This is a genomic window from Lewinella sp. IMCC34183 (assembly GCF_003390915.1).
Classification (GTDB): domain Bacteria; phylum Bacteroidota; class Bacteroidia; order Chitinophagales; family Saprospiraceae; genus Neolewinella.
Genome location: NZ_QMEM01000001.1, coordinates 459,842 through 575,184, shown reverse-complemented (window position 1 = coordinate 575,184; position 115,343 = coordinate 459,842). Strand labels below are relative to the sequence as shown.

Annotated in this window: 100 protein-coding genes and 2 tRNA genes (2 of these 102 running past the window's edge); 62 read left to right on the top strand and 40 right to left on the bottom strand. The window is 61.6% G+C overall.

What is annotated here, in order from left to right:
- The 4 genes from DQG19_RS02425 to miaB all read right to left on the bottom strand — a co-directional run.
- Positions 1-1,275: the 5' portion of an NAD(P)H-hydrate dehydratase gene (locus tag DQG19_RS02425; protein WP_116124622.1), read on the bottom strand. Its footprint begins 240 nt before the window's first position; the window shows 1,275 of its 1,515 coding nt (coding positions 1-1,275); the start codon lies at positions 1,273-1,275; its stop codon lies beyond the left edge, outside the window.
- 9 nt (positions 1,276-1,284) lie between these two features.
- Entirely contained in the window at positions 1,285-2,325 is a 1,041-nt protein-coding gene (locus DQG19_RS02420; protein ID WP_116124621.1) for an MlaD family protein, read from the bottom strand.
- Between the two features lie 104 nt (positions 2,326-2,429).
- On the bottom strand, positions 2,430-3,704 hold the full coding sequence (locus DQG19_RS02415; protein ID WP_116124620.1) for a sigma-54 interaction domain-containing protein: 1,275 nt from the start codon (positions 3,702-3,704) through the stop codon (positions 2,430-2,432).
- A gap of 100 nt (positions 3,705-3,804) precedes the next feature.
- Positions 3,805-5,247: a tRNA (N6-isopentenyl adenosine(37)-C2)-methylthiotransferase MiaB gene (miaB, locus tag DQG19_RS02410; protein ID WP_116124619.1), complete on the bottom strand. Its 1,443-nt coding sequence runs from the start codon at positions 5,245-5,247 to the stop codon at positions 3,805-3,807.
- Positions 5,248-5,417: 170 nt separating this feature from the next.
- On the opposite strand from miaB, the gene DQG19_RS02405 reads away from it, so the two are divergent.
- Together DQG19_RS02405 and DQG19_RS02400 are read left to right on the top strand one after the other, a co-directional pair.
- The gene (locus DQG19_RS02405; protein WP_116124618.1) at positions 5,418-6,293 is read left to right on the top strand and encodes a hypothetical protein; all 876 of its coding nucleotides are present in this window, start codon (positions 5,418-5,420) and stop codon (positions 6,291-6,293) included.
- Between the two features lie 85 nt (positions 6,294-6,378).
- Positions 6,379-8,361: an OmpA family protein gene (locus DQG19_RS02400; protein WP_116124617.1), complete on the top strand. Its 1,983-nt coding sequence runs from the start codon at positions 6,379-6,381 to the stop codon at positions 8,359-8,361.
- Positions 8,362-8,444: 83 nt separating this feature from the next.
- Here the strand turns inward: DQG19_RS02400 and DQG19_RS02395 are convergent, their stop codons facing one another.
- Positions 8,445-9,866: a HEPN domain-containing protein gene (locus DQG19_RS02395; RefSeq protein ID WP_116124616.1), complete on the bottom strand. Its 1,422-nt coding sequence runs from the start codon at positions 9,864-9,866 to the stop codon at positions 8,445-8,447.
- Between the two features lie 186 nt (positions 9,867-10,052).
- Here DQG19_RS02395 and DQG19_RS02390 point away from each other — a divergent pair, with 186 nt between their 5' ends.
- Positions 10,053-12,800: a putative LPS assembly protein LptD gene (locus tag DQG19_RS02390; protein ID WP_116124615.1), complete on the top strand. Its 2,748-nt coding sequence runs from the start codon at positions 10,053-10,055 to the stop codon at positions 12,798-12,800.
- Positions 12,801-12,854: 54 nt separating this feature from the next.
- Here the strand turns inward: DQG19_RS02390 and DQG19_RS02385 are convergent, their stop codons facing one another.
- The 8 genes from DQG19_RS02385 to DQG19_RS02350 form a co-directional block, all read right to left on the bottom strand.
- The gene (locus DQG19_RS02385; protein ID WP_116124614.1) at positions 12,855-13,439 is read right to left on the bottom strand and encodes a hypothetical protein; all 585 of its coding nucleotides are present in this window, start codon (positions 13,437-13,439) and stop codon (positions 12,855-12,857) included.
- Between the two features lie 39 nt (positions 13,440-13,478).
- The gene (locus DQG19_RS02380) at positions 13,479-14,144 is read right to left on the bottom strand and encodes a hypothetical protein (RefSeq protein WP_116124613.1); all 666 of its coding nucleotides are present in this window, start codon (positions 14,142-14,144) and stop codon (positions 13,479-13,481) included.
- 206 nt (positions 14,145-14,350) lie between these two features.
- On the bottom strand, positions 14,351-15,160 hold the full coding sequence (locus tag DQG19_RS02375) for a YsnF/AvaK domain-containing protein (protein WP_116124612.1): 810 nt from the start codon (positions 15,158-15,160) through the stop codon (positions 14,351-14,353).
- A 46-nt stretch (positions 15,161-15,206) separates the two neighbouring features.
- Complete coding sequence (locus tag DQG19_RS02370) at positions 15,207-15,647, bottom strand: DUF2382 domain-containing protein (RefSeq protein ID WP_116124611.1); 441 nt, start codon at positions 15,645-15,647, stop codon at positions 15,207-15,209.
- A gap of 339 nt (positions 15,648-15,986) precedes the next feature.
- Positions 15,987-18,077, bottom strand: a complete 2,091-nt coding sequence (locus DQG19_RS02365) for a T9SS type A sorting domain-containing protein (protein ID WP_116124610.1) — start codon at positions 18,075-18,077, stop codon at positions 15,987-15,989.
- Between the two features lie 347 nt (positions 18,078-18,424).
- A complete protein-coding gene (locus DQG19_RS02360) occupies positions 18,425-21,697 on the bottom strand; it encodes a TonB-dependent receptor (RefSeq protein WP_116124609.1) in 3,273 nt (1,090 codons plus the stop codon).
- A gap of 134 nt (positions 21,698-21,831) precedes the next feature.
- Positions 21,832-22,569, bottom strand: coding sequence for a DUF4197 domain-containing protein (locus tag DQG19_RS02355; RefSeq protein WP_116124608.1), 738 nt, complete (start codon positions 22,567-22,569; stop codon positions 21,832-21,834).
- Positions 22,570-22,663: 94 nt separating this feature from the next.
- Positions 22,664-23,761, bottom strand: a complete 1,098-nt coding sequence (locus DQG19_RS02350; RefSeq protein ID WP_232826422.1) for a saccharopine dehydrogenase family protein — start codon at positions 23,759-23,761, stop codon at positions 22,664-22,666.
- Between the two features lie 441 nt (positions 23,762-24,202).
- Between DQG19_RS02350 and DQG19_RS02345 the strand changes: the two genes are divergently transcribed.
- From DQG19_RS02345 to miaA, 5 genes are read left to right on the top strand one after another with little or no spacing between them, the layout of a single operon-like run.
- Positions 24,203-25,642, top strand: a complete 1,440-nt coding sequence (locus DQG19_RS02345; RefSeq protein ID WP_232826421.1) for an anthranilate synthase component I family protein — start codon at positions 24,203-24,205, stop codon at positions 25,640-25,642.
- Positions 25,643-25,651: 9 nt separating this feature from the next.
- Positions 25,652-26,263 (top strand): anthranilate synthase component II, encoded by a 612-nt coding sequence (locus tag DQG19_RS02340; RefSeq protein WP_116124607.1) that lies wholly within the window; start codon positions 25,652-25,654, stop codon positions 26,261-26,263.
- Positions 26,260-27,459 carry a tryptophan synthase subunit beta gene (gene trpB, locus DQG19_RS02335; protein ID WP_198661630.1) on the top strand — a complete coding sequence of 400 codons (1,200 nt, stop codon included), beginning with the start codon at positions 26,260-26,262 and terminating at the stop codon, positions 27,457-27,459. Before DQG19_RS02340 ends, trpB begins: the two co-directional genes overlap by 4 nt.
- A gap of 39 nt (positions 27,460-27,498) precedes the next feature.
- The gene (gene trpA / locus DQG19_RS02330; protein WP_116124606.1) at positions 27,499-28,287 is read left to right on the top strand and encodes a tryptophan synthase subunit alpha; all 789 of its coding nucleotides are present in this window, start codon (positions 27,499-27,501) and stop codon (positions 28,285-28,287) included.
- A gap of 8 nt (positions 28,288-28,295) precedes the next feature.
- Positions 28,296-29,189 carry a tRNA (adenosine(37)-N6)-dimethylallyltransferase MiaA gene (gene miaA / locus DQG19_RS02325; RefSeq protein ID WP_116124605.1) on the top strand — a complete coding sequence of 298 codons (894 nt, stop codon included), beginning with the start codon at positions 28,296-28,298 and terminating at the stop codon, positions 29,187-29,189.
- 105 nt (positions 29,190-29,294) lie between these two features.
- Here the strand turns inward: miaA and DQG19_RS02320 are convergent, their stop codons facing one another.
- The gene (locus DQG19_RS02320) at positions 29,295-29,852 is read right to left on the bottom strand and encodes a hypothetical protein (RefSeq protein WP_232826420.1); all 558 of its coding nucleotides are present in this window, start codon (positions 29,850-29,852) and stop codon (positions 29,295-29,297) included.
- 163 nt (positions 29,853-30,015) lie between these two features.
- Here DQG19_RS02320 and DQG19_RS02315 point away from each other — a divergent pair, with 163 nt between their 5' ends.
- From DQG19_RS02315 to atpG, 8 genes are all read left to right on the top strand, one after another.
- A complete protein-coding gene (locus DQG19_RS02315; protein WP_116124603.1) occupies positions 30,016-31,455 on the top strand; it encodes a PQQ-dependent sugar dehydrogenase in 1,440 nt (479 codons plus the stop codon).
- A gap of 59 nt (positions 31,456-31,514) precedes the next feature.
- A complete protein-coding gene (locus DQG19_RS02310; RefSeq protein ID WP_116124602.1) occupies positions 31,515-32,720 on the top strand; it encodes a saccharopine dehydrogenase family protein in 1,206 nt (401 codons plus the stop codon).
- A gap of 197 nt (positions 32,721-32,917) precedes the next feature.
- Positions 32,918-34,246 carry a F0F1 ATP synthase subunit A gene (atpB, locus tag DQG19_RS02305; RefSeq protein WP_116125167.1) on the top strand — a complete coding sequence of 443 codons (1,329 nt, stop codon included), beginning with the start codon at positions 32,918-32,920 and terminating at the stop codon, positions 34,244-34,246.
- 41 nt (positions 34,247-34,287) lie between these two features.
- Entirely contained in the window at positions 34,288-34,488 is a 201-nt protein-coding gene (atpE, locus tag DQG19_RS02300; protein ID WP_116105365.1) for an ATP synthase F0 subunit C, read from the top strand.
- Between the two features lie 107 nt (positions 34,489-34,595).
- Positions 34,596-35,108, top strand: coding sequence for a F0F1 ATP synthase subunit B (atpF, locus tag DQG19_RS02295; RefSeq protein WP_116124601.1), 513 nt, complete (start codon positions 34,596-34,598; stop codon positions 35,106-35,108).
- 7 nt (positions 35,109-35,115) lie between these two features.
- The gene (atpH, locus tag DQG19_RS02290; protein WP_116124600.1) at positions 35,116-35,688 is read left to right on the top strand and encodes an ATP synthase F1 subunit delta; all 573 of its coding nucleotides are present in this window, start codon (positions 35,116-35,118) and stop codon (positions 35,686-35,688) included.
- A 75-nt stretch (positions 35,689-35,763) separates the two neighbouring features.
- Positions 35,764-37,350 carry a F0F1 ATP synthase subunit alpha gene (gene atpA, locus DQG19_RS02285; RefSeq protein WP_116124599.1) on the top strand — a complete coding sequence of 529 codons (1,587 nt, stop codon included), beginning with the start codon at positions 35,764-35,766 and terminating at the stop codon, positions 37,348-37,350.
- Positions 37,351-37,386: 36 nt separating this feature from the next.
- Complete coding sequence (gene atpG / locus DQG19_RS02280) at positions 37,387-38,301, top strand: ATP synthase F1 subunit gamma (protein ID WP_116124598.1); 915 nt, start codon at positions 37,387-37,389, stop codon at positions 38,299-38,301.
- A 71-nt stretch (positions 38,302-38,372) separates the two neighbouring features.
- On the opposite strand, the gene DQG19_RS02275 is transcribed toward atpG, so the two are convergent.
- Genes DQG19_RS02275 through DQG19_RS02255 form a run of 5 tightly spaced genes read right to left on the bottom strand, consistent with a single transcriptional unit; the run spans position 38,373 to position 44,012 of the window.
- Entirely contained in the window at positions 38,373-39,764 is a 1,392-nt protein-coding gene (locus tag DQG19_RS02275) for an MATE family efflux transporter (RefSeq protein ID WP_116124597.1), read from the bottom strand.
- Positions 39,765-39,789: 25 nt separating this feature from the next.
- Positions 39,790-41,742 (bottom strand): sialate O-acetylesterase, encoded by a 1,953-nt coding sequence (locus DQG19_RS02270; protein ID WP_116124596.1) that lies wholly within the window; start codon positions 41,740-41,742, stop codon positions 39,790-39,792.
- 36 nt (positions 41,743-41,778) lie between these two features.
- Complete coding sequence (locus DQG19_RS02265; protein ID WP_116124595.1) at positions 41,779-42,540, bottom strand: shikimate dehydrogenase family protein; 762 nt, start codon at positions 42,538-42,540, stop codon at positions 41,779-41,781.
- Between the two features lie 18 nt (positions 42,541-42,558).
- Positions 42,559-43,527, bottom strand: coding sequence for a DUF368 domain-containing protein (locus DQG19_RS02260; RefSeq protein ID WP_116124594.1), 969 nt, complete (start codon positions 43,525-43,527; stop codon positions 42,559-42,561).
- Positions 43,524-44,012: a hypothetical protein gene (locus DQG19_RS02255; protein WP_116124593.1), complete on the bottom strand. Its 489-nt coding sequence runs from the start codon at positions 44,010-44,012 to the stop codon at positions 43,524-43,526. The genes DQG19_RS02260 and DQG19_RS02255 overlap by 4 nt, the downstream gene beginning before the upstream one ends.
- Positions 44,013-44,172: 160 nt before the next feature.
- Here DQG19_RS02255 and DQG19_RS02250 point away from each other — a divergent pair, with 160 nt between their 5' ends.
- The 3 genes from DQG19_RS02250 to DQG19_RS02240 are packed head-to-tail and all read left to right on the top strand — an operon-like array spanning position 44,173 to position 45,725.
- The gene (locus DQG19_RS02250; protein WP_116124592.1) at positions 44,173-44,877 is read left to right on the top strand and encodes a MotA/TolQ/ExbB proton channel family protein; all 705 of its coding nucleotides are present in this window, start codon (positions 44,173-44,175) and stop codon (positions 44,875-44,877) included.
- A 36-nt stretch (positions 44,878-44,913) separates the two neighbouring features.
- The gene (locus tag DQG19_RS02245; protein ID WP_116124591.1) at positions 44,914-45,315 is read left to right on the top strand and encodes an ExbD/TolR family protein; all 402 of its coding nucleotides are present in this window, start codon (positions 44,914-44,916) and stop codon (positions 45,313-45,315) included.
- A 14-nt stretch (positions 45,316-45,329) separates the two neighbouring features.
- Positions 45,330-45,725 carry an ExbD/TolR family protein gene (locus tag DQG19_RS02240; protein WP_116124590.1) on the top strand — a complete coding sequence of 132 codons (396 nt, stop codon included), beginning with the start codon at positions 45,330-45,332 and terminating at the stop codon, positions 45,723-45,725.
- Positions 45,726-46,380: 655 nt separating this feature from the next.
- On the opposite strand, the gene DQG19_RS02235 is transcribed toward DQG19_RS02240, so the two are convergent.
- A complete protein-coding gene (locus DQG19_RS02235) occupies positions 46,381-47,862 on the bottom strand; it encodes an OmpA family protein (protein WP_198661629.1) in 1,482 nt (493 codons plus the stop codon).
- 151 nt (positions 47,863-48,013) lie between these two features.
- On the opposite strand from DQG19_RS02235, the gene DQG19_RS02230 reads away from it, so the two are divergent.
- Both DQG19_RS02230 and DQG19_RS02225 read left to right on the top strand, forming a co-directional pair.
- Complete coding sequence (locus DQG19_RS02230) at positions 48,014-49,102, top strand: hypothetical protein (protein WP_116124588.1); 1,089 nt, start codon at positions 48,014-48,016, stop codon at positions 49,100-49,102.
- 371 nt (positions 49,103-49,473) lie between these two features.
- Positions 49,474-53,193: a PKD domain-containing protein gene (locus DQG19_RS02225; protein ID WP_116124587.1), complete on the top strand. Its 3,720-nt coding sequence runs from the start codon at positions 49,474-49,476 to the stop codon at positions 53,191-53,193.
- A 62-nt stretch (positions 53,194-53,255) separates the two neighbouring features.
- Here DQG19_RS02225 and manA read toward each other — a convergent pair whose 3' ends face one another.
- Positions 53,256-54,446, bottom strand: coding sequence for a mannose-6-phosphate isomerase, class I (gene manA / locus DQG19_RS02220; protein ID WP_116124586.1), 1,191 nt, complete (start codon positions 54,444-54,446; stop codon positions 53,256-53,258).
- A 210-nt stretch (positions 54,447-54,656) separates the two neighbouring features.
- Between manA and metK the strand changes: the two genes are divergently transcribed.
- Positions 54,657-55,910 carry a methionine adenosyltransferase gene (gene metK / locus DQG19_RS02215; RefSeq protein WP_116124585.1) on the top strand — a complete coding sequence of 418 codons (1,254 nt, stop codon included), beginning with the start codon at positions 54,657-54,659 and terminating at the stop codon, positions 55,908-55,910.
- A gap of 60 nt (positions 55,911-55,970) precedes the next feature.
- Here the strand turns inward: metK and DQG19_RS02210 are convergent, their stop codons facing one another.
- Complete coding sequence (locus DQG19_RS02210) at positions 55,971-57,593, bottom strand: CTP synthase (RefSeq protein WP_116124584.1); 1,623 nt, start codon at positions 57,591-57,593, stop codon at positions 55,971-55,973.
- 151 nt (positions 57,594-57,744) lie between these two features.
- Between DQG19_RS02210 and DQG19_RS02205 the strand changes: the two genes are divergently transcribed.
- The 4 genes from DQG19_RS02205 (at position 57,745) to DQG19_RS02190 (ending at position 62,838) form a co-directional block, all read left to right on the top strand.
- Positions 57,745-58,689, top strand: a complete 945-nt coding sequence (locus tag DQG19_RS02205; protein ID WP_116124583.1) for a pepsin/retropepsin-like aspartic protease family protein — start codon at positions 57,745-57,747, stop codon at positions 58,687-58,689.
- A gap of 105 nt (positions 58,690-58,794) precedes the next feature.
- Positions 58,795-61,701, top strand: a complete 2,907-nt coding sequence (locus DQG19_RS02200) for a leucine--tRNA ligase (protein WP_116124582.1) — start codon at positions 58,795-58,797, stop codon at positions 61,699-61,701.
- Between the two features lie 31 nt (positions 61,702-61,732).
- Positions 61,733-62,302, top strand: coding sequence for a hypothetical protein (locus DQG19_RS02195; RefSeq protein ID WP_116124581.1), 570 nt, complete (start codon positions 61,733-61,735; stop codon positions 62,300-62,302).
- Positions 62,303-62,310: 8 nt separating this feature from the next.
- A complete protein-coding gene (locus DQG19_RS02190; protein WP_116124580.1) occupies positions 62,311-62,838 on the top strand; it encodes an Lrp/AsnC ligand binding domain-containing protein in 528 nt (175 codons plus the stop codon).
- Here DQG19_RS02190 and DQG19_RS02185 read toward each other — a convergent pair.
- Entirely contained in the window at positions 62,798-63,607 is an 810-nt protein-coding gene (locus DQG19_RS02185) for a PhzF family phenazine biosynthesis protein (protein WP_116124579.1), read from the bottom strand. The genes DQG19_RS02190 and DQG19_RS02185 overlap by 41 nt on opposite strands.
- A gap of 187 nt (positions 63,608-63,794) precedes the next feature.
- Between DQG19_RS02185 and DQG19_RS02180 the strand changes: the two genes are divergently transcribed.
- The 14 genes from DQG19_RS02180 (at position 63,795) to DQG19_RS02115 (ending at position 80,941) form a co-directional block, all read left to right on the top strand.
- Positions 63,795-64,112, top strand: coding sequence for a LytR/AlgR family response regulator transcription factor (locus tag DQG19_RS02180; protein ID WP_157974280.1), 318 nt, complete (start codon positions 63,795-63,797; stop codon positions 64,110-64,112).
- Between the two features lie 53 nt (positions 64,113-64,165).
- On the top strand, positions 64,166-64,708 hold the full coding sequence (locus DQG19_RS02175; RefSeq protein WP_116124577.1) for a 3'-5' exonuclease: 543 nt from the start codon (positions 64,166-64,168) through the stop codon (positions 64,706-64,708).
- A gap of 54 nt (positions 64,709-64,762) precedes the next feature.
- Entirely contained in the window at positions 64,763-68,119 is a 3,357-nt protein-coding gene (locus DQG19_RS02170) for a VCBS repeat-containing protein (RefSeq protein ID WP_116124576.1), read from the top strand.
- Positions 68,116-68,718, top strand: coding sequence for a hypothetical protein (locus tag DQG19_RS02165; RefSeq protein ID WP_116124575.1), 603 nt, complete (start codon positions 68,116-68,118; stop codon positions 68,716-68,718). Before DQG19_RS02170 ends, DQG19_RS02165 begins: the two co-directional genes overlap by 4 nt.
- A 2-nt stretch (positions 68,719-68,720) precedes the next feature.
- A complete protein-coding gene (locus tag DQG19_RS02160; RefSeq protein ID WP_116124574.1) occupies positions 68,721-72,038 on the top strand; it encodes a VCBS repeat-containing protein in 3,318 nt (1,105 codons plus the stop codon).
- Complete coding sequence (locus DQG19_RS02155) at positions 72,035-74,611, top strand: FG-GAP repeat domain-containing protein (protein WP_116124573.1); 2,577 nt, start codon at positions 72,035-72,037, stop codon at positions 74,609-74,611. Before DQG19_RS02160 ends, DQG19_RS02155 begins: the two co-directional genes overlap by 4 nt.
- Before the next feature lie 64 nt (positions 74,612-74,675).
- Positions 74,676-75,827, top strand: coding sequence for an MFS transporter (locus DQG19_RS02150; RefSeq protein WP_157974279.1), 1,152 nt, complete (start codon positions 74,676-74,678; stop codon positions 75,825-75,827).
- 68 nt (positions 75,828-75,895) lie between these two features.
- Positions 75,896-76,279 (top strand): STAS domain-containing protein, encoded by a 384-nt coding sequence (locus DQG19_RS02145; RefSeq protein ID WP_116124571.1) that lies wholly within the window; start codon positions 75,896-75,898, stop codon positions 76,277-76,279.
- Positions 76,280-76,285: 6 nt separating this feature from the next.
- Positions 76,286-77,233, top strand: a complete 948-nt coding sequence (locus DQG19_RS02140) for a ribonuclease Z (protein WP_116124570.1) — start codon at positions 76,286-76,288, stop codon at positions 77,231-77,233.
- A gap of 38 nt (positions 77,234-77,271) precedes the next feature.
- Entirely contained in the window at positions 77,272-78,006 is a 735-nt protein-coding gene (locus DQG19_RS02135) for a DUF1080 domain-containing protein (RefSeq protein ID WP_116124569.1), read from the top strand.
- Positions 78,007-78,018: 12 nt separating this feature from the next.
- Complete coding sequence (locus tag DQG19_RS02130; protein ID WP_116124568.1) at positions 78,019-79,149, top strand: glycerate kinase; 1,131 nt, start codon at positions 78,019-78,021, stop codon at positions 79,147-79,149.
- A 45-nt stretch (positions 79,150-79,194) separates the two neighbouring features.
- Complete coding sequence (gene msrB, locus DQG19_RS02125; RefSeq protein WP_116124567.1) at positions 79,195-79,740, top strand: peptide-methionine (R)-S-oxide reductase MsrB; 546 nt, start codon at positions 79,195-79,197, stop codon at positions 79,738-79,740.
- A gap of 39 nt (positions 79,741-79,779) precedes the next feature.
- Positions 79,780-79,851: transfer RNA gene (locus DQG19_RS02120), tRNA-Arg, on the top strand.
- Positions 79,852-79,972: 121 nt separating this feature from the next.
- A complete protein-coding gene (locus DQG19_RS02115) occupies positions 79,973-80,941 on the top strand; it encodes a T9SS type A sorting domain-containing protein (protein ID WP_116124566.1) in 969 nt (322 codons plus the stop codon).
- Positions 80,942-81,018: 77 nt separating this feature from the next.
- Here DQG19_RS02115 and DQG19_RS02110 read toward each other — a convergent pair whose 3' ends face one another.
- Entirely contained in the window at positions 81,019-81,732 is a 714-nt protein-coding gene (locus DQG19_RS02110; RefSeq protein WP_157974278.1) for a membrane or secreted protein, read from the bottom strand.
- A gap of 136 nt (positions 81,733-81,868) precedes the next feature.
- Between DQG19_RS02110 and DQG19_RS02105 the strand changes: the two genes are divergently transcribed.
- On the top strand, positions 81,869-82,252 hold the full coding sequence (locus DQG19_RS02105) for a hypothetical protein (protein WP_116124564.1): 384 nt from the start codon (positions 81,869-81,871) through the stop codon (positions 82,250-82,252).
- 223 nt (positions 82,253-82,475) lie between these two features.
- On the opposite strand, the gene DQG19_RS02100 is transcribed toward DQG19_RS02105, so the two are convergent.
- The 4 genes from DQG19_RS02100 to DQG19_RS02085 all read right to left on the bottom strand — a co-directional run bounded on the left by DQG19_RS02100 (position 82,476) and on the right by DQG19_RS02085 (position 87,073).
- A tRNA-Gly gene (locus DQG19_RS02100) sits at positions 82,476-82,551 on the bottom strand.
- A 112-nt stretch (positions 82,552-82,663) separates the two neighbouring features.
- On the bottom strand, positions 82,664-85,366 hold the full coding sequence (locus DQG19_RS02095) for a carboxypeptidase regulatory-like domain-containing protein (RefSeq protein ID WP_116124563.1): 2,703 nt from the start codon (positions 85,364-85,366) through the stop codon (positions 82,664-82,666).
- A 25-nt stretch (positions 85,367-85,391) separates the two neighbouring features.
- On the bottom strand, positions 85,392-86,129 hold the full coding sequence (locus tag DQG19_RS02090; protein ID WP_116124562.1) for a GLPGLI family protein: 738 nt from the start codon (positions 86,127-86,129) through the stop codon (positions 85,392-85,394).
- Positions 86,130-86,299: 170 nt separating this feature from the next.
- Positions 86,300-87,073 carry a hypothetical protein gene (locus DQG19_RS02085; RefSeq protein ID WP_116124561.1) on the bottom strand — a complete coding sequence of 258 codons (774 nt, stop codon included), beginning with the start codon at positions 87,071-87,073 and terminating at the stop codon, positions 86,300-86,302.
- Between the two features lie 159 nt (positions 87,074-87,232).
- Between DQG19_RS02085 and DQG19_RS02080 the strand changes: the two genes are divergently transcribed.
- The 5 genes from DQG19_RS02080 to DQG19_RS02060 are packed head-to-tail and all read left to right on the top strand — an operon-like array spanning position 87,233 to position 90,971.
- The gene (locus tag DQG19_RS02080) at positions 87,233-88,567 is read left to right on the top strand and encodes a sensor histidine kinase (protein ID WP_116124560.1); all 1,335 of its coding nucleotides are present in this window, start codon (positions 87,233-87,235) and stop codon (positions 88,565-88,567) included.
- Entirely contained in the window at positions 88,564-89,271 is a 708-nt protein-coding gene (locus DQG19_RS02075; RefSeq protein WP_116124559.1) for a response regulator transcription factor, read from the top strand. The genes DQG19_RS02080 and DQG19_RS02075 overlap by 4 nt, the downstream gene beginning before the upstream one ends.
- 43 nt (positions 89,272-89,314) lie before the next feature.
- On the top strand, positions 89,315-89,563 hold the full coding sequence (locus DQG19_RS02070) for a NifU family protein (protein ID WP_116124558.1): 249 nt from the start codon (positions 89,315-89,317) through the stop codon (positions 89,561-89,563).
- Positions 89,564-89,574: 11 nt separating this feature from the next.
- Positions 89,575-90,306 carry an RsmE family RNA methyltransferase gene (locus DQG19_RS02065; protein WP_116124557.1) on the top strand — a complete coding sequence of 244 codons (732 nt, stop codon included), beginning with the start codon at positions 89,575-89,577 and terminating at the stop codon, positions 90,304-90,306.
- 5 nt (positions 90,307-90,311) lie between these two features.
- On the top strand, positions 90,312-90,971 hold the full coding sequence (locus DQG19_RS02060; protein WP_116124556.1) for a DUF4159 domain-containing protein: 660 nt from the start codon (positions 90,312-90,314) through the stop codon (positions 90,969-90,971).
- An 8-nt stretch (positions 90,972-90,979) separates the two neighbouring features.
- On the opposite strand, the gene DQG19_RS02055 is transcribed toward DQG19_RS02060, so the two are convergent.
- On the bottom strand, positions 90,980-91,942 hold the full coding sequence (locus DQG19_RS02055; RefSeq protein WP_116124555.1) for a hypothetical protein: 963 nt from the start codon (positions 91,940-91,942) through the stop codon (positions 90,980-90,982).
- A gap of 1 nt (position 91,943) precedes the next feature.
- Positions 91,944-93,023, bottom strand: a complete 1,080-nt coding sequence (locus DQG19_RS02050; RefSeq protein WP_116124554.1) for a metallophosphoesterase — start codon at positions 93,021-93,023, stop codon at positions 91,944-91,946.
- A gap of 152 nt (positions 93,024-93,175) precedes the next feature.
- Between DQG19_RS02050 and DQG19_RS02045 the strand changes: the two genes are divergently transcribed.
- From DQG19_RS02045 to DQG19_RS02025, 5 genes are all read left to right on the top strand, one after another.
- On the top strand, positions 93,176-93,850 hold the full coding sequence (locus tag DQG19_RS02045; protein WP_116124553.1) for a hypothetical protein: 675 nt from the start codon (positions 93,176-93,178) through the stop codon (positions 93,848-93,850).
- Between the two features lie 116 nt (positions 93,851-93,966).
- Positions 93,967-95,649, top strand: coding sequence for a dihydroxy-acid dehydratase (gene ilvD, locus DQG19_RS02040; RefSeq protein WP_116124552.1), 1,683 nt, complete (start codon positions 93,967-93,969; stop codon positions 95,647-95,649).
- 20 nt (positions 95,650-95,669) lie between these two features.
- Complete coding sequence (gene ilvB, locus DQG19_RS02035) at positions 95,670-97,442, top strand: biosynthetic-type acetolactate synthase large subunit (protein WP_232826418.1); 1,773 nt, start codon at positions 95,670-95,672, stop codon at positions 97,440-97,442.
- A 26-nt stretch (positions 97,443-97,468) separates the two neighbouring features.
- On the top strand, positions 97,469-98,002 hold the full coding sequence (ilvN, locus tag DQG19_RS02030) for an acetolactate synthase small subunit (protein WP_116125166.1): 534 nt from the start codon (positions 97,469-97,471) through the stop codon (positions 98,000-98,002).
- A gap of 21 nt (positions 98,003-98,023) precedes the next feature.
- Positions 98,024-98,806, top strand: coding sequence for an enoyl-CoA hydratase/isomerase family protein (locus DQG19_RS02025; protein ID WP_116124550.1), 783 nt, complete (start codon positions 98,024-98,026; stop codon positions 98,804-98,806).
- Between the two features lie 61 nt (positions 98,807-98,867).
- On the opposite strand, the gene DQG19_RS02020 is transcribed toward DQG19_RS02025, so the two are convergent.
- Together DQG19_RS02020 and DQG19_RS02015 are read right to left on the bottom strand one after the other, a co-directional pair.
- Positions 98,868-99,785, bottom strand: a complete 918-nt coding sequence (locus DQG19_RS02020) for an FKBP-type peptidyl-prolyl cis-trans isomerase (RefSeq protein WP_116124549.1) — start codon at positions 99,783-99,785, stop codon at positions 98,868-98,870.
- Between the two features lie 3 nt (positions 99,786-99,788).
- Positions 99,789-100,820 (bottom strand): DHH family phosphoesterase, encoded by a 1,032-nt coding sequence (locus DQG19_RS02015; RefSeq protein ID WP_116124548.1) that lies wholly within the window; start codon positions 100,818-100,820, stop codon positions 99,789-99,791.
- Between the two features lie 90 nt (positions 100,821-100,910).
- On the opposite strand from DQG19_RS02015, the gene DQG19_RS02010 reads away from it, so the two are divergent.
- The 8 genes from DQG19_RS02010 (at position 100,911) to DQG19_RS01975 (ending at position 106,537) form a co-directional block, all read left to right on the top strand.
- Positions 100,911-101,333, top strand: a complete 423-nt coding sequence (locus DQG19_RS02010; RefSeq protein WP_116124547.1) for a nucleoside-diphosphate kinase — start codon at positions 100,911-100,913, stop codon at positions 101,331-101,333.
- Positions 101,334-101,343: 10 nt separating this feature from the next.
- Positions 101,344-102,309 carry a bifunctional heptose 7-phosphate kinase/heptose 1-phosphate adenyltransferase gene (locus DQG19_RS02005; RefSeq protein WP_116124546.1) on the top strand — a complete coding sequence of 322 codons (966 nt, stop codon included), beginning with the start codon at positions 101,344-101,346 and terminating at the stop codon, positions 102,307-102,309.
- Positions 102,310-102,367: 58 nt separating this feature from the next.
- Positions 102,368-103,324, top strand: a complete 957-nt coding sequence (locus tag DQG19_RS02000) for a mechanosensitive ion channel family protein (protein ID WP_116124545.1) — start codon at positions 102,368-102,370, stop codon at positions 103,322-103,324.
- Positions 103,325-103,408: 84 nt separating this feature from the next.
- On the top strand, positions 103,409-103,873 hold the full coding sequence (locus DQG19_RS01995) for a hypothetical protein (protein ID WP_157974277.1): 465 nt from the start codon (positions 103,409-103,411) through the stop codon (positions 103,871-103,873).
- Between the two features lie 96 nt (positions 103,874-103,969).
- The gene (locus DQG19_RS01990; RefSeq protein ID WP_116124543.1) at positions 103,970-104,179 is read left to right on the top strand and encodes a DUF2945 domain-containing protein; all 210 of its coding nucleotides are present in this window, start codon (positions 103,970-103,972) and stop codon (positions 104,177-104,179) included.
- 23 nt (positions 104,180-104,202) lie between these two features.
- Positions 104,203-104,712, top strand: a complete 510-nt coding sequence (locus DQG19_RS01985) for a hypothetical protein (RefSeq protein ID WP_116124542.1) — start codon at positions 104,203-104,205, stop codon at positions 104,710-104,712.
- Positions 104,713-104,777: 65 nt separating this feature from the next.
- The gene (locus DQG19_RS01980; protein WP_116124541.1) at positions 104,778-105,287 is read left to right on the top strand and encodes a hypothetical protein; all 510 of its coding nucleotides are present in this window, start codon (positions 104,778-104,780) and stop codon (positions 105,285-105,287) included.
- Positions 105,287-106,537 carry an AI-2E family transporter gene (locus DQG19_RS01975; protein WP_116124540.1) on the top strand — a complete coding sequence of 417 codons (1,251 nt, stop codon included), beginning with the start codon at positions 105,287-105,289 and terminating at the stop codon, positions 106,535-106,537. The genes DQG19_RS01980 and DQG19_RS01975 overlap by 1 nt, the downstream gene beginning before the upstream one ends.
- Here DQG19_RS01975 and DQG19_RS01970 read toward each other — a convergent pair.
- Genes DQG19_RS01970 through DQG19_RS01955 form a run of 4 tightly spaced genes read right to left on the bottom strand, consistent with a single transcriptional unit; the run spans position 106,454 to position 109,789 of the window.
- On the bottom strand, positions 106,454-107,599 hold the full coding sequence (locus tag DQG19_RS01970) for a DUF819 family protein (protein WP_116124539.1): 1,146 nt from the start codon (positions 107,597-107,599) through the stop codon (positions 106,454-106,456). The genes DQG19_RS01975 and DQG19_RS01970 overlap by 84 nt on opposite strands.
- A gap of 2 nt (positions 107,600-107,601) precedes the next feature.
- Positions 107,602-108,126: a phosphoglycerate mutase family protein gene (locus DQG19_RS01965; protein WP_116124538.1), complete on the bottom strand. Its 525-nt coding sequence runs from the start codon at positions 108,124-108,126 to the stop codon at positions 107,602-107,604.
- A gap of 2 nt (positions 108,127-108,128) precedes the next feature.
- Entirely contained in the window at positions 108,129-109,193 is a 1,065-nt protein-coding gene (gene prfA, locus DQG19_RS01960; protein WP_116124537.1) for a peptide chain release factor 1, read from the bottom strand.
- Between the two features lie 44 nt (positions 109,194-109,237).
- Entirely contained in the window at positions 109,238-109,789 is a 552-nt protein-coding gene (locus DQG19_RS01955; RefSeq protein WP_157974276.1) for a Sua5/YciO/YrdC/YwlC family protein, read from the bottom strand.
- A gap of 270 nt (positions 109,790-110,059) precedes the next feature.
- On the opposite strand from DQG19_RS01955, the gene DQG19_RS01950 reads away from it, so the two are divergent.
- The gene (locus DQG19_RS01950) at positions 110,060-112,405 is read left to right on the top strand and encodes a PKD domain-containing protein (RefSeq protein ID WP_198661628.1); all 2,346 of its coding nucleotides are present in this window, start codon (positions 110,060-110,062) and stop codon (positions 112,403-112,405) included.
- On the opposite strand, the gene DQG19_RS01945 is transcribed toward DQG19_RS01950, so the two are convergent.
- Both DQG19_RS01945 and DQG19_RS01940 read right to left on the bottom strand, forming a co-directional pair.
- Positions 112,388-112,876, bottom strand: coding sequence for a GNAT family N-acetyltransferase (locus DQG19_RS01945; protein WP_157974275.1), 489 nt, complete (start codon positions 112,874-112,876; stop codon positions 112,388-112,390). The genes DQG19_RS01950 and DQG19_RS01945 overlap by 18 nt on opposite strands.
- Positions 112,873-113,328, bottom strand: coding sequence for a nuclear transport factor 2 family protein (locus tag DQG19_RS01940; protein ID WP_157974274.1), 456 nt, complete (start codon positions 113,326-113,328; stop codon positions 112,873-112,875). Before DQG19_RS01940 ends, DQG19_RS01945 begins: the two co-directional genes overlap by 4 nt.
- A 76-nt stretch (positions 113,329-113,404) precedes the next feature.
- Here DQG19_RS01940 and DQG19_RS01935 point away from each other — a divergent pair, with 76 nt between their 5' ends.
- Positions 113,405-114,157, top strand: coding sequence for a DUF6503 family protein (locus DQG19_RS01935; RefSeq protein ID WP_157974273.1), 753 nt, complete (start codon positions 113,405-113,407; stop codon positions 114,155-114,157).
- Here DQG19_RS01935 and folK read toward each other — a convergent pair.
- A complete protein-coding gene (gene folK, locus DQG19_RS01930; protein ID WP_116124531.1) occupies positions 114,105-114,551 on the bottom strand; it encodes a 2-amino-4-hydroxy-6-hydroxymethyldihydropteridine diphosphokinase in 447 nt (148 codons plus the stop codon). The two genes, DQG19_RS01935 and folK, sit on opposite strands and share 53 nt — an antisense overlap.
- A gap of 15 nt (positions 114,552-114,566) precedes the next feature.
- Between folK and DQG19_RS01925 the strand changes: the two genes are divergently transcribed.
- On the top strand, positions 114,567-115,238 hold the full coding sequence (locus tag DQG19_RS01925) for a deoxynucleoside kinase (protein WP_116124530.1): 672 nt from the start codon (positions 114,567-114,569) through the stop codon (positions 115,236-115,238).
- On the opposite strand, the gene DQG19_RS01920 is transcribed toward DQG19_RS01925, so the two are convergent.
- On the bottom strand, positions 115,199-115,343 hold the 3' portion of the coding sequence (locus tag DQG19_RS01920; protein ID WP_116124529.1) for a 1-acyl-sn-glycerol-3-phosphate acyltransferase. It continues 1,616 nt past the right edge of the window; only the last 145 of its 1,761 coding nucleotides appear in the window; its start codon lies off the right edge, out of view; it ends in the stop codon at positions 115,199-115,201. The genes DQG19_RS01925 and DQG19_RS01920 overlap by 40 nt on opposite strands.

Sequence of the window (115,343 nt, the reverse complement as noted above, 5' to 3'; positions counted from 1 at the left end):
GGTCGTGTTGAAGTACATGCGTCCGTCCGGAGTGGCGATGGACGTATAACCCGTTTTTAGCAAGACGACGCAGTTGAGCTCTCTGGCCTTTGCGCGCTGCAACCGCCAGCGGGCAAAGTCGTCATCGGTTTTCCCGAATAGCCGCTCGAACTCCTTGGGGTGGGGCGTCAGGATGGAATTGGGGGGGAGATCGGCTAAGTGCTCCGGATGGGCGGACAGGATATTGAGCGCATCAGCGTCCGCCACCAGGGGGCGGCTTGTCGCCCGCAGCAGGTCGAATACCGCTTCCGGCGTTGGATCCTGGGTGCCGATGCCCGGGCCGATGCCCACCGCGTCATAGCGCTCGGGGTGGGCTACCCCGGTGAGGTGGTAGCGGTGCTGGTCGACGCGGCACATCGCTTCCGGCAGGCTGATCTGCATGATCTCGTAGCCTACGCGTGGTATATGGACCGTCACCAGTCCGGCACCGGCCCGCAGTATGGCGCGGGCGCTGATCACCGCGGCACCCATTTTCCCGAAGGCTCCTGCGACCAGCAGCGCGTGGCCGAAAGTTCCCTTATGATCGTTGGCATGGCGCGGCCGGAGTAGCCGCGCTACCCCCGTTAGGTCCAGTTGTTTCGTGGGGTCATCCGCATTCTCCGGCGGCGTTGCCAGGGGAAAAGCTACCAGTTCCCACTCTCCGAGGTAAGCGGTATTCGAGGGAGCGTAAAGTGCCAGCTTCGGGTAGCCGAGGCTAAGTGTACGCTCGGCGCGCACGATTGCCCCTTCGGAGGGACTATCGGTTCGCAAACCGCTCGGCAGGTCCACTGCTACCCGGGTTACGGACTGCTCGTTCAGGTGGTCGACCAACTTCGCCCAGTAACCGGTAATGGGTCGGCTGAGCCCGGTGCCAAACAGGGCATCGATCAGCAGGCCGCCGGCCGGAGGCGTGGGCAGCGGATCACCCTCCTCGAGCTCCCGCATGCGCACACCGACGTCCTTCGCCCGGCGGCGGTTGGATTTGTTGTCCGCGGACGCAGGTGCGAGGTTGGCGCAAATCGCGCTGACGGTATAGGCTTCCAGCCGCAGCAGACGGGCGATGACGAGTCCGTCGCCACCGTTGTTGCCGGGACCGCAGAGTACGGTCACGGGCCGTTCCTTGTCGGGGTAGAGCACCTGAAACCGCCTGGCCCAGGCGGTAGCGGCACGCTCCATGAGTTGCAGGCTCGTAATTCCGTCCTGCTCAAGCGTAGCCTGGTCCAGGGCGCGGTGCTGCTCCGCCGTGAGGATGCGCATCTGGGTGGGTTAGTTTGTTTCGTCCATCGCCTCGTCCTGCCGGTCGAACTTCAGCACGCGGCGGCGGCTCTTGAAGGGCACGTAGCGGTAGGGCCGGTCCTGAAAGTCGCTCAGGAGCGTATCGGCTGCCAGACTGGCCCGGTTCAGGCGGTTGTAGATCTCGTCGTCGGTGATGAGCTTACCGAGCGTACCGCGACCGTTCTGCACGTCCTGCATGACGGAAGTCACGCCACCCAGAGCCCGGTCGGCCTCGTCGAGGGTACCCCGCAGCCGGACGATGCTGGCATTCACCTCGCTCACCGTTTCTTCCAGCTCCAGCCCACTCAGGTTATTGGTAAGCGTGTCGGCGTTCTGGATGATGTTGGCAATACCCTGTTCGTTCTCGTTGAGGGTACCGGTCAGGCTTTCCAGGTTAGATAGGGTAGCGTTGATCTGCCGCGAGTTGGCGTTCATGAGCTGCTGCAGCTGGGCGGTGGAGGCGCGGAGGTTCTCCATGGTCACCGCCAGATCGCGGGAGGCGCGGGCGATGGGGTTATCGCTGTTTTCGTTGAACAGGGTCCACTGTAGGCTGTCGACGGCCTCACTTACCTGGGCCTTAAGCCCCTCAGTGGGGTCGGCATCGGGGTCGGTGCCGAGGAAGGAGGCCAGAATGCCCTTCGATGATCCGGTCAGGTAGGTGCCACTTTCCGCGCAGTCATCTTCCCCGAAACAGGGACGGTCGTATTCCAGGACCACGGCCTTCTCGCCCAGCAGGCTCACCGTAGTGATGTAGGCGCGGGTACTTTCGGGGATGTTGACGTTCTTACGGATCTCCAGCGTGACTACTACTTCCTTCTTTTGCTGGTCGAGCTTAATGGACTTCACCGACCCGACCGATACGCCGCTGATCTGAATGGGGGTACCCACCGTCAATCCGGCCACGTCGTTGTAGGCTACGTAATAGACCTGGGACGAAGAAAAGAGGTTGCTCCCCTGAATAAATTTGAATCCCCAGAAGGCTAATAAAATAGCCACCACGGCCAGGATTCCAATTTTGACTTCGTAACGCATAGGGTGGGGTCAGATATGAAGGTCGCATCACGCGGCCGGGTGAAACACGGGACTGTAACGTTGCGCCTGCAAGTTAGGTTTGCATCGCCGGCGCCGGGGCGGGGTCATTCCAGGATCTCGTATTCTTTAATTTTCCGGTACAGCGTACGTTCGCTGATACCGAGTTCCGCACTGGCCTCTTTACGCCGGCCATTGTGCTTTTTCAGGGCCTTGGCGATCAGGTCGCGCTCGGCGTTGGCAAGACTCAGGTCTTCCTCTACGATCTCGCTGCGGTCGTAGGCTTGCTGCATGCTCGTGTCTACGATAATCGGGTCTTCGGAGGGGCGGCGGAACTCATCCACGTCCACCCCGGCCCGCCGGTCGATCTCGTCGGCCGCGTCGGGGTAGGCACCCGGCAGTTGCAGCGACCGGATCTTGCCCATGTCGGGCACCCGGAGGTCGTTGTTGCGGATCAGTTCGAAGATGAGCCCTTTCAGGTCGTTCAGGTCGGATTTCATGTCGAAGAGCACCTTGTACAGGATCTCCCGTTCCTGCATGCCATCGGCGGCCCCGTTGCGCGTGATGGCCGGCAGGTTGCGCTCGCGTAACTTCGGCATCATCGTTACCAGGTCGACCGCCGTAAGCTCCCGCTTCTCCGCCAGGATACTGAGCTGCTCGGCCACGTTCTTCAGCTCGCGGATGTTGCCCGGCCAGCTGTAGTGATCGAGGAGCCAACGGGCCTCATCGTCGATCTGGATCGGGTCGAACCCCTGCTGCTCGGCGAAATTATTGGCGAAGTAGCGGAATAACAGGTAGATGTCCTCCGGCCGGTCGCGCAGGCTCGGTAGCTCAATATTGACCGTAGCGAGGCGGTAATAGAGGTCTTCCCGAAACTTGCCGTCCCGGATGCGCTCGCTCAGCTTACGGTTAGTGGCGGCCACGATACGCACGTCGGTTCGCTGCACGCTGCTGGAACCCACCCGGATGAACTCCCCACTCTCCAGCACGCGGAGCAGGTACGTCTGGGTGTCCAGGGGCATCTCACCGATTTCATCCAGAAAGATGGTCCCCCCGTCGTAGGTTTCGAAGTACCCCTTGCGGTCACCCGTCGCGTTCGTAAAGGCCCCCTTGACGTGGCCAAAGAGCTCACTGTTGATGGTACCCTCTGGAATGGCCCCGCAGTTGATGGCGATGAATTTCTCGTGCTTGCGGGGGCTGTTGTCGTGGATGATGCGACTGAACACCTCCTTACCCACGCCGGACTCGCCCGTGATCAGGATGGACAGGTCGGTGGGGGCGACCCGCACGGCGGTGTTTAGGGCATTCTCCAGCACGGGAGAGCGCCCCACGATGCCGTAGCGGCGCTTGATGCTCGTTAGGTTGGGCTTGGTCTGATTCACGACGGGCTGAAGCGATGGTTAGGGCGACCGGTCGGCGCAGGGGCAAAAGGTGCCGGGGCGGTCGTTGGTTGAATAAGCGGGCGGTGGCGGTGCGGGTTCGTCAGGAAACCTGATTTCCCAGCAGCGTGGCGCTGGTCGCGTCGGTTATCGTAACGGATACATAGTCACCGGGCGCCGTCCCGGCAAGCCGGGGGAAGATCACCATCTTGTTTTGCGTATTGCGCCCCTTCCAGTCGGCGTCTGACCGCTTGCTCTCCCCCTCGATGAGCACCGTAAAGGTCGTGCCGATGTCGGCCCGGTTCCGCTCGTCGCTGATGGTGGTCTGCAGGTCGATGATCTCTTGCAGCCGGCGCTTCTTCACCTCCAGGGGCACGTCGTCCGTAAGCTTGCGGGCGGCCGGCGTACCCGGTCGCTCAGAGTAGAAGAACATGTACGACATCGTATAGCGGGCGTAGTCCACCATCGACAGGGTATCGCGGTGTTCCTCTTCCGTCTCGCTGCAGAAACCGGTGATGATGTCGGAGCTAATGGCGCAGTCGGGCATGATCTCGTAGATCCGGTCCACCTTCTTGCGGTACCACTCCCGGTCGTAGGTGCGGTTCATCAGGTCGAGGATGCGGCTGTTGCCCGACTGCACCGGCAGGTGGATGTACTTGCAGATATTTTCGTGGTCCCGCATGGTGTAGAGCACCTCGTCGGTGATATCCTTCGGATGGCTGGTACTGAAGCGGATACGCAGCTTGGGGTCTACCTGCGCAACCATCTCCAGCAGGGCGGCAAAGGTCACCCGCTCGCCCGTTTCGGGGTGGGTCCACTTGTAGCTGTCGACGTTCTGCCCGAGCAGCGTCACCTCCCGGAAACCCCGCTGGAAGAGGTCGGTGGCCTCGGCCACGATGCTGTAGGCGTTGCGGCTACGTTCCCGGCCGCGGGTGTAAGGCACCACGCAGAAGGAACACATGTTGTCGCACCCGCGCATGATGGAGATGAAGGCGGTGACGCCGTTGCTCTGCAGGCGCAGGGGATTGATGTCGGCGTAGGTTTCTTCCCGGCTCAGAAAGACGTTCACTCCCTTTTCCCCCTCCTCGGCGCCCGCCACCAGGCCCGGCAGGTCGCGGTAAGCGTCGGGCCCCACTACGAGGTCGACCAGTTTTTCCTCCTCCAGGAACTTGGCCTTCAGGCGCTCGGCCATGCAGCCCAGCACGCCGACCATGGTACCCGGCCGGCGACGTTTTACCTTGTCGAAGACGCGCAGTCGCTTGCGCACGGTATCCTCGGCCTTTTCCCGGATCGAGCAGGTGTTGATCAGAATAAGGTCGGCCCCCTCCAGGTCGCGGGTGGGCGCGTAGCCGGCTTCACCGAGGATGCTGGCCACGATTTCCGAATCGCTGAAGTTCATCTGGCACCCGTAGCTCTCGATGTAGAACTGCTTGCCGGTCGGCTCCGGGGCCAGGGCGGATACTGCCTCACTGTAGACCTGCCCCTGGGCGGTCTCGTCGATGGTCCGGGCGTTCAGGTCCTTGAGGGTCGGGTTGTCGTTGTACATGGTTGGTCCGGTTGGGCGCGCAAAGGTAGGAAGATAAGCTGACAGATTGACAGTGTACCCTTCTTTTCGGCGGGGCGCGGGTGCGGCGTTTCGGGGGAAGGTGACGCACACTTGGCCGGCCACCCGCCAGGCGGTACCTTAAGGGGCATCTTGCCTCCAAATCCGGTCGTATGCGCTTCCTTCTCCCGTTCGCCCTCCTGGCCTCCCTCTCCGCCGCCGCCCAGCGGGGCATCGACACCACGCGCTACGCGACCGGCGGCATCGAGACGGTGAGCTGGTACCGGACGGTGCCGGTGGACTCGCTCAGCCGGTCGGAACGATTCATGCGGGGACTGACCGACGGGAAGGGTCCGGACAGTGTGGTCATGATCGATAGCATGCACCTCTTTGACCTCAACGGCCGGCGAGCGGAAACGATACCCCGTATGGAAGCTGCGCGGCAGGAAATATTCGCGCGGCGCGAGCGGATGCGGCGGGAATCGATCAGGCCGGGCGTGCATTCCCTGCAGGTGGTCGGGCTGGACACCCGGCTGATCGGGCGGGTAGGGGAGGTGCTCACCGATTCGCTGCGGGTATACTACTATGGAGAAGGCGTGCGTCAGGTCAGCGTATCTACCCGCGGACCCCTGTTGCCCACGCTCGACAGCCTCTCCTTCACCAAGCGTAGCGCGGCACTCCCGCTCATCGTGGTACCGCGCGCCGGGGTGCGGAAGGGCGTACTCTTGCTCTCCAGCAACGAGGCGGACGAGCCGCTGGAAACCCCGGTTTCCGTCTGGGGCTACCACCTGCGCTCCGACGATTTCGGTGCGGTAGCGGACGGGGTCCCACCCCTCGACTGGCAGGCCGGTCGGGAACTGGTCCTGCGCGCCCCCGGTAACCAAAAACTACTGACCATCCGCAAGGACGGCAGCGAGGACCGCGTCGTACCGGTCAACCAGGAACTGCAGACGCTCCTCACCGCGGACTGGCCGGTGGGCGAAGTTACCCTGGTCCTGTCCGACCTGGGCACGGGAGAGGAACGGTACCGGCGGTTACGGATTTGGTAGGGGTTAGTCACTCGCACGGCACCCGCGGCCCCGCCCCGCGGCAACTTTGGTCCCCCACAGCCGTTTCCGAGCAAAGCCCACTGAAATGTACCGCTACCTGCTGATCCTCGTTGCCCTGTTCGTAGCCGCCGGCTGTACCTACACCGCCAAGATCACGGACGGCGCCACCGCCGTGGATCGCAAGCAATACGACGTCGCCGTACCGATGCTGCAGCGGGAATTCAAGCGCGCAAAATCCCGGGGTGAACAGGGGCGCATCGCCATGAACCTCGCCGTGAGCTACCGCGAAACGGGCCACGACGAGGAGGCCGCCGAATGGTTTCAGACCGCCTACGACAATGGCATCGGCCCGGACGCCCTGCGCGAGCGCGCCGCCGCCCTCAAGCGCCTGGAACGCTACGAAGATGCCATCCAGACCTACACCGACCTCGGCTTCGAGATCGGGTCGCGCTACGAGTTCCGCAAGGACATCGCCGGGGCCGAGCTGGCCATTCGCCTCAAGGCCGAGCGGGAGGCGCAGGAAACCCCCGAATACGAGGTGAACCCCGTGGCCTTCAACAGCCCGGCGGCCGACTACGCGGCCGTGTCCCTGGACGACCGCCTGGTATTTACCAGCGACCGGTCTTCCGCTACGGGCGACGACACCTACAACTGGACGGGCCGCAGCTTCAGCGACCTCTTCGAGGCGAGTGATGCCTCCGCCGCGGCCGCGACGCCCTTCCATCCGGGCACCAATTCCGAATACAACGAAGGCACCCCCGCCTTCAGCCCCGACGGCGGGACCATGTACTTTACCCGCTGCGCGCCACCCGCCAAGCGGTCCGACGCCTACTGCGGCATCTACCGCAGCGAGCGGGTAGGGGACGGCTGGGGCCCGGCCGAGAAGCTCTCCTTCGTTACCCCGGAAGCCAACTACATGCATCCAGCGGTCAGCGCCGACGGCGAGCGTCTGATCTTCTCCGCCAACCTTAACGAAGGGTGGGGGGGCTACGACCTCTATGAGGTGACCCGGCAGCCCGACGGCAACTGGAGCGCCCCCGACCTGATGAACCGCGCGATCAATACGGAAAGCAACGAGCAGTTTCCCACCCTCGACGGCGACACGCTCTACTTCTCCAGCGACGGGCTGGAGGGACTCGGCGGGCTGGACATTTTCCGCACCTGGCCCCTGGAAGACGGCCGCTGGGTCGCCCCGCGCAACCTGAAAGTACCGGTCAACAGCGGCGCGGACGATTTTGCCTACACCATCGTGCGGCGCAACGGCACGGGCGTGGGATCCACGACCACCGGCTTCTTCAGTAGCTCACGTCCCGGCGGGGCGGGTAGCGACGACATCTACGCCTACACCAAGACTGTGCTGCCCCCGCCGCCGCCCAGTCCGGACCCGGTGGTCTTCCGTAACGTCCTCGACGTGACGGTAGTAGAAAAGATCTTCGAAGACCCCGGTAATCCCCGCAGCCGCGTGCTCGGCCTGCGGCCCGTACCCAACGCTACGGTGATCGCGAGTATCGGCGACCAGAGCCGTACGGTGACTACGAATGAGGAAGGCCAGCTCAGCCTGGTACTGACCGACAACCAGGCCTATAATTTCCGCGCCGAGCGCCCGGACTACCTTTCCGACGAGGGCCGCTTCAGCAGCCGCAACCTGCCCCGCGATCCCGAAGCTCCGGAGCAGCGCTACGAACTGGAGCTGGAGATCGAAAAGATTTTCCGCAACGAGGAGATCGTGCTGGAAAACATCTACTACGACTACGACGAAAGCTTCATCCGGGAAGATGCCCAGCCCACGCTGAACGAGCTTACCCAGACGCTCGAGCGCAATCCCGGCATCCGCATCGAGCTCGGATCGCACACCGACTGCCGGGGGCGCGATGCCTACAACGAGACCCTGAGCCAGGCCCGCGCCCAGGCTGCGGTGGACTACCTGATCGCCAAGGGCATCAGTGCCGACCGCCTGACCGCCCGCGGCTACGGCGAAAGCCAGCCCATCGCCGAGTGTATCTGCGAGCGGTGCACGGAAGCGCAGCACCAGCTTAACCGGCGTACTACGTTCCGGATCCTTGAGTAGGGGAGTAAACGAATGAGGGACCGAATGAGTAAATAGGAGCCCTATTCACTTATTCAGTCCCTCATTATTGCTGTCGGTACTTTCTACTTGGGCAAGCGGACGGCCTTGATCGTATACCCCTCCGTGCTCTCGTAGTCGTACAGCTCGATCTGCGTCTGTTCGATGAGGATGTTGACGAGGGAGTAGGTGGTGCCGATGGCGTAGCCCTTATTGGCCAGGTACTGGGTGACGAACCACTTCAGCCCCACGTAGGTGGTAAAGTTGAGGTGCAGCGCCTCGTGCAGTTCTTCCAAGATCTCCTCGGCGGTGATGACCCGGTAGCCCGGGGGGGCGGTATCGCGGTAGGTATTCGTCTTGTGCTCGAGCTTGATCTTACCGATGATCTTGGGGCCGGTGAGCTTCACGCGGTGGTCGCCGCGGTCGGAGGTAGCCCCCTCCCCGTTGCTGGCGACGCCGGCGGGGGTGGGTTCATCCTGCTGCTGTTGGCCCGACATTCCGCTGTTGCGATTGGTGGTGATCTCCTGGGCCTGTTGCACGGCGGCTTCGGCCTCTACCTGCTCTTCGCGGACGACCTCGGCGGCCGCCTGGTGGATGGCCTGCTTCTCCTTGAGGGAGAGTACGATCTCGTCGATGTGGCTTTCCGCCTCCTTAATGATGGAGGTCAGCTCGGCCGAGAGTTCGATGCCCTTGCGCAACTCGCTGTGGAAGAAAGTGGCCTGGTGGGCGACCTTGTTGCGGATCTTGGACATTTCCTTCCAGAGCCGCTCGAAGTTCTTGTCGCGGAAGAAGGTCTTGAAGTACTTGGTATAGTTGCCCTCGAGGTTGCCCTTGAGCTCCATCAGTTCCTCCAGGGTCTCGATGCTGGTCAGCCGTTCCAGGACCTTCTCCGGCTCGTTGAAGCCGGTAGACTGCTTGTAGATGAGCAGGCCCAGGTCGTCGAAGTCGGCAAACTCGATGTCGCTGTTGATGAAGTAGCTGAATTGGTTGGACCGGTTGCGCTGGCGGGCCTTCACCTTCTCGATCATCTTGGGCGTGGCGGTCACGTCCCACCACGACATGCCCACCCGCTGGAAAAAGAACTTGATGAGGTACCGCCGCAGCAGGTTCTCTACGGCGTTGATTTTCGGGTAGAGCTGGTTGGCGATCTCGGAGCTGATGTCGTCCTGCAGGACCCGCAGGTGGGCGAAGCGAAGCTTTTCGGAAAGGTGGCGAAGGAGGCGCTGCCGGAAGGGTTCAAGGGGTTCGAACATGGGGCTCTCGACCCGCAGCACGAAGGCGGCGTCTACCAGGTCGGTAAGGATCTTGCTGGTGTCGACGTTGATGACGGAAACGGTGAGGCCGCTCTCGCCCTTAATGAAATCGTTACCATTCTTGTCTTTGGTAATAATGGGGGAACGGCTGTTCCATACATCGTTGCTATAACTGATCGCGTGAATGAAACCGCGCTGATCACTAATGTCATCGGGGTCGATGCAGAGAAGCTCGAATATGAAGTTGGAAGGCATATCATAGATAATTGACTAGTAGTTGCTAAAATTGGGATTCCCGGAAATATAGCCAATTCGCCCGGGAGGGGTGAAGGCCGGCTGTCGTACTTTTGTCCGCCCGTAACTTAACGAAGCGTTAAAGCACCAGGTAACCAACCGCGAATCCCGCACCGGCATCGTTGCCCCGGCACGACCTTTCACCGATTGACCGAATCCTCCTTGCACCTGCGCACCGCCGCCGCCGTACTGCTCTTGCTCCTCTGCTCCCACTGGGCGGGGGCGCAGGTGGACAGTAGCGCCGTAACGGTGGGCTTTTCCGGCTCTACGGCCGATTTTCAGGTGAGCGCGGACAGCCTCGACGCCCCGGTGGAGTACCGGAGCCGCGACAGTATCATCGCGGAGGTGGGCAGTCAGCGTATCCACCTGTACGGGGAGGCCCAGGTCGATTACCTGGACATCAGCCTGAAGGCCGACCACATCGTACTCGATTACGGGACTAACCTGGTGGTGGCAGAACCCTGGCCGGATAGTTCTGGAACGTTGGTGGGTGACCCACAGTTTAGTGATGGGGGTCAGGAGTTTACCGCCAAGGGGATAAAGTATAACTTTAAGTCCAGGAAGGGCATCGTCACGGATACCAAGACAACGCAGGACGATGTGTACGTGCTCGGCGGAAAATCTAAGTTCGTGAGCGGGGCGGTGCAGACCAACGACAGCACCCGCTCGGACGTGATCTACACCGAGGGGGCCATCTTCACGAGCTGCTCCCTGGACCACCCCCATTTCGGGATCCGCACGCAGCGGGCCAAGGTGGTGCCCAACAAGCTGGCGATCATCGGCCCCTCGAACCTGGAGATCATGGGCGTGCCGACGCCCTTCTGGCTTCCCTTCGGCTTCTTCCCGCTGAAGAGCGGCCGCAGCACCGGTCTGCTCTTCCCCAGCGATTACCAGTACAGTCAGCAGTGGGGCTTCGGCTTCCAGGGGGTGGGCTGGTTCTTCCCGATCGGCGAGCACGTCAATTTGCAGGCCACGGCCGACATCTACCTGAACGGCACCTTTACGATCAACACCGCCACGAGCTACCGCCGCCGGTACAAGTACAGCGGCAATTTCGACTTCAGCTACCGCCACCTGATCCAGAAAACCTCGATTGCCCAGGGCTACCAGGACATCGTCGACCGGGGCATCAGCCTGGGGTGGCGTCACCGGCAGGATCAGCGTGCCCACCCGACCTTCAACTTCGGTGGCTCGATCAACTTCCAGACCAACCTGGCCGACCAGCGCTTCCTCAATAGCTACGAATCCGTCAGCACGAACGTGATCCGTTCGTCGATGAACATCACCAAAAACTTCCCGAATCTCCGTTCCACCCTGACCGCCGGCCTCAACCACAGTCAGAACAACCAGACCCGGGAAATATCGGTAAGCTTTCCCGACGCCCGCTTTCAGACGCAAACGCTCTATCCTCTGCGGCAACTGCCCGGCCGGCTCAATGCCTGGTACAAGAAGCTCAGCGTACGGTACACCAGCCAACTGAAAACTGAATTCTCGGGTACGGACACCACCTTCTTCACCCAGCAGACGTACGACGACGCCCGGTACGGCTTCCAGCACACGGCCAATACCGCCCTGAGCCTGAACGTACTGCGCTACTTCAACGTGAGCCCCAACGCCACCTACTCGGAGGTGTACTACGGCAAGACGCTGGAGTACTTTCTGGATACCACCACCATTCGCACCGTCGACGTGGTGAACGAGGAAGGGCAGACGGTCGTCGATACTACCTCCTTTGCCCAGATCGCCAGCCGCCTGAACCCCGGTCTGGCCAGTTTTCGGACCTTCAGTGCGGGCGTCAGCGTGAGTACCCAGCTGTTCGGTAAGGTGCAGCTGCCGGGCCGGGGCATCTTCGGACTGAAGGGCTTACGGCACGTGATGAAACCTTCGGTTTCCGTGTCCTATAGTCCTGATTATCAGAACGCGCGCGACTACATCAGCGGGCTGCCCTACTTCATCCGGGAGAACATGATCGACCCCGAGCGCGGAAACCCGGAACGTTTCGTCACGCCCTTTGCCGGACAGATATTCTCGGCACCGAGCCAGGGCGACCTAAGTTTCCGCGCCAGCTATAATATCTCCAACCTCTTCGAGGCAAAGGTGTGGAACCGCAAGGACAGCACCGACCAGAACATCAAGCTCTTCCAGAACATCAGCGTTAACGGCAGCTACGACCTGGGTGCCGACACGCTCAACTGGAGTACCATCAACGTCGGGGGGAGCACCCGACTATTCAAGGGCCTGACCCAGGTGAACCTGCGGGCTACGCTCGACCCCTACGTCACGCGCTTCGACGAGCGGACGGGCGGCGTGCGCCGCATCAATACCACCGTACTGAGCGAGCGCGGGGCGCCCTTCCAGCTCAACCGCTTCAACGGAACGCTTTCCACCCAGGTGACGGTGGCAAAGATTCGTCAGCTCTTCCAGGGCGAGGAAGAGGAATTCGTGACCGACATTGCCGAGGAGCGCCGCCAGCGGCGGGAAGAGGAGAATACGCTCTTCGAGGAAACGGACATTCTGAGCCTCTTCGAAAAGTTCAGTATCCGCCATACCCTCAATTACAGCCTCGACCGGGAGGTTTCCGACATTCCGGGAGCACGGGATACCCTGCGCTTCAACACCACCGCCAATAGCCTGGAGCTGCGCGGTGCCCTGCAGCTGACCGAGAACTGGAGCGTTAACATCGGCCAGATCGGCTACGACTTCACGAGCAAACGCATCACTTATCCCTACCTGAGTTTCGCCCGTGACCTGCACTGCTGGGAGATGCGCTTCAGCTGGGCGCCGCAGCGCAACACCTACCAGTTCAGCATCTCCGTCAAGCCGGGCACATTCGATTTCCTGGAGGTGCCGATCAACCAGAACCGATACGACGGGCAGCAGCTGTTCGGAAACTAAAACGCCCGTTCCGCGGGGGCGGAACGGGCGCAGTCGACCGAAGGTCGGTTGCTACTACAACGAAGTGGGGCGGGTAGCCCGGGTCGTGTAGAAGTCGCTGGTGTAGAATTCTTCGTCCAGCATATCCGCCTCGCGGTGCGTATCCGTGGAGAAGCGGTCGCGGTTGTAGGTGTTCCCGTACTCGTGGAAGCCGGCCAGGTAGTCGTTGGTATCTACCTCGTAGCGGGTAGTATAGCCGTGCTGTTTGCGGAAGCGGGGGTAGTCGACCAGGTGATCGTAGGCCACGCCGGAAAGGATGACGTTCCGGTTTTCACGATCGATGTGGATCAGTCCTACGGGGATGAGCGCGTGACGCTCGTCCGCTTCGTACAGGCCGCGGTCGTGCCGCCCGATGACTTCTTCGTCCAGTTCGACCTCCACGTACCGTACGACCTTGGCGGTCGTATCGGCCAGTAAGCCTTCAACCTCGCCGATGCTTTCGCCGGACTGGAGTTTGACGGTATAGCCACTGGGATCGACGTCGTCGTGGTGCACCTTGTAACCGGACAGGTCGTCAAGGAATTTCAGCCGGCTGTTCCGCGAGGTATTGGTGTCCACGTTCCGGCGGTCGCTGTTGTCGTTGTTTACTATGGTACTCATGATATATGGTTGTTTTTAAAGTAATCGGTAGGGTGGGGATCAGCTCAGATCCTGCAGCACTTTGCGGGCCTGGGAGAAGAAACTCCGAACGTTTTCCTTCTGGTTAAGCGTAAGCGTTTCAGCTGACATGGCCTGCGCGTCGTTGCGCAGGGCATCGATGTCGGCGGCGCTGTTGCCGGAGTTGGTCTGATTGTCAATATCACCCAGCATCTCGACGATCAGCAGGGAAGCCATTTTGATCTTGTCGGCGTGGTCGCCGGCCATGGGATCTTCCATGATCTCATTGGCTAAGCGGTCTACGCGATCGGACTTTTCCTTTACCGAGGCTTCGGACATGAGTCCCTTCTGCTCCGCGATGGCCTTGGTGGCATCTGCGAGCTGGGTCAGGGCGCGGTGACTAAATTCGTGGTCGAGGCCCATCTCACCTTCCATATTCTGGGTGGTGTTGAGGTAGGTGGTAACGGCCGCCAGTTCTCCGTCTCCGACTTCGTCGTAGTCGTTGTAGTTATTGTTCTCATCGATGCCCGTGGCCACTCCGGCTACGCTGTCATCGTCTTCAACAACTTCCTCGGTGTAGGTCTCGGACGATTCGTCAAAGGCTTCTGCTACTCCCCAGACGATGAGTCCCAGGACCAGAAGTCCGATGATCCACGGCCATACTGATCCGCCGCCTTTTGGTTTTTCTTCGATTCTAATTTGTGCCATGATATTTTGTATTAAGTCAGGTTAGTGGATAAAATGTTGGAAAGAGGGGATAAACACAGTATCTATCGCCTCGTGCCTATTTATTAAACGTGAGGGGTGGGTGGGCATGTTCGTTTAAGCGTTTGGGGGGCGTGGTAAAACAAACCCCCCGGCCAACAACTGCGGCCGGGGGGTTAAGCCATCCCTTTGGGGATACGGTGTGCAGATTACCTGCGGTCGTTGCGTTCACCGCTGGTACGTGACCGTTGGTCGGTACCTTTCTCAATGTCGATTTCCGTTTCCCGGGCGGTTTCCCGCACGGTTTCCTGACGCGAGTCGACGTCCTTGCGCACGTTGATCTCCTCTACTACGCGGGCCTCTTTGGAGACAACGGCTTCTTCGGCCGTTTCCTTTACCGAGATCGTCCGGTCGCGCATATCGGCACCGGTGGCGGGGCGATCGACCGGGTTGCGGGTTACGCTGACGTGTTCCGTACGCAGGCGGAGAGTTTCTTCAACGGGGCGCTCGATGATGTGGCTGCGTACCGTGATGCCACCCGTCTGTACTTCCCGCTTGCCGATGGCTACGTTCTCCTTGATGACTTCCAGGGTGTCGTCCTGGTCTATGTCGCCGTCAAAGCGTTCGTTGAGCTGGGTGCGGTTGGTGTCGGCATCGAAAGAATCCGACTGGTACTTCTCGTAGCGGTCTTTCATGTCGATGGAACCGTAGTTGTCGAGGATCGTGGCGGCCTGGCGGGCCTGCTCCATTCCGTCGGTGTGTACGGTGACCACCGTACCGCGGCTGGCTACTTCCGTTCCGACTTTCCGGCGATGCTCGTAGTCCTTGTCGTCGTTTCCGAACATGTTTTCGAAGAAACGTCCTATCGCGTTGTCGTCGTCGTTGTGCCGCTCACCGTGGGATCCGTACTTGGATACGTCCACACTGTCGGACTTGAAGCCCTGGTTTTCGAGTGCGCGTTTGGCGCTGTTGGCTTGGCTGATGGTGTCAAATACACCGATTACTGTCTGGTTATTCATTACTAATGCTGGTTATGGTGATAAAAAAGTGGATGTTGCCATCCGATTATTCTTTGGGTTGGTCCGGATCCGCAGGCTTGCGGGTTACCGTAGCCTCTTCGGAGCGAAGCTGGATGTGCTCGGTACGTTCTTCGGTGGTTCGTTCCCGGATGAGGTGTATTTCTTCGACCAGAATCAGGCGTTTGATGACTACTTCTTCTTCCCGGATTATGGGGATGACGAGGTTCTCCCCTTCGTAGCGTACCTGTGGCGCTGTGTCTACAGTGCGGTTGACGGGTACCCGTTCTTCCCGGTAGCGGGTTCGGATCGTGGTCAGTGGGACATCAATCTCTTCGGTCTTGACGACCTTGCGGACTTCAACTTCGCCAGTAATATTTTCTCTGGAAGAAATGGACAGCTTTTCCTTTATCACCGGAATTTTTTCGGTTTCCACCATTTTATGTGGTTTTACCGTTTCCTTAGCTTGTCCGTCTTTGCTGTCTTCCATCTGATTATAGAGGTGGGTGGGAGCATGATAAGTTCGCAGAAAATGGAAAAGAGCTACTTATATTCTAGTATTTCAGAAAATAAGAATCCCCCAACCGGCTCTGTCCGGATGGGGGATTCTTGTTCGACCCTGGCGCTTAGCCGGGACAGAAACCGCATTTCATGGCGATCTGCACCTGCCACGCGTTGCTCAGTACGGAAGGACTGTAGCGGAAGGGCTCGGTGGAGAACGCAAGGGTTCCGGGTAAGGTGTAAAGTGGCTGGAGGGGCTCCCTGTCAGTGTCGGCGTACGCTACGCTGGTCCAAACACCAGTATAGATAAATCGCTCTGACGTGCCGATTACTGCTTAATGAGCCTGCTAGTCGCAGTAGCATTGGAATGGCTGTTGTAAACCGAAACGGTGTAAACGCCACTCGGTAATCTGGCCACATCCAGATCCAGGAAATTCAGATTCGAAAAGTTGCTGAACTCAACTACTCTACCCAGGTAGTCGGTAATCGTCCACGTTCCGTCAACGGGTTTAGTGCCCAAAGTTATCCTCGTAGACTGCGTAGCGGGGTTGGGGTGGGCGTACAACTCCTGGGCTACAAACTGCTCGGTGTCGGCATCGAAAAGGACGGTGGGGTCGTAGTTGTCCAAGTCCTCCACCTCGGGGCTGCCGCCGGAGGCCTTTGCTACGAAGTTGGCCGAGTACCGGTACCGGCAATTATAGGCGACATAGGTACGGTCTACGGGGAGTATGGTTCTCTGGGGGCAGGAGGTGTTTATCTGCGACACGGTCTGGCCCTTGTATTTGTTGGCAGGAAAGCCGGTGGCCGGAGTTGAAGTGTCGACAATGTCGGTTTCATAGACGAGTGACAGCACCATCTCCTGACCCGCGGTTCCGTTTGTCTTTTTCAGGGCTACCAGGAGCAAAATGTCCACTGTACCGCAGAAGGAACCACTGGTTTCAAGTGAGCATTCACCGTACTGCTCATTGTAGTCTTCCCCTTTGAACTGATCGAGGATGACCGTATAGTCCCCTAGGCAATCCAAATCTATGAGGGGAGAATAGTAGACGCCGGGACTCGTGGCATTGGAGGTTAGTTGGGGGCTCAGTATGCCATAATTTTCGCAGCTTCTGAATCTGAGGGCTGCCTGAATGCTCAAGGGTGTCTCCTGTATCCCTGCCGCCGCATTGACCACGTACTTGATAGTTTGCAGGTCAAGCTGATAGGCCTTCTTTGTGTTGACACCGGGTTGGCAGGGAGCGCTGGAATACGAGGACTGCGTGGTGTAGCGCTTGATCTTCGGACGAACCATGAGATTGAATACTCCCAGCGGGTTGTTATACACCGGAATCAGTGATGCAAGATTGGAAGTCGGTTTGGAACCGGGAGTGAGGATGGAGGTGGATTTGTCTCCAGTTTTAAACGTAGTGGTTCCGTCGCCGCTGAACTTATAGTTGGAGTTGTACCCAACCAGCATGGGTGAAGTCTTCTTTCCGGTAATGAAGAAATCAAGGAGTTGTAATACACCTCCCACGGCTGGCAGGAAGGCAAAATCCGATAAGAATTTCAGCTTGCCTTCAGATTGATTATTCGGGGAGGAAAAGCTGTAGCTCGTAAACTCATTGTAGTCCTTATATCTTTTCAGGGCCCCGATAAACCCGTCGCTGATTCTGCCGGCTATGTCGATATCGTTGGATGATCCGGTTGCCTTGCTGTAAATAGCTTTGGATTTTCCCGTGCCTTCGAGGACCAGGCTAATTTCGGATATCGACTGTAGGGTAGGCGCAAATTCAATACCCGAAGTGTGGTCGCATACACACGGGTCGTACGCCGTGGGGAAATCCAAAATGATCCAGGCCCCGGACTCGAACACGTGGTTCGGCTGAAGATAGGATCGAGCCTGGGACGGCCGAGCGGTTTCAAGGGGGCTGATCGGGAGGGAACTGTAACTGAAAATCTGGGAACCCTCTACTACTTCGCCTGCCTTGTATACCCTTGCTCCGACGGAGGCAGCATTAAACGTGGAGTTTGCATTAGGCACGTAAAACAGCACGCGAATTATTCCCGTGTATCTGTTGTACAGTGCAAAGGAAGCGTTGTCAACCGGTAAACTTGCCTTACCGAGGTTTTTGTACAAAAGCTCCCATCCATTTGTTGGTTCGTAATCAATGGTTGTCAGCGCGGTGGCGATGTACTGGGTATTTACGGGTAATGAGTTATTGACTATTCTGAAGGGTGACTGTATCCTCCGGAAGCCCCCGCTGGTCAGGTACAGATCGAATTGAATTTGCCGCCAGTCCCAGATGTTCACCGTGCTACCCAGGGTGGTTTTGGGTGGGCAGTACGGATTCGACTGAGCGGAAAGGGATTGATTCAGTATGCAACTGATGAATAGTACCGTCATGAGGGTGGCGGCAAGAAGGTGGTAGTTCTTGTTCATGGAGAGAAATTTGTGGGAATAATCTACCCGAGGTAGTTAGTGGAGCGAAAGTCGATAAGCAAACTTACGTCCGATATATATCCAAATTGGAAAACTTTAGTTAAATATCACTCCTAGTATGCAAATATAAATTTGCAAAAAGATGAACATGCGGAATCTATTTGTTGGGTTCATGCTCCGGGCGGGGCGGTATATTTCCGCCCGCGCTGGCTTGGTAGTAAGCCGGCCCATAGCATGCACAGCTACGTAGCCGTCACGATTACTTCAGCACTTTCCTGAAACAAAAAACCCCCGACCGGAAGTCCGGTCGGGGGTTTCGTTATGCAGGTATAGCCAGAGCGTGGCTGCTACCGGAAAATGTAGCGTAAGCCGACCTGTATGGTGTACCGGCTGCTGCGCAGTCCGCTGTCATCAAGGTTGTCATCCCAAATAGTGTCGGGTTCGGCACCGTCTACGATCTCGGAAGGCACCGTGAACGAGGGAACGCCATCGTCGCTGATGTCTTCGAGGTTAACCAGGGAGTAGGTTCCGAATCCGAGGCTGTTAAGACGGCCCCAGTTTTCGTTCAGGAGGTTGTTGAGGTTGAAGACGTCGAGAGAAATTTGGAGAACGTTCTCCTTGCCGTTGCTCATGGGGATCTTAAAGTCCTGCAGTACGCGGGCGTCGAAGATCACCTTGAAGGGACCCCAGGCACCGTTGCGTTCGGCGAACTGACCGCGGCGGTCGCTCAGGGATTTGTCGGCGTTGATGAAGCGCTCCAGGGCGGCGTACTGCTCCTCGGCACTGACACCGTTGTCGTCTACCAGATTGGCTTCCTCGAAGGAGGCGGGTACGTAGGCCACTTCGTTGAAGTCAAAGCCGAAGTCGTTTACCAGATCGGCGTTTCGCGCACCCACTACGTAGGTGTAGGGCTGGACCACGTCACCGTTCATGAACAACGAGATGGTAGTGGAAGCGTACTTGGAGTAGGGGATGGCGTAGGACAGCGAACTAAAGACGCGGTGTCCCGGGGCAAAGGCAGAGCGCTGTACCGGTCCTTCGTCGTTACGACCTTCTGGGTTGTAGTACCCGCGCCACTGCGAGCTGTTTTGGCTCGAAGTACCGTCGAAGAGGCTGTAGGAATCACCGTAGGAGTAGCCCAGCGTACCGATGAAGCCGTTGGTGAAGGGCTTTTGCAGGACGGTGGAAAAGTTCCAGGCGTAGCCTTTATCGGTATTCGTGCCCAGGTAGATACCCGTGTAGTTACGGTCGATGGCGGACGAGCTGGTGTAGATAACCCGATTGTCGCCGGGGCCGGTGAGACGCGACAGGTTGTCGGGATCCAGGTTCAGGCTCTGGTAGCGTACGTAGTTGCTGAACTTCGTGTAGAGTCCTTCAACAGTCAGGTTGATGTTGCCGGGCAGCTTGTAGTCCACCGCAAGATTGATCTTGGTGGTCTGGGGCAGCTTGAAGTTTTCGGCAAACAGGTCAATCTGGCCCGAAGGTACGATAGCGTTCAGGTCAATATCTCCGGGTACCTGGCTGTTCACGTCGGGGTTGAATACCACAGAGTTGCGTCGGCGCACGCCACCGACGTTAAGACCGTAGTTATTGTAAGCACCGCCGACCCACACGAGGGGGGCACGGCTGGTGAAGATGCCAATACCACCACGCAGTTGCAGGGTGCGGTCGCCGAGAACATCGTAGTTAAAGCCGAGGCGCGGGCTAAAGAGGATCGAGGACTTGATGCCCTGACCCGTACGGGCTCCCTCTAAGTCATACCCAGCCGCTTCAAGGGTGGGGATGGTTTCATTGTTGAACTGGTTGTTGACCGGGACATTGTCGGGGTAGATGGAGATGTCGGCCCGTAGTCCACCCGTAAGGCGCAGCAGATCGGTGACCTGGAACTCGTCCTGAACGTAGAAACCGAGCAGGGTTTGCTTGAGCGAGGCGATGGCCGCACTTTCGTCGCCGGTCACGTTGTCGACCTGGCTGAAGCTGCGGTCGTACTGGCTGGCGGGCAATCCGAGCAGGAACTGATCGAGGGCCGAGGTGTCACCGATGCCGAAGTATTGGTATTCACCGAAGTTCTGCCGGATGAACAGGTTGCCCGCCTTGAAGAATTCGAGGTTGGCGCCGACCAGAATGTTGTGACGACCGGCGTAGATGTTGAAGTCGTTCTTGATCGTAAGAACATCCTGGTTGAGCAGGTTGGCCGTGCTGAAGGGCTCGGCGCCCAGTTCGATCGACTCCCCGTTGTCACCGTCGTTGATGCTCACGGTAGGAAAGTCCGCGCCGAAGGGGTCGCGATCGTCCCGCACCAGCGTCAGGCCAATGGTGAGGTTGTTGGAGGTATTGTTGTCGAAGATCGAGTTCAGTTCGACGGCGGAGCTATTGGTCTTGGAGGTAAAAAATTCCGAGCCGTTGATAAAGTTGATGCTCCGGCGGCCGGAACCGCGGGCTTCCAGGTTCTCCGCGTTCACGTAGGAGTGGCGGACGGACAGCTTGTGCACCGGGCTCAGGTTGAAGTCCAGCTTAGCCAGGATCTTGTCGCTGTTCAGGTAAGCGGTATTGTTGTCGAAGGAGCCGAGGTCATATCCGAATTCGCCAACGTAATTCCGCAAGCGGGTAATGTCCTGGGCGGTGCTGTTGCCGGAGTAGTTGGCGATGTTGAAGGGCTGGGGGGTTTCGTCGCGCTGCAGCTCGGCGTTCACGAAGAAGAATACCTTGTCCTTCACAATGGGGCCACCGAGGCGGGCACCGTAGGTCTTCGCGGAGAAGGGTGCGATCTCGTCGAACTCGTACCCGTCGTCGTTGACGAAGGCATTGCTGCGGGTGAGGTTTTCGTTCCGGAGAAAGTAGTAGGCACTGCCTTCAAAATCGTTGGTACCGGAGCGGGTCACGGCACTGATGGATCCGCCGGCGAATCCACTCTGGCGCACGTCGAAGGGGGCTACGGCAACCGTGAACTGCTCCACAGCGTCGATCGAGATCGGGGAGACACCGGTCTGGCCACCGTTGGTGCCCGAGCCGGACAGACCGAAGGCGTCGTTGTTCACGGCGCCATCGATGTAGATGCTGTTAAAGCGGTTGTTCTGGCCCGCGATCGAGATAGCGAAACCGTCGCCTTCGGAAATCTTGGCCAGCGGGTTGAGGCGGGCGTAGTCGGAGATGTTCCGGTTGACCGTGGGCAGGGCGTTGATCTGCTCCTCGCTGACCGTAGTTTCCTGTCCCGTGCGTCCACCGTCGAAGACGCTGGAGCGGCTGCCCACCACGGTCACCTCACCGAGGTTCACGCCGGCACCGCCCAGGCTTTCGTTGAAGTTGAAGGCCTGGCCGAGCTGCAGGTACACGTCGTTGCGCACCACGGGCTCGAAACCCACGTAGCTGGCGGTGATGGTGTAGGGGCCACCCACACGCAGGCCGGGGAGGCGGAAGAAGCCCTTCTCGTCGGTGGTGTTGCCGTAGCTCGTGCCGGAGGGGGTATGAACGGCCTGCACGGTAGCACCGATGAGCGGTTCTCCCGTAGCGTCATCCGTAAGTTGCCCGTAAATGGATGAAGTGGTCACCCCCTGAGCGGCCGCCATATAGGGAAGCAGCGTCACCAGGAGCAAGGTGAAGAATGTGGTCAAAAACCTCATGCTTAGAAAGATTTGGTTGATTAGGTTCCGGCAGATACCGCCGTATTTGGCTGCAAAGGTCGAGAGCTTTTCCGACGTTCACGTTAACCTAATGTTAACCTTTACCCAATCCTCACACAAGGGGAGCCTCCGGGCTACTTGTCCTGGCGGGCAAAGACTTTGCGGAGCAGTTCAGTATTCCGCAGGGCGGGATTTTCCCGTAGTTCCGTTTCCTTTACCTCGATCAAACCGAACATTCCATCAAGTGCGCGCCCTGTTACGTAGGCATCCAGATTGGGCTCGGTTTTTTTCACCAGGGGTATTTTGTTGTAGGCCGTGACCACCTTATTCCAGATCTCGTTGGCGTTCACCTCGTCGAGTGCGGCCCGGATCACCGGTTGAAACTCTCCGGTCAGGGCGGTAGTGGTGTTGCCCTCCAGGTAGCGCGTGGCTGCATCGTCGGGGCCCATGAGCAGGTTCATAGCATCCTGAAAGGTCAGGCCCTTAATGGCGCCGACGAAGATGGGGGTGGCCTTGGTCGCGGCCAGCTCGGCGGCGCGGTTGATGCGCAGCGTCAGGTCCTGCTCCACGTTGCCGAAGCCGGGGAGCGCGCTCACGCGGCTTACGATGGCCTGGGCCTCCTCGGGGAGCAAAATCTTGTAGGGACTCTGCAGGTAGCCGTTCTCGGCGGAGAGGCTGGTGACGGCCTTGCCCACGCCCTGGTCGAGCGCTTCCTTGAGGGCGGTGCCCACTTCTTCGTTACTGAGGGGGCTATCGCCGTTTAGTACGCCCTTGGCACGGTCGGCGATCTTGCCGAGCTTACCGAATTGCGCGGACGCGGGTGCGGCGAACAGGGAAACCAGAAAGAGGGCCAGGAGTAGACGAAGTTTCATTTGCTTGGGGGTTTAGCCGGTAAACGCCGGGATACGGCGACGGATTACCCCGGGGCGTTAATCCTTTCTTACGGTTTGTCCGATAGCGGGTGGCTTACAGGTCCGCGCGGGTGACGCCTTCGATCTCCATCACCAGGTCGGGGCCGTAGAGTCCCGCGGGGGTCTGGTAGCCGGATTCCACCGCTCCGTCGAGCACCTTCCGTACGATCAGCAGGGCGCTGTGGGCCGTCAGGGTGTAGCCTTCCGGAGTACGGAGGCGGGCCGCCACGACCTTTCCGCTCACGTCCTTCACTTCGCCGTAGACGTAGGTTTCGGCGCGCTCGCGCTGGGCGTCGTCGGGCCCCGCGGGACGGGCCTCGATCTTCTTCCGCAGGTAGTTCTGCACGGGGCCAAGCCGGAGCAGGGGGCCTAAATAGTTGCTCCGTTTCATGGAAGTGATCTGCGCCGGAGGCACCGAGAAATACGTCTTGATGTTTGGGATGCCGGTCGTGAAATAGGCTGTGAATACATCGCCCCACGGTATAGTGACCGCCTGCAGCGGCACCTGCTCCGTGAAGGGGAATTCCCGCACGTCGTAGGCTGCTTTAACCGGCTTGATCTTGCCGTGCTCGCGGATGGCACCACCCGATCCCAGGCCTCCAAGCATGGTCTTGGCCGTACCGTGGCTCAGCATGCCCCCCTTCCAGGCAAAGGCCAGGGTAAGTTCGGTCGCCTCGGGCATCTTTCCTTTGAGGTAGGCGGCCAGGCAGTCGGTAGGTACCACGTCGAAGCCGACCCCCGACATCAGCATCACGCCGGCGCGCTCGGCGGCGGGGCCCAGCTTGGCCCCCAGGGCGAAGACGGGTATTTCCCCGGTAATATCCAGGTAGTGCGTGCCGGTGTCGATGCAGGCCTCCATCATGGGCTGGGCGGTTTGCTCGAAGGGGCCGGCGGCGTGCAACACCACCCGTTGGCCGCCGAGCAGGTCGTGGAGTTCCTTCTGGTTGTTCAGGTCCACGGCGCGGTAGTCGTAGCCGAATTCATGGTGCATGGCTGCGAGCTTTTCCGCGTTGCGGCCGCTCAGCAGCGGTTTCAGCCCGACCTCCGCCGCCATGCGGGTAATGAGGCGGCCGGTGTATCCGTAGGCACCGTAGAGTACAAAATCGTTCATGTCGGTGGTAACGCAGGGCAGGGGGGATAGGGTCAGCGCCATTCCCGATAATTTGCCTCGCCGGTCCACTTGTCGTACGTACCAGTACTGGCCGGTCCGCTACTCGCCGGTCCACTTGTCGTACGTACCAATAGTGGCCGGTCCGCTACTCGCCGGTCCACTTGTCGTACGTACCAGTACTAACCGGTCCGCTACTCGCCGGTCCACTTGTCGTACGTACCAATAGTGGCCGGTCCGCTACTCGCCGGTCCACTTGGCGTGGTCCACTTGGCGTACGTACCAGCGGCCAGTTTTATTTGGCGATATCCGGCAGAGTATTTACCTTGCTGCCATGCAAATGACCAATACCAACTGGTGGTGGCTTTCACGTACTCTCCCCTGAGCACGCGGTAGCTCCTTTGCATAAGAATCAAAGGCCCGTCGGATGCTCCGGCGGGCCTTTTCCGTTGGGCCTGCCGGGCCCGGCACAAACACACACACGTTTTGACCCCAACCACTCTGGCCCAGCCGACGACCCGCATCCGGGTCCTTACGCGTCGCCTGACGGCCGACCAGCTCACCCCGGTGTCCGTCTACCTGGCGGTGCGCGACCGCTTCACCGACCCGGTACTCCTTGAGTCCAACGAGACCCGCAATCACGAGCATTACTTCAGCATCCTGGGCCTGGAAACGCAGGCTTACTACCGCGTCGATGGTCCTACCATCCGCCGCGGCCGGGTAGGGGAGACCCCCACCAAAGTCGACTGCGGCGATGCCAATACCGTAAGCGATGACCTACGTGCCTTTCTCCGGTCGTTCGACATCGACCACGGAGACGCCCCGCCCGTCGTGCGGCAGTTCAACGGGCTGATCGGCCACACCAACTTCGAGGGCGTAGCCTACTTCGATACGCTCTCCTTCCAAAACCCCTCGCACCTGCGGGCCCCAGCCCTCCGCTACCATCTGTACCGCTTCCTGTTGGTGTTCCACCACTACCGTGACGAGCTGCTGTTGCTCGAGAACCTGCCGGAAGGAGAGGAGAGCCGCCTTGACGAGGTTGAGCGGGCCATCCGGGCCGGGGGCACGGTGCACCCCTTCGCGCTGCACGGCGAGGAAACCAGCAATATGACCGACGCGGACTTCCGCGAGCTGGTGGCGCGCGGCAAACACCACTGCCACGTCGGCGACGTGTTCCAGATCGTGCTGAGCCGCCAGTTTCGCCGGGGCTTCCAGGGCGACGAGTTCCAGGTGTACCGTGCCCTGCGCAGCATCAACCCCTCGCCCTACCTCTTCTACTTCGACTACGGCGACTACCGCATCATGGGGTCCAGTCCGGAAAGCCAGATGGTCATTCGCGACGGCGTGGCGCGCCTTAACCCCATCGCCGGCACCTACAAACGGACAGGCGACGCCGCCAAGGACGCCGCCGCCACCGAACGCCTGCTGGCCGACCCCAAGGAGAACGCCGAGCACGTGATGCTCGTGGACCTGGCCCGCAACGATCTGAGCCGGCACACCCGCGACGTGACCGTGCGCAGCCTGCGGCAGGTGCACTACTACAGCCACGTGATCCACCTGGTCAGCACCGTCGACGGCAAACTCGTGGGGGACGACGTGGCCATCCGGGTCTTCGGTGATACCTTCCCGGCCGGCACCCTGAGCGGGGCACCCAAGTACCGGGCCATCGAGCTGATCGACCGGTACGAGAACCAGCAACGGGGCTTCTACGGCGGGGCCATCGGCTTCATCAACTTCGACGGCGGCATGAACCAGGCGATCCTGATCCGCTCGTTCTTCAGCCAGGATAACGTCCTCTACTACCAGGCCGGAGCCGGCGTGGTCGCCGCCAGCGACGAGGAGAGCGAAACGCAGGAAGTGTACAACAAGCTCGGCGCACTCACCAAGGCACTCACCAAAGCGGAAGGGCTGCCGGCCAGCTTTTAACGGACTGACATGAAAATCCTGATACTAGACAACTACGATTCCTTCACCTACAACCTCGTCCACTACATCGAGGAGGAGCTGGGACAGTCGGTCGACGTTTTCCGCAACGACCAGATCAGTCTGGACGCGGTGGCCGCGTACGACCTGGTGGTGCTGAGTCCCGGTCCGGGCGTTCCCGCCGATGCGGGCATCATGCCGGCCCTGATCAAACGGTACGCGGGGGAGAAGGTCATCTTCGGCGTCTGCCTTGGCCACCAAGCCATCGGAGAGGCCTTCGGGGGCGCCCTGCACAACCTCGCCGAGGTGCACCACGGCGTGGAAACCGACATGCAGCGGACCCCGGTGGCCGACGATGCCCTCTTCGCGGACGTGCCCCAACGCTTCCGCGCCGGCCGCTACCACAGCTGGGTGATCGATCCGGCCACCCTGCCGGACGAGCTGGAGGTCACCGCCACCGACGACGCCGGCGGTATCATGGCCCTGCGCCACCGCGAACTGCCGATCTTCGGCGTTCAGTTCCACCCCGAGAGTATAATGACGGAGCACGGACGGCTCATGATCCGGAATTTGCTGAACTTTGTCCAAACCCGGTTAGCCACCCTCAAGCCACAAGAATCATGATCACGACCCAGATAGACGAGCGCGGCTACTACGGCCGTTTCGGCGGGGCCTACATCCCCGAGATGCTCCACGCCAACGTGGAAGAGTTGCGGGGCAACTACGTGCAGATGATGGGCGATCCGGAGTTCAGGCGGGAGTTCGACCTGCTGCTTAAGGACTACGTCGGCCGCCCCAGCCCCCTCTACTACGCCGACCGCCTGAGCAAGCACTACGGCGCCCGGATCTACCTCAAGCGCGAGGACCTCAACCACACCGGCGCCCACAAGATCAACAATACCATCGGGCAGATCCTCCTGGCCGAGCGGCTGGGCAAAAAGCGCATCATCGCCGAGACCGGCGCCGGACAACACGGCGTGGCCACCGCCACCGTCTGTGCCCTCAAGGGCCTGCAGTGCATCGTTTACATGGGCGAGGTCGACATCGAGCGGCAGGCGCCCAACGTGGCCCGCATGCGCATGCTCGGCGCCGAGGTACGGCCGGCCCGTAGCGGTTCCCGCACCCTTAAAGACGCTACGAACGAGGCCATACGCGACTGGATCAACAACCCGGAAGACACCCACTACATCATCGGCTCAGTGGTCGGCCCCCACCCGTACCCGGACATGGTGGCGCGTTTCCAGTCCATCATCTCCGAGGAGACCAAGTGGCAGCTCCAGGAAAAACTCGGGCGCGACTACCCCGACGCCATCGTGGCCTGCGTGGGCGGGGGCAGCAACGCCGCCGGCGCCTACTACCACTACCTCAACGACGAGCGCGTGCGTCTCATCGCCGTGGAGGCCGCCGGCCTCGGCGTGGACAGCGGGGAATCCGCCGCCACCAGCCAGCTGGGTAGCGAAGGCATCATCCACGGCAGTCGGACGCTGCTGATGCAGACCGCCGACGGACAGATCGTAGAGCCCTACAGCATCTCCGCCGGCCTCGACTACCCGGGCATCGGCCCGCTGCACGCCTTCCTCATCGACAGCGCCCGGGCCGAAGCTATCAGCGTCACCGACGACGATGCCCTGGCCGCGGCTCTCTTCGTCGCCCGGCAGGAGGGCATCATCCCCGCCCTGGAGACGGCCCACGCCTTCGCGGCCCTGGACCAGATGAAGTACGGCCCGGAAGACGTGATCGTGGTTTGCCTGAGCGGCCGCGGCGACAAGGACCTGGCCGCTTTCTCCGCCTACCTCGACAGCGACGCGCTCCCCCAATAATCTTCTCACCCGCCCGCATCGGGCATCCGACTCCGTACCATGAACCGACTCAGCGCACTCTTCGACCGCAAGGAGCGGGATATCCTCAACGTTTACTTTACGGCCGGCTACCCGGCCCTCGACAGTACGGTACCCATCATCCGGAACCTGGCCGAGGCCGGAGCCGACCTCATCGAGGTGGGCATGCCGTACTCCGACCCCATGGCCGACGGAGAAACCATCCAGCAGAGCAGCATGCGTGCCCTACAGAACGGCCTGACGCTGGACGTGCTGTTTCGGCAGTTGCGCGAGGCCCGTACCCACACCGAGATCCCGCTGGTGCTCATGGGCTACTTCAATCAGGTGATGCAGTACGGGGCGGAGCGCTTCGTCATGGCCTGCCGGGAGGCTGGTGTAGACGGCCTCATCCTGCCCGACCTGCCCGCCTACGAGTACGCGCGCGACTTCCGCGAATTGGCCGAAAGCGCCGGGCTGGAGGTGAGTTTCCTGATCACGCCCATGACCACGGATGACCGCATCCGCGAGATCGCCGCCAGCAGCAGCGGGTTTCTGTACGTGGTGAGCAGCAGCAGCATCACGGGCGGCAGCTCCGAGATCACCGACCGGCAGCGGGCCTACTTCGACCGCATCGCGGCCCTCGACCTGCCCAATCCGAAGCTTATCGGCTTCGGCATCAGCGATGCCGCCACCTTCCGCACGGCCTGTGAGTATTTCAACGGGGCCATCATTGGCAGTGCCTTCATCCGCGCCCTGGCCGGCCAGGAGGAGCGGGTAGGGGAGGCCACCCAGGAATTCGTCCGCGACATCCTCGAACCGAGCCTGACCTAAACCTTCCCATGCCCGACCAGCCGCTACTTATCGTCCTCGGCGGGCCCACGGCTTCCGGCAAGACCGGACTGGCCATCGAGGTGGCGCGGCACTTCGGTACCGAGATCCTCAGCGCCGACAGTCGGCAGTTTTACCGCGAGATGCGCATCGGTAACGCGCGGCCTTCCCCGGAAGAGCTGGCCGCCGTGCCCCACCACTTCATCGCCGACCGCTCCCTGGACGCCCCCCTCACCGCCGGCACCTTCGCCGCGAAGGCGTTGGAGGTGCTCGCCCGGCTCTTTACCACCCACGAAACGGCCGTACTGGCCGGGGGCAGCGGTCTCTACATCCGGGCCCTCTGCGAGGGGTTGGACGAGTTTCCCGCCGTGACCGAAGCGGCGCGTACGCGGGTGCAGGGGATTGTCGAAGCCGCCGGGTTGGCGGGATTGCAGGCCGAAGTGGCCCGTCTCGACCCGGAATACTTTGCGACGGTCGACCGGCAGAATGGACGGCGGCTGGAGCGGGCGTTGCGGGTCTGCTTTACGGAGGGGAAACCGTACAGCAGCTATCTCGGCAAGATCCCGAAGCGTCCCTTCCGCCCGGTGTACCTGCAGCCCGCCATCGGTCGCGAGCCGCTCTACGCGCGCATCAACGACCGCGTGGACCGCATGCTGCGCCACGGGCTGGAGCAGGAAGCCCGTGCCCTCTTTCCGCGACGGGGGCAGCCCGTGCTGGAAACGGTAGGCTACCAGGAATGGTGGCCCTGTTTCAATGGGGAGTACGACCGCGACCGGGCGGTGGAGCTCATCAAGCGTAACAGCCGCCGGTACGCCAAGCGGCAGGTAACCTGGTTTCGGGAGTATGCCCCGGTCGTAGGATTACCGGCGGTAATTCGGGCGTGTGCGCGGCGGGACGCGGAGTGATCGGGCTGCGCGGTAATCCTTGCTTGCATCGGAGGCGCCCCAAAATACAGAAGCCCCGCACCGGTCATTTTCGGGCGGGGCTTCTATGAGAGTAGATCGTGCCGATTAGTTACGGCTGTAGATCGAGCGGCCATTCTCCATCATGTCGGCGATGTCGCTGCGGTCGGCGATGTAGCGGTAGCGGCTGTTGGTCATTCCTTCCGGACGGTCGCCGATGATGTAGTAACGTACGTCCATGTCCGGCGCGTTGACAACCACCTGATCGGTAACCCGCATCATCTCCCCGTCGGAGAGCTCGCGGCCTTCGGTGGTCAGGCGGGCCAGTACGACGATACGGTTGGCCGTAGCGTAAACGTCTTCGATTTCGAGATTGGATTCCTGGTCAACGTCGGCTTCCACCATGAGGGTGGTCTCTTCGGAGTCGCCGTAGTCGCTGGGCCAGTCTACGTTCACTACGGGGACTTCGACGGGTTCTTCTACCATTTCCACGCGGATCTTGGGCACCTCGACCATCCGGGTGGTAGTGGTCACGTCAACGTCGGCCCAATCGACGTCAAATTCGGGCAGGTTGCCGGCCTCGGTATCGACGTCTACGTCGACTTCGGGCAGCTCGGTCGATTCGGTCTGGTCAACATCACAGGACGAAAGAGAAAAGAGAAGCAAAGTAAGCAGGGGTAACATGCGAAAAGTCATAAAAGCTGAGATTTATCGGGCGACCAGGACCGGCCACTGCTATGTAAACGTATTGTTACGCTGCCTATGTTCGACAATGCGGGCTTCCGAGATTCCGGGTGCGTATATTATGGTCACCTAAATCCGTATGTAAATGTATCGTGTCCCCCTCCTCGTCACCATTCCGCTATTGGTTTCCTGTGTACTCCACGCCCAGGGTGCGCTCGTACTCGAACCTCTCCCCCTGACCTTTACCCAGCCCACCGATATCCTGTCGGACGGGTTCAACGATGAAATTATCTACGTTGTCGAGAAGGGCGGCACCATCAACCAGGTTGACCTGGTAGCCGGCACGGCCACCATAGTGCTCGACCTTACGGGCATGGTCGACGACAAAAGTGAGGGCGGCGCCCTGGGTGCGGCGTTTCATCCATCCTACCCCGACAGCAACTACCTATATGTCAATTATACCGGACCGGGCAGGAACGGCTCGTCTCTCACCACGTACATCAGCCGGTTCACGCTCGACAACGCGGGCATCGTGGTGGATCCAAGCGAGTTCAACCTGCTGACCCTTCCCCAACCGGCGGGCAACCACAACGCCGGCGACCTGGCCTTCGGTCCCGATGGCTACCTCTACGTGCCACTGGGTGACGGGGGCGGGAGTAACGACCAGTTTGAAAATGCCCAGGACCCGGGGACGATGCTCGGTAAGCTGCTGCGCATCAACGTGGACACCGCCGTTGGCGGTATGAACTACGCCATCCCCGCCGATAACCCCTTCGTCGGGTCGACCGATACGCTCTCCGAAATCTGGGCGCTGGGGCTGCGCAATCCGTGGCGCATCTCCTTCGACCGGGAAACGGGAGACCTCTGGATCGCCGACGTCGGACAAAACGAGCGGGAGGAGGTAAACAAGGTGCCGGCGGCAAGCGCGGGTGGTATGAACTTCGGCTGGAACTGCCGGGAGGGGCTGATCGCTACGAGTTTTGCCGTGGACCGCTGTGATGGGGCCATCGCCTATACAGATCCCCTCTTCGACTACCCCCACAACGGCAACGACGGTATCAACGGAGGATCGGTCACCGGTGGTTTCGTATACCGGGGGCCCGATGCGGGGCTCTACGGATACTACGTATTCGCGGACTTTGTCCAGCCGCGCATATTCCTGTACGACTCAACGTCCACTGACGTGCTGGACGTGGTCTACAACGATCTGCCGGCAAAAAATGTATCCACCTTCGGCGAAGGGAACGACGGCACGCTGTACGTAGCTGACTTTTCCGGGGAGGTATACGAGCTGACGTCCGATTCCGGCCTGCCCGTGCGCGAACGACCCGCCGCCGTACTGACCCTTGGTGTATTTCCGAACCCGGTACACGACCAGCTCACCTTGGAATTTCCCGGGGAAGTGCACGGGGCGGTGCGCGTGGCACTGCACGATGCCCAGGGGCGCCGGGTAGGGGAGTGGAGGGACCAGCGGGTGGTGAGTGGACACCTTGCGCTGAATTTGCCGGAGCTGCCCGCCGGCGCGTACCTGCTCACCGCCACCACCGAACGGCAGCGGTACCGAAGCCAGGTGACGGTACAATAAATTTAGGGTAACCTTGCACCTGCGGCCCCGCCGCACGTTAGCCACCAAAAAACCACGGAATGTCTAGAGTCCTTATTATCGGCGCCGGCGGCGTCGGCCGCGTCGTAGCCTATAAATGCGCCGAATACCCCGAAGTCTTTTCAGAATTCATGCTCGCCAGTCGCACGCGGAGCAAGTGCGACGAGATCGCCGCCGACATCAAGAAGGACCTGGGATACGATAATATCACCACCGCAGCGATCGACGCCGAGGACGTACCCGCCCTCACGCAGCTGATCCGGGACTACGATCCCACCATGGTGATCCACGTGGCGCTGCCCTACCAGGACCTCACCATCATGGACGCCTGCCTGGAAGCGGGGGTACACTACCTGGATACCGCCAACTACGAGCCGAAGGAGGAGGCCAAGTTCGAGTACAGCCACCAGTGGGCCTACCACGACAAGTTCAAGGCCGCGGGGCTGACGGCGGTCCTGGGCTGCGGCTTCGACCCCGGCGTCACGAGCATCTTTACGGCCCGCGCGGCGGCCCACATCTTCGACGAGATCCATTACCTGGACATCGTCGACGCCAACGCCGGCGACCACGGCAAGGCCTTCGCGACCAACTTTAATCCCGAGATCAACATCCGCGAGATCACCCAGCCCGGGAAGTACTACGAGAACGGGGAGTGGGTAGAGATACCGGCCTTCAGCATCCGCAAGGACCTGAATTACCCGGACATCGGTCCCAAGCCCAGCTACGTACTCTACCACGAGGAACTCGAAAGCCTGGTGAAGCATTTTCCGACCCTCAAGCGTGCCCGCTTCTGGATGACCTTCGGCGACGAGTACCTGACCCACCTCCGGGTGATCCAGAACATCGGGATGGCGGGCATCGAGCCGGTTAACCACAAGGGAACGGAGATCATCCCGCTGGAATTCCTGAAGACCGTGCTGCCCGACCCCGGCGGACTGGGCGAGGGCTACAGCGGCGAGACCAGCATCGGCTGTCGCATCCGCGGGATCAAGGACGGCAAGGAGCAGACCTACTACATCTGGAACAACTGCAGCCACGAACGGGCCTTTAAGGAAACCCGCGCCCAGGGCGTAAGCTATACGACCGGCGTACCCGCCATGACGGGTGCCATGATGCTGCTGCAGGGCAAGTGGGAAGGTGCCGGCGTCTTCAACGTGGAGCAATTCAATCCCGACCCCTTCCTGGACGTACTGGGCAAGCACGGGCTGGAATGGCACGAGGAAATCGGCGCTGACCTGGAATTGTAGGTGGAGAGGGTAGCCTGTAGCGATTAGCTTGTAGCGCGTAGTGCCGCTATCCGCTACAGACTACCCATTACAAACTACAAGCTACAAGATACCCGCTACAACTCACCCGATACAAAACCTAGCAAACGTTAGCAGGATAAACGGAATTTGCCTACCTTTGCGGCTCATTTGAGGGATTGCTTAACCCCCCCCAACTTATGACGCTCACGGTTCGCTTAGTCTTCCTCTTAACGTTTTGCTTCGGGTTCGGTACGGTTGACGCCCAGTCCGTGAACGATCACGGATCGGCTGCGGACCACCACAGCCCGGAGATCGAATGCGGATCCCACGACGAATACGACCCCGCCGGGGTAATTCTCCACCACATCGCCGACGCGAACGAATTCCACGTTGTCGGTGACTTCACCTTCCCCCTGCCGGTCATTCTTTACGCTCCGGACCACGGATTTACGTTCGGTCTGAGCAGCATGTTCCACCACGGGCAGACGGCCGTCGACGGATACGTGATGAACCACGGCCGGATCAACCGGCTTACCGACGCTCCGGCTGACCTGATGGAGGGCCACCACGTGGTCGAGTGTATCGCACACTCATCTACCGAAATTGACGGCAAGACCCGCGACGTGTACAGTGCCCTGATCGACGGCGAGCGCTACACCCTGGACGCCCCCTCGGTGGGCGACGGCGGGCTGCTCGGCGGTGGCATCACCAGCTTTTACGACCTGAGCATCACCAAGAACGTCTTTACGATGCTGCTGGCCGCCGTACTGCTCATTCTCCTCTGGTGGCGCGTAGCCCGCGGCTACAAGAAGAACGCCGGGAAGGCGCCCAGTGGTATCCAGAGCCTCATGGAGCCGTTCTTCGTGTTCTTGCGTGATGAGATTACCATTCCGATGATCGGGGAGAAGCACTACGAGCGCTTCCAGCCCTTCATCATGACGATCTTCTTCTTCGTGCTGTTCGCGAACCTGCTCGGACTGGTACCCATTTTCCCGGGCAGCGCCAACGTCACGGGCAACCTGGCGGTAACCATGGCCCTGGCGGTGATTGCCGCCATCGTGGCTTACGTGCACGGCAACCGCCACTACTGGGAGCATACCTTGTGGATGCCCGGCGTGCCGGCCCTCATCAAGGTATTCATCCTCACGCCGGTGGAGATCCTCGGACTGGTGATCAAGCCGTTCTCGCTGATGGTGCGTCTGTTTGCCAACATCACGGCCGGGCACATCATCATCCTGAGCCTGATCAGCCTGATCTTCATTTTCGGTAACAATGGAGAAAGCGTAATCGGTGCCGGTGCGGGAGCCGTGGTGGCAGTTGCCTTCACGCTGTTCATGAACTGCATCGAGTTGCTGGTGGCCTTCGTACAGGCCTTCATCTTCGCCATCCTTTCGGCCAGCTACATCGGTGCCGCCGTGGAGGATGCCCACCACCACGATGAGGCCGGCCACCACGGAGAGGAAAAAGTCGCCGAAGGCGGCGTGATGGGCGGTGCCGTGACCGGCATGCACACCGCAGCCGACTAAGAAATAGTAAGAATTTTATTTACCCATTTAAATCATTCAACATGGGAGCTCTTGGAGCAGGTATCGCCGCCCTTGGCGCTGGACTCGGAATCGGACTTATCGGTAGCAAAGCCACCGAAAGCATCGCCCGCCAGCCCGAAGCCGCCGCCGATATTCGTAGTGCCATGATCCTTACCGCCGCCTTCGTAGAGGGTGCCGCGCTGTTCGCGATCATCGTAGGCCTGCTGGACAAGCTGCTTTAGCAGCGGCGCCGTCCAGGCCACACCAAAAGCCGGTAGCGAACTGCGCTTGGCAGCGCTGCCGGCTTACTTTAATCTTTGACTGATTCGTTGTTAAACAACCTCATATAATGTCTACGCTCCTACTCGTCGATTTCAACGTGCTGAAGCCCGATCTCGGATTGATCTTCTGGACCGTCATTATCTTCCTCGCGCTGTACTTCATTCTCGGCCGCCTGGCCTGGGAACCCATCCAAAAGGCCCTGCGCCGTCGCGACGAGGAAATCCAGACCAGCATCGACGAGGCCAAGCGCGCCCGTGAGGAGATGCAGGCCCAGGCCGACGAAAACCAGCGCCTACTGATCGAGGCCCGCGAAGAGCGGACCCGCATCATCGGCGAAGCCGAAAAGCAGAGTAAGGAGATGATCTCCGCCGCGAAGAACGAAGCCCGCGAGGCCGCCCAGAAAGTGGCCAGCGACGCCAAGCGCGACATCGATAATATGCGCAAGGCCGCCATGGTCGACCTGAAGAAGGAAGTAGGCACCATGGCGATCGAGATCGCCGAAAAGATCCTGCAGAAGGACCTCAAAAGCGACGCCAACCAGGAAGCTTTCGTACGCGAACTGGTTCGCGACCTAAACTAAGCCACCCATGACCAATCCCCGAGTAGCGGCACGCTACGCTCAGTCCCTTATCGAACTCGCCCAGGAACGCAATCAGCTGGAGGAGATCAAGGCCGACGTGGATACCCTGCTGGCCATGGGCGCCAACCGCGACTTCGCCCTGCTGCTGACCAGCCCCGTGGTGGCCCCCAGCAAGAAACAGGCGGTACTGACCCAGCTCCTCGAGCGGGCCAACGCCGACCAGCTGACCCGGCTCTACGTAAAACTGCTCATCGACAAAGGGCGGGAAGTAGACATGCTTGGCATCCTCCGGGAATTCAACGAGCAGTACAAGCGGCTGAAGAACATCTCCACGGTGACGCTCACCAGCGCTGCCCCCCTTTCCGCCGAAACCCTCAGCGCCATCAAGCAGGAGCTCATCAGCGGCGGCAAGACCGAATCCGAGATCGAGCTGCACACGCAGATCGACCCCGAGCTGATCGGTGGCTTCATCCTGGAATTCGACGGGCAAGTCTACGACGCCAGCGTCGCGCACAAGCTTAAGAATATGAAGGACGAGCTGCGCAAACCCAATCTTTACCAAACTCAACTGGCCGGCTAGCCCCCGCGGCCGTCCCTCCGGCCGGGTTGACCTTTTCAGCCGGCCCATCAATCTATACTACAAGATCATATAACCATGGCTGACGTAAAACCTGACGAAATCTCCGCAATCCTGAAGCAACAGCTTTCGGGATTCGATACGGCCACCGAGCTGGAGGAGTACGGCACCGTACTGCAGGTCGGTGACGGAATTGCCCGTGTATACGGACTCAACAACGCACAGGCCGGTGAGCTGGTCACCTTCGAAACCGGTACCGAAGCTATCGTTCTCAACCTGGAGGAGGATAACGTAGGTGTCGTTCTCATGGGTACGCCCACCGGTATCCACGAGGGCAGCCGCGTTTCGCGGACCGGCCGTATCGCCTCGATCCAGGTCGGCGAAGGCCTCGTCGGTCGAGTGGTCAACGCCCTGGGTCAGCCCATCGACGGTAAAGGCGACATCGCCGGTACCACCTACAACATGCCCCTGGAGCGTAAGGCCCCCGGTGTTATTTACCGTCAGCCGGTGAACGAGCCGCTGCAGACCGGTGTAAAGGCTATCGACGCCATGATTCCCATCGGCCGCGGCCAGCGGGAGCTCATCATCGGTGACCGCCAGACCGGTAAGTCGGCCATCGCCGTGGACACCATCATCAACCAGCGCGAGTTCTACGAGCGCGGTGAGCCCGTCTACTGCATCTACGTAGCCTGTGGCCAGAAGGCCTCCACCGTAGCCCAGATCGCCAAGACCCTGGAGGAGAACGGTGCCATGGATTACTCCATCATCGTTGCGGCTTCCGCTTCCGAGCCCGCGCCGCTGCAGTTCTACGCTCCCTTCGCCGGTGCGGCCATCGGGGAGTACTTCCGCGATACCGGTCGTCCCGCACTGATCGTCTACGATGACCTCTCGAAGCAGGCCGTTGCCTACCGCGAGGTTTCCCTCCTGCTCCGTCGCCCCCCGGGACGCGAGGCTTACCCCGGTGACGTCTTCTACCTCCACAGCCGCCTCCTGGAGCGCGCCGCCAAGGTGATCAACGACGACGCCATCGCACAGACCATGAACGACCTGCCCCCCAGCCTCAGCGAAGCGGGCATCGTAAAGGGTGGCGGATCGCTAACCGCCCTACCCATCATCGAGACACAGGCCGGTGATGTCTCCGCCTACATCCCCACGAACGTGATCTCCATCACGGACGGACAGATCTTCCTCGAATCGAGCCTCTTCAACAACGGTATCCGCCCCGCCATCAACGTCGGTGTATCGGTATCGCGGGTAGGGGGATCGGCCCAGATCAAGCCCATGAAGAAGGTATCGGGTACGCTGAAGCTCGACCAGGCTTCCTACCGGGAACTCGAGGCCTTCTCTAAGTTCGGCTCCGATCTGGACGCCTCCACGATGGCCATCCTCGACAAGGGTAAGCGTAACGTGGAGATCCTGAAGCAACCCCAGTACAGCCCCGTACCGGTAGAAAAGCAGGTCGCCATCATCTACCTCGGCACCAAGAACCTGATGCGCGACGTGCCCGTCGAGCGCGTGAAGGAATTCGAGAGCCTCTACCTCGGCGAGCTCGGCCGCAAGTACCCCGAAGTACTGGAAAACTTCCGCGCGAAGAAGTACCAGGACGAGGACTTGCAGAAGCTGGAGTCCCTGGCAAAGGAACTCACCCCGCAGTTTAAGAAGTAACGACCCGGTCCTACCGCAGGCCACTAACCCTCCCCCATGGCAAACCTCAAGGAAGTACGCGAACGCATCCGCTCGGTCAAGAATACCCAGCAGATCACCAGCGCGATGAAGATGGTCTCCGCCGCCAAGCTGCGCCGCGCGCAGCAGGCGATCACGGAGTTGCGCCCCTACGCCGACAAGCTCGACGAGATGCTCCGCAACATCCTCACCAACCTGGAAGGCGACGCCAGCACCACCTTCAACCAGGTGCGGCCGGTGGTCAATGCCTGTGTCGTGGTCGTCACCTCCAACCGGGGGCTCGCCGGAGCCTTCAACACCAACGTGATCAAGGCCGCCGAGTCCAGCATCAAGCAGTTGGGGCAGCTCAGCGGTTCGCTCGACATCATCGTCATCGGCCGTAAGGGCGCGGAGTATTTCCGCAAGCACTACGGTAAGCGCGAAAACGTACGCGTCATCAACGACTTCCAGACCTTGTTCGATGACCTGAGCTTCGACAACACCAAAGAAGTTCCCCAGCTGATCATGGACCGGTTCCGGGTCAACCGCTACGACAAGGTGTACATCGCCTACGCCAGTTTCAAGAATGCCGCCGTCCAGTACGCCGTGAGCGAGCAATTTCTGCCCGTAGAAGAGATCCTCGCCGACGTAGACACTACGGAGGGTGCGGCACCCGCCCACCACTACCGCGCCGACTACATCTTCGAGCCCGGTAAGGAAGAACTCCTGGCGTACCTGGTACCCAGTATCCTAGAAACCAAGTTTCAGGCAGCGCTTCTCGATACCCACGCTTCCGAGCATGGCGCGCGGATGACCGCCATGGACAAGGCCACCGAGAACGCCCAGGAATTGCTGCGTGATCTCCGCATCAGCTACAATAAAGCACGTCAGGAGGCGATCACCAACGAGATCCTCGAGATTGTCGGTGGTGCGGCCGCCCTGGAAGCAAGCTAGTCGACTACCGATTACAACCGCCTACTACAGACAGTACGGGCCGCGCGGATCTTCCGCGCGGCCCGTTTTAGTTACTGGGGCCGGGGAACCTCCTCCCGGCTGTCACGACTCCGCACATGTTTTAGCGGGTCCGGGTGGGTCCGCCAGCGGCCACGCTGAAAGTGCTGGTAACTAAGGATAAACATCAGCACCCAGTAGACGATCTCGACGCTCCAGGCGGCGGTGAGGTTGCCCCAGCCGCTGCGCACCACGATGAAGACCAGCACCATGTACACCACCGCGCAAATACTCTGATAGAGCAGTGCTTTCTTGGTCTGGCCGGCTCCGATGAGCCCGTTGAAAAAGATGCTACCGAAACTGAAGGTGGCCAGGATGCCCAGCAGTACCCAGAAGACCGGGTAGGCGGCCTGGATCAGGTAGGCCCGCTCGCTGCCGAGAATGGGGTAGAGCATCTGCCGCGGAAACAGAATGATGGGCAGGCCCATCAGCAGGGTGACCGCCAGGCACAGGTAGGCGGTCTTCCACAGCACCACCTTGACCTTGTAGCGTTCGTTGCGGCCGACGAAGTAGCTGACGAGGGTATTGATCCCGGTGCAGAAGCCCCAGGTCGGTATGCTGAGAATGAGGTAGGCGATGCGGACGATGTTGGTGACCGCGAGATCGCGTTCCCCGAAGTTCTCGACCAACCCGAAGAAGAAGAATCCGCTGCCGAGGCCCACCACCGACATGGCTACGATCGGCACCGAGAGCCCGACGATCTCGCGGATGAGCTTACGGTCCCAGCCGGGCAGCTTACCCATGGAGTACTGCCGGTTCTGCCGGTCGAAGACCATATAGATCACGAATACGATGAGGGCCACGTACTCCGCAATGGTGCTCGCCAAGCCGGCCCCGGCGATGCCCATCTCCGGAAAACCGTACATCCCGAAAATGAGGGCCCGGTCGAGAAAGATATTCGTGACGGCCAGGATGACGGTATCGATCACCAAAAAAACGGGTCGCGCGATGCCGGTGTAGAGGGCGATGCAGGCCACGCCCAGGTAACTCGCGAATACCCCCCATTTGCGGGTATCCAGGTACTCCAGGGACTTGTAGAAAATAACGTCCGTGTCGACAAACAGGGCAAAAAGCCAGTACGCCCCGTAGGTCATGAACAGAAAGACCGCCAATGCGAGCACCAACTCGAAATAGACCGTACTGTAGAACGAGCGGCCCACCGATTCGGGCTTGTCCTTGCCGACGTAGTGGGCGATCAGAATCTGGCCGCCCCGGCTGAATCCGAAGCCGATGGCGGCCACGATGATGTAGAAGGCCGCAACGAAGCCGATGGCGGCAAAGTCATCCTCACTGCGGTAGTAGAGAAAGACCGAATCCGTCATCGCCACCACGTTCTGGGCGGCACTGCCGATGATTATGGGAATGCTGACTTTCCAAATGCTCCGGTATGAGGTGGTAAGTTCCAAGGGGGCAATCTACGACAAGCGGCTCTTACCGTTTTTTGCCGGCGGTGAGTTCGAAGGGGGTGACCGGTAGGCCTTCGGCGCTGAACAGGTTGGCATCCTCCGGATTATCGGACCAGGCGTAACGTACCGTGCGAATTTCCCTTTCGGCGGGGTTGAGTATGGTCACGGCGGTTCCGGAAGGGTCCAGGGTACCCACCGCCCAGTGCCAGGTACCGCTGTCGTCCTGTACGGCTAACGACTTGACCAGGGGGTACCGCTCTTCCGTATCCTGATTTAACGTAAGTCCGCCACCCGTTTCGCGGAAGTGGACCGTGGCGTACCGGCCGTGCGTTTCCAGCCGATCGGCGACCGGGCTGCTGGCCTGCACGTCGCGGCCGTAAATATCGCGCAGCGCGTGGAGCGAGAGGCGGCGGCCCACCTCCCACTTGTTCTTTGGGTGAATGTCCCCGGCCTCCCCGATATCGATGATCACCGCTTGTCCGGTATGGGGCACGTCCAGGGCCTCGGTCTGCTGCTCGCGCAGCAAGGCCCAGCCGGGGGCGTCAGGTTTCGTGGGAGCGTCCATGTAGTTGGCCAGCTGTACCCAGTAGAAGGGCAGGTCGGGGGCGGCGAATTGTTCGCGCCACGCGCCCACCAGCGTTCGCATCTGGTCGGCGTAGCGGGGCGCATCGGCGGGTCCGGTGTTAGACTCTCCCTGGTACCACAGCACCCCGGTCAGGGGCCAGGCTTCGAGGGGGTGGATCATGGCATTGTAGAGCAGGGTCGGAACCTGATTGGCCCCCTGCGTCCCTGGCCGGAAGGCGCCGATCCGGTACCGGTAGGTGCCGGACAGCGGAAGGCGATCGCCCGTCGCGGTCTCCAGGTACAGGTCATCCGGTGATCCGAATAGTCCACCGCCGCCGCCGGTGTCGGTCACGCGGATCGCCAGGTGGTTCGTTCCCGCCCGCAGTACCCCGGCCCGGATGCGGTAGCTGCGCGGCTCGGAGTAGGCGTTTTCGGTCGCCCCGATCTCGTGGCCGTTGAGGTAGGTGAGATCGCTGTCGTCGATGGGACCCAGGGACAGGGTCGCGGCCCCTGCTGCCTGTTGGGGGGTGAGTTCGAAGGTGCGCCGGAAGTAGAAGACGCCGTCGATATTCGTATATCCCTTGCTCTCCCACAGGCCCGGCAGTTCCATTGGGGACCATCCGGTCAGGTCGGTAGCGTCAGCGAGCCAGCCTTGCTCCGTACCCCGGTCTTCCCGGGGCGGGTCGGTATCACCGAAGGCGGCGCGGTAGAATTCCATTACGGCCGCACCGGCCCGTTCGTCTTCCGCCCGGCGCCGGGCGGCGTCGGCGTTTGCCTCGCTGCCCACGGCCTCCGCTGGCAGCCAGGGTTCGATCCTGCTTCCGCCCCAGCTGGAGTGCAGGAGCCCGATGGGTACGGCGACCCCTCCTTCCCGGAGATAGTGCGCGAAATAGGCGCCTACGCCACTGAAGTCGGCCAGCTCGTCGGCCGTTCCGGGCTTCCAGTCTTCCGCTACCGGCAGGTGGGCGGCGGGACTGCTCTCTGACGTTTTGGCAACAAGCAGCTGCCGGATCAACGGGTCGGCGATGGCGCGCGCGCGGACGCTGTCGGGGTCCGACTGGGCCAGCCGCCATTCCATGTTGGACTGCCCGGACAGGAGGTATACGTCGCCGAAATAGAGGTCCGTAAGCGTAATCTCACTGCGGCCGTCGGAGATCGTGATTGTATGCGGTCCGCCCGCCGGGGTAGGGGGGAGTACCGCCTCCCACCGCCCGTCGCGGTCGGTGCGCGTGGTCAGGGTCTGCTCATCCAGTCGGAGGGTGATTTTGCGGTTGCGCCGGTCCCATCCCCAGATCGGATGGTCCATATTTCGCTGGAGCACCGCGTGATCGGTAAAGCCCTCAAACACGGAAAGGTCCTGGGCCGGGAGGCAGGTGCAGAGGAGACACAAAAACAGTAAAGTGAGCAGGCGCACAATCGGAGACGGTTAGTGAACCGCGGAATATCGCAATTATTCGCCGTTCCAGATAGCCCAGGCGGCCTCGGCTTGCAGGTGCAGCATGCCCAGACCGTTCGCCGCACCTGCGCCCGCGCCCCGGGCCAGTTGCATGAAGCGCGTTTCGGCGGGATTGTACACCAGATCGTAGCAGAAGTGATCGGGAGTAAGTGCCCCGTAGGGCAGTTCGGGAGCCGTCTCTACCCGGGGATGCATCCCCAGGGGCGTGGTGTTGATGATAAGCCGGTGTGCCGCCAATACGTCGGGGGTGATATCCCCGTAGTTCAGGACATCAGCGCCGGCGGTACGGCTGACGTACTGCGGCGTGACCCCCAGTTCACGTAATGCCTCCCGTACGGCCAGCGACGCCCCACCCGTGCCGAGTACGAGCGCGTGCTGCCCGGCCAGATCGCTTGGGCGGCCCCCGGCCCGTAGCTGGCGAAGGAGATCGTCGCGGAAGCCCAGGTAGTCCGTATTGAAGCCGGTAGTGGTGCCGTCGGGCGCGCGCCGCACGGTATTCACCGCGCCGATGCGCGCGGCTACCGGGTCGAGGTGATCCAATTGTCCGACGATCGCCCGCTTGTGAGGGATGGTCACGTTACAGCCGCGCAGATCGGGGTACTCATCCAGAATTTCCCCGAATTGATCCACGGATGGGAGTTCGAAATTGAGGTAGCGGTGGCTCGCCGCTATGCCGAGCGCGGCGAACTTCTCGGTGAAGTAGCCCCGGCTGAAGGAATGGGAGAGGGGGTAGCCAATAAGGCCGTAGGTGGGCATGGCGATGCGTTGGGCGGATCAGGGTTCTCCGGCGTAGGGATCGGTGGCCTCCTTGCTGCTTGCGCTGGCTTCCAGCAGGAATACGATGGCCAGTCCCGCGATGACGGAAAGAATGACGGCCAGTACGTAGGGCGGGTCGGGAACGTTGTCGATGCCCGTGTAATTTCCGGGCAGCACGTTGGCCTCAAGTACGGGTACCAGCTCCCCCTTGCTATCGACGCGGGTGGTGATGGCATTGCGCCAGGGCCACAACTTGTTGAGCGAGCCGATCATGAAGCCGGTGAGGATAGCGAAGGTGGGGTCCGGATAGGTCTTGAAGGTCCAGGTCAGCAACTTGGCGAAGGCCGCCAGGCCGATCAGGCAACCGGCCCCGAAGCAGAGTACGGTGAGGATGGCGCCATCCTCACCGGTAGCCAGTCCGCGTACCGCCCCGAATACCACCGTGTACATGCCAAGCAGTACGAGAATGAAGCTGCCGGACACCCCCGGCAGGATGAGGGCGGAAATGGCGATCATCCCGGAAAAGAAGACGATGATCGGGGAGGTGCTGCCGGCCAGGGGGTTGATGGTCGTGAGCAGGTAGGCCACCACCGCCCCCACGATGAGCAGGGTAACGACGGTGGGGCTCCACCGGTGGATCTGCCGGCCGACGTAGATCGCCGAGCTGATGATGAGACCGAAAAAGAACGCCCACACCACGGTAGGGTAATTCTCCAGCAGCCAGGCGATGACCACCACGGCGAAGCCGAGGCCGACCACCATGCCGCCCGCGAGTTGCAGGAGGAAGGCGCCGTCGGCGGCGCGCCAGGCCGGCCGGAAGCCTTCGCGCCGGAAGGTGCCGGCTACGGTAGTGCCGAGAATCGAGCCGATAGACTGAAGCAAGCGCTCGTAGATGCCGGTGATGAAGGCGATGGTGCCGCCGCTTACGCCGGGAATGGCTTCGGCGATGCCCATGGCCATGCCGCGGAGGATGATGCTTACGTTCATTGCTGTACCGGTTTGACGCTCTCGTACATGTTCTCTACCTCCGCGAGGGAGAAAACGCCGTCGAAGGAATTTTGAAAAACGATCTCCCGGTCGCCCCGGTAGATGATGTAGCGAAACCCGTAGGCACTGGAGGTGTCAATCTTATTCTCAAAGATGAACCCCTGCGGCTCCTCCGTGACGATGCGCTCGAAGTACCGGTTGCCCCGTACCAGCTCGACCTCGTCGGCCTTCAGCCGGGCCATGTCGTTGGTGGATGCGTCGCTGGCGAGTACCTGCACGGCGTAGCGGTCGGCGGGACTCTTGATCGTCACGTCGTCCATCACGCCCGAGAGGGTGGTGGAGACGACCTGCGCGCTGTCGGGGGCCTGAATGGTTACGGGGATATTGTACTGGGTCAGGTCGAGCGACCGGTAGCCGGCGCGGTCGTCGGGGCCGCAGGCCAGGATAAGCAGGACCAGAATAAGTCCGGGGAAAAGCAAACGCATGGGCGAAGATTGAGGAGCAAAGATATTCACCCGCGGCGGATGGCGAAGCGGCGGCGGATTTCCGCAAAGCACGCGACGGGTCAAATTTTTTACATTTGTGCGCCGTTACCCAACATATCCCCGCGCCGGACTGCGTTAAGCAGGCGCTAAAGACTCCCGCATGTTCCTGAATAGCTTTCTTCTACTCCTGCAAGCGCAGGGCGACCTGACCCTTGAATCCACGGAACCCGCCGTTGCCAGCGAGAGTCTGCTCGACGTGCTCCTGGAGTCCGGGGTATTGACCATGATCATCGTAGGCATCCTGATCGTTCTATTCATCATCGGACTTTACATCTTTTCCGAGCGGTACATAACCATCAAGGCGGCCGGGGCCGACGACGAAGGATTTATGGAGCGGATCCGCCGGGAGATATCGGCCGGCAATATGGCCAACGCCCGGGCCCTCTGCAGCACCACCGACAGTCCGGTCGCCCGGATGGTCGATAAGGGCTTGCAGCGCATTGGGCGGCCGCTACGCGACATCGACGCTGCCGTCGAGAACGTCGGTAACCTCGAGGTTTTCCGGCTGGAAAAGGGACTGAGTACGCTGGCCAGCATCGCCGGTGCGGCACCCATGATCGGGTTCTTCGGCACCGTGACGGGGATGATCAACGCCTTCTACGAGATGTCCAACGCCCAGAACATCACGCCCGACGTACTGGCCGGAGGCATCTATTCCGCCCTGCTTACCACGGCGGCCGGACTATTTATCGGTATCCTGGCCTTCGTCGGCTACAACCTGCTGGTCGCTCAGGTGGAGCGCGTCGTGTACCAGATGGAACGCTCGACCACCGAATTCATGGACCTGCTCCAAGAGCCCGGCTGATCCGTTCTTCCGACCGGCCGCTAAACGCAACAGCACATGGGATTAAAACGATCGAACCGGGCCAATGCCCAATTTAACATGTCCTCCCTGACGGACATCATCTTCCTGTTGCTGATCTTCTTTATGCTCACCTCGAACTTCGTGCAGATCCGTCCCTTCGACCTGCCGAAATCGGATAGCCAGACGGTAGCGCCGACCAACATCGTCGTGGAACTGGAGAAGAGTGGCGCGCTGCGCGTTAACAACGTGACGGTTTCCCAGGCGTCCGTGCTGGCCGCCCTCAACGATGCCCTCGAGCAAACCAATAACCAGGAGCAGGCCACCGTCACGATCGTGGCGGAAACCGGGGTTCCCTTCAGCCGCATCACGCCGATCATGAATCTCGCGGCCCGTCGCCGGGCCCGCGCGATCATTGCTACCCAACCCATCAACGGATAAAGCGCGCAACACCCATGGCACTCAAGAAACGATCAAAGGTTAGCGCGGAATTTAACATGTCGTCCCTGACGGACATCATCTTCCTGTTGCTGATCTTCTTTATGCTTACCTCCACGGTAGTCGCACCGAACGCCCTCAACCTCAAAATGCCGGGCCGTTCCGACACGCCGCCCAGCCCGGATACCGAGCGCCTCGACGAAGTGCGTATCGACGCGTCCGGTGCCTTCTACTTCAATGATCGTCGGATCGACGCGGGGGAGCTAGAAAACCGTCTGCAGGGACAGGCCGGTCAGGGCTATAGCATGCTCATCGCTCCGGATGCCGCCGCGCCGGTCGAGGGGGTGGTTACGGTAATGGACATGGCTATGCGCCTTGACATCAACGGCGTCCTCGCCGCGGAGGAGCAGTGATGCCACCTTCAACCTGCTCCGCCGCAGGGTGATCGAGCCGGGGACGCAGGGGCCGTATTCGCTGTTGCCCCACCAGGGGCCGGTCAGGATCAATTCCCCGTCGTGGTAGTCCACGCGCAGATCGTACTCTTTCAGGCACCACGATACCTGCAGACCGGCCTTGTTGTTTCGCAGGATCCCGATTTCCGAGATCCTCCAGCTGCCGTCCGGCGTCTGAAAACCACTCAGTTTCATCTCTGCCTGTAACTCACCGAGCTTTACGAAGGCGGTGCCCTTCAGGCTGAGTCCGATCTGCTCGAGGTTGAAGAACAATTCGAACCGGTCGGCAAAGCCCCCCTCGTTCTGAAGGAGCAGTCCGCTCCAGGTGCCGGAGATGTCCTGCGTTTGCTGGCCACGGAGGTGAACGGAGAGAAACAACAAAAGGACAACGGGGAAGTACTTCATCGGGGCGTGGCGTAACACAAAGGTAAATAACTCTGCCTGCGGGGCCACGTTTTGCCGGTGAGCGGTGTCAAAGGGGCATCGAGTTGATTTACAGAGCGAAATTTTGAACGCCCGGTCCGCACTATGCGGGCCGGGCGTCTTTGCGTACACGACGAAGGGCCGGCCGGAGTTACCCGGTCGGCCCTTCGCACGAGGCAATGGCGGGAGTGCTTTAGTTGCCTCCGTCGGTGTCTACGCCTTCGGGAGCGGGATCCTCGGTGGCATTGGGGATGCCGGTAAGGAACTCGACGCGGCGGTTCACCTTGCTGAGGTCACGGGGGACGATGGCCTCGTCTTCACCACGGTACTGCAGGATCAGGCGGTCGCGGGCGATGCCGTTGTTGTCGACCAGCAGGTTGATCACGTTCAGGGCGCGACGGTAGGAGAGGCGCTGGTTGTAGTCGGGGTCACCGGTCTGGTCGGTGTAGCCGCGGACGATCAGCGTCATGCCTGGGTTGGCCTGCATCACGCGGGCGATGCTGGCCAGCACGCCGTAGTCGTCGTAGGTCACTTCCGCGCCGTTCAGGGGGAAGGTGATCATGGGCAGGTAGATAGCGCCGCCCTCCATATTGATGCGGGTGCGGTTGTTGTTGTTGATCTGCTCCATCGCATCGTTCATGCTGTTGTCGATCATGCCCTGTACTTCCGATTCGCTGAGGGGTGCGTCGATGCGCTCCATGACGACACCGTTCTCGTCGACCCGCTCTGTTTCCCGCGGCGGGAAGAAGGGCTCCTGGTCGCGGTAGTCGGGTACGCCGTCTCCATCGCTGTCGAGGGTGCGTCCACGGCTGTCGACGGTGGCTTCGGCGGGCGTGTTGGGCTCCTGGTCCATGTTGTCGGGGATACCGTCGCCATCCGAGTCGGTGGTGGCTTCGTCGACCCGGCGGTTCAGGGTGGCGATGTCTTCCTTCACGGGGGTGAAGGCGTTGGTCCAGTAGCGGGGCTCGGTGTGGGTCTCGGGATTACCGAGGTTGAAGTTGAAGGAGATACCGCCTACGTTCTGTACGTCGCGGAAGTTTCCTACGGCGTAGCCGTCGAGGAGGTCAGCTCGGTTGCCGAGGGGGACAAACGTCTGGTACTCCACGCCGATGTTGAACCGGGGGCTGACGCGGTAGGTGAAGCCTACCCCGAAGGAGAAGTGGGTGCGGAACTCCTGGTCGATCTCTCCGTTGCGGTTCTCTTCGAAGGGCGTATTGGGACGCTGGTATTCGGTGGCGAACCAGTTTCCACCGGCGCCCGCCATGAGGAAGAGGTTGACATCCCGGATGTCGCCCTTAAAGGTGAAGTTATTCATCGTAATGACCCCGTAGGCCGTACCGCTGACCCAGTTGGACTCAAAGCGGCGGTTGTTGGAGTTATCGCCGGACTCGTTATCGCCACGGCTGCGGGCGAACATTCCGTCAACGCGCAGGGAGAACAGGTGATCCAGGGATTTGCGCAGGTGGATACCACCGCCGTAGCCTGCCTTGGAGGTCACGTCGCTTGATAGCCAAGAGTAGTAGGGCGTAATACCTATTTCCAGCATCGAGGGTTGATCGCGCTTGTTGGTCGGAGCTTCCGAGGTCAGGCCCACGGTAGTCGTCACCTCGGGATCATCTGTGTCGGGAAGCGGAGTTCCCTGGGCTGCCAGCGCACCGCATAAGCATAGGAGCACGGCAGACAGGGAAAATTTAAGTCTTAACATAACGATTTTTCTTGCTGTTAAAATGGAGTATGGGTTTGGATCCTATCCTGTGTATATCGATCAAAGGTAGCAGTTGTTTAGTACAACCACCCCCTTTCTTTACCTTTACCACCCAGTGGAAATGTACACAAACTGGCTTACTCCCCCGCCACCGCCGGTGGCCGACCTGCCGGGCTACGCCCTCGGGCACCGGCTGTCCGCGACGCCGCCGCAGGCTGCGCGCTTCGCCCTGATCGGTGCATCGGCCGCGGCGGCCGATGGCATCCGGCGTCACCTGCACGCCTACGCCTGGGACTTCGGAGTCCTTCCGTTGACGGACCTCGGCAACCTGCGCAAGCAAACGGTAGAGTTTACGATCCCCCTCCTGCGGGAGTGCTTTGCCTCCGGGCTGTTGCCCGTCGTGCTGGGCGGCACCACCGAACTGCTGCGGGCCCAGTACCTGGCGTTCGCCGAACTGAACCGGCAGGTCGGACTGTGCCACGTGGATAGTACAATCCGGCTGCGGCCGGAGGGTGGGGGGGCAGGTCGCCCGGCAGTGCTGGATTCGGCCGTGCACCGCGACCGGTCCCCGTCGTTCCACCTGGCTCATCTGGGCTCCCAGCGGCACCTCGTAGACCCGCGGCTCGACGGCCTGTTCCTGCGCCGCCACTTTGAACGGGTAACGTTGGGCCAGAGCCGGGGCCAGCTTTCCGAGCTCGAGCCCGCGATCCGCGACGCCGATGTCCTGGCTTTTGACCTAAGCGCGCTCAGCGCCACCGAGGCGCCGGCCCAAAGAGGCCGGTGCCCCTCCGGCCTCACCGTGCAGGAAGCGGGCCAGGTAGTCTACTATGGCGGTAACAGCGACCGGCTCGCGTCTTTCGGACTTTACGGGTACACGCCCGACGGCTGTACCGAACGCGAACGTACCCTCACGGAGGCCGCCCAGGCGCAGCTCGTCTGGTATTTTCTCCACGGCGTCAGCCGCCGGGCGGGTGATTTCCCCGCTACGACCGAGGGACTGGTTGAGTACGTCGTCGACAGTAAGGTGACGGACCGCCTGACCTTCTGGCGTTCGGCCCGCAGCAACCGCTGGTGGGTGCAGGTCCCCGTCGAGCAGGTGAACGGAGAGGAGCGGAACCGCCTGGTGGCCTGCAGCTATGACGACTACCTCAAAGTTAGCCAGCAGGGACAGCTCCCGGAGCGGCTACACCTGGCGTTTTCCAGGTATTAAGTTAAGGGTGACGGATCGGCCGGTGGGGGGGAGGGAGCTCCGGAAACGGTACGTCACGGCACCTGCGTCCCCGCCGAAAGTGTAAACCATACTAAAGTTTGGGTCCGCCCAAACAATAATCGGACGTTAAAAACCGCTATGGATGCAAGCGACCGAAACCGGTCGTCGTGTTATCCTAAGCAGTGCCCCCGGGCCTTGATTCTGGATTTTTTTCCTGGTCAATTTAAGCCAGCGTCTCTCTCATCAGAACATACATAGTCGGGTACGCCCTAGCGTCCCGGTAACTTGTCTCGCGCCCTTGATCGGTGGTGACAAGGTGTGTTGTTCTGTGTGCGGTGGCCCGGTAGCATTGATTTTTAACCTGGTCTTGCATGTTGAACTTTACTAAGCTAGTTCTCCTCATAAGCCTGATCCCCCTTTCACTCTCCCTTACGGGCCAGTCGAGCTGTTCGCAGAGCGACCCCTTCCTGCTGCCGCCCACCAGCACCTTCTGCGCCGATCAGGACGGCTTTGTCACCGTCGAATTTCCTATCCATAACTTGGGAGAATCCGCAGGAACCTACCGCGTTGAGTTTCCCGATGGTACGGATACCACCTACACCGGCGTGAAAACTTCGGTCAACGTGTCCAAGAAGTTCCTCTTCAATTGCGGCTCGCCCCCCGGCCAGCCCACGCCGCCCACCGAACAGTCGCGCTATTTCGAATACGCCTCCGCCCTTACCGTGACCCGGCTCGACTGCGTAGACGAGCGCGGCGACAACCAGAAGGGGACCTACGATTTCCGGGTGGTACCGAACCCGATCGTCGGCATTAAGCACGGTGACCTCGGCTGCCGAGACCTGCCGTTCGTGATGAACTTCGAGGGCAAACTCTGCAGCGAAGAACTCGTCCAGTCCTACCAGTGGTACATCGACGGCCAGCTGATCGAGGGCGCTACCGAAAAGAAGTACAAAGGCCACGTCATCACCGCACCCGGCACCTACGTCGTGCGGCTGGAAGCGACAACCTACAAGTGCTCGAATACCTACGCCTTCGAGAAAATTATCAAGGTTACGGCCAAACCGAAGATCGACCTGACGTACCGCGTGGACTCCACCACCCTCTGCGACGAAGTGGTACAGGTATTTCCCAACCTGCAGTCGGAGCATGCTACCTCGTTTTCCTGGTCGAGTGATTCCGAAGCCGTGAGCTTCTCCGATCCGGCCGACCCTAACCCCGTTATCACCATCCGCAACGAACGGGCGGGCACCCATACCATCCGGGTGAGTGCGAAGAACAGCAACTGCTCGGCCAAGGAGCAAAGCTTCGACGTGACTACCCAACGGGGGCAAACGGTCCAGGTGCTGGAAGAAATCGTGACCTGTACCGGGTACTCGCTCGACCTGTGCGAGTACGTAATCTACGCCCCGGAACCCAAGGTGATAGAGTGGAGCGCGGACCGGGCGGGCGTTGACTTCAGTAATTCCGCCTCGGCGTGTCCGACTGTAACCTTCGACCAGGTCGGCGAGCACGTGCTTACCGCTACCGGCCGGGATGCCTGCGGCGAAAGCTACACCGTCCAGGTACCCGTGCGGGTCCGCAGCGGAGCCCGGCTGGTCATCGACCTTAGCGCCGTGGATACCCTCTGCGAGACGGACGCCTCGTTTTCCCTGCTGGACTACATATCCCCCGCCGCCCAGGTAAGTCACATCGTCGGTCCGGCGGTGGTCGACAACGAATTTCATCCCGATATGGCGGCCGGCCGCTCGGAGATCCTGGTGACCGATAGCTGTGGCTTTCCCTACCCGCTGGAAATCTTCGTCATCCAGCAGGAGAAGTACACGGCCGGCAACCCCCGGCTCTGTATTGGCGACAGCATCGACCTGTTCGGACTGCAGGCGGGGGAATACCGTGGCCCGGGCGTGACCGGAAACGTGTTTCGCTCGGCCCACTTGGCTCCGGGTGACTACCGCATTGCCTTTCAAAGCCTCAGCCGTTGCGGCGGTAAGGATTCCCTGACGGTACGCGTCGAGCCCCTGCCGGAAGCCGGCTTCGCCGTGACGACCGATAGCTGCGGACACGGATCCGCCGCCCCCCGGTACGCCGGCCTCAACCCGGTGCGGCTGGAGAACCGCTCCACGGCCAAGACACTCAGCTATCGCGTGCTGGGAACCAAACAGGTGATCAACGACCGGGACAAGGTGCAGTTCCAGTTCACCGAGCCCGGCGTGTATACTATCCAGCAGGTAGTGGCCTTTCCGGGGGGCAGCTGTACCGACACCACCGAGCAACGCATCGAGATCCTGATGCCCCCGGTGATCGATTTTGCCTACGCCGTGGACAGCAGCGCCTGCGATTCGCTAACCATCGACCTTTCGGCCGGCGACCAACCGTCGGGCCTTGACTACCGCTGGGTATTCACCAACCTCGAGCGCAGCACGCAGCCGGCTCCGCAACTGGATCTCCTGCGGCCGCTGGCGCCGGAAGTGCTGGGCGTGGACCTGAGCGTCATGAACGCCTGCTACACCAGCGCCGATACGTTCGGCATCGTGCTTCCCCAACGGTTCCGCGTCTCCTTTGACGTACTGAACGACAACAACACCGTTTGCTCCGACGATACGGTCTACCTGGCCAATACCTCGGTGAACGCGAAAGATTTCCTGGTGACCTTCCCCGACGGCCGTCAGGCCGGCGCGCTGCCCGACTATCTGCTCCTCAAGAATACCACCGATAAGGTGCTCAAGTACCCGATCACGCTGCGGGGATCGAACGATAACTGCCCCGACCAGACGGTAGCGGATACCATCTTCGTCCTGCCGGTCACTACCCGGGCCGCCTTCGGAATCGACTACCCGGAAGCCTGCTCCTCCGCAGACGTCACGCTGACCAACGCCACCACCCCCGGCGCCCGCTGCTTCGTGGACTGGGGCGACGGATCCACCCCCCAGGCGGTCGGTGACCTTGGTCAACTGCAACACCGCTACGCGGTCAACCGGGACACCACCTTCGAAATCACGCTCGCCGCGGCCCTCTGTGGCCGGGATACCTTCCGCCGCCGGATCACGATCCGGCCCGCGCCGGACCCTTCCTTTGCCATTGCGGCCGTGGACGCCAACTGCATCGGGCAGGATCTCGTTTTCGCTCCCGATGCCGGGGCGGCGGCCTACGGCCTGCACTGGGACTTCGGCGACGGGACGTTCTCCCAGGAGGCAACGCCGGTCCACGCCTACGAAAAGCCGGGTAAGTACCGGGTAGGGCTTACCGCGACGGCGGCCAACGGCTGCTCGGCACGGGACAGCTTCGACCTCGAAATCGAACAGTACAACGGAGCCGCCCTCGACTTCCGGGTACCCACCGCCGGCTGTGCGGGGGAGGAGCTCGGCCTGGAACTCGTCCGGCCCCTGACCGGCTGGCGGATCGACTACGGCAACGGCCGCGAGGTAGCAGAACCGCTCGACCGGCCCTATCCGGAAGAGGGCCGCTACACCATGCGGGTTACCGCGACGTCGGAGAACGGATGTACCCGCGACAGCACGGTAGCCATAGCAATTCACCCGGCTTTCACCGCCGCGATCCGTACCGCAAGCATCGATACGGTGGTCGGTCTGGGCGATAAAATTCCCCTGCGGGTGGCCGTCACGCCGCCGCGGAACATCTCGGAGGTGCAGTGGGTAGGCGACAGCATTGATAATCCCGGCGCGGCATACACCACCGCTTACCCCATACGGGACGGCCGCTACAGCGTCATGCTGGAAGACGTGCACGGCTGCACGGCCTCGGATTCCCTCTTCGTCCGCGTGGACGCCGCCTACGCCGACCGGATCTACGCCCCCAATGTCTTCAGCCCGAACGGCGATGGCTACAACGAAACCTTCGGCATCGAAGTAAAGAGCAACACGGTGACGCGCATCCGGTCCATCCGGGTGATGAATCGCTTCGGCGCCGTGGTCTACGAATGCACCGACTGCCCCGCGGGAACGCAGGGGACGGGTTGGGACGGAACGCTGGGGGGGCGCCCCCTGCAAGGCAATGTCTACATCTGGGCCGCCGAAGTCGACTTTGTCGACGGAAGCAGTCAGATTTTTTCTGGCGATGTGACGCTATTGCGTTAGATCAAGGGCTATAGAGTAGAACCATTCCTGTTGAGAGGCTTGTCGGATATTCCGGCAAGCCTTTATTTTATTTCCCCCACCGTGGCCTGGTAGAGTACGGTGTCCTCCACGCAGGTGAAGCTGCCGCGGAAGCCGGCGGGGACAAATACGGTGCGCCGTTCTTCGCTGAGGTCTACGCCATCGCCCTCGGCACGGCCCGACAGGAGCAGGAGAATTGCCGGCGCGTCGCTGCTGTCCACCGATACGGTGGAACCCGCCGCTGCCGCCCGGCGCAGCAGACGAAAATCGGGGGCGGGGGTAGGGAAGTGGCGCCACGCTCCCGGACCGTCGGCCGGATCGAGGGGGTCGGGTACTACGGTCTCGAAGCGGGTCTTGTCCATCAGTTCGGGTACGTCGATGTGCTTCGGCGTAAGGCCGCCGCGCAGTACGTTGTCGCTGTTGGCCATCAGCTCTATGCATACCCCCTCCAGGTAGGCGTGGGGGATGCCGGCGTCCTGGTAGATGCCTTCACCCGGGGACAGCTTCACAAGGTTGAACCAGAAGATGGAGAACATGCCGCGGTCGTGGTGGCCGTCACGGGTGTACTGTTCCACGGCGCGCCGGGCCCAGTAGCGGGGACTGTCTTTGGGGTAGTCCTCATCCTTGATCTCGTCGACCAGGGGCTGCAGGAGCCGGTCGATCGCCGACTGGTCGGCATTCATCACGTGGGCGTATAGGCCCTCCAGTCCCTCGTTTTCGTAGGAGGGCAGGAGGCCGATCCAGCCGGGCACCTCCTTCAGCGAGCGGCGGATGGCGTCGGGGTCGCGAAACCCGTGGAGCAGGTAAAAATCGGTAAGGGCTACTCCCAGCTCCGGCTTGTGGTTATCGTCGCGGTAGTTGCGGTCGGGCGCGTCGCGGTCCGGCCCGTTGGCCTCCTCGCGGGCGAAGCCCGCTTCGGCTGCCTGCTTGGTGGGGTGTACCTGAATGGATAGCATCTCGCGCACGTCCAGGATCTTGAACAGGAACGGCAGCCGATCGTCGAAGCGCTCGGCAACCTTGTCGCCCAGGTAGCGCGCGGGATCTTCGGCGATCAGGGTATCCAGTGTCTCGTCTCGGTTCAGCAGGGTACCCGGCCCCTTCGGGTGGGCGCCCATCCAGAGTTCGGCCCACGGCTCGTGTTCCTTGTTGTTCCGGTGAAGCAGCTCTGGCAGGTAGGAATATCCGCCCCAGGCGTAGTGCTGAATGGTTCCGTCGAAGGGGTAAAGTTGCGACAAGGTGCTAGCGTTTGGTACAAAAGTAGTAGTGCGCGGCCCGCTGGCTTGTTCGGGGGGGCGGCGCGCAAAGTTGCGGAATTTACCCGGGGGCCGGGGCGGGTTCGCGGGTGCGGCGGATCGCTAAACCTCCGGCTTGCCGGTTTATGGTCCGAATGGAGTGCATCCGGGCAAATTGGCTACCTTGCGCGACTTTCCGCAAAACCGCAACTTATGCCCTATCTTTTTACGTCCGAGTCCGTATCCGAAGGTCATCCGGACAAGGTAGCCGACCAGATCAGCGATAACCTCGTAGACCACTTTATCGCCTTCGATCCGCAGTCGAAGGTAGCCTGCGAAACCCTCGTAACGACGGGTCAGGTGGTGCTGGCCGGTGAGGTCAAGTCCGACACGTACCTGGACGTGCAGACCCTGGCGCGCGACGTGATCCGCAAGATCGGATATACCAAGTCCGAATACATGTTCGAGGCCAACAGCTGCGGCGTGCTCAGCGCCATTCACGAGCAGTCGCCCGACATCAACCAGGGCGTGGAGCGGCAGTCGGCCGAGGAGCAGGGTGCCGGCGACCAGGGAATGATGTTCGGCTACGCCACCAACGAGACCGAGAACTACATGCCCCTCGCCCTCGACCTCAGTCACCGCATCCTTAAAGAACTTGCGGCCGTTCGCCGCGGTGGTGAGAAGATGACTTACCTACGGCCCGATGCCAAATCGCAGGTCACCATAGAATATGACGACAATCACCGCCCCATCCGGATCGACTCCATCGTGGTATCGACCCAGCACGACGAGTTCGGCGAAGACCACATGATGCTGGCCACGATCAAGCAGGACGTGATCGACTACGTCATCCCGGCCGTGCGCGACCAGGTCAAGCCGGAACTCCGCGCGCTCTTCGCCGACGACATCACCTACCACGTGAATCCCACCGGCAAGTTCGTTATCGGTGGTCCCCACGGAGACACCGGCCTGACCGGCCGCAAGATCATTGTCGATACCTACGGCGGCAAGGGCGCCCACGGCGGCGGTGCCTTCAGTGGCAAGGACCCCAGTAAGGTGGACCGTTCGGCCGCCTACGCCACCCGCCACATCGCCAAGAACCTGGTAGCGGCCGGTGTAGCCGACGAGGTACTGGTGCAGGTGAGCTACGCCATCGGAGTAGCCCGCCCCACCAACATCTACGTCAACACCAATGGCAGTGCCAAGGTAAACCTGAGCGACGCCGAGATCGCCGGCAAGGTCAGCGAGCTCTTCGACATGCGCCCCTACGCCATCGAGCAGCGCCTGAAACTGCGCAACCCGATTTACCTGGACACCGCCGCGTACGGTCACATGGGCCGCAAGAGCGAAACGAAAGAGCTGACCTTCCGCAACGGATCCGGAGAGACCAAAACGGTGACGGTGGAAACCTTTACCTGGGAAAAACTCGACTACGTGGATAAGCTGCGGGAGGCCTTCTCCCTGTAGCGGGTACCCGGTAGCGTATGGAAAAGGGGCCGTCCGGATTTCCGGGCGGCCCCTTTTTCGTTAGCGGTCGTTTTCGGTACGCTTGCGCAGGGCGGCGGCCACGAAGGAAACGAAGAGGGGGTGGGGATTCTCCACGGTACTCTTCAGCTCGGGGTGATATTGTACACCGACGAAGTAGGGGTGGTCAGTGATCTCGACGACCTCCACCAATCCCGTCTTCGGGTTGGTACCGGCGATGGTAAGGCCGGCGGCGGTGAGTTGGTCCAGGTACTTGTTGTTGAACTCGTAGCGGTGGCGGTGGCGCTCGCTGATCTCGGTCGTACCGTAGGAAGCGGCCGTGATTGTGCCCGGTTGCAACTTGCAGTCGTAGGCGCCCAGGCGCATGGTGCCGCCCTTCGTGGAAACGTCCTTTTGGTCTTCCATGATGTCAATGACCGGCGCCTGGCTCAGTTCGTCCACTTCGGAACTTCCCGCCCCGTCGATGCGGGCGACGTTGCGGCTGAATTCCACTACGGCGCACTGCATTCCCAGGCAGATGCCGAAGAAGGGGATCCCGTTCTCCCGTACGTACCGTACGGCCTCGATCTTCCCCTCGATGCCCCGCTCCCCGAAGCCCGGTGCGACGAGGATGCCGTCGAAGCGCTCGAGGAAGGTGGCCACGTCGCGGGATTCTCCCTCGAGTTGCTCGGAGTGGATGGGGACTACCTTGACCCGGCATTCGTTGACCGCCCCGGCGTGGATGAAGGCCTCGTAGATGGATTTATACGCGTCCTGGAGTTCATTGTACTTCCCGACCAGCCCAATCGTGACCTCGTGGGTGCTGTTCTTCAGTTTGCCCAGGAAGTCTTTCCAGCGGCGTAGGTCCGGGGCGCGGCGGTCGGGCAACCGCAGCTTGCTGATCACAGTGGCGTCCAGGCCTTCCTTCAGCATGTGGAGGGGCACGTCGTAGATCGTCGAGGCATCCAGGGCCTCCACGATGCAGCTCTTTTCCACGTTGCAGAAGAGGGCCAGCTTGCGGCGGATCGAATCGTCGATCTCGTGCTCGGTGCGCACGACGAGGATGTCGGGCTGAATACCGGTCTGAAGCAGTTCCTTGACGCTGTGCTGCGTGGGTTTAGTTTTCAGCTCCTTAGCAGCGGCGAGGTAGGGGATAAGGGTAAGGTGGACCGTGATGCAGTTATCTACACCCAGTTCCCAGCGCAGTTGGCGGAGGCTTTCGAGATAGGGCAGGGATTCGATGTCGCCCACGGTACCTCCGAGCTCGGTGATGACGATATCGTACTCTCCGGTATTGCCGAGCAACTGGATGCGGCGCTTGATCTCGTCGGTGACGTGGGGGATCACCTGGACGGTCTTGCCGAGGTAGTCGCCGCGGCGCTCCTTCTCGATCACGCTCTGGTAGATACGGCCGGTCGTCACGTTATTGGCCTGGCTGGTCGGCTTGTTCAGGAACCGCTCGTAGTGGCCTAGGTCGAGGTCCGTTTCCGCCCCGTCGTCCGTCACGTAGCACTCACCGTGCTCGTAGGGATTGAGGGTGCCGGGGTCGACGTTGAGGTACGGGTCGAATTTCTGGATGGTGACCGACAGGCCCCGCGATTGCAGGAGCTTGGCCAGCGAAGCGGCAATGATGCCTTTACCGAGGGACGACGTCACCCCGCCCGTAACAAAAATATACTTGGTCATATTCTGAGATTACGGGATACAAAGGTACACAACGGGTGCTAACCCGGGGAGACGGCAAAGCTTAACAGCAAACGGGCAATAGCCCGCGAACTTTGTATGTTAACTGTGTGTAAATAAATAGTTAACTTTACCGAAAGACTCCGCCCCCGCCATGTACCTCCCCGCCCTCCACCGCATCCTCTTCTGCTGCCTCCTGGCCGGCCTGGGGGTCCTCGTGAGCGGGGATGTAACGGGGCAGCGTACCGTGAATCTTCTGCGGGCCGACCTCCCCGCCCCCGGCCGCCCCGTCGTCCGCGCCGCCAGTGAAGTGGCTACGGAAAACTTTGACTTCGACCGGAATCTTATTTTTTTCGAAGCCATGGTGGACGGCCGGCCCGGTAACTTCATTCTGGATACCGGGGTACCCACGCTGGTGATGAATACCCGGGGGGAGACCAGCGCGCGCGCCTCGTTCACCGGGATGGGCTCCGGGGGAGACGTACGGCTTACCGACCACCGCGTGGACCATTTCGAGATGCTCGGTCGCTCCGTCGACAATTACTGGGCCATCGGGCTGGACCTACGCGATATGGAGTCGCGGACGGGAAAGCAAATTGACGGTTTCGTCGGCTACGACCTGCTGAACGACGGGGAGCTGCGCATCGATTACGTACAGGAAACCTTCCAGCTGCTGCCTTCCCGGCGGCGCCCCGAGCACGGGGGGCGGGCACCGGTGGCTACCCTGCGTTTTACGCTGGTCGATCACCTGCCGGTCGTGCAGCTGCGCATCGACGGGCGGCGCTACAGCTTCGCGATCGACACCGGCGCCGGCCTGAACCTGTTAGCCGACTGGGCCGCCGATGCGTTGCCCACGGTCCCCGGTCACCGCACCATGAACGTACAGGGCCTGGATGGCCGGCCCACCGACTACCCGGTCCTTAGCCTCGCCCTGCCCGACCGCCTCGCGGGCGAGGAGGCGCTGCAACTGGTCCGTGCCGACCTCTCACACCTCCAGGATCCGGGCGCGACCCGGCTGGCGGGTATTCTGGGCTCCTCCTTCCTGAGCCGCTATACCGTGGGTATCGACTACCGCCGCCGGAAGATCTACCTCTGGTAACCCGTATGCCGGCCGCCCCCCGCGGCTGTTAGACCTTACCCGATACCGCTGCACCTGCGCGCGCGCCCAAAGCACTACCTTTGCGCCCTCACAAAGTATAGCCCGATGAAATTTGATGTGCAGGCCCTCGACCGCAAGTGGCAGGACCACTGGAAGGAGCATAAAACCTACCGCACCCCCGACGATACGGACCGGCCGAAGTTCTACGTCCTGGATATGTTCCCGTACCCGTCTGGCTCCGGGCTGCACGTCGGTCACCCGCTCGGTTACATCGGTTCCGATATCGTAGCGCGGCAAAAGCGGCAGGCCGGCTACAACGTCCTGCACCCGATGGGCTTCGACGCCTTCGGCCTGCCGGCCGAGCAGTACGCCATTGACACCGGCGTGCACCCCTCCGAGTCCACCGCACGTAACACCGCCCGCTACCGCGAGCAGATGGAGCGGCTGGGCCTGAGTTTCGACTGGGACCGCAGCGTCAATACCTCCGACCCGAACTATTTCAAGTGGACCCAGTGGATTATCGGCCAGGTCTTTGAGCACTGGTACGACCGGTCGGCCGAACGCGCAAGACCCATGAGCGAGCTGGTAACCTACCTGGAGCAGCACGGCACCGAGGGGCTGCAGGCGGCCGAGAGCGAACCGATGACCGTCAGCGCCACGGAATGGCAGGCCATGTCGGAGAAGGAGCAGAGCGACCTGCTAATGAACTACCGCCTCGCCTTCCGCAGCGTCAGCTACGTCAACTGGTGCGAGGCCCTCGGCACGGTACTCGCCAACGACGAAGTAAAGGACGGCCGCAGCGAACGCGGTAACCACCCGGTGGAGCAACGCCCCATGCTGCAGTGGAGCCTGCGGATCACGGCCTACGCCGAGCGGCTGCTGGCCGGGCTGGAAACGGTCGACTACAGCGAGGGCCTCAAGGCGCAGCAGGTGAACTGGATCGGCAAATCCACCGGTGCGCTCGTCCACTTCGACATTGAGGGGCACGACGGAGGCTTTGACATCTTTACTACCCGGCCGGACACCATCTACGGCACCACCTTCATGGTGATCGCGCCCGAGCACGAACTGGTGGAGCAGCTCACGACGGAGGAGCAGCGGGGCGAGATCGACGACTACCTCACCTACGTCGGGCGCCGCAGCGAACTGGACCGCATGAGCGAGAACAAGGTCACGGGCGCATTCACCGGAGCGTACGCTACCAATCCGCTCAATGGGGCCCGCGTACCGATCTACATCGCAGAATACGTACTGAAGGACTACGGTACCGGAGCCATCATGGCCGTACCGAGCGACGACGAACGCGACCGGCGCTTTGCGGAGAAATTCGGCATCGAAATCATCGACGTGGTCGACAAGTCGGATTACCCCGGTGCTACACTCAAGGACAAGGTGGGCAAGATCATCAACTCCGATTTCCTGAACGGAATGGAGGTGCCGGAGGCGATCGCGGCCGCTACCCGGCGGATCGAGGAGCTGGGCCGGGGCACCGAGCAGACGAACTACCGTATTCGGGACCTCGTCTTCAGCCGGCAGCGGTACTGGGGTGAGCCTTGGCCCATCGTCTACGACGCCAACGACGTGCCCCAGCTGGTGCCCGAGGACAAGCTGCCGGTCACCCTCCCCACCATGGACGACTTCCGGGCGGTGAGCGGCGCGTCTCCCCTGGAGCGGGCCAGCGACTGGGTAACCACCCCGGACGGGCGCCGGGAAACCGACACCATGCCGGCAACGGCGGGATCCAACTGGTACTACCTGCGGTATATGGACCCCCATAACCCCGGTGCGTTCGTGGGGCAGGACGCCGTGGACTACTGGCAGGACGTCGATCTTTACGTCGGCGGGGCCGAGCACGCCGTGAGCCACATCCTGTACAGCCGCCTGATCCACAAGTTCCTCTTCGATATCGGGAAAGTGCCCACGCGGGAACCCTACAAGAAACTGCTCAACCAGGGGATGATCGGCGGACCCATCAGCTACATTCACCTGGGCATCCTGCTCGCGGACGACGGACAACGCCACCCGATCTGGGTCAGCAGCGACGTGGCCGAGGGCACCTCCCTCGAGGTCGACGGGGTAGGGAAGGGGTACCTCGTCCTCGACGAGAGTACCGGCACCCGACTTACGCCGCTCCGGTTCGTGACGGAAACCTCCGTAAACAACGAAAGCAGCTTCCGGCTGTACCACACCTCGGTGGAGGAAGCCCAGCGCCTGGACCACCAGGATGCCGCCTACTTCCGAACCATCCTGCAACAGGGGGCGGCCTTCGCCTGGCATACCGACAAGGAAGGCCGGCAGTACCTGGAGCTGAGCGTGGAGCAGGGGAAGATGTCCAAGCGGAAGTACAACGCCGTGAACCCCGACGACATCTGCGACCGCTACGGTGCCGACTGCTTCCGGATGTACGAGATGTTTCTCGGACCGATCGACCAGGCTAAACCCTGGAGCGTCTCCGGGATCGACGGGGTGTACCGCTTCCTGCGCCGCTTCTGGAACCTCTTCGTGGGAAATGGGGATGCCCTTGCCGTAAGCGACGAGCCGGGCAGCCGGGAGGAGATGAAGATCCTGCACACCCTCATCCGCAAGGTGACCGAGGACGTGGAGAAGCTCAGCTTCAACACCTGCGTAAGTGCCTTCATGGTGGCCACCAACGAGCTCACGAAACTGAACTGCAACAAGCTGGCGGTACTTGAGCCGGCCGTGCGCCTCATTGCGCCCTTCGCCCCCCACCTCGCGGAGGAGCTCTTCCGGGCGCTGGGCGGCGCGGGTAGCGTACACCACGCGGCGTGGCCGGAGTGGGAGGAGCAGTACCTCCGCGAAGACAGTATCACCTACCCCGTGGCCTTTAACGGAAAGACCCGGCTGACCCTCGAGTTCGCGGCGGAAGCCACGCGGCAGGACATCGAAGCCGCGGCGCGGGCGGATGCGCAGGTGCAGGGTTACCTGGAAGGAAAGGAGGTGCGCAAGGTTATTGTAGTACCGAAGCGCATGATCAACTTCGTGGTGGGTTGAGCATTGGTCGCGAAGTGGTACTTTCGTGGTGGTGAATACCTTCGACGAGAGTGATTTAGAGCTCACGTTCCCCGAATCCTGGATCGTGCGCAAGTTCGATGCCACGGCGGCCTACCACAGCGTAAGCGGCCACGGCCTTAAGGGTGTGGACTTTATGTGCCTGACGCCGGACGGCCGGCTCTGGTTCATCGAGGTGAAGAATTACCGCCGCCGCAAACCAGCCCACCGAATCGTGCGCCGGAGTCCCGAGGAACTGGCCGAGCACGTCGGCCGCAAGTTTTCGGATACCAAGCGGCTCATCCACGTAGTGAACCGGGCCCTCCGCCGCCGGTGGTGGTTGGCCCTCAAGCTCTACTGGTACGAACTGCGTAAGGCCCCGCGCCCGCAGAGCCCGCACTGGTTCTGGTACGAGGCCGAGCGCCGGCTGGCCTTTCCGCGCAAGCTGACCTGCCTGCTGTGGCTGGAAACCCCGGAGACCGGCGTGCACTACGAAGAAGCCGTGGCCGGTGCCCTCGAAGAGTGGCTCGAGCCCGGCAACGAACTGCGGCTGGCGGAAATGCAGCGCCACGCAGGCGTCCCCCTTACCGTGATCCCCAAGTAACCCTGACTATGGCAGCCGCATACGAACTTGACGACCTGGACCGTAAGATCCTTGCCCTACTGATGGAGAACGCCAAGCGCCCCTACACCGAGCTGGGGGCCAAGCTTTTCGTGTCGGGTGGCACGATCCACGTACGCATGAACAAGCTGATCGCCGCCGGCGTGGTGAAGGGGCAGACCCTGGTGGTCGATCCCGTGAAGCTCGGCTACGACGTCTCGGCCTTCCTGGGGATTTACCTCAAGGGCAGCGGGCTCTATAACCAGGCGGCTGAGTACCTGAAAGGCATTCAGGAGATCGTTTCGGCCCACTACACCACCGGCGTGTACAGCATCTTCGCACGGGTCGTATGCCGCGATACCGACCACCTGCGCGACGTGCTGCAGCGCATTCAGGCCTTCGAGGGCATTCAGCGCACGGAAACCTTCATCACGCTCGAGGAGACCATCGACCGCCCGGTACAGGTGATCAGCCGGGAGGAGCTCGACGAGCTGCGGGCTACGGACGATCCAGCAGGATCTGGCCGGACAGGTAAGTAATGGCCTGGCCGCTGATGCGGACCTTTTTGCCCCGCAGTTCACAGGCCAGTGTGCCGCCGCGCGCGGAAACCTGGCGGGCGGTCAGTTTCTTTTTCTTCAGCCGTTTTGCCCAGATGGGGGTAAGAATCGTGTGGGCGGACCCCGTCACGGGGTCCTCGTTGATCCCGTAGGCGGGGTAGAAACAGCGGCTGACGAAATCGCAATCCCGGCCAGGGGCGGTAACGATGAGGCCGCGGCGTTTGAGGCGTTCGATCACGTGGAAATTGGGTTCCAGGCTGCGTACCTGCTCTTCCGACTTTAGTACGGCTACCAGGTCGTCCTGTCCGGCGTACACCTCAACGGGCTTTAGGCCCGCCAGCGCACCGCGCAGTTTTTTCGAGGAACGGTGCTTTTCCGGTTTGTCCGCCGCGAAGGACATGGTGTAGTTTCCCTCCGCTTTTTTCGGGGTGACCGTAATGGTGCCGGCTTCCCGGGTGCGAAAGCGCAGTTTCTCGAGATCGCCGCCGCCGGACCGGTAAAGGACGTGGGCCGCCGCCAGCGTGGCGTGACCGCAGAGGCGCACCTCGGTGGTGGGTGTGAACCACCGGATATCAAATTTTCCCTTTCCCCGGATAACCACGAAGGCAGTCTCGGAGAGATTGTTCTCCGTGGCGATTTGCTGCATCAACTTGTCGCTGGGGAAGGCCGGTACGGGCACTACGGCCGCGGGGTTGCCTCCGAAAAGGTGGTCGGTAAACGCGTCGACCTGATAGAGCGGAAGATTATGCATGAAAAAAATCGGGTATATAAATGATAAAATTGGTGGTGGGTGAATCCGATAGGGACAAACCGTCGTATGGTAAAGGGCGACGAACGTGGGTTTAGCGGTGATCATTTGATTACGGCCCCCGCAGGGAGCGCTTCGCCACTTACCAAATTCACAAGCCAAACTTATGAATTCTTTCAATAGACCCCCTATGAACCACCTTTTCCTGCGAGAAGGTACCAGTTACCTCAAGATCCCCCTGGAGGATATCCAATACATTGAGGCAGACGGCAACTACGCATACATCCAGACGCGCGAAAAGCGCTTCGCCATCAAGCGCAGCCTGGCGGCCATTTCCGAAGAGCTGGAAGCCGGTGACTTCGTACGCGCCAGCCGCGGTCTGCTGGTCAACTTCAGCCAGGTCAACCGGGTCAGCTTCGCGGACGGCGTCATCGAGCTCAACGAGCAGCAACTCAAGATGGGCAAGGCCTACCACGCTGACATCAAGTCGCGGATGCCCCGCCTGTAGCCCCGCCGCCGGGCCACTATTGAACGTAGTCGTAAACGGTGGGTTCTCCATGCGTGAGGTTCATCGTCTACGACATCGAAGCAACGTGCTGGGAAGGCCGGCCCCCCGGCATGGAACAGGAAACCATTGAAATCGGCGCCTACGAAGTGAGTGCATTCGGCGAAGTAGGCGCCGCTTTCAGCCGGCTGATCAAACCCGTGCTGCATCCGCAGCTCAGTCATTTTTGCCGGCGACTGACCAACATCGACCAGTCCGACATCAACCGCGCCAGGGATTTTTCCCGCGTGGTTGGTGCCTTTCAGGACTGGATCGACGTAGATGGGGAACCCTACATACTCGCCGCCTGGGGCACCTTCGACGAGCGGCAGCTGCGGCGCGATTGCGCTCTCCACCGCCTCGACGAAGCCTGGCTCGACCCGCACATCAACCTCAAAGCACAGTACCGCGACCTGAGAGGCCTGCCCAAGAAACGGGGACTGGCCTCCGCCGTCCGGCACGAAGGGTTCGAATGGAGCGGCGAACAGCACCGGGCCCTCGACGATGCCGCAAATACCGTGAAGGTTTTTCGCAAATTGCTCGATGTCTGGCGCTACTAGGACAAATGGGCATCCGGGTCCACGGGGCCGCGCGCGGCTTGTTATCTTCACCACGTGGGCCGCTTCTTCCTCCTTTGTTGTTGCTTCCTGACGGTACTGCTGCTCGGGTGTGACGCCCCGGCACCGGCCGGAGGCAAGGACATTCCGGCGGATACCCGGTTTACCTGGATGACCGCCCCGGAGGTAAACGCCACGGGGGTCACCTTCCGCAACGACCTGACTTACACCGAAGAGCTGAATCCCTACACCTACCGCAATTTCTACAACGGAGGCGGCGTAGGTATCGGCGATTTTGACCACGATGGCCGGCAGGATATTTTCTTTACCGGCAACCTCGTGTCCAATCGCCTTTACCTCAACCGGGGGAACTGGATTTTCGAGGACGTGACCACCACGGCCGGTGTCGGTAGCCCGGACAGCTGGAGTACGGGCGTAGCCGTGGTGGACGTCAACGCCGATGGCTGGCAGGACCTCTACGTCTGCAAGGCCGGCCCGCCCGCGGAGGAAAGGATCGCCGGGATGGGGGGCGTGCGCCACAACGAACTTTTCATCAACCAGGGCGACGGTACCTTCCGCGAAATGGCCGCGGCCTACGGGCTGGCCGTGTCCGGGTTGTCGGTGCACGCCGCCTTTTTCGACTACGACGGCGACGGCGACCTGGACTGCTACCTGCTTAGTAATTCCACGCGGGCGACGACCGGCTTTGATCTGCGGGCCGACCTGCGGAGTAAGCCCGATCCCGAGGGCGGAAACCGGCTCCTGAAAAACCTGCTGGCCGAAACCGGGGAAACCCGCTTTACGGACGTCACGGCGGCGGCGGGCATTTACTCCTCCGCGATCGGTTTCGGTCTCGGCGTGACGGTGGGGGACGTCGACGGCGACGGCCGGCCCGATCTTTTCATCAGCAACGACTACTTCGAGCGGGACTACCTCTACCTAAACCGCGGCGACGGCACCTTCGAGGAAAGCCTCACCGAACACCTGCCGGAGATCAGCAAGGGTAGCATGGGCGCCGATCTGGCCGACCTGAACAACGACGGATACCCCGAGCTGTTCGTCACCGAAATGCTGCCGCGCACCGACCGGCGGTACAAAACGAAAGCGGTCTTCGACGGCTGGAACCGCTACCAACTGTACCGCGACCAGGGCTACCACCAGCAGTTCAGCCGCAACGTGCTGCAGCTCAACCAGGGTAACGGGTACTACAGTGAGATCGGCCGCTTCGCCGGCGTCGAAGCCACGGACTGGAGCTGGGGGGCACTTCTGGCCGACTTCGACGGCGACGGCTACCGCGACATATTCGTAGCCAACGGCACCGGACGGGACCTGCTCGACCAGGACTACATCAATTTCAACGGCAACCCCTCCGCCGTGCGCCGGATGATTCACGAGGAAGGAAAGGGTATCACCGACCTCATCGACCTGATCCCCGAGGAGCCGCAGGCCAATGCCCTATTCCACAACGACGGCGACCTGCACTTTACCGACTTGGCCGAAGCGTGGGGACTCGGGAACCCAGGCTTTTCTAACGGCTCGGCCTACGGAGACCTGGACAACGACGGCGATCTCGACCTGGTGGTCAACAACGTTGACGCGGTCGCGGGCCTGTACCGCAATAACAGCGAGCGGCGGGGCCGGATGATCCGGATGATCGGCAAGCAAGCCGGTAATCCGGACGCCATAGGTGCCCGTCTGACGGGCTTCGGCCCCGGAGGCCGGACCGAATATGCCGAAATCCACCCCATGCGCGGTTTCCAGAGTACGGTGGACAGGCGCATTCACCTCTCCGACGCCGTGGAGAGGGTAGAGATCCGGTGGCCCGACGGCAACCGGCAGTACGTAGACCTTCCGGACAGTAACGTGGTAATCATCCGCCAGGGGAAACCCGGGACCGCAACCGATACTTCTTCCGCGCGCGTAGCGGCGGCGGGACCGGTCTTCCTCCAGGCCCCACTGACGGCCGACGGTCGGCCGGTCCGACACCTGGAGGACCCGGCTACCGACTTCGACCGCGATCCGCTGCTGTTCCTCGGGATCAACAACGAAGGGCCCGCACTCGCTGCCGGTGACGTCAACGGGGATGGCCGGACGGATCTTTATCTGGGCGGCGCGGCCGGCCAGGCCGGGCAACTTTTACTCGGCCGGGCCGACGGAACCTACCAAGCCCAGGCCGCTGACCTATTCGCCGAGGATGCCGCATCCGAAAACGTAGCCGCCGTTTTTTTCGATGCCGACGGCGACGGTGATCCGGACCTTTACGTAGCCAACGGCAGCAACCAATTCGGTCCTGCCTCCGCCGCTCTCCTCGACCACCTGTACATCAACCAAGGAGCCGGGCGGTGGACGCGGAGTCCCCAGCGGCTCCCGACCGGTGCCCGCTTCGTGGCCAGCGGCTGCCTGGCGGTCCACGACGTGGACGGCGACGGCGATAGGGATCTCTTCGTCGGCGGACGCCTGCGGCCGGGAATCTATGGGGTACCCACCGACAGCTACCTATTGCTGAACGACGGTGCTGGCAACCTCACCCCCGCCGACCTCCCCGCCCTGGGCGACCTCGGTATGGTAACCGCTGCCAGCTGGGCAAACGTCGACGACGACGCGGCACTGGAGTTGGTGGTTGCCGCGGAGTGGGGACCGCTGCGGTACCTGCACTTCGATACTTCCGGAGGACTGGTGTCCGTAGATTCGGTACCCGGTACCACGGGGCTCTGGCACGCACTGGCTGTGGCCGACTTTGACGGCGACGGCCGCCAGGATGTTGCCGCCGGCAACCACGGACAAAACTCGCGACTGCAAGCCGGCCCGGGAACGCCCCTGGAGCTCCACGTCAATGATTTTGACCGCAACGGTAAGGCCGAGCAGGTCGTGACCCAGTACGACAATGACGGCCGCAGCCTGCCCCTGGTGTTGCGCGACGATCTGGTGAAGCAGCTGCCTGCGCTGCGCAAGCGGTTCGGGCGATACGCCGATTACCAGGGGAAAAGCCTGGAGCAGTTGTTTGGCCGGGAGGTCCTGCAACGTTCCGTGGTCAACCGGGCCGAGGAGCTGCGTTCCGTGCTGGTGTGCAATACCGCCGCGGGACCGGTTGTCCACCCCCTGCCCGCCGAGGCCCAGCTCGCCCCCCTCTACGCCCTGCTGGCCACCGACCTCGACGGCGACGGCAATACTGACCTGCTCGCCGCGGGAAACCAGTCGGTGGGCCGGCCGGAGCTCGGCATCTACGCCGGAAGTTTTGGGGCCGTGCTCTTGGGCGGGGGCGACGGAACGTTCCGTTCGGTGTCCCCCCGCGCTTCCGGACTGTACCTTTCCGGCGATGTTCGTGCGCTGCTGCGCTTGCCCGGCCCTACGCCGCGAATTGTCGTCGCCCGCTCCGGCGCATCCCTGATTACCCTGCAAAACACAACCAAATGAAGCTATATCTCCGCGTGTTTGCCATTTCCGCCATGTTTGTGGCATTGGCTTGCACCGCCACGGACGAAACCCCGCTCGGCCGCTACCGGTCCGCGGTGGCAGCCGGACAGGACGCTCCGCTCACGGCCCCGGCCACGGTACTCGGTATCGATCTGGGCATGACCGACCGGGAGTACTACGACCGGTGTACCGAGCTCAATCGGCAGGAACTGATCAGCGTCGGACGGGGGGGGAATGAATCGCAGTTCGTCATGCAGAACGACCTGGACCGGCCCGCGCGGATGTTGTTCCGGCCGATGTTTTCGGGCGCTGATCCGCGCATCCTCGACGCGGTGCTGGCGGAGTTCGTTTACCAGGATTGGTCGCCCTGGAACCGCGACGCCAACGCCAGCCACCTGCTGCCGGAGGTGGCCGATTACCTCACTCGGACGTTGGATACCGAGCTCATCGAGATCGATCACCCCCGCCGGGGGAAGACCTTCGCCGGGGTGGAAGGCGGGCGCCTCGTTGCTATCTGGATGGCCGACAGCAGCAGCGTAACGGCCACGATCGCTAACCTGGGCAGCCTGCCGGCCGACCCGCTGGGACTAGTCAAGTAAGTATGCAGTACGCTAGGGTTTTATGCTTCGCGGGGACGCTGGTGCTGGGGTTACTGGCCAGCTGTAACGGGGCTCCGGCTATCGCCGATAACGCGCCGCCCTGGGACGGGAAGCGCCGCTTCGAGGCCCTGTCTCCGGCGGAATCCGGGGTGGAATTCGCCAACACCCTGGACTTTGACGAGGACTTCAATATCTACACCTACCGGAACTTCTACAACGGCGGCGGCGTAGCCCTGGGCGACCTCAATAACGACGGCCTCACGGACATCTACCTCAGCGGCAACCGGGTGGCTAACCGGCTCTTTTTCAACCGGGGCGACCTGCACTTCGAAGACGTCACCGAAACCGCCGGGGTAGCCGGGGCCGCCGCCTGGAGTACCGGGGTGACCATGGCCGACGTGAACGCCGATGGCTGGCTAGACATCTACGTCTGCAACTCGGGCGATATTGCCGGCGACAATCGCCGCAACGAGCTCTACATCAACAACCAGGACGGCACCTTCACCGAAGCCGCCGCCGACTACGGGCTGGCCAATGAAGGCCTGAGTACCCACGGGGTGTTCTTCGACTATGACCGCGACGGCGACCTGGATTTCTACCTGCTCAACAACAGCTATCAGGCCATCGGCTCCTTCAATCTCGAACGGAACGAGCGGCCGAAGCGCGACTCCGTCGGCGGCGACCGGCTCTACGAAAACCGCGACGGATATTTCCACGACGTGAGCGAAGCGGCGGGCATCTACGGCTCGATCATCGGCTTCGGACTGGGCGTGACCGTGGGCGACGTGGACCGCGACGGCTGGCCGGATATCTTCGTAAGTAACGACTTCTTCGAGCGCGACTACCTCTACCTCAACAATCAGGACGGCACGTTCCGCGAAACCCTCACCCAGTCCATGCAGAGCATCAGCGCCGCCAGCATGGGGGCCGACCTGGCCGACATCGACAACGACGGGTACCCGGAGCTCTTCGTCACCGAAATGCTGCCCGCCTCCAACCGCCGAATGAAGGAGGCCACCACCTTCGAAAACTGGAACCGCTACCAGTACAACCTGAAGAACGACTACTACCACCAGTTCACCCGCAATATGCTGCAGCGGAACAACCGCGACGGTACCTTCACGGAGGTAGGCCGGCTGAGCGGCGTGGAGGCTACCGACTGGAGCTGGGGGGCCTTGATCTTCGACATGGACAACGACGGGTACAAAGACCTCTACGTGGCCAATGGGATCTACCAGGACCTGACCAACCGCGATTTCCTCGACTACCTCGCCGATGATGAATTCAAGGAGAAGGTGACCGCGGGCGGGGCTGTAGACTTCGAGATGCTGGTCGATGCCATCCCCTCCAATCCAACCCGCAACTTCGCGTTTCAGAACCTCGGCCCGGACGGCGGCTTCCGTTTTCGGAACCGGGCGGCGGAGTGGGGCCTGGACCTCGAAGGCTTTACCAACGGGTCCGCCTACGGCGACCTGGACAACGACGGCGACCTGGACCTCGTGGTCAACAACACCAACGCGGCCGCCCTCGTCTACCGAAATCACACCACCGGCAATCACTGGCTGCAACTGGAACTCAAGGGCAGGGGAGCGAACCCGTTCGCCGTAGGGGCCAACGTGACGGTCGTGGCCGGCGATCGGGAGTTCTATCTGGAGCATATGCCCATGCGCGGTTTCGAGTCCAGCATGCAGTACCGGCTCCATTTCGGCCTGGGCAGCATCGACCGCATCGACCGGGTGGAGATCGTCTGGCCCGACGGAAAACGTACCCACATCGACGCACCCAAGGTGGACCAGCTGCTGGTGGTGTCCGAGGAGCAGTCTGCTGGGGCACCGGATGACGTAGCGGCCGCAGGACCCGACCCACTGTACCGGTCCCTCGACCCCGCTACCCTCGGCGTGACCTTCGTCCACGCCGAGAACCGCTACAGCGACTTCGACCGTGATCCTCTCCTGTACCAGATGCTGAGCGCGGATGGACCCGCCCTCTGCGCCGCCGACTTCAACGGCGACGGAAAGCGTGATTTCTACCTGGGGGGAGCCCGCGACCAGGCCGGGGAATTATACCTCTCCGCCGGCGATGGCTACAAGCCCTCCGCTTCCGACATCCTGGACCGGGACCGCGACAGCGAGGACGTAGCCTGCGCGTGCTTCGATGCGGACGGCGACGGGGATACGGACCTGTACGTAGTCAGCGGAAGCAGCGAGTTCGGCGGGGCGTCCAACCTGTTGTTTGACCGGCTGTACCTCAATAATGGCCCCCGTGGCTGGTCAAAGGGCGACCAGATCCTGCCCAGTGCGCGGCAACCCGTGGCGGGCGCGGTGGCCGCACCCTACGACGTCGACGGGGATGGCGATACCGATCTGTTCGTAGGCGCCCGCCTGCGGCCGGGGGCCTACGGCTTGCCCGCCGACAGCTACCTGCTGATCAACGACGGTAGCGGAACCTTCCGCGAGGAGGTGCTTGGGAAGCTGGGTATGGTGACCGACGCCACATGGCTTGACCTCACCGGCGATGGCCGTCGCGAGTTGGTAGTGGTTGGGGAGTGGATGGCCCCCCGTGCCTTTGCCTACGCGGACGAAACCCTGACCGAGGTACCGCTCGGTGATGAACTTTCCGGACTTACCGGCTGGTACACCGCGGTCGCCGCGGCGGACCTGGACGGCGACGGACGGAACGACCTGATCTTCGGCAACCACGGCCTGAACAGCCGTTTCCGTGCTTCGGAGGCTCGTCCCCTCCGGATGAACGTCAACGACTTCGACCGCAACGGTACCGCCGAACAGATCGTCTCCTTCCAGGAAGGAGAGGAGGTGTATCCGATGCCGCTCCTGCACGAACTCGTCAAGCAACTGCCCGGTCTGCGCAAGCGCTACCTGAAGTACTCCGCCTTTGGCGATCAGACGATGACCGACATCTTCGGCCCGGAGGCACTGCAGCAGGGCTTGTCTTACACGGCTACCGAGTTTCGCAGTTTCGTGGCGCTGAACCGGGGCGACGGCCGGTTCAAGGTGCGTTACCTGCCCCAGGCGGCACAGGAAACGCCGGTGTATGCCATCGCGGCCGAGGACGTGGACGGTGATGGCGACAGCGACCTCTTGCTGGGAGGTAACTTCTTTTACGTCAAACCCGAGATGGGGCGCTACGACGCGGGGCGCGGATTGCTCATGCTTAACGACGGTCGCGGGAACTTCACGGCCGTATCCGCCGATAGTAGCGGACTGCGGATACCGGGCGAGATACGGGCCATCGCTCCCCTGGGCGGGGGACGTACGGTCCTTGCCCGGAACAATCTGCCACCCGTTATCCTGCAGCGATGATGCAAACGGTCGCAGCCATATTTACCGTAATGGTCCTGGCCTTTCTCTGCACCTGCGGCCCCGCCGTCGAGCCCCCCGCGCCCCCGGAGCGCTTCCGGATGCGGACGGAGACGGGCGTGACCAGCGAAAACCGGCTGACCCCCGAGGAGTCGTTCAACATCGTCACTTACCTCTACTACTACAACGGGGGTGGGGTAGCGGCTACGGACATTTCCGGGGATGGCCTGCCCGACCTCTACTTCACCAATAATCAGTCCCCCAACAAATACTACATCAACGAGGGCAACTGGCGCTTCCGCGACGCTACGGAGTCGGCGGGGGTCGCAGGTGCGGGGAACTGGTCGACCGGGGTGAGCGTCACGGACATCAATGGCGACGGGTTGCCGGATATCTACGTCTGCAACGTCGATGGACTTGACCCGCTACACGGCCGCAACGAACTCTTCGTGCAGCAGGCGGACGGGACCTTCCGGGACGAAGCGGCGGCCTACGGGCTGGACTTCGGTGGCTTCAACACCCAGGCCTACTGGTTCGATTACGACGGCGACGGAGACCAGGATATGTACCTGCTGCGGCACTCCGTGCACAGCGACGCCACCTACCGGGACGGGGAGGGTCGCAACGTACGCGACTCCCTGGCCGGTGATCTGCTGCTGCGGAACGACGGCGGCAGCTTTCGCGACGTGACCGGGCCGGCGGGACTGTATTCTTCCCGTATCGGCTACGGACTGAGCGCCGCGGTAGCCGACTACGACGGCGACGGCCGGACGGATATCTACGTCTGCAATGACTTCTCCGAAAACGACTACCTCTACCTCAACCGGGGCGACGGCACCTTCCGGGAGGTCGTACGGGAGCGGATGGGGCATACGTCCAACTTCAGCATGGGCAGCGACGTGGGCGACCTGGACGGCGACGGCCGGCCGGATCTGGTCACCCTCGACATGCGCCCCGGCCGGGAGGCGGTGCTGAAGTCGACCGCCAGCGCCGAATCCTTTAACCTGTACCGGCTGAAGCGCCGGGCGGGCTACCACGATCAGTTGCCGCGGAACAACGTGCAGTGGAACCGCGGCGACGGGGTCTTCTCCGAGATCGGGGAACTCAGCGGGCTGGCCGCCACGGACTGGAGCTGGTCGGTACTGGTGGAAGATTTTGACCTGGACGGGGTACCGGAGGTGTTCGTCGCCAACGGTATCGATCGCCGGCCCAATGACCTCGACTACCTGAAGTTTGTAGGCTCGTCGCTGGCCCGCGCTAGCAGCGACCTGGTCGTGGCGGGGGAGATGCCCGCCGGCGCCGTAGCCAATCGCTACTTCGTCCGGGACAGCAACCTGACCTTTCGCCCGGTGGAGGCGGGGCTGGGACTCGTCGGGAGCACCACCGGAGCCGCCGTGGCGGACCTCGATGGCGACGGCGACCCGGACCTGGTGTTGAACAACGTCAACGCTCCGGCGACGCTCTACGAAAACCTGACCCTGGACGGTGGGCGCCTGGTCGGCACATCGCCGGACTCATCGACGGTGAGCTACCGCTTTACCGACGGTAGCCAGCGGGAACTGAGTCGGATGACGATGTCCCCCTTTGCCCGTGCCGCCCAGCGCGGCTTTCTTTCTCAGTCGGCGCCGGCGTCGCTGGTGGGCGAAAGCGTACCGACCCGCCCGCCCGCGGACACGGTGGCTTATACGGTCGTATCACGCAGCGAGGAAAGCGACGGAACCGTGACGGAGGTCGACCGTAGTGCCTCCTTCGACCGGGAACCCCTGCAGCCCTTCTTCGGAGCGGTACCCGCCGATGACCCGGCCTATACCCTGAGCGCCGAAACCGGTGACCTGCGGGTGGAAGCGGGCCCCTGGCTGCCCCTGCGGATCGGCCGTCGGGTGGGGCAGGAGTGGACGTACACGGAGGTGGCCGGTACCCGGGGGCTCTGGCAGAGCATCGACCTGGCGGGCCCGCCGGGCGCGGAGGAGATAATCGCCGGCAACTGGGGACTGAACAGCGGCCTGGGCCAGCCGACCGCTGCCGCCCCGCTGCGGCTGTACCTGCCCGATCTGGACGGGAATGGAAAACGGGATCCGCTATTCACCTACGTACGGGAGGGGCGGGAATACACCCTGGCCGATAAGGACGAACTTGCCGCCCAGCTGCCGAGCTGGCGCCGCAATAACCTCAGCTACGCGGATTTTAGCCAGCGGGACTTCCGGGAAAACTTCCCCGACCTTGAGGCCGAGCCCCTGTTGGCCGAAACCCTGGCGCACCTGCGGTTGCGGCGCGACCCGGCGGGGCAATGGCGGGCGGAGGAATTGCCGCTGCCGACGCAAATCACGCCGGTTCGGTCCGTCTCCCACCTGGCGGGGGGGGTACTACTCGGTGGTAACGCCCTCGACGTGCTGCCCCGCGTTGGCCGGCAGGACGCCGCGGCGCTGCAGCTGCTGCGGCCGGACAACCGGGTCCAGCTGCTCGACCTGGGCGAGGGATGGAACCACCGAGAAGTGGTACTGATCCTTGGCGCGGGGCCGGACCGCCGGCGCGTTTATTTTGCTGACGGCGGATGGCTAGTGCTGCGGCTGCACTAGTTTTGCGGAACAAAATCCCGGCTGTATCCCACGTTCTCCCGCTCTGGTCCGTACACGTATTGGTGTGGCGCTTGCCTTCGCCATCAACGGGCTGGTCTACGCCAACTGGACGAGCCGGCTGCCGCGGCTGCAGGAGGTGTACGGCATCGATAACGGGCAGACCGGGTTCGTGCTGACGTGCCTGGCCGTCGGAGGTCTGATCGCCATGCCGCTGGCCGGCGTCCTGATCGTGCGGTACGGAAGCCGGGGCCTGGCCATCGCCTCGACGCTGTTATTCATTGTGGCCGTACCGTTAATGGCGTACATGCCGGGCTACTACGCCCTGCTGGCCGTAGTGCCGCTGGTGGGCGTCAGCACTGGGGTGATGGACGTTGCCATGAACGCCCAGGCGGTGGAGGTGGAGCAGCGCTGGGGTAGTCCCATCACCTCGAGCTTTCACGCCTGCTTTTCGGCGGGGATGTTTCTGGGGGCGGGGACGGCGGCGGGCTTCATCAGCCTGGGGTACGACGTGGGCCCACACCTGGTGACCATCTCGCTGGTGACCTGTCTGCTTTCCGCCTACGCCCTGCGGCATTTTCTCCGCGACGGGGCAAGCCCGGAGGAATCGGCGTCCGGGCGGAAGTTCGGCACCGCGATCATCCTGCTGGGCATGGCCTCCCTGTGTACCATGATCGGGGAGGGGTCGATGGCGGACTGGACACCCCTGTACATGACGCGGGTTACGGGCAGTGCGGAATACCTGGCCCCCCTGGGGCAGGCGGCCTTCAGCGGCGCCATGCTGGTGGGCCGGGGGGTAGGCGATCGGGTACGCGCCCGCTCGGGCTCCCGGGCGGTGATCGTCGGTGGGGCGGGCATAGCACTTACGGGAGTACTGCTGGCAATCGTGTTTCCGGTAGCGTGGGTAGCGATCACGGGATTCGGGCTGGTAGGCCTGGGGCTTTCGAATGTGGTACCGGTACTTTTCAGCGAGGCGAGCCGGATACCGGGGCTCCGCGCCGGGGTGGGCATCAGTTCGGTCAGTACGATCGGATATTCCGCCTTCCTGTTCGGTCCGCCACTGATCGGCTTCGTGGCGGACTACCAGAACGCGCTGCTGCCGGAGGGCATGGCGCTCTTTCCGGGGATTGCCGGTCTGCGGGTCGGACTTGGCGTGGTAGCGCTGCTGATGGCGGCGCTGATTTTCCTGGGTACGTTTTTCCTGCGCGTATCGGATTGACATCGCGTGTGACGTTCGAGGGCTTTTGGCTACATTTGCCGTTTAGAACGACCAAAGAAGGACTACCAATGAAATTCAGCATCGACAAGCAGGAACGCTACAGCGTAATCAAGCCAGAAGAGGATAACCTTAACTCCGCCGTTGCGCCCCAGCTGAAATCCGAGTTCGTGATTTTGGCCAACGAGGGTATCACCAATTTGATTCTGGACCTTACCTCCGTCAAGTACGTGGACTCCTCCGGCCTCAGTGCCATCCTGACCGCCCGCCGCCTGTGGAGCAACCTGGGCACCTTCGTGGTGACCGGCGTGGAGCACGCCGCGGTGAAGCGCCTCGTCGAAATCAGTAAGGTGGACACCGTGCTTACCATCCTGCCGACCAAGAGCGAGGCCGTCGACTTCATCTTTATGGAAGAACTGCAGCGCGACATGCAGGCCGAGCCGGGCGACGAATAACGGCCCTTGCGTTTCGGTGTCACCATCCTGGGGTCGAACGGCGCCGTGCCGGGACCGGACCGTCACGCTTCGGCTCACCTGTTTCAGAGTGAGTCGACCGATATTCTGGTCGACTGCGGAGAAGGCACCCAACTTCAGCTGCAGGCCGCCGGGGTAGGATTCGGGCGGGTACCGCTGATCCTCATTACTCACCTCCACGGCGATCACTTTTTCGGCCTGCCCGGCCTGCTGACGAGCCTGGCACTCAACGGACGAAGGGCTCCCCTCCGCATCATCAGTCCTCCCGGGCTCCGTGACCGGCTGGCGCCCCTCCTGGAACTGGACCGCTACCGCCTGCCGTACCCCCTTACCTTCGAGGAACATACCGCTATTCGACCGGACCGTATCGCTACCGTGGGCGACCTGGAGGTAATAGCCTTTCCGCTCCGGCACCGCATTGCCACCAACGGTTACCTCATCCGGGAACTGCCCCGGCCCGCGAATCTTCGGAAGGAAAAGCTGGCGGAATACGAAATCCCCGTAGCGGACATTCCCGCGATCAAGGCGGGGGGCGACTTTGTCCTCCCCGACGGCCGGGTGATCGCCCACGGGGAGCTCACCACGCCCGCTCCCGAACCCCGGGCCTACGCCTACTGCTCGGATACCTGGTACTTCCCCGAGCTGGCGGACTACGTGCGGGGGGTCAACCTGCTGTACCATGAAGCCACCTTCCTGCACGACCGGGCGGCGGAAGCGCGGGAGAAGGGGCACTCCACCGCCCGCGAAGCGGCCTGGACGGCACGGGACGCGGGAGCCGGCCGCCTCATCATCGGGCACTTCAGCAGCCGCTATGGAGATTTGGGACCCCACGAACGGGAAGCGCGCGATGTATTCCCGCCGTCTTACGTAGCGCGGGACCTGTATCGCTTCGTCGTTCCGTTTGCCGGACGCGGTGCCCCTGATGGGGAAAGTTGATGGTAAATGCTAACTTGGCCGGCCTAACAAAGTCCATTATGCGCAACTACCTGCTTCCCTTGTTTTGCTGTTTCGCCTTCAGCTGTTTCGGTCAGATTACCGATCCCAAGGCCACAGAATTCTACGAACCCGTCCCGCCGAAGGTGAAGCCCGGCGCCATGCTGGGAGAAGCGCCCGCCGACGCGATCGTGCTGCTGGGCCCCGGCGCCGACGCCAGCGAGTGGGTGAAGGCCAATGGTGGCGGTGCGGCCGAGTGGACGAAGGAGGGCGATGCCCTGGTCGTCAACCCCGGTACCGGCGATATCGCCACCCGCCGCAAGTTCGGGGATATGCAGTTGCACGTGGAGTGGAAAAGCCCCAACGAACCCGACAAGCAGGGACAGCAGCGCGGCAACAGCGGCATCTTCCTCCAGGGCCGCTACGAACTCCAGGTGCTTGAAAGCGAGGGCAGTGATACCTACACCAATGGCCAGGCGGGCTCCATCTACAAGCAGACCCCGCCGCTTGTCAATGCACTCAAGCCGCAGGGCGAATGGCAGACCTACGACGTCATCTACACCGCCCCCCGCTTCAACGACGACGGGATGCTGATTCGCCCCGCCTACGTGACCGTACTGATGAACGGGGTAGTGGTGCAGAACAACTTCGAGATCAAAGGTCCGACCGAGTACATCGGCCTGCCCCACTACGTGGCCCACGGCGACGACGTGATCCAGCTGCAGGACCACAGCAACAAGGTGGCCTACCGCAACATCTGGGTTCGCGAGCTCTAGGGCCGCGCCACCTTGAACGTACTAATCTGTCCCGACAAGTTTAAGGGAAGCCTCAGCGCCGAGGCCGCCGCCGCCGCCATTGCGCGCGGCGTGCGTTCCGCGCTGCCGCAGGCGCAGGTCGTACTGCAACCGCTCGCCGACGGCGGGGAGGGCAGCCTCGATTTACTGGCCCGTCAGCCGGGACTGAAGCGCCATCGCCTGGCGGTACCGGGTCCGCTCCGCCGCCCCGTGGACGCCGGCTACCTGCTCGGCGGCGACCGGGCGGTCATTGAAACCGCGGCCGCCTGCGGCTTACACCTCGTACCCCCGCCGCGCCGTCACCCGAAGAATACGACGACCATTGGCGTGGGCACCCTGCTCGACGACGCACTGGCCCGCGGAGCAACCCGCGTAACCCTTATGCTGGGGGGCAGTGCCACCAGCGACTGCGGGGCCGGTATGGCGGCCGCTCTCGGATATCGCTTTCTGAGCCGTGAGGGATACTCCTTCGTACCGATGGCGGACAGTCTGCAGGCGGTCCACCGGATCGACGGCAGCCACCGCCACCCCGGCCTGGCGGGCGCGCGGATCACCGCGCTCTGCGACGTGACTAACCCGTTGCTCGGACCCTCCGGTGCAACCTACACCTACGCGCAGCAGAAGGGTGCGCCGCCCGAAGACCTCGAACAACTGGAACGCAACCAGCAGCACTTCGCGCGCCTCCTGGAACGAGACCTGGGATGCGAGGTCAGGGAACTGCGGGGTGGGGGAGCGGCGGGCGGGCTTGGTGCGGGCTGTGTCGCATTCCTGGGCGCGCGGCTGCGCCGGGGGACGGAGGGATTATTCGAAGCGGTGGGCTTTGCGGAGCTGGCCGCGGCGGCGGACTTGATCATCACCGGTGAGGGAAAGGTCGACGAGCAAACCCTGTACGGCAAAGTCGTCGCCGGCGTGCTGGGGTACCGTCAACCCACCATCGTCACCTGCGGAACCGCGGAAATCGGCGCGGGGCAGCTGGGGGCCGAGGCGCTGCTATCCCTCGACCGAAATACCGCGGCGCCTCCCGAGGAGCGGATGGGGCGGGCGGCTTACTGGCTGGAGCAGATGATCTATCTCTACCTGCGCAACCGGCCCGTCTCCGGTAAGGGGGCGGACCGGCAAGGTTGAACCCGCCCCCGTAGCCCCGGTGTTATAAGCGCAAAGAACTTATCCATGCGCATTTTCTTCTCCCTTGCCCTGCTGCTCACGCTGGCGTGCAATTCCACTTCTCAGACTACGGCCACCACTTCCGACGTGGCTGCGGGCGTTTCCCCGAGTATGCCCGACTACCGTTACGACCCGCCTACCGACGGAACGATCAACAAGATCGATACCACCGACGCCTACTGGAAGTCGATCCTTACCGATGAAGAATACTATGTTCTGCGCGAGGAAGGTACCGAACGCAGCTTCTCCAGCCCACTCAACGAGGTGAAGGCGGCCGGTGTGTTTGCCTGTCGCGCCTGTGGTATGCCCCTGTTCAGCAGTAGCACCAAATTTGAATCGGGCACGGGTTGGCCAAGCTTTTATGAGCCGATCGAGGCCGACTACGTACAGGAAGACGTCGACCGCAGCTACGGCATGGAGCGGGTGGAAGTCAGCTGCGCACGGTGCGGCGGGCACCAGGGCCACGTCTTCCCCGACGGACCCCAACCCACCGGGCTGCGCTACTGCATCAACGGGGCGGCGCTGAACTTCGTGCCGGAAGACGATCTCTAGGTATATTTGCCGGCCGGGCCGCGGGTGCGGCCGGTACCAAGCCCCATAGTTCAAGGGATAGAACGTTGGTTTCCTAAACCGAAAATGCAAGTTCGAGTCTTGCTGGGGCTACTACTTTGGGCGATTGCCATCCGAACATAGGGTATGTTGACCTGTTTTTTTAGATATATTGTGCCGTGACGTCACTTTAACACGTTACGGCACAAGCTTTCTGACAACAACTACCATACTCATGTTAAGACTTCTACCAATAGGTAGCATACTCCTGCTGCCCGTATTGATTTTTGCCCAACCCTGTGATACCTACCGCAACCTGAGCGGCGCCATCAATTCCCTAAGCACTACCGAAACTAGGACGGTCGGTGCTGAGGAAACGTTTTGTGTTCGAATCAATGCCAACGGCCCCCAGGAAGGCTTCACCATAACCGGCATTGAGGGAGAAGGTGCCCTCGCCACCCTGGACGTCTATGCGGCCGCCCTCCCCGATGCCCCCCCGGTAACCGTAGACATCGACGCAAACACCTTCCAGAGCATCATCCCAATCCCCGGAGAATACAGCCTTGAGGTCACCTACGGGGCAATTGGTAGCTTCAGAATCACCTACGACAACAACCTGCGAAACCAGAATAACAATCCGAAGAACATCGTCTTCCTGGTGGAGGCCGCATTGCCCGTCAATTGGGTGCGGGAACTGGCGTACCGGCCCGCCGGCGAGCGCCTCGAATTCGACTGGTCCGTCTCCGATCAGGTGGACGTGGCCGGTTACGAGCTGCAGGCCTTCGACGGCGACGGCTTCAAAACCGTGGAAAAAATTGCCTACCGAGACAACGGAAGCCTGGAAACCGGCTACTCGGTGCGCACCAACTGGCCGCAAGCGGCTACCTACTATCGCGTCCGGCAGCTTGACTTCGACGGTACCGCCGACTACAGCAATATCGTGTTCGTACCGGGCGAGGAGCGGACGTCCGAGGAAGTCATGGTCTTCCCCAACCCCGCAACGAACAAGGTCCGTATGACCGTACCCGAGGGCATTGGTTCCGTCGACCTTATCGATGCGGCCGGCCGACTGTTGCAGACCTACAACGCCGATATCGCCCGGGGCGGAATCGACGTTTCAACGGTGCCGGAAGGCATGTACTTCATCCGCACCCAGGGAGCCAACGTGGCCGGCACCACCCAGCGACTCGTGATTCGCCACTAGCCAACCGGCTCCTTCGCGAATTGGAAAGGCCCGGTACCTGAGAAGGTGCCGGGCCTTTCTCATAAGCCCCCCAGCAGCTAGCGCGGACGGTGACCCCAGGTTTCGTAAAGGGGGTCACCCTTGCTGCTGAAGCCCATGTGGTGCCACTCGCTGTTGCGGATCTTGTAATCAAAGCTCAGCTGATCGCCCACCCGTTCGGGATCGCGGCTGAAGAATTCGATCTTCTCACTGTAACGGGGCTCTTCTGCGGTATAGGTGCCTCCGCCGGTGCCCAGCATCTCGCGGGATTCGGTGTTGTAGGCTATCCACTGGAAGCGTCCGCCGGTCAAAATTTTCATGGTCCGGCGCGGCCCGGTCGGGGTACGACGGCGCATCTCCCCGTCTTGCTTGCGGCCGGTAATCTGCCAGGCGCCGGCCAGTTCTCCGTCTCCTTCACCGGCCCGTTGCCAGGCTTTGTCGCCGTTGAAAACCAGCAGGCTGCCGTTCACACCAAAGGGCATGGCGCGGGTGCTGCCCACGTTCTGCGGCACCGAAGAGTCCCACTCGTAGGTCACCAGGAGGGTGTCGCCGGTAATTTCGTAGCTGCCTCCGAGCGTCGCCAGGAAGCTTTTATCGTCCACGTCGTAGGCTGTCATGGAGAAATAGCCGTCCTGGATAAGCATCGAAAGTTCATGCTCCTCCCCGTCGGCGCCGGTGAAGCTGGACTGCCAGGCGCCGCGCAGGGCGGCGCCGGTGTCCTGGGCCGGCAACAGCAACGGGCTCAGCCATAGTAGAATGAAAAGTTGTTTCATGGTGTCGGTTTGTCCGTCAAGAACGGGAGAGGCCCCCGGATCGTTGTACCTTCGTCGGTAAACAAATAGTTAGCCGGACGCTATTAAAAAGTAGCATCTCCGTAACTATACCTTTCGGCCTCCGTTAGCACATCATATGGGACTACGTAAAAAAGCCCGGCTCATTATCTATCGCTTCCGCGAACGCGGCCTGGAAGTGTTTCTCACGCAGCAATCCGAGCAGTGGGGACTTCCGGAAGGAGACCTTAAGGTAGATAACCCCGACCTGATCAGCCTCGAGCCCGCCGAAGACCGCGAGGAAGCCGTTGCCGTAGAGGGCGACTGGCACGAGATCCCCAGCCTCAAGCAGATGCTCTACGAGGATGCCGGCGAGATTAAGGAGCGCCTCCGCGAACTGGAATCCGGTACCTTCCTGACCATTAAGGATGCCCTGAAGAACCACCTCAGCCCCGGGCAGGTACAGTTCCTCCGCGAACTGGTCGAGGTTGTCACGGATCGTAATTCCGTGCGCGACATCTAGGCGTTAGCTACCTACTTACCTTACAAGTTTGAAAGGGTCACCGCACCCGCGCGCCGCCGCAACCCTGTGTTGCGAATCGGTCTAACGGTCTGTTGTTTCCGGCGGCCACCGGGCGAGGGAAGCGGCCTACCCTAACCGGCCATATCTGTGGAGGTACTCGCCACGAAAGTTCCCTAAACGACGAAAGCCGCTCCTCCGAAGAGAAGCGGCTTTGTCGCGAGTTTGGAGCGGATGACCAGGTTCGAACCGGCGACCTCAACCTTGGCAAGGTTGCGCTCTACCAACTGAGCTACATCCGCGTCTGCTGGCTGCTCAGCCATGCTTTATTTCTAAAGCGCTGCAAATATAGGGACACCCGTCAGGACTATCCAAGTCATCGGGCAAAAAAGTTGCTAATCATTCTTTTTGCCCCTACAACTGGTAGTGGAAGGTGGCCAGTACGTAGCGCCCTAGGCCGTTGCTCGTGCGTTCCGTCGTGACGAACGCCTGGGCGTAGCGATTGATGATCGTGTTCTGGTTCAGCAGGTCGCGGCCGCCGATCACGAAGTAGTGGCCGGCCTTCTTGAAGGGACGGATCTCGATGCTTGCCTGGAGGTCCGGAATGTTGGTGGCATTGGCAAAGGAGGCCGCTTCGAAGATGCGGTAGGTGAATTGCGTTTCAAAGCGCCAGGTATCGGTCACCTCGAGCTGGAACTGGGTTACAATGTCGTGGGTGACAGTGACGATGTCATCGGTCTCCTCGTCGTCGAAGCTGTTCACGTTGCGGGAGTAGGTGTAGCCGGCCTTGAGGAATGACTTTTGGTTGAATTCCGTGGTCAGGTCGACGGTGCCGCTGAAGTTGGAGGACGTGTTGGTCCGGGCTACGCCGTCCACGAAGCCCTGGCCGATGCTTTGGCTGCTGTTAACGTTGGTCCGTAGTTCGCCCTTCATGAATGCCATACCGATCGTGGAGCCGGCGTATACCATGGTCCGCCAGGCGTGGCTGACGTTGACGGTCTGGTAGATCTGCTGGCTCGGGGTGAAGGTGAGGCTGTTGCCGAAGGCGTTGTCGGTGTAGCCCGCGCTGACGTATCCGTTAAGGCTGATGGCCCGGAACTGATCGTTGAACCACACATTGCCGCTTACCTCGTGCTGGGTAGCGGGGTCGAGGTTGGGGTTGCCTACGTTTACGCGGCCGGTCACCGAGGGGCGGGCGATGGTCTGCAGCTGGCTGACGCTGGGTGCCTGCACGTCTGCGCGGTAATTGAGCCGGAAGAAGGTCTTGCCCTTACGAAGGCGGAATCCGATGTCCGGAAGGAGGTAGGTGAAGTCGGAGGTGCGAGAGGTGTCTCCGCTGACGCCGAGTTGGTTGCGTTGCAGTACCGCCCCGACCTGGAAGTTGTTGCCCTCACCGAAACGGTAGGAAAGGTCAGCCTCTCCGCGGTAGGTGGTCCAGCTGCGGTTCAGCAGGTTCGTGATAGGGTCGGCCTCCTCGAGCCGGAAGCGGTAATCGCCCTCGTCCTCATCGTAATTGTATCCCAGCTCGGTTTCCAGCACCAGCTTTTCGGTGATCGGTTGATCGTAGCGTACCTCACCGTTATAGCTCAGCGAGTTGGTCAGGCGATCCTGTACCTGGAGGCCGTTCTGGAGGCTACCGGCGATGGGGAGGTTGCCGGAATTGTCCTCCTGGAGGCCGGCGACCAGGACGTCGAGGTCGGTCTGGTCCTTGCGGTAGTTGACCGAGGTGGAGGCCCCAAAGGTGCGGCCGCGCCGCCCGCTGAGGCGCCGGTTGTAGCGCAGGGAGGCGGATCCACCGGGATTGTAGCCGTCGGACATCTCTTCCACGCGGTAGGAATTTTCGGGGTCGTTGTCGCTGGTGACGCGGGTGGCGGCCACCGAACGTCCGTCGTTGCCGCTCAGGAAGCCGTTGCCGTAGAAGCGCAGCCGCGAGGTACTGTCGATCTCCTGTTCGTACTCCACGTTGAGGCCGTGGCTGTAGTTCTTGGTGGCGTCCGTCTGCTGGGAAAAGATGGTACGCTCGTTGTTCGCCCGGGTAAAGGCCTGTCGCTCGGTGACCGTCTGTGTCTGCCGGCGCTCGAACAGCGTGTAGTCCATCGTAAGCTGACCGTGCTGTCCGACCGTCCGGCCGAAGTTGATGCCGGTAGCAATACTGCGGTTCTGGCCCGGGGCCTGTCCGCCGTCGTAGTAGGGCAGGGAGCCGTCGCCGAAGCGGATGTAACCCCCGCGGCCGGAGCTTTGGTTGAAGCTCGACAGCTCGTCGCCGGTGAAGCCGACGCGGTTGACGTTGTTGATGGTCCCCAGGATGCCGATTTGCGTGGCGTCGCTGATGCGGAAGAGTTTTCCGCCGCCGTCGTAGCGTGGGTCGTCTCCCCCGGCCGCCTGTCCGCCTCCGGCGTACAACTCGCCGAAGATCTTGGCCTTGAATTCCTCGTTCATTTCGAGGTTAACGGTCGTGTTTTCCTGGCCGTCGTCGACCCCGGATATCTCTTCATCGTCGGTTTTCTGGTCAAACACCTCCACGTTTTTGATGGCTTTGGCGTCGAGGTTCTGGGTAATCAGGGTGGAATTACCGGCAAAGAAGGGCTTGCCGTTGATCATGACCTCGTTGATGGGTTTTCCCCGCCAGGTAAGCTGGCCGTTGGCGTCCACGCTCATGCCGGGCAGGCGGCGCAGCAGGTCTTCTACCTTGGCGTTCTCCCCGATGGCGAAGGCCGCGGCGTCGTAAAGCATCGTATCGCCCTTCATGCGGATGGGGATACGGTCGGCGGTGACCTCCACGCCGCTCAGCTGGAAGCCGGCGGGGTACATCCGCAGTTCTCCGAGACCCAGGTACTGGTCGGAGGCGGTGACGGTGATCTCCTGGTCCGGGCGTTCGAAGCCGAGGAAGGTGACGCGGAGGATGTACTCTCCGGGCGGCACCTTCTGCATCAGGAATTCTCCCTTGTCGTCGGTAGTGCCGAAGCTGGTGAGCAGGGTGTCCGAGGTACGCAGCAGCACGGCGTTGGCGCCCGGCAGCGTGGTGCCGGTCGTATCGACGACAGTAGCGCTGATCTCCGACTGGGCGTGGAGCATCAGGCCCGCGAGGACGAGGAACAGGGTAAGCAGGTGTCTCATTGTGGGGTATGGTTGTGCGGTAGTATTAGTTGCGGTCCCAGCCGCGGCGGCGGCGCTCCATCACCTCGCGGCGTTTCTCGGCAACCTTGTTGAATTTTTCACGGGTAATAATGTCGCCCTCCGTGGGCTTGACCAGGCTGAGCTCCGCCGGGTTGGGCTGCATCGTTTTCATGGTGTACTCCGTGTACATCCCTTCGTTCTGCACCTTCAGGTACACGATGGCCCCCGGCAGGCCGCCGAAACCGGCGGGCCCGATACCGATGGGTATGGTTTCGGTGAAGTAGGCGGTCAGCGTGTCTCCCTCCGGGGAGGTCGCGAAGGCCACCTTGCTGGGCAGGGTGTAGGCCATATTGGCCCGCTGGTTGGCGGGTACTTCCCATTCCGGCTGCAGCCACTTGTCCTCCATGATGAACATACGGTCCATGATCTGCCGCTGGTCGGTGACCAGGCTGTCGGAGATGTCGGTGTAGTAGATGTTCTTGTTTTCGGTCTCGTCGTTGCCCCACCAGCCCCGCCGGCCGTCGGGCTCCTGCTCCTGCTGGAGTTGCTGGTACTTAAAGGCGTTCTGGTCGAAGGTCAACCGGCCGGTACGGTCGAAGGCGCCTTCGGCCTTCATCTCCTCCATACGCTTCTTCTGGTCAATGGACATACCCTCGTAAACCGGGAATTCCTTGTGCTCAACGTAGTCGATGGTTCCGTGCGTGATCTGGGCGCCGAGCGGGCCTACCAAGAGAAGGAACAGGATCAACGATAAATACTTCATACTATTTGGTGGGGCTTTTGGAGTAAATTACGGTTCACCTCCCACAATACACGTCTATCTGGCCGCCTTAACCTTTCTATTAGATAGTCGGCACAATACGCTCGACCATCTGATGATCCCTACCGATGGTTCTGGTGGTCGCGATCGTTTTATTGGCGCAATACTTGGCTTTACTGGCTGCGCACGACCGTGCGTACGGCGTTGGGTTTACGCGCACGGAACTTGTTCCGCTGGCGATTAAACTCGTCGATCGATACTTCTTTGCCCTCCGTGGCGGGTGCAATGTCTAGTGGCTCGGCGGACAGTTCCAGGGTTTCGGCCCGATACGACCGGTGATAGCCCGGTCCGGTGATCTCCAGCTGGAGAATGGCACCCGGCAGGTCGTAGTAGTTGAGCGGCCCGAAGGAAACCGGCAGGGCCGGGGCGTACCGGGCAAGCAGGGTGTCGCCGGTGATAGTAACGGCCCGGGCGACCAGCAAGGGAAAGCCCAGCGTGGCGGCACTCGCGGGTACGGATTCACCGGTTAGCGTCCACGCCACGGTGGGCGCGGGGCCCCCGTACTGAAACATGCGATCGGCGATGGCTTCGCTGTTGTGTATTTCGTGGGTATGGGTGTCGGTATAGAAACGGTCGGGTGGGGTGGGTCCGTTATTGACCATGATGCGTATTCCCCCCGATTCGATCTCTCGGGGGGGCTGGTGCAGTTCCCGGAATTCAAAGGCGCCCGGGGAAAACCGCAGGTGGTACCGACGGGTCGTACCTCCACTGGCGTGAAGTTGCCCTAGTAACTCCTGCATCTTCCCGTTCAGCGCGCCGTCGCCGATTCCCTTCGTCGGGAGTGCGTCGGTCCGGGTGTAGATCAGTTCGCCGTACGTGGCCTGCGCCGCGGCGGATGACGTCAGGAGCAGGAAGCCGGAAAGGAGGAAGAGGGGGAGGATGCGCATCGTTGTGGTTGTTATGCGTGGCGTACTGCCGTTGCTGGTGCTTGGGGACAGTACAAAGGTGAGCCGAGGTCCCCGACGGACCGGTTAATCCACCTCAACTAAGGTTAATAAAGGTTAATCCGGCCCCGGGCACCTGACGTACGCCCGTACCTTGGGGCTATGAAACGGGTTGCCCTCTCCCTGACCGTAGCACTGTTGTTCACGTTCTCCCTCCTGGGATACTTCCTGCACGCGAGCTACGTGGAGCAGCGCAGTCTGTTCATTGAGCGCATCAATACCGAGCTGGGTCGGTTACGGACGGAGCGCATGCTCGCAAGTATCATGGACCAGGGGAAAGTGCGCATGGACGTAGTGGGTAAGGATACTACCTTTCACTTCGGCCATATCCGGATCGACGATGGTCCCAGCGATCAGGTGACGTACACGGTAGCACCGGCGCGATCGGCCGACGATACGCTACGCCCCGCCGTCCCCGGTAGCGTAGGCACCGTAGACAGCGCTGCCGTAGTACTCAACGTCACGACAGAGCCGTCGGATCTGGACTCCGTGGCCACCAGGTATGGCGTGCGCCTGCACCGGTATGCTTCCGCTGATTCGGCCCGGGCCGCGGGGGCCTGGCCCTTTCAACTTACCGGCGCCGGAGCCCTCTCTTCTAAATCCACGAAGGTGCTGGGCCTGAGCGATTACCGCCTGCGGGTGATCATGGAGATGGGAGGTGAACTGCTGTTCTCGTTGGTCATGGTGGCGGCTATCTGTCTGGCTCTCTTCACCGCCTACCGCAGCCTGAAGGAGCACCGCCGGCAGGTACAGGACCGCGAGGCCCTGCTGGCCAATATCTCCCACGAACTGAAGACCCCGATCGCCGCCGTCACGGCCGCCCTGGAAGCGCTGGACCGCTTCGGCGCGGACGACGATCCTGCCCTCCGCCGTGATTACCTCGAGCTGAGCCGGCAGGAGCTGACGCGGCTGGACCGCCTTGCCGACCAGGCCATCGGTAGTCTGCGGATGGCCGCCGCACCGGAAAAGCTGCTTCACGTACCGGTTGATCTGGCGGAGGCGACCGCAGCGGCGTGGCGGCCCGTCGCCCTGCGGTACGGGCTCGAGCCCGGCACCCTCCAGCTCTCGGCCAGTGGACGGACAACGGTCACCGGCGACCCCCACTACCTCGGCCTTGCGATATCCAATCTGCTCGACAACGCCGTGAAGTACGGTGGGGAGCCACCCTTGATCCGGGTGGACATAGCGTCCGGCCCCGACGGCGCAGTACGCTATTCCGTCACCGATAACGGCGCCGGGGTGGGGGAGCAGGACCAGGACCGCATCTTCGACCGCTTTTACCGGGTGCCGCCGGGGCAGCGGGGACATACGGTAAAGGGCAACGGCCTGGGGCTGACCCTGGTCCGCCAGGTGGCTGAAGTGCACGGCGGTACGGCCAGGGTAGCGGCATCGGGGCCTTCCGGTACCACCGTCACCCTGCAATTTACCGGGGCATGAACGTACTGTACGTAGAAGACGAACCCGTTCTGGGGCGGATCGTGAAGCAAAGTCTCGAAAGCCGTGGTTGCCGGATGGAGTGGTACACTTCCGCGGATAGGGCGGCAACGGCCCTGGCCCATCCCGACACCTTTGATATCGCGGTGCTGGATGTACAATTGCCCGGTCGCGACGGGTTCAGCATCGGGCGGCAGCTGCGCCTCGCGGCTCCGGATCTGCCCATCTTGTTTTTAACGGCCCGGGTCGACGCCGCCGACGCGGTGACCGGCTTTCGATCCGGGGGCGATGACTACCTCCGGAAGCCCTTTAGTATGGAGGAATTGCTCGTACGAATGGAGAACTTGGTACGCCTGCGTGCGGGCAGCGGGGACGGCTCCGCGGACACGGAGGAAGTTTACCAGCTAGGGGGCACCACCTTCGCCTACCGCTCCCTCACCCTGGTCGACGACCGGGGGCGCCGTATCGACCTAAGTCACCGGGAAGCGGAATTGCTGCGCTACCTGATCCTGCGCAGCGCGCAGGAGGTAATTCCCCGCCCTAACATACTGCGGGACCTCTGGGGCGACGACGGCTTCTTTCACAGCCGCAACCTTGACGTGTACGTTCGCAAACTCCGCAAGCACCTCGAGGGGGAGCCAGACGTCCGCATCCTGACGCTACGCGGCGTGGGCTACCGCATGCTTCTGCACGACGATGCAACCTAATCGTTGGCTCGGGTTGTTTACATTTGCTAGCAAACCACCATTAATGACCCAGGAGGAAAGAAACAGCTTGATCACCCGCGTTGATGCGGCCCTCGAAGCGGTCAGGCCCCACCTGGCCATCGACGGCGGTGACATCGAGGTGGTCACGGTAAGCGACAATCAGATCGTCGAGATTAAGTGGCTGGGCGCCTGCCACGGCTGCTCCATGACGGCCATGACCATGAAGGCCGGCGTCGAGCAGGCCATCAAAAGCCGGCTGCCGCAGATCAACGGGGTAGTGGCCGTAAACTGATCCCCTAGCGCGTGCAACTGTTTTACGATCCCGACCTGCAGGCCGGTACCCATAGCCTGGCGGAGGAGGAAGCCCGCCACGTGGTCCGGGTACTGCGCAAGCGGCCCGGCGACGAGCTGGACCTGGTCGACGGCAGCGGCGGCTGGTTCTCTGCCACCATCCTAGAAGCCGGTAAGCGGGAGTGCCTGCTCGACGTACGCCTGGTGCGCCGCGAAGCCCGCCGCGCGGGTCACCGGCTCACCCTGCTGGTCGCCCCCACCAAGAGCATCGACCGCTTCGAGTGGATCCTGGAGAAGGCCACCGAGATCGGGATCGATCGCATCGTCCCCATCCTGACCGAGCACAGCGAACGGCAGCGCCTGCGGGCCGATCGCCTCGAGCGTGTGCTGCAATCCGCCATGAAGCAGAGCCTTCGCGCCTGGCTTCCCGAACTGGGCGAGCTCTCCGACTGGTCCGACGTACTGTCGGCCGACCTCCCCGGCGACCGTTTTCTGGGGTACCTGGGGGAAGAAGGTGCCGCCCTGCTGTCCACGGCGATCCGGCCGGGTAACGATACGGTGATCGCCATCGGTCCCGAGGGGGGATTCAGTCCCGCAGAGGCCGAGCAAGCCGCCGCCGCCGGCTTCCGCCCCGTGAGCCTGGGACCGCACCGCCTTCGCACCGAAACGGCCGCGCTAACTGCCGTCCATACGATAGAATCGGCCGCCTGGCCGCTAATCCCCGGAGCCGCTCGCGACGTTTAAGCGGTATGCGCTATCTCCTGATCCTGACCGGCCTCGCTTTGTTCTCCATCTCCGCCGCACCCGCGCCCGCCGCCCAACTGCAGCTGGCCCTCCTCAAGTACAACGGGGGAGGGGACTGGTACGCCAACCCCACGGCCCTGCCCAACCTGGCCGCCTTCTGTAACCAGACCCTCGGTACCAACTTTGCCCTCGACTACGGGACCGTAGACGTCGGTAGTGCAGAACTGTACAATTATCCCTGGGTACACATGACCGGACACGGAAACGTCGTGTTCTCCGCCGCCGAGGCCGAGAATCTGCGCAATTACCTGCTGGGCGGGGGCTTTCTGCACATCGACGACAACTACGGAATGGACCCCTACATCCGCGTGGCGATGGAGCAGGTGTTCCCGGAATCCTCCTTCGTCGAGCTGCCCTTCGATCACCCGATCTACCATCAGACGTATAATTTTCCCGGCGGGCTACCTAAAATCCACGAGCACGACGGGGAGCCGCCCCGCGGGTTTGGGCTCTTTCACGAGGACCGGCTGGTGTGCTTCTATACGTTTTCCAGTGACCTCGGCGACGGGTGGGAAGACGAGTCGGTGCACAACGATCCCGCCGAAATCCGGGCGGCCGCCCTGCAGATGGGGGCCAACGTCGTGGAGTTTGCCTTTCGTCAGTAGCAGCGAGCCTACCTGCTCGCCAATCGCTCCAGCTCACGGTCGTTCGCGATCTGGGCAAAGAACGTTTTTAACCTCCGCAGAATGATCCGGCGGTGGCGCTCCTGCAGCGTAGGATGGTCGCGGACCGCGTTCTCCAGGCTTTCCCGCTGCGCCAAAAAGCCGTCGGCGGCAGTACGGAGTTCGGCAAAGCGGAGCCCGCGTCCCAGAAAGTGCGGTTCCTGGACCGATACCTGCCCCAGCGACTCCCGCGGCAGGGCGTAGTCGGTGTCGACCAGGCCGGCATAATCGAAGTCGTAAGGAATCGGAATATATCCCGACTCCTCCCCCCGCCGTAGTGCTTCCACGTTGTGCAGCGTGCGGAGTTGCCAGTCGGTATTCAGAATGAGGTAATTGAAGAGGGCGAGATTGGCGTACGCCTGCCGCTCGAATGCGCGGGTACTGATACGCTCGACCGCTATCCGGCTGGCGCCGTACCGACTTTCAAGCTGCTCTTCCGCCTCGATCAGGAAGGCGGGCAAGGTATCCCCGCCCGGTAAGGCGAGGCGTACCGGGACGGTGCGGTGGTGGTACGAACTGACCAGGGCGTGCAGCTCGTACATCAGCCGCTCGCGCCGCAGGTACCCACGCGCCGCGGTGCCGGAATTGCAGGCAACGACGAATTTCAGGTCGTTGAGAACACTGTACCCCATAGAGGCAAGAGCATCCTTCTCAAGCTTGACTTTTAGCGAGGGATAGCGACAGGCGCGAAGGCGAGCGTGGCCGCGGGTGCGGATTCGGCCCGCAAGCCGCTGCCCACCGTGGCTCAGCGTGAGTGGCTGGTATTCCTTGGCGGATTTGGTATGCAGGAGCTGGTCCCATTCGGTCTCCAGCGAGAGGACGGCGGTATCCTTCCGGGCGTGCAGCGCGTCAAACAGGGAGGGCTGGCCGTGGGCCACGGCAGCGAGCAGCAACAGCAGCGGGAGGAGTTTCATGTCACTTTTTGGTCGCCACGAGCGGCAGGCGACGGCCGTCGATGGTGCCCCTAAAGTACGCACCGTTTTCGATGAGCAGGAGTTCGCCGACACTGCCGAACTTTATGCTGGAATCCACGGCGATCAGTCGGTTATCGTAAAACCCCTGTACGGCGGTAAAGGAGGTGTGACCCACGACGATGCGCTCGGCGTCAAGTTTGCGCAACACGTAGTTGAGGTCGTGGGCGTCGAAATTGGCCTTGCTAAAGTAGCCGCGGTACCAGAGCGGGCCGCCGGAGCCGTGCAGCATGCTGAGGCGGGAGTGGTCCCGCTTGACGTCGCGAATGTCGTCCGCGTCGATCAGGTAATCGTGGTAGAGCTCGTTCATGCGGTCGAGGCTACCGACCTCGCGGGCCATGGCCCGGCTGATGCCGCCGTGGACGAACACCACACCGTCGATGTTGACCGCCAGCGGCAGGCTGCGCAGCCATCGACCGAGGTAGGTATCGGGCCCGTACAGATCGCCGTAAAACTCGCCGAGGAGGCCGCTGGTGGTGCGGTAACGCGGGTTGAGGTAGCGCTCGTCACCCTCGAGCACCATGGTTTCGTGGTTGCCCAGCAAGAAATGCACCCGTCCGCCGGCGGCTTCGGCCTCGGCTTCCAGATTGTGGATCAGCCACAATATTTCCGTGACCTGGTCGCCACGGTCGAATACGTCGCCGACGATGACGAGGTGCCCGGTGCCGAATGTCCACTGCATATCGGCATCGATAATGCCATTGGTTTCCAGCAGCTTGCGCGTGGTCTCGAACTGTCCGTGTACGTCGCTCAGCGCCGCGATATGCGATACGTTCTCGTAGGTCCGCATGGTTCGGCGATCGAAAGACCGTTGCGGGTCTACACGCCCCGGCTCGAAGGTGGCAAAGACGGGAAGGCCGGTGGTTTCTGCACCCTGGAAGACCACGGAGCCGGCCGTTCCGGCTCCGGTATCCGCCCAGCGGGCTACCACCGTATCACCGGCCCCGTAAAAGAGGTAGGGGCCGTCCGGCGGGAGGGTATCGCTGCCGATGGTCAGCAGGGTGGAAAACAGGAGGGTAAGCAAACGTAAGGGTTGTGTTACGTCAAAGTTAACCAGAAAGGCGTCACGCCGGTTGTCAGCAGGACGTTAACGGCAGCCTAAGACGCCGCAGCGCGGGTGCGGCGACTATTCTTGAGGCCGGGCAATCCTTATGGCCCTCCGCGCGTTGGCATGGAATGATAACGTCCTTCCGTCGTACCCTGCTGATCTTCCTGCCGGCCCTGTTCCTGGCTCCGTCCCTGGGTGCCCAGGTGGGGATTTCCACCTTCTACAATTCCAACGATGCCACGGTCTCGCTGGATAACGGTGCCCGGGAGGAATATCCGATACCCTACGGCAGCGGCGCGGAAGTGGCCCTGAACTACTGGTTTCGCCTGCCGAAGAACCGGGTGGAATTCCTGCCTACGGTCTACTACGCCCAGACGACCGCCGACGGGCCCCGCTGGCGGGAGTACGGCTTTCAGTTCAAGACCAACGTTTACGTATTCGACCTGGCCACCGACTGCGACTGCCCGACCTTCGGCAAGCAGGGGCCCCGCCTCGATAAAGGGTTCTTTATCCAGCTCGCTCCGGGCGTGGCCCGGCATTCGCTGCCTGGCCTGTCTCTCCAGGTGGAATCGTCTCCGTCCACCACCTTCAGCCTCGGTGCCGGTGTAGGAATAGATTTCGGTTTGAGCAATCTTGTCACCCTGACCCCCCTGCTTTCCCTCCGCCACCACTTCGGCGACTTCAACGGTGACGTCACCTTTACCGACGATAACGGCGTTTCGCCCGGCTCAATCGAGACCCGCCTCACCACTTATCAGGTAGGGCTCCAGGCTACCTTCCGCTTCGACAAGCGCCGCTACTAGTCCCGGCCGGACGTCGTAGATTCCCTAATCTGCGGTTTTCGTGACCGCTACCGCCTAGTGTACCTTACGGCGCGTCGCCCGCACAGCCGGGCGGCGGCCTAACGACACGCCCAGATATGATCCAACCACTGAACCAGTACAGCCGTAACGTTACCAATAACCCCGAGCAGCCCGCCGCCCGCGCCATGCTGTACGGCATCGGCTTGACCGACGCCGATATGGACAAGGCCCAGGTGGGCATCGTCAGCACCGGCTGGGAAGGTAATCCCTGTAACATGCACCTCAACGACCTGGCCCGCGAGGTCAAGGCGGGGGTCAACGAGGAATCCGAACTGCTCGGCCTGATCTACCACACCATCGGAGTGAGCGACGGGATGAGCATGGGTACGGCGGGCATGCGCTACAGCCTCCCGAGCCGCGACGTGATCGCCGACAGCATCGAAACGGTGGCCGGTGCCCAGTGGTACGACGGTCTCGTAACCGTAGTGGGCTGCGACAAGAACATGCCCGGCGCCATGATTGCCCTGGCCCGTCTCAACCGGCCGGCCATCCTGGTCTACGGAGGCACGATCAGCCCCGGCTGTTACAAGGAGGAGAAGCTTGACGTAGTGTCCGCCTTCGAAGTGCTTGGCAAGTACCGTACGGGCGAAGTGGACCAGGAACAGTACGCCGGCGTTATCCGCCACGCCTGCCCCGGCTCCGGCGCCTGCGGGGGCATGTACACTGCCAACACCATGGCGACGGCCATCGAGGCCATGGGTATGGCCCTGCCGTACAACAGCAGCATCCCCGCCAACCACCCCGACAAGCGGGCCGACACCGCGCGGGTAGGGCAGCACATGCTGCACCTGCTGCGCCACGACATCAAGCCGCTCGACATCCTGACGCGCAAGGCTTTCGAGAATGCCATCGTCACCCTCACCGTCCTGGGCGGAAGCACCAACGCCGTGCTGCACCTGGTCGCCATGGCCCGCAGCGCCAGCGTGGACATCACCATTGACGATTTCCAGCGGATCAGCGATCGTACCCCGTTGCTCGCCGACCTGAAACCCAGCGGCAAGTACGTGATGGAAGATCTGTACTACGCCGGCGGCGTACCGGCCGTGATGAAGGAGTTGCTGCTGCGCGATATGCTCCACGGCGACTGCCTCACCGTGACCGGCAAGACCTTGGCCGAAAACCTCATCGAGGTGGAAAGCCTCACCGAAGGCCAGCAAATCATTCAGCCCTTTGATGCACCCGTCAAGCCTACCGGCCACCTGCAGATCCTGTACGGTAACCTCGCGGCCGAGGGCAGCGTGGCCAAGATCACCGGTAAGGAGGGCACCCACTTCATGGGCCCGGCCCGCGTCTTCGATTCGGAAGCCGAGGCTAACACGGCGATCCGCAACCGCGAGATCAAGGAAGGAGACGTGGTGGTGATCCGCTACTGCGGCCCCAAGGGCGGACCGGGAATGCCCGAGATGCTAAAACCCACCAGCGAGATCATGGGCCAGGGGCTGGGCAAGAAGGTAGCCCTGATCACCGACGGCCGCTTCAGCGGCGGTACACACGGCTTCGTCGTGGGCCACATCAGCCCGGAAGCCCAGGTCGGCGGCCTGCTTGCCCTTGTCGAAGATGGCGACATCATCAACATTGACGCCGATAATAACGTCCTCAACCTGGAGGTCGACGAAGAAATCCTCCGCCAGCGGCGGGCAACCTGGCAGGCGCCCCCCGAAAAAGCGACCTCGGGTGTACTCAGGAAGTACATCGCCCTGGTCAGTAGTGCATCAGAAGGCTGCGTCACCGACCGCTAGCCACGTAAACTTAGTTCCCCATGTCCCGAATGGCCACCTCCCTCACTTCCCCCGCCCCGTCCAACGGCACTACCGCTACCACCCGCATGAGCGGGGCCCACGCCCTGCTGCAGTGCCTGGTGAACGAGGGCGTCGATACCATCTTCGGCTATCCCGGCGGGGCCATCATGCCGGTGTACGACGCCCTGATCGACTACGAAGGGCAGATTACCCATATCCTGCCCCGCCACGAACAGGGTGCCATCCACGCCGCCGAAGGCTACGCCCGCATCAAGCGCCGGACCGGCGTGTGCATGGCTACCTCCGGCCCCGGAGCGACTAACCTCATCACCGGGCTCTGCGACGCGCAGCTCGATAGCCTCCCCATTGTGGCCATCACCGGTCAGGTGCCGAGCTCCCTGCTCGGGAGCGACGCCTTCCAGGAAGTGGACGTGGTGAACAGCACGATTCCCGTCACGAAGTGGAACTACCAGATCACCCGTCCGGAAGAGATCGGGTGGGTTCTCAAGAAAGCATTCTTCATCGCCAACAGCGGTCGGCCCGGGCCCGTGGTGGTCGATATTACCAAGGATGCGCAGCTGGCCATGGTCGACTTCGCCTACCCCGAGCAACTGCTGATCCGCAGCTACGTACCCCACAACGTCCCGAAAAAACGGCAGTTACAGGCCGCCGCCGACCTGATCAATGCCGCCGAGCGCCCGATGATCCTCGCCGGTCACGGCATACACATCGCCCACGCCCAGGACATCTTCCGCCGCTTCGTCGAGCATACGGGGATCCCCGTCGGGGTGACGTGTCACGGCCTGTCGACGATCCCCAACGACCACCCCCTATTTACGGGCATGCTGGGGATGCACGGCAACTACGGCCCCAACCTGCTGCAAAACGAGGCCGACGTGATCGTCGCCATCGGTATGCGCTTCGACGACCGCGTCACGGGCCGCCTGGACAAGTACCTGCCCGACGCCCGCGTGGTCCACATCGAGGTCGATCCCGCCGAGCTGAACAAGAATGTCCGCGCGGCGGCCCCCATCCTCGGCGACGCCCGCGAAGTGCTCGAGGAACTACTCCCGCTGGTGGAGGCTAATACGTACTCGGAATGGGTGGGTCGCTTCGAAGAATGTGCCCGCATCGAGCAGGAGCGGGTAATCGACGTGGCCATCACGCCCACCGAGGACGGGCAGATCCGCATGGGGCAGGTGATCCGGGAAGTGAGCCGGCAGACCGACGGCCGCGCCATCGTTGCCACCGACGTGGGGCAGCACCAGATGATGGCCGCCCGCTACTACGAATACAAGGGTCACGACCAGTGGGTAAGCTCCGGCGGTGCCGGCACCATGGGCTACGGGCTGCCCGCCGCCTTCGGGGCCAAGTACGCCGACCCCTCGCGACAGGTGGTCGCCTTCATCGGCGACGGTGGTTTCCAGATGACGCTGCAGGAACTCGGGCTCTGCGCCCAGTGGAACGTCGGCGTCAAGATCGTGCTGCTGGACAACAACTACCTCGGCATGGTCCGGCAGTGGCAGGAACTGTTCCACAAGCGGCGCTACAGCTCGGTGGAACTGGTCAACCCGGACTTCGTCACCATCGCCCGCGGATTCGGGGTAGCCGGCCGGTCGGTACGTGACCCCGAGCAGGTGGTCGAAGCCGTGTCCGAAATGCTCGCCCACGATGGCCCCTACCTCCTGCACCTGCACACCGTGAAGGAAGATAACGTGTTCCCGATGGTCCCCAGCGGCAAGTCGGTAAGCGAAGTCATTCTTGGCCCCGAAGACCTCATCCCCAACGCCTAGTGTCCCTGTCTCCCAAATCCACCTCCATGAAGCGCTCCTTCACCATCACGGTGTTCACCGAGGACCAGACCGGCCTGCTCTCGCGGGTCGTGGGCATCTTCAACCGCCGCAACCTCAACATCAGCAGCCTCACCACCAGCGCCAGCAGCGACGAGTCGATTCACCGCTTTACCATCGTGGTGGAGGTCACCGAGGAGATGGTCATCAAACTGGTGGCGCAGCTAGACAAACAGGTGGACGTCCTTAAAGCTTTCTACTACGAAGATAAGGACATCGTCTACCAGGAGATCGCCCTCTATAAGGTGCCCATCCACGTTTTCAACGACGGCAACCAGGTGGAGATGCTGATCCGCCGCCACAACGCCCGGGTACTGCTGATCGAGCGCGAGTACGTGGTCATCGAGAAGACCGGTCACGAGTACGAAACCGAAGCGCTGCTCACCGAGCTGCGGCAGGTCGGGCTGTACGAATTCGTCCGCTCGGGTCGGGTGGCGGTCGTCAAGCCCATGGAACGGCTCAACAGCTACCTGCAGGAAATCAACGCCACGGTGAAAAACTGACCGGGGCGCTATATTGACCCCATGAGCTACCAAAACCTACGCGTCGAAGAGCACGACCGCATCGTGCACCTCACCATCGACCGACCCAAGGCCCTAAACGCCCTAAACGCCCAGACCCTCCACGAACTTAATCAGTTTTTCGGGACGGACTACCGCGACCGTACCAACATCCACGGCGTGATCCTTACCGGATCCGGTGACCGCGCTTTCGTGGCCGGAGCCGACATCAAGGAATTCATGGAGGTGGCCCGCGACGGCAACGGACAGGCGATGGCCCACCGGGGGCAGGAGGTCTTTGCCCGCATCGAAAACTTTCACCGTCCGGTCGTAGCCCTCGTCAACGGTTTTGCCCTCGGTGGCGGCTGCGAGCTTGCCATGGCCTGCCACCTGCGCATTGCGACGGAAAACGCCAGCTTCGGCCAGCCGGAGGTCAACCTGGGAATCATTCCCGGCTACGGCGGTACCCAGCGCCTCAACCAGTATATCGGTAAGGGCAAGGCCACCGAGCTGATCCTGACGGGCAACCGCATCGACGCGGAGGAGGCCCACCGACTGGGGCTGGTCAACTACGTGCTGCCCCGGAAAGAGGCGGCGCAGAAGGCGATCGATCTTCTTACCCTCATCGGCACGAAGGGGCCGGTAGCCGTACAGCAGTCGATCCGCGCCATCAATGCCTACTATTCCAATCCCGCGGGCTACGGAACGGAGGCGGAGGCCTTCGGGGCTACCACGCGTACGTCCGACTTCGAAGAGGGGGCGAGTGCCTTCGTCGAGAAGCGGATCCCCAACTTCAAGGGAGAATAAAATGAGAACGGCGGCGTCCCTCATGTGAGAAACGCCGCCGTTTGAATTGGGGGGTACCGGTTTACTGGACCTCTTCCAGTTCTACGTAGAACATAAGCTCGCTATCGGGCGGAATGCTGCCATTGCCGGCACCCTGGGCACCGTAGCCAAGCTCGGAGGGAATGATCAGCGTGGCGTGATCGCCCTGCTGCAGCTGGGCGATGCCCTCGTCCCAACCCGGAATCACGCGACCGGTGCCGAGCTGGAAAGGAATACCCTGTCCGCGCTCGAAGCTCTGGTCGAAGATCTCGCCGTTTGACGTGAGGCGACCGAGGTACTGCACCACCACACCGCGACCGGCTTCGGCCTGGGGACCGTCTCCTTCTTCGTGGATGATGTACCGGATGCCACTCTCGGTGGATTGCAGTTGATCGTCCAGCCGGCCGGCCTTGTAATCCTCGTAGATTTGGTCGGTCATAGCCCGAACTTCGGGCTCACGGGCACGGACGGTTTCCGCGGCTGCCTCGGCCTCGGCACGCATGGCGTCCTGGCGGGCGGTGAACTCGTCCTGGCTGACGATTTCGGTAACTTCGATGTCGTAAAGCATGACCGAATCCTGCTGCATCCCGGGAGGCTTGGCCTGGGGAGGGAACTGGCTGATGTCGGCGCGGATCACGGCCCGCTCGCCCACGCGGAGCTTGCTGAGCACGTCCTGTACCGGGGAGGTTTCTTCGTTGATGAGGCTGTCGGACAGGGCCTGCAGTACAGGCTGGTCGCCGGGATTGTCGCGGGTATCAATGAATACGCTGTCGGCCTCATTCTTTACCTGGGCCTGGAAGTAGATGTACTCGCCGGGGTTGGCGAGTTGCCCGTCGTCGTTGGTAGTGACGTAGCTGTAGCGGGTACCGAGGTCGGTAGTAAGCATCCCCTCCTTGTCCGAATCTTCACAGGCGGCGAACAGGGTTAGGCCCACGAAGAGGAGCAACATTCTGGTTAGCATAAATTATTGGTTGTTAAATTCTAAGTAAGCCGCCTCAATTTCCGCTGCGTACTTCGGCAGCTGGCGTTTGAAGCGGTTGATCGTGGTGCCGAGTGGGGCAAAGCTTGCCCCCCCGGCCGCGTTGCGGTGCCCGCCGCCCCGGAAATGTTCCTTGGCCAGGGACTGTACGTCCATGGTTCCCTTGGAGCGCAGGCTCAGTTTGACGATGGTGGGTTGTTCGTGAATGAAGGCGGCGATCATCAGCTGGGGCATCCGGAGGATGTAGTTGACGATGCCTTCCGTGTCACCACGCTGTATATCGAAGTCCTCGTAGTCCTGTTTGTTCAGGTAGATCAGGCCGGTACGGAAGTCGGGAATCAGTTCCATCCGATTCGCGAGGCAGTGACCCAGCAGCCGCAGCTGCTTCTCCGACTGGTTGTTCCAGACGTGGTCCGCGATCTTGTAGGCGTCGGTACCGGCGTCCAGCAGAGCGGCGGTGGTGCGGAACAGGGCCGGGGAGGTGCTGTAGCGAAAACCGCCGGTGTCGGTCAGGATGCCCGTATAGAGGCTGTCCGAACAGGCTTTGGTAACCCGGTCTTCGTGTCCGAGGTCCCTGATAAAGCGGTAGACCAGTTCGCAGGTGGAGCTGGCCGTGGGGTCACAGAAGGCCGGATTGGCGATGTCTTCCGGGTACAGGTGGTGGTCGATCATGATCCGGGGCCGCGGGTCGTCGGTCAAGCCTTCGGCCAGTTTGTCGATGCGGTCGAAGGAGTTGAAGTCCAGCAGGAAGAAGAGACTTGCCCCGTCGATGATCTCGCGGGCGCGTTCGGGCGTGTCGTCGTAGATAACGATCGACTGCACCTCCGGCAGAAAGGCCAGAAACTCCGGATAGCCCGAGGGCAGGACGACGGTACACCCGTGTCCCTGTCCCTTCAGGTAGTGCTGCAGGCCCAGGCTGGAGCCAACGGCGTCGCCGTCCGGGTTGCGGTGGCTGAAGATGACGATCTCCTGGCGGTCGGCCAGCAAGCGTCGGGCATTGTCGAGGTGCTCGTCCATACGGGTGGGAAAGGACGCGCAAAGTTCCGAAAAAATGGTGGGCTGGCCAAAACTTCCTACTTTTGCCGCCCTCACCCAACAAATATCTCCATGGCTACCAACCGTACCTTCACCATGATCAAGCCCGATGCCGTCAAAAACGGGCACATCGGAGCGATCCTCGAACAGATCAACGCCGCCGGCTTTCGCATCGTGGCCATGAAGTACACCCGCCTCAGCGCCGCCAAGGCCGGGGAATTCTACGCCGTACACGAGGGACGCCCCTTCTACGACGAGCTCGTCACCTTCATGAGCAGCGGACCCATTGTCGCGGCCATCCTGGAGAAAGACAACGCCGTGGCTGACTTCCGCAAGCTGATCGGTGCTACCAACCCCGCCGAGGCCGAGGCCGGAACCATCCGCGCCAAGTACGCCAGCAGCATCGGCGAGAACGCCGTACACGGCAGCGACAGCGACGAGAACGCCGCCATCGAAGGCAGCTTCCACTTCGCGGGCACCGAGGTCTTCGCCTAGTCGGCCGACCATGTTCCCGGACTTCTCCTCCCTGCGCGTCCTGGTGGTCGGTGACGTGATGATCGACCGCTACCTGTACGGCTCGGTCGACCGTATCAGCCCCGAGGCGCCGGTACCCGTCGTGCGGTACCGCAGCCAGGAGGATCGCCCGGGCGGAGCAGCGAACGTGGCCCTCAACGTTGCCGCGCTGGGGGCCGACTGCGCGGTCGCGGGTGCGGTGGGAAGCGACGAAGGAGCCGGCGTACTGTCGCGGCTTTTGGGCGACCGGGGCGTCGATACCCGCCTGCTCCGGCCCGATGCCGAGCGGCAGACCACGGTCAAGACCCGTGTCATCTCCCAAAACCAGCAGTTGCTGCGGGTTGATCGCGAGAGCACCGCAGACCTGCGCCCCGCCGCCGGAAAGGACCTGGCCGCCCGTATTGCGGAGCAACTCGATGCCGGGGCCTACGACCTGGTTATCCTGCAGGATTACAACAAGGGTGTCCTGACCCCGGAGGTCGTCGGGGATGTCCTCGCCGCGGCCCACCGTAATGATATCCTGACCGCCGTCGACCCCAAGGAACGGGGCTTCTGGTCGTACCGGCAAGTCAGCCTGTTCAAGCCCAACCTGCGGGAGATCCAGGCGCAGTGCGACTTCACGGTACGCCCCGTACTTGAGGACCTTGACCGTGCCGCGGACCTGATCTTTTCGCAGCTCGAATGCCGGCGGGTGATGATCACCCTCTCCGAGCACGGCGTGTATACCCACGACGGCCGCTCGTCGGCCATTCATCCTACGCCCGCCCGCAAGATCGCGGACGTGAGCGGTGCCGGAGATACGGTGATCAGCGTAGCTGCCTGTGCCCTGGTTGCCGGCGCCACGCTGACGGAGTCGGCCCGCCTGGCCAACCTGGCCGGTGCCCAGGTGATCGCGCTGCCCGGCGTGGTCAGCGTAAACGTGGAAGAATTGCGGGCATCCTGGGCCGCCGGAGCCTGAACACGTTTTAGCGCACGGAGTTATACCGGCAATTACGCATTGCATACCCCTCTCCTATATGTATCTATTTGAAATCTTTGGCCTCGAACTCGACTTTCAGCCCCTGTTTGAAGAACTAAAGAGCTGGTGGGCGGCCCTCCTGCGGAACCTGCCCAACATCCTGCTCGCCATTATCGTCATCTTCATCGGAGCGATCGTTACGCGCTTTGCCAAGAAGTACTTCAACAAGCTGAGCTACCGGATGGTGCCGGACTCCACCGTAGCCGGACTGATCAGTTCCTTCCTCACGGTCGTGCTCGTCATGGCCTTTCTGTTCCTGACCCTCTCCGTACTCCAGCTGACGGGGGTAGTGACCAGTCTGCTTGCCGGTGCCGGCGTCGTTGGTCTGGCCATCGGCCTGGCCTTCCAGGACCCAATACTGAACCTCTTCAGCGGGATCATGCTCTCCGTCAAGTCCATCTTCCGGGAGGGAGACCTGGTCGAAATTTCGGGTTTCCTCGGTAAGGTCACCGCCGTGAACCTGCGGTATACCCACCTGCATACCCTGCAGGGGCAGGACGTGATCATCCCTAACAAGACGGTGGTCCAGGAACCCATCAAGAACTACAGCAAGCTCCAGATGCGCCGCGTCGATCTGTCGTGTGGGGTGAGTTACGGCGACGACCTGAGCAAGGTACGTGATCTCACCATTCAGGCCATAAAGGACAACGTAGCCTACGATACGAGCAAGGACGTGCAGCTGTTCTTCAACGAATTTGGCAACAGCTCGATCAACTACACCCTGCGCTTCTGGCTCGACCAGAGTGGTACGGGGCAGGCGGACTACCTGTCCGCCCAAAGCGAGGCGATCATGGCCATCAAGCGGGTCTACGACGACAACGACATCATGATTCCGTTCCCCATCCGTACGCTGGACTTCGGCATCAAGGGCGGCGAGAAACTGTCCGCCATGCTGGCCGACCGCGCCAGCGGCCGGCTGGAAAGCGGCGAGAACGCGAACGAACATGCGGGGTAACCTGCTGTTTTAGTTATGGGAGTGTTAATACAAACCACTACACCCGCCACTACGCTCCCTGGCATAACTAAACTGTTTCTTATTATGAAAATTCGCATTTTATCCCTCGCTCTTCTGTTGACCTTCAGCGGTCTGTTTTATAGCTGTGCTGAGAACAGCCCCGCCGACAACGCAGCTGATGAGATTGGCAACGAAACCGAGAACGCCCTCTCCAATGTTGGCTCCGAAGTGCGCGAAGAAAGCAACGAACTCGACCGCGAATTCCGCGACGCCCGCTCCAACATCGATGCCCGCATGACGGAACTCGAACGTGACATGGAAGGCGCAAGCGACGAAGCCCGCGCCGAAATGCAGCAGGAATGGGACGAACTGGAAGGCTACCGCAACGACATCGACGAGCGCATGGACCGCGTTGGTGACAACTGGGAAGCCGGATGGCGTGACTTCAAAGGTGACGTGAACCAGGGCTGGAGCGACTTCCGCCGGGAGTCCGACGACCTGCTGAACAATATCGAGCGTTCGTTTGATCCCGAAGGCGATCTGGACTAGTCCGGTACGCCCGTTCGTAAGCAACAACACCGGCCCGGTGGAGTCAGGTTATACCGCTCCACCGGGCTTTTTTATAGCACCAACCAAAGCAATAGCATGATCCGCAAAGGAAGCAACGTCAAATGGAAATGGGGGAACGGCACGGCCACCGGCAAGGTGGAAGAGACTTACTCCGAAGAAGTGACCAAGACCATCAAAGGAGAAAAGATTACCCGCAAGGGCGAATCCGGCAACAAAGCCCTGCTCATTCAGCAGGACGACGGGGACAAGGTCCTGAAACTGGAGTCGGAAGTAGAAAAAGCCTAATACTTATGGATAACAATTCTGATATGAAAACCCCCTACGAGATTCGTCCGGAGGGTACCGATGCGACCCTCAACGAGATCGCGATGCTGCACCGGCAATCGGCCGGCTACTACCGGGACATCTCTTCCGGGGTAAAGGAAGAAGACGAAGTCGCCAGCGGGTACTTCAACTCCCTGGCCGAATACCACACCGAGCTGATGCAGCAGGTGAACGAGATTCTCTCCGACATGGCCGGCGGCGTCCACACGCCCTCGCGCAGCAGCGAAACCCACCTCAAGAAGAAGGAGAAGGACCTGAATCAGGCCCTGCAGACGCAGAACATCGTCAGCCTGGCCGAACTGTCGCACGAAAACGAGCAGGAGATCAGCGTAGCCTACGAAAAAGCCCTGGGCAACGACAAACTAATCGACTTCGCCCGTGACCTCCTCGAGAAGCAGCACGAAAAGGTATTGGTGTGGGTGAACCGCGCCGACCGGTACAAGACTGTGCCCCAGGAATTCAACGAGCACTACGACACCGAAGAGAAAGGCTAGTGCCCGGGCACCCCTTCAATAGCGTATTTCCTTTACCTTAGCACCTCACAAACATTGACCTTTCCATGGCTCAGACCAGCCCCGCCACGCAGGAGAACCCACCGCACCTTGATAAGCCCGCCGCGTTCAACTTCGACGTTGACAAGGAAGGCCGCAAGTACGGCCTGATCCTGGGCGCCGCCGTCAGCGCATACCTGCTGATCGTCAACCAGATATACGGAGATCTGCCGATGAGTATTCGGTTCGCGAAGCATCTGCTTATCATTCCCGTCGTTTGGTACGCTACCAAGCAGTACGCCGAAGCCATCTACCGCGGTGGTGAAATTTTCAAGGCCGAGATCGGCCTGTTGTTCCGTATCGGCATGTGGGCCACCGGCCTCATCGCGGTGCTTAACATCATGCTCTCCGCCATTTCGCCCACCCTCGGCTTCGAGCAATTTTTGAACGATAATACCTCCTTCGGCGATGCTATGATGAATAGCTTCTTCGTTGCTATGGAGACGCTGGTGTTTGTGATCATCATCGGTTTCGTCTTTATGCAGTACTACAAGCGCGGCAGCGCACCCGAAGATTAATGGCAAAACCTACCAAAAAGATCCGCCCGCCCTCCTCATCGTCCCAGGTGAGTTTTGAGCGGCTGGCTCACTTTCTGATCTGTCTGTGTATTGTGCTCTACGCGCTCTACGCAGGCAGTTCTTTTTTTATACCCATCACCTACGGGCTCTTCTTTTCCCTGATGCTGAAACCGGTCTGCCACCGGTTCGAATGCAACCTGCCCAGTCGCATCCTGTCCGTCATTCTGACGCTCTTTTCCGCCGGCTTCCTGGTGCTGGGGGTGCTCGTCTTCTTTATCAACCAGGTTCGGGAGATCCTGACCGAAGCGGACGATATCTTTTCCGGTCTTCAGGAGACCATATTCGAATGGGCCGAATACGGCGGTGGCCGCTTCGGGCTATCGGGCTCCGACGTGGAAGAATACATCGACCAGGCCATCACCAGCGTCAGCGACCAGCCCTTCGGGATCCTGTCCTCGGGACTCTCGACCAGCGGTGTCCTCTTGGCTAATTTCGGACTGGTGATGATCTACACCTTCTTTTTCCTGCTTTACCGTACGCCCATCAAGAACTTCCTCCTCGGACAGTTGCAGCGCGACGACCAGACCGAGGGCCTGCAGACCCTCACCGAGGTGCAGCAGGTGGCGAAAAGCTACCTGGGCGGAATGGGGCTCGTTATGCTCATTCTGGGTGTCCTGAACAGCCTGGGGCTGTTCGCCATCGGTATAGATTACTACCTGGTGTGGGGGTTCCTCGCCGCGATCCTCGCGGTGATCCCGTACATCGGGACCGTCATCGGGGGGCTGCTGCCATTCGTCTTCGCCATCGCCACCACCGAAACCTTCTGGCAGCCCGTTGCGGTCGTCCTCCTTTACATCACCGTCCAGTTCATCGAGGGCAACTTCATTACGCCCAAAGTGCTCGGTAACAGCGTAAAGATCAACGCGCTCGCCGCGATCATGGTCGTGCTGCTGGGCAGCGTGTTCTGGGGCATCGCTGGGGTCATCCTGGCTATTCCCCTGCTTGCAATGGTGCGTATCGTGCTGACCCATATCGAGCCGCTGCGTCCCGTAGCCTTGCTCCTGAGCGACGATCTGTACGAGGAATCGGGCAAATTTCTGGACGACTTCAATGAGCCACGCTACCGGCTGTCGAATATCTTTTCCGGCAAGAGCAGCCTGAGCCTGCTAACCCGCCGCCGCACCACCTCCAAGCCATCGAAGCGCAAAAGCCACTCCGATACCCAGGTAGTTGCCGATCCCGAAACCTAGCAAACTGACGGCGATGCCCGCCGCGAGCAGGTGGCGGTTGCGGAGAGCGCCGGCTACCTGTACGACGAAGACGGGGCCGTAAAAGGCCGCGACCGAACTCAGGATCACGGTATCCCGGTCGATGCGGAACAGCCGTGCCAGCACCAGGTGAAGCAGGGTAGTACCGGTAAGTGCCAGGGCGGAAAAGTACAGCAGTTCGATTCCGTGGGAGGCCAACTCCCGAAAGTCTGCGAGCAGCCCCAGGGCCACGCAGAAAATCAGCACGAAATACTCCCCCAGCGGATAGGTGTTCCCCAGCGGAGGAACGATTGGCGTAAGCGTAAGTAACAAACTGATGGTCGTCAGTAGCAGGATGACCACCGTCGGATCGAGCCACCGGCCCGTGAACAGCCAGCAGAGCAGGACACTTCCCCCGAGAACCGCCAGCGATGCCAGCAACTGCACCGTACGCCGGCCCGCGCCCGAGCGTTCCGGCACGTCCGCCGCACCCGTGTCCGCGCCCGGGGGGAAGGGCGTGGGAGGGAAGATCCGGGCGTACAGCGCCGGCAGGAACGTAACGAGCCCCAGCAAGTAAGTCCCGCCCAGCAGCACGTCGGCCGCCTGAATGAGGACGAGGTAGTCGGCGGGGGCTTCCAGCGCGACCCCGATAGCCTGCACGTTAGGCGTACCGCCGGTGTAGAGTCCCGTAAGCATGGCGGCGACCTGCCACCCATCGGGAAGTGCATCGGCGAAGTAAAGGGCGGTGCCGCAGGTGCAGAGAATCCCCGCGATGCAGCAAAGCCCGAAGGAAAGCAGCATGCTGCCGGCGTGCCGGAAACTGTCGCGCAGGCGTACGGCAAACAGCAGCAGGGGTAGCCCGACGAGCATGCTCCCGCCGGCAACGCTCTCCATCAACTCGCCATCTACCGGCCAGAGCCGCAGGTTGCTTACCAGAATCCCAATCCCGTAGCAAGTGATGATACTGCTGCTCCATGCGGGCAGCCAGCGCCGCCGGTCGGCCGTCACGGCAAGCAGGGGGAAGCCGCAGGCCAGCAGCAGACTGAGCCAGTCGCCGAGGGCCACCGCTAGTAGCGGAGGTTCTCGATACGGGCCGTGCCCTCCGTGGGCACCGTAACCACCAGGATGTTTCCGTAGTCGGAATCGTCGAAGGCGTTCTGTGTGTCCTGGCCGGCCAGTTGATTGGCCAAGGCGGGGGTCGTATTGCTGTGGCCTACCACCAGGATCGTTTCCCCGGCGTGGTCGCGGAGCAGGTTATCGGCCAGTTCTCCCAGTCGATCGGGCGAGTAGGTGAACGTTTCAAGGCCTTGGGCGGTCGCGGTCGGGTCGGCCGTCTGGTGGGTGCGTTTGGTGTCGGTGGTGTACACGGCAGCCAGGTCGGTCCCGGAGAGCCGCTGGGCCAGGCGCGCGGCGCGGGCACTGCCTTCGGAAGTAAGGTCCGGATCCTCACCGTCGCCCTTTTCCGCGTGGCGGACCAGGTAGATGGTCGTTACCCCTTCGCGGGCGGGGGTGTTTAGGGTGTTCCCTTCCGCGGAATTACAGGCGGAAGAGAACAGGGTCAGTAGTAACAGGAGGGGGAGGGCACGCAGCATGATCAGATTCCTTCTTTCATTTTCTCGGAGTTCTCGGCTACCTGCAGTCCTTCGACGATGGGCTCGAGGTTGCCGCCCATCACCTTATCCAGGCTGTGGAGGGTGAGGTTGATGCGGTGGTCCGTCACCCGGTTCTGGGGGTAGTTGTAGGTACGGATCTTTTCGCTGCGGTCGCCGCTGCCGACCAGCGACTTGCGGGCGCTGGCCAGTTCGTTGGCCGCGGCCGTATCCTGGGCATCCTTGATGCGGCGGTACAGCTGGGCCATGGCGATCTCCTTGTTCTTGTGCTGGCTGCGGCCGTCCTGGCTCTCGCTCACGATTCCCGTGGGGAGGTGGGTGATGCGGATGGCCGATTCGGTTTTATTGACGTGCTGACCACCGGCGCCGGAGGCGCGGAAAGTATCGATCTTGAGGTCGGCCTTGTTGATGTTGATGTCCGACTCCTCCACCTTGGCCAGCACGGCGACGGTGGCGGCGGAAGTATGCACGCGTCCCTGGCTTTCCGTTTTGGGTACCCGCTGCACGCGGTGTACGCCGGACTCAAACTTGAGGCTGCTGTAAACGTCGTCGCCGTGAACTTCAAAGACGACCTTGGAATAGCCGCCGGCCGTCCCCTCGTTCTCGTCGATCACCTCGACCTTCCAGCCCATGGTATCGACGTAGCGCTTGTACATGTCGAAGAGGTCACCGGCAAAGAGCGCGGCCTCGTCGCCGCCCGTACCGCTGCGGATCTCCATGATGATGTCGCGCTCGTCCTCCGGATCCTTGGGGATCAGCATGATCTTCACGCGCTCGTCCAGTTCTTCCTTGCGCTCGCGCAGTTCTTCGTACTCGAGCTGGGCCATCTCCCGCATCTCGGGGTCGGGGTCCTTGCGCATCGCCTCGGCACTGGCGAGGTTGTCGCTCAGGTCCTTGTACGTCAGGTAGGTATCGGCCAGCGGTCGCAGCTTGCCGTACTCCTTATTGACGCGGGTGAAACGCTCCTGGTCAGAGATAATTTCGGGGTCGGATAGCTGGACCTCGAGATCCTTAAAGCGGTGATAAATAGCTTCGAGCTGGTCGATCATAGGGCGCGCCGTTAACTGGGGCGGGCCAAGATACGGCAGCGGGCCTAGAGGAACTGCAGTTCGTCGCCGTCCATGCGCACGCGCACGGCGGGGCGGCTGCCGAGGGTGTCTTTTTGCCGGCGGGTAACGGTATGGTCGGCCCGGTAGAGAACGTCGGAATTAATCTGTCCGAAGCGCGTCGGCAGCATCTTCTGTCCGTGGCCCATCGCGAAGCAGGCAGCCAGCGGGCCCTCCAGGTCCTCGGTGAGTTGTACGCAGAAGCTGTCCATGGCCAGGCGAATATTCACCTCGTCACGTGCATCGACCAGGCCGAGCGGGACGCGCCGGCTGGCGGGAAGACTCACGGTGAGCGCCCGGCCGTGGTAGAGGAGCAAGGTATCGAGCTTGGGGTGAAGGTCGGGGAACCACGCCATGAGGGTAGCGCGGTCGGGGAAGATGAGTTCCGGGCGGTTGATCCGCGTGGGCGGGCAGGTTTGCAGCATGGCGTCCACGGCGGAATGCTGGGTGGCGTCGGCCGTCAGTTGCCAGAGGTTGGCCGTGGGAAGCAGCAGCAGGCCACCGGCCCGGAGCGCGGCCAGCGCGGCGGTGCCGCGCATTGGCCTGGTATGGGATAGGGTAGGGGTAGAAGTTGTCCGCAGATTCATTTAAACTTGGTGAATCCTTTGCTCCAAAAGAAGCGAAAGGCGTGAATTATCGATGAGCGATGACCTGTTTCTGGGACCAATCTTGCCGCAACCATAAGGCTGAGGCAAGTAATAACACGTGGCGACGTTTGCCCGACATGCGCCGCGGCGATGGCGGAGAAACGTTCCGATAAGGAAACTGTATTTTGTCCCTAAGATTGTATGCCAGTTAAATAAATGCCCTTGCCACACCTTCACCCGCTCTGCCGCTTCTTCGCCTGTTTGCTGGCGCTGTGCCTGCTTCCGGCCGGCTTGCGGGCAGACCATATCGTGGGGGGGGAGTTCCGCTACGAATGCCTGGGGTACCGCAATAACGACCCCTCCACGGGCGTGCTTCGCTACCGGATCACCATCAACATGTACCGCGACTGCATCGGGGAAGGTGCCCTCTTTGACGGCAACGACCCGCGGCAAACCCCCAACGAGCCCAGCGCGGAGGGCCACATCAGTATATACGTCGGCGACCGGTACTACAATCCTACGCGCATCATATCCCTGTCGAACTTCTCTCCCGTACCCATCAACCTCGGTAATCCCTGCCTGGTGGTCAACGAGCCCATCTGCCAGGAGATCGGCATCTACACCTTCATCGAGGAACTGCCCGTTTCCGACGAGACGTACACTTTCGTATACCAGCGTTGCTGCCGCAACGAGTCCATCCGTAACCTGATCAACCCGCGGCAGATCGGCGCGACGTACTTTATCCAGCTTACCCCCGAGGCGCAGGGACGCTGCAACAGCAGCCCGGAATTCAACATTGACCCCCCGATCGCCATCTGCATCAACGAGCAATTTCGTATCGACCTCGGGGCTACGGACGCGGAGGGCGACAGCCTGGTCTACAAGTTCTGCGACCCCAAACTCGGCGGCGGCACCGACCCGGGAACCGGCGAACGGCAGCAGACGGCTTCCTACTTCGACGACATCGTTCCGTTGCAGGAAAGCCCCTATCCGTATACCTCCGTGCCCTGGGTGCGCCCCACCTATTCCGTAGACGATCAGCTGGGTATCGGCAGTACCCTGGCGATCGACCCCCTGACCGGGGAGTTGTCCGGCGTACCTATCTATCCGGGAACCCACGTGCTCGGCGTCTGCGTGGAAGAGTGGACGCGCGGCCCCAACCCCGTTTTTCTCAGCGAAACGAAACGTGAATTCCAGCTCAACGTGAGCCGCTGCGGTAACACCGTGGAAGCCGACCTGCTGGAGACCGAGCTGGACGAGCAGGGCCGTTTTTTCATCCGGCAGTGCGGCCCCGGCCCCAATACCATCTTCAACGAGAGTACCCGCATCAGCTCGATCACCAGCTACGACTGGGAGCTCATCGGACCCGGCGGAGAACTTCTCACCGGCAACTCCCGCGACTTCAATACCAACATCAACGAAATCGGGGTATACGAGGGCGTGATGCTGCTGAACCGGGAATCCTTCGCCAACAACTGCAAGGACACGGCCGTCTTCTTGCTGGGGGTTTTCCCCGATCTGGACGCCGAATTCGAAACTACGAAGGTGGTCTGCGACCCCGAACCGATCGTATTTTCCAACCTGTCAACCACCGACGGGGGACAACGCATCGATTCCTACGACTGGGATTTCGGCGACGTCACCCCCCGCAACGGACAGCGAAACCCGACCCATCAGTACCTGATCCCAGGCACCTTCGACGCACGTCTTACGATCACCGACGAGAACGGCTGCGTGAACGAGGCCGTCCGGGAGGTGGAATACTACCCGGCGCCGCGCACCATCATTCTGGAGCCCACCGACGCCTTCGGCTGCCAGCCGTTCGAGAACACCTTCGTTAACCTGTCCAACCCGATCGACGATACCTACGAGTTCGAGTGGCGGTTCGGCGACGGCGGCAGCTCCGCGGATCGTGACCCTACTCACGTTTACGAGAATACCGGCCTGTACGACGTATACCTGTCGATCACCTCCCCGCTCGGATGCTTCGTCGACAGCACCTTCCGGCGGCTCGTCGACGTCCGCGACGCTCCGGTCGCCAACTTCGAATTCTTTCCGGAGGAGCCCTCCAACCTCTTTCCGGACGTCGATATCCTCGACCGCAGTATCGGCTCACAGTCCCAGCGGTACGTCATTTCCGACAATACCGGAGAGGGCATCTTCAGCGCGCCCGGCCCCGACTTTACTTACCGCCTGCGGGATACCACCCTGCTCTCCGTCACCCAATACGTGACCCACGCCAGCGGGTGCCAGGATACCATCACGAAGGATATCCGCCTCTACCTGAAGAATACCTTTAACGCCCCCAATGCCTTCACTCCCAACGGGGACGGCCTCAATGACGACTGGCGACCCAAGGGCGTCTGGGCGGGCGCGACGGACTACGTTCTCCGGATCTGGAACCGGTGGGGGGAACGGATTTTCGAAACCACCGATTTCACTGCCGGCTGGGACGGCACCTACCAGGGAAGCAACAGTCCGGCGGGGGGATACCTCTGGGACGTAACCTTCACCAATGCCGAAGGCGAGCCCGAGGCCTTCAAGGGGGGGCTAGTCCTGATCCGGTGACCACCCCCACCGTTCCAGCAGCAGGCTGTCCGGCAAGCGTACCATCGCATCATAGGAAAAACCGCTCTTCTGCAGAACGCGGCGGCTAGGACCGTTGGTTTGCTCGATGTGCGCGATGAGGCTAATTTCATCCGCCTCGGCCTTCCGGCGGAAAATTTTCAGGGCGGCCGTCATGATTCCCCGGCCGCGGTAGTCCCGCGCGGTCTGGTACCCGACCTCAACCTCTTCCTCGTCCGGTAGCCACCCCTTGCCACCGACGTTGCCGACAATCTTGCCGTGTTCTTCCACCAGGACAAGGAAGGGCACCCCATAGCGGTAACTCAGGGGATCGTCGCCCGCCCCCAGCAGGTACTGCTTGATCAGCACGCGTTCGGGCAGTGCACCTTCCTCCGCCGGGTAGCCCCGGTAGCGCTGGTGGCGGATGACGTCCGCCCACTCGCGGTGTAGCGGCTGGAGTAGTCGGACGGTCACTGGTCGAGGGGTTGCAGAATGGTATTTGCCAGCAGCCATTGTCCGTCGCGGAAGGTCCAGCGGTTGGTAAAGCGCTCGCGGTAACTGCCCGGGGTATCGTTGGCTCGCCAGTGAAAGGTGCGGATGCCCTGGACGATGTACTGTTCCCGATACACCGTGAAGCGGCTGCTGTCTATCTCGATGTGGAGCCCCGGGAAGACGAGTCGCAGTTGCCCGAGCTCACCGACGAACTGCTCGCGACTCCGGCTAGCCTCGCGTCCACGGTAGTCGACGACATAATCCGCCGCCAGCAAACGCTCGAGGACGGCGGCGTCCAGGTTTTCGTAGGCGCCGTTGAAGATGCGTTCGCGCTCGCTCACCCGGTCCTGAGCGTCCCCCGGAGGTGGCGTATCTTCGGCGGTGCCGCAGGTGCAAAGGCAAAATCCCGCGAGCATGACAAACAGGTATCTCATGATCGTAGTAACGCGGCACACCCCAAAAGGTAAACGGACGCCCGGTAGCCCGGGGAGCAGGAACCTCCTGGGGCTCTTGTTCCTGATTCTCCTCTGCACCTGCGGGCCCGCCGAACCGGCAGAAGCGCCCGCCCCCGCGGGGGCCGCGGCGATCATCGACCGCGCCGTGCGGGCCCACGGGATGGAGCGCTTCGATAGCGTAGCCATCGATTTCGCCTTTCGCGACCGTCACTACCAGGTCCTGAACGATAACGGCCGGTTTGCCTACCGCCGCAGGTTTGTCGATAGCCTGGGCGGGGAGGTGACCGACCTGCTGACCAACCAGGGGCTGACCCGCATGCGTGAGGGAGAGACGCCGGCCCTTACGGCCCAGGACAGCGCTGCCTACGCCTCGTCGGTCAATTCGGTACGCTACTTCTTTATGCTGCCGTACGGGCTGTACGACCCGGCCGTCAACACCGAAGTGCTGGATACCGTAGCATTGGAAGGGAAGACCTACGACCGCATCCGTGTGACCTTCGACGCCGAGGGGGGAGGCCGCGATCACGACGACGTCTACCACTACTTCTTCGACCGGGATTCCGGCGAACTGGACTACCTGGCCTACACCTTCGAGGTCGACGGTGGCGGGATCCGGTTCCGCAAAGCGATCAACAAGCGCCGGGTGGACGGCGTGCTGGTGCAGGACTACGTCAATTACGGGCTTGACGGAGCGGACCGCGACATCGACCGGATCGCGGCCCGCTTCGCCGCCGGTGAACTGCCCGAGCTTTCCCTCATCGAGAATACGGAGGTAAAAATCGCGGATCCTCCGGCAGTAATTCAGTAACGAAAAGGCGGTGACGCCACCAGGGGTGGGGGAGACTGAGGCGAGCGTCCTCGTAGCGCAGGTCGTCGACGAAGATCAGGTCGATGTCTACGGTCCGGGGTCCCCAGTGGACTTCCCGGGTCCGGCCCAATTCCAGCTCGATGGCCTGGGTCACGTCGAGCAGGCGGTGCAGTTCGGGGACAAGCTCGCTTCCCCGGCAGGGCCGGCGGGTATCGATCACGAGGATCTGGTTGAGAAAGTCCGCCTGGTCTGGCAGGCCCCACGCCGCGGTTTCGCGTACGGGGCTACGGTACACGATGGGACCGATACGGGATTCCAGCAGGTTGGCGGCGCGATTCAGTAGGGTTGCGCGGTCGCCCCGGTTAGATCCGGTGGATAGAGTTAGTTTTGCCACCCCCTAAAGGTAGTTATGACGTTACCCCCCTTCGTAGTAGTGGAAGGCAATATCGGCGCCGGCAAGACCACGCTGGCCCGTCGGCTGGCCCGGGACTTCAATCACCGGCTGATCCTGGAAGAATTCAGCGACAATCCCTTCCTTCCCCTGTTTTACCGGGAGCCGGAACGCTACGCCTTCCCCGTCGAGCTTTTCTTCATGGCCGAGCGCCACAAGCAACTGCACGGCGAGCTCTCCAGCCGGGAGCTCTTTACCGGCGGTACCGTAGCCGATTACCTGTTCATCAAGACCCTGCTCTTCGCGCGGAATAGCCTGAACGAAGCGGAATTCCGGCTCTTTAACCGCATCTACCGGGTCATGGACGGCGGTTTTCCCCGGCCGGACGTGATCGTCTACCTCCATCGCCCCGTGACCGCCCTGCAGGCCAACATCGCCAAGCGGGGACGCGATTTCGAGACCGGCATCACCGACGAATACCTGACCAGCGTTCAGACGACGTACTTCGATTACTTCCGCACCTTGCGGGACGTTCCGGTGGTCCTGCTCGAACTGGACGAATTGGATTTCACGACGGACGAAGGGCTGTATGCCCGTATGGTGGAAGCCGTTGCAGAACCACGCGGCCCGGGGCTGCACCGCGTCGATTTTCACTCCTTCCGCTCGTCGCCTAGCATCAGCGGGGGATAGGTCACCTTATGCTTCAGGCGGTAGGTAGACAGCCGGTTATGGTAGTAGTGGAGCATGGAGAAATTGTCGCTGACGATCCGACCGTCGCCATCATACCGCAGGGGT

What these genes read in the sequence shown, in the direction of transcription:
- DQG19_RS02255 (WP_116124593.1), bottom strand. Translation starts at nt 44,012, where the DNA reads ATGCGTTTGCTTTTCCCCGGACTTATTCTGGTCCTGCTTATCCTGGCC.
- DQG19_RS02245 (WP_116124591.1), top strand. Translation starts at nt 44,914, where the DNA reads ATGGGATTAAAACGATCGAACCGGGCCAATGCCCAATTTAACATGTCC.
- DQG19_RS02090 (WP_116124562.1), bottom strand. Translation starts at nt 86,129, where the DNA reads ATGAAGTATTTATCGTTGATCCTGTTCCTTCTCTTGGTAGGCCCGCTC.
- DQG19_RS01990 (WP_116124543.1), top strand. Translation starts at nt 103,970, where the DNA reads ATGATCCGCAAAGGAAGCAACGTCAAATGGAAATGGGGGAACGGCACG.
- DQG19_RS02010 (WP_116124547.1), top strand. Translation starts at nt 100,911, where the DNA reads ATGGCTACCAACCGTACCTTCACCATGATCAAGCCCGATGCCGTCAAA.
- miaA (WP_116124605.1), top strand. Translation starts at nt 28,296, where the DNA reads ATGCCCGACCAGCCGCTACTTATCGTCCTCGGCGGGCCCACGGCTTCC.
- DQG19_RS02225 (WP_116124587.1), top strand. Translation starts at nt 49,474, where the DNA reads ATGTTGAACTTTACTAAGCTAGTTCTCCTCATAAGCCTGATCCCCCTT.
- DQG19_RS02370 (WP_116124611.1), bottom strand. Translation starts at nt 15,647, where the DNA reads ATGGAAGACAGCAAAGACGGACAAGCTAAGGAAACGGTAAAACCACAT.
- DQG19_RS02020 (WP_116124549.1), bottom strand. Translation starts at nt 99,785, where the DNA reads ATGCTAACCAGAATGTTGCTCCTCTTCGTGGGCCTAACCCTGTTCGCC.
- ilvB (WP_232826418.1), top strand. Translation starts at nt 95,670, where the DNA reads ATGTCCCGAATGGCCACCTCCCTCACTTCCCCCGCCCCGTCCAACGGC.
- DQG19_RS02070 (WP_116124558.1), top strand. Translation starts at nt 89,315, where the DNA reads ATGACCCAGGAGGAAAGAAACAGCTTGATCACCCGCGTTGATGCGGCC.
- DQG19_RS02060 (WP_116124556.1), top strand. Translation starts at nt 90,312, where the DNA reads ATGCGCTATCTCCTGATCCTGACCGGCCTCGCTTTGTTCTCCATCTCC.
- DQG19_RS02165 (WP_116124575.1), top strand. Translation starts at nt 68,116, where the DNA reads ATGAAGCTATATCTCCGCGTGTTTGCCATTTCCGCCATGTTTGTGGCA.
- DQG19_RS02155 (WP_116124573.1), top strand. Translation starts at nt 72,035, where the DNA reads ATGATGCAAACGGTCGCAGCCATATTTACCGTAATGGTCCTGGCCTTT.
- metK (WP_116124585.1), top strand. Translation starts at nt 54,657, where the DNA reads ATGCCCTATCTTTTTACGTCCGAGTCCGTATCCGAAGGTCATCCGGAC.
- atpB (WP_116125167.1), top strand. Translation starts at nt 32,918, where the DNA reads ATGACGCTCACGGTTCGCTTAGTCTTCCTCTTAACGTTTTGCTTCGGG.
- DQG19_RS02005 (WP_116124546.1), top strand. Translation starts at nt 101,344, where the DNA reads ATGTTCCCGGACTTCTCCTCCCTGCGCGTCCTGGTGGTCGGTGACGTG.
- DQG19_RS02360 (WP_116124609.1), bottom strand. Translation starts at nt 21,697, where the DNA reads ATGAGGTTTTTGACCACATTCTTCACCTTGCTCCTGGTGACGCTGCTT.
- ilvD (WP_116124552.1), top strand. Translation starts at nt 93,967, where the DNA reads ATGATCCAACCACTGAACCAGTACAGCCGTAACGTTACCAATAACCCC.
- DQG19_RS02400 (WP_116124617.1), top strand. Translation starts at nt 6,379, where the DNA reads ATGTACCGCTACCTGCTGATCCTCGTTGCCCTGTTCGTAGCCGCCGGC.
- DQG19_RS01965 (WP_116124538.1), bottom strand. Translation starts at nt 108,126, where the DNA reads ATGCTGCGTGCCCTCCCCCTCCTGTTACTACTGACCCTGTTCTCTTCC.
- DQG19_RS02315 (WP_116124603.1), top strand. Translation starts at nt 30,016, where the DNA reads ATGTATCGTGTCCCCCTCCTCGTCACCATTCCGCTATTGGTTTCCTGT.
- DQG19_RS02075 (WP_116124559.1), top strand. Translation starts at nt 88,564, where the DNA reads ATGAACGTACTGTACGTAGAAGACGAACCCGTTCTGGGGCGGATCGTG.
- DQG19_RS02350 (WP_232826422.1), bottom strand. Translation starts at nt 23,761, where the DNA reads ATGGCGCTGACCCTATCCCCCCTGCCCTGCGTTACCACCGACATGAAC.
- DQG19_RS02025 (WP_116124550.1), top strand. Translation starts at nt 98,024, where the DNA reads ATGAGCTACCAAAACCTACGCGTCGAAGAGCACGACCGCATCGTGCAC.
- DQG19_RS02395 (WP_116124616.1), bottom strand. Translation starts at nt 9,866, where the DNA reads ATGCCTTCCAACTTCATATTCGAGCTTCTCTGCATCGACCCCGATGAC.
- DQG19_RS02200 (WP_116124582.1), top strand. Translation starts at nt 58,795, where the DNA reads ATGAAATTTGATGTGCAGGCCCTCGACCGCAAGTGGCAGGACCACTGG.
- prfA (WP_116124537.1), bottom strand. Translation starts at nt 109,193, where the DNA reads ATGATCGACCAGCTCGAAGCTATTTATCACCGCTTTAAGGATCTCGAG.
- DQG19_RS01985 (WP_116124542.1), top strand. Translation starts at nt 104,203, where the DNA reads ATGAAAACCCCCTACGAGATTCGTCCGGAGGGTACCGATGCGACCCTC.
- trpA (WP_116124606.1), top strand. Translation starts at nt 27,499, where the DNA reads ATGAACCGACTCAGCGCACTCTTCGACCGCAAGGAGCGGGATATCCTC.
- DQG19_RS02080 (WP_116124560.1), top strand. Translation starts at nt 87,233, where the DNA reads ATGAAACGGGTTGCCCTCTCCCTGACCGTAGCACTGTTGTTCACGTTC.
- DQG19_RS02160 (WP_116124574.1), top strand. Translation starts at nt 68,721, where the DNA reads ATGCAGTACGCTAGGGTTTTATGCTTCGCGGGGACGCTGGTGCTGGGG.
- DQG19_RS01975 (WP_116124540.1), top strand. Translation starts at nt 105,287, where the DNA reads ATGGCAAAACCTACCAAAAAGATCCGCCCGCCCTCCTCATCGTCCCAG.
- trpB (WP_198661630.1), top strand. Translation starts at nt 26,260, where the DNA reads ATGATCACGACCCAGATAGACGAGCGCGGCTACTACGGCCGTTTCGGC.
- DQG19_RS02405 (WP_116124618.1), top strand. Translation starts at nt 5,418, where the DNA reads ATGCGCTTCCTTCTCCCGTTCGCCCTCCTGGCCTCCCTCTCCGCCGCC.
- DQG19_RS02365 (WP_116124610.1), bottom strand. Translation starts at nt 18,077, where the DNA reads ATGAACAAGAACTACCACCTTCTTGCCGCCACCCTCATGACGGTACTA.
- atpE (WP_116105365.1), top strand. Translation starts at nt 34,288, where the DNA reads ATGGGAGCTCTTGGAGCAGGTATCGCCGCCCTTGGCGCTGGACTCGGA.
- atpF (WP_116124601.1), top strand. Translation starts at nt 34,596, where the DNA reads ATGTCTACGCTCCTACTCGTCGATTTCAACGTGCTGAAGCCCGATCTC.
- DQG19_RS02115 (WP_116124566.1), top strand. Translation starts at nt 79,973, where the DNA reads ATGTTAAGACTTCTACCAATAGGTAGCATACTCCTGCTGCCCGTATTG.
- DQG19_RS02205 (WP_116124583.1), top strand. Translation starts at nt 57,745, where the DNA reads ATGTACCTCCCCGCCCTCCACCGCATCCTCTTCTGCTGCCTCCTGGCC.
- DQG19_RS02265 (WP_116124595.1), bottom strand. Translation starts at nt 42,540, where the DNA reads ATGCCCACCTACGGCCTTATTGGCTACCCCCTCTCCCATTCCTTCAGC.
- DQG19_RS02230 (WP_116124588.1), top strand. Translation starts at nt 48,014, where the DNA reads ATGTACACAAACTGGCTTACTCCCCCGCCACCGCCGGTGGCCGACCTG.
- DQG19_RS01925 (WP_116124530.1), top strand. Translation starts at nt 114,567, where the DNA reads ATGACGTTACCCCCCTTCGTAGTAGTGGAAGGCAATATCGGCGCCGGC.
- DQG19_RS02385 (WP_116124614.1), bottom strand. Translation starts at nt 13,439, where the DNA reads ATGAGTACCATAGTAAACAACGACAACAGCGACCGCCGGAACGTGGAC.
- atpG (WP_116124598.1), top strand. Translation starts at nt 37,387, where the DNA reads ATGGCAAACCTCAAGGAAGTACGCGAACGCATCCGCTCGGTCAAGAAT.
- DQG19_RS02055 (WP_116124555.1), bottom strand. Translation starts at nt 91,942, where the DNA reads ATGAAACTCCTCCCGCTGCTGTTGCTGCTCGCTGCCGTGGCCCACGGC.
- DQG19_RS02185 (WP_116124579.1), bottom strand. Translation starts at nt 63,607, where the DNA reads ATGCATAATCTTCCGCTCTATCAGGTCGACGCGTTTACCGACCACCTT.
- msrB (WP_116124567.1), top strand. Translation starts at nt 79,195, where the DNA reads ATGCGCATTTTCTTCTCCCTTGCCCTGCTGCTCACGCTGGCGTGCAAT.
- DQG19_RS02240 (WP_116124590.1), top strand. Translation starts at nt 45,330, where the DNA reads ATGGCACTCAAGAAACGATCAAAGGTTAGCGCGGAATTTAACATGTCG.
- DQG19_RS02095 (WP_116124563.1), bottom strand. Translation starts at nt 85,366, where the DNA reads ATGAGACACCTGCTTACCCTGTTCCTCGTCCTCGCGGGCCTGATGCTC.
- DQG19_RS01995 (WP_157974277.1), top strand. Translation starts at nt 103,409, where the DNA reads ATGAAAATTCGCATTTTATCCCTCGCTCTTCTGTTGACCTTCAGCGGT.
- DQG19_RS02340 (WP_116124607.1), top strand. Translation starts at nt 25,652, where the DNA reads ATGAAAATCCTGATACTAGACAACTACGATTCCTTCACCTACAACCTC.
- DQG19_RS02380 (WP_116124613.1), bottom strand. Translation starts at nt 14,144, where the DNA reads ATGGCACAAATTAGAATCGAAGAAAAACCAAAAGGCGGCGGATCAGTA.
- DQG19_RS02135 (WP_116124569.1), top strand. Translation starts at nt 77,272, where the DNA reads ATGCGCAACTACCTGCTTCCCTTGTTTTGCTGTTTCGCCTTCAGCTGT.
- DQG19_RS01980 (WP_116124541.1), top strand. Translation starts at nt 104,778, where the DNA reads ATGGCTCAGACCAGCCCCGCCACGCAGGAGAACCCACCGCACCTTGAT.
- DQG19_RS02180 (WP_157974280.1), top strand. Translation starts at nt 63,795, where the DNA reads ATGAACCACCTTTTCCTGCGAGAAGGTACCAGTTACCTCAAGATCCCC.
- atpA (WP_116124599.1), top strand. Translation starts at nt 35,764, where the DNA reads ATGGCTGACGTAAAACCTGACGAAATCTCCGCAATCCTGAAGCAACAG.
- miaB (WP_116124619.1), bottom strand. Translation starts at nt 5,247, where the DNA reads ATGTACAACGACAACCCGACCCTCAAGGACCTGAACGCCCGGACCATC.
- DQG19_RS01955 (WP_157974276.1), bottom strand. Translation starts at nt 109,789, where the DNA reads ATGCGCGGCACCGCCGCGCTGGCCGCGCTCCGGGCCGGTGGCCTGCTG.
- DQG19_RS01940 (WP_157974274.1), bottom strand. Translation starts at nt 113,328, where the DNA reads ATGAGATACCTGTTTGTCATGCTCGCGGGATTTTGCCTTTGCACCTGC.
- DQG19_RS02190 (WP_116124580.1), top strand. Translation starts at nt 62,311, where the DNA reads ATGGCAGCCGCATACGAACTTGACGACCTGGACCGTAAGATCCTTGCC.
- DQG19_RS02000 (WP_116124545.1), top strand. Translation starts at nt 102,368, where the DNA reads ATGTATCTATTTGAAATCTTTGGCCTCGAACTCGACTTTCAGCCCCTG.
- atpH (WP_116124600.1), top strand. Translation starts at nt 35,116, where the DNA reads ATGACCAATCCCCGAGTAGCGGCACGCTACGCTCAGTCCCTTATCGAA.
- DQG19_RS02260 (WP_116124594.1), bottom strand. Translation starts at nt 43,527, where the DNA reads ATGAACGTAAGCATCATCCTCCGCGGCATGGCCATGGGCATCGCCGAA.
- DQG19_RS02085 (WP_116124561.1), bottom strand. Translation starts at nt 87,073, where the DNA reads ATGCGCATCCTCCCCCTCTTCCTCCTTTCCGGCTTCCTGCTCCTGACG.
- DQG19_RS02045 (WP_116124553.1), top strand. Translation starts at nt 93,176, where the DNA reads ATGATAACGTCCTTCCGTCGTACCCTGCTGATCTTCCTGCCGGCCCTG.
- DQG19_RS02310 (WP_116124602.1), top strand. Translation starts at nt 31,515, where the DNA reads ATGTCTAGAGTCCTTATTATCGGCGCCGGCGGCGTCGGCCGCGTCGTA.
- DQG19_RS02210 (WP_116124584.1), bottom strand. Translation starts at nt 57,593, where the DNA reads ATGACCAAGTATATTTTTGTTACGGGCGGGGTGACGTCGTCCCTCGGT.
- DQG19_RS02105 (WP_116124564.1), top strand. Translation starts at nt 81,869, where the DNA reads ATGGGACTACGTAAAAAAGCCCGGCTCATTATCTATCGCTTCCGCGAA.
- DQG19_RS02250 (WP_116124592.1), top strand. Translation starts at nt 44,173, where the DNA reads ATGTTCCTGAATAGCTTTCTTCTACTCCTGCAAGCGCAGGGCGACCTG.
- DQG19_RS02145 (WP_116124571.1), top strand. Translation starts at nt 75,896, where the DNA reads ATGAAATTCAGCATCGACAAGCAGGAACGCTACAGCGTAATCAAGCCA.
- DQG19_RS02420 (WP_116124621.1), bottom strand. Translation starts at nt 2,325, where the DNA reads ATGCGTTACGAAGTCAAAATTGGAATCCTGGCCGTGGTGGCTATTTTA.
- DQG19_RS02375 (WP_116124612.1), bottom strand. Translation starts at nt 15,160, where the DNA reads ATGAATAACCAGACAGTAATCGGTGTATTTGACACCATCAGCCAAGCC.
- DQG19_RS02015 (WP_116124548.1), bottom strand. Translation starts at nt 100,820, where the DNA reads ATGGACGAGCACCTCGACAATGCCCGACGCTTGCTGGCCGACCGCCAG.
- DQG19_RS02110 (WP_157974278.1), bottom strand. Translation starts at nt 81,732, where the DNA reads ATGAAACAACTTTTCATTCTACTATGGCTGAGCCCGTTGCTGTTGCCG.
- ilvN (WP_116125166.1), top strand. Translation starts at nt 97,469, where the DNA reads ATGAAGCGCTCCTTCACCATCACGGTGTTCACCGAGGACCAGACCGGC.
- DQG19_RS02355 (WP_116124608.1), bottom strand. Translation starts at nt 22,569, where the DNA reads ATGAAACTTCGTCTACTCCTGGCCCTCTTTCTGGTTTCCCTGTTCGCC.